This window comes from Amycolatopsis sp. cmx-11-32, assembly GCF_047608695.1.
GTDB lineage: Bacteria > Actinomycetota > Actinomycetes > Mycobacteriales > Pseudonocardiaceae > Amycolatopsis.
In genome coordinates, this window is record NZ_JADNQN010000014.1 from 1 (window position 1) to 115,343 (window position 115,343).

The following is a 115,343-nucleotide window of genomic DNA, read 5'->3' on the forward strand; positions in this document are numbered from 1 at the left end:
GAGCAACGCGAGCGCGCCTTCAAGCACGCCGCGGCCGCCGATGATTTCCCGCATCGCCGCCCTTTCTCGAGATCAGGCCACACCCGGAGAAGTAGGATGTGCACCAGGCCGTCCGGGAGACGAACTTTCGGGCAGCCGAAGAGGCGGGGTTCCGCTGAACGGCCCGGCCCGCGAAGTGACCGACACCGCGCCGGAAACCACCGTGCCGGGTCCGGTGCCCCGGCGCGTTCCTGGCATGCTGGCAAGGTTCACGCGAACACCACAGCTCCCAGGGGGACGTCGACAATGGAGGAGATCCGCCGCCTCGCCGACCGGTTCGATCTCATCGAGCCCGTCGGTGGTGGCTCCATGGGCACCGTGTGGCGGGCGCGCGACGACAACCTGGAGCGCACGGTCGCGGTCAAGGAACTCCTTCTGCCGCACGGGCAAGGGGAGCAGAAGTCCGACGAGGCCAAGAATCGGGCGCTGCGTGAGGCCAGGATCGCCGCGCGGCTGGTACATCCGCACGCCATCACCGTCTTCGGCGTGATCGACGAGCAGGACCGCCCGTGGATCATCATGGAGTACCTCCCCTCGATCAGCCTCGCGGACAAACTGCGCGAAGGGCCGATGGAGGTCGACGACGTCATCCGTCTCGCCATCCAGCTGTGCTCGGCGCTGGCGGCCGCGCACCGGGCGGGCATCGTCCACCGCGACATCAAACCCGGCAACGTCCTGCTCGGCGAAGACGACACCGTCAAGATCACCGACTTCGGGATCTCGCGGGCGATGGGGGACGTCCAGCTCACCGCGACCGGCGAGATCTCCGGGACGCCGGCGTTCCTGGCGCCCGAGGTCGCCCGCGGTGAGGACGCCACTTCCGCTTCCGACGTGTTCTCGCTCGGCGCGACGCTGTACACCGCGCTCGAAGGCGGCACGCCCTACGGCACGGCGGAGAACCCGATCGCGCTGCTGTACCGCGCGTCCAGCGGGGAGATCACCCCGCCGGTGAAGTCCGGCATCCTGACGCCGCTGCTGACCCGCCTGCTCGACGTCCGGCCGGACAGCAGGCCGACGATGACCGAGATCGAACGGGAACTGCGGGCGCTGGCGGCGGGGGAGCCGACCACGCTCGTAGCCGAGGAACCGCCGCCGAAAGCACGCAAGGGAATGCTGATCGGCGTACTCGCCGGATTCCTCGTGCTCGCCGCGGTCGCCGCGGCCGTGGTCGTCATGATCACGCGTGGAGAGGACACGCCGTCGGACGCCGCACCGCCGCCTGCCTCGCAGTCGCAGGCCGTCACCCCGCCGCCGACCTCTCCCGAACCGCCGCCGTCCTCTTCGGCGCCCCCGTCGTCGTCACCGCCGCCGTCCCCGTCGTCGTCCGCACCGCCTCCGGCACAGACGCCAGGGCAGGCGCTCGCGGCCTACTACACGCTCATTCCGGGGAATCTCCAGGCCGGGTTCGCGACGTTGTCCGACAACTTCAAGCGCACCAGGGACCAGAGCTTCGAGCGGTACTCGGGCTACTGGAAGGCTTACCGCTCGGTGACCGTGTCGAACGTGTCCGAATCCGGGAACACGGTGACGGCGACGCTCACCTACGTCACCGCGTCAGGGGGGACCAAGACGGGGAGGGAGACCTTCGAACTGGTCCAGCAGGACGGCCGGTACCTCATCGACTCCCAGCGGGCAGGCTGAGTTTTCCGGCGAGGCGCCGAAGCCAGGCCTCGACCTCGTCGGGGGAGCGGTCCGGGAGGCCGAAGATCGTCTCGGTGACCCCGGCGGCTTCCAACTTGGCCAGGTTCTCCGGGTCCGGACGGACACCGAGCGCGGAGATCTCCGGCTCGCCGGAACGGCCCGCTTCGTGCCAGATCTCGCCTAGCCGTCGTGCCTTGTCCTCGATGTCCGTGTCGCCGGGGGTGGTGAGCCAGCCGTCGGCGGACTTCGCGATCCAGCGGAACGTCTTCTCCGTCCCGCCCGCGCCGACGATCACCGGGATGTGCGCCTGAACCGGTTTCGGCCAGGCCCAGCTCGCGCCGAACGAGACGAACTCGCCGGCGTACGAGGCTTCGTCGTCCGTCCAGAGCGCGCGCATCGCTTCGACGTACTCGCGCAGGACCGTCCGTCGCTTGCCGCCCGGGACGCCGTGATCGGCCAGTTCGTCGACGTTCCAGCCGAAGCCGACACCGAGGGTGACCCGCCCGGCCGAGAGGTGATCGAGGCTGGCGATCGTCTTCGCCAGCGTGATCGGATCGCTCTCGACCGGGAGGGCCACCGCCGTCGCGAGCCGGATCCGCGTGGTCACCGAGGCCGCGGTGGCCAGCGCGACCCACGGATCCAGCGTGCGCAGGTAGCGATCGTCGGGCAGGGACGAGTCACCGGTGCGCGGATGCGGAGCCTCCCGTTTGACCGGGATGTGCGTGTGTTCGGGCACGTGGAAGGCGTCGAAGCCCGCCGCTTCCGCCGTCCGTGCGGCGGCCGCCGGTGTGATGCCCCGGTCACTGGTGAACAGCATTATCCCGTGTCTCACAGCCGGTCACGCTATTAGAACGTGTTTCAGTTGACAACTGTCGCGTGCAGGGTGACCGGCAGTGCGTTCAGCCGCCAGGTGCCCGGGTCCGGGATCCGCAGCAGTCCATCCGCGAGCGCCAGATCGGGGAAGCGGCGCAGTAGTGCGATGAGTGCGACTTCGGTCTGCACCCTGGCCAGTGAGGCGCCGAGGCAGAAATGCGGTCCGTGGGCGAACGCCAGATGCCACGCGGGCCCCGCCGCGCGCCGGATGTCGAAGACGTCCGGGTCGGGGAACGCCCTCGGGTCCCGGTTCACCGCGGCGATCGCAACAGTAACAGGTTCTCCTTCGGGGATCAGGACGTCGCCGATCCGGACGTCCGTCGTGGTGAGCCGGGGGATCGTCAGCAGCTGCGGGCTGCACCAGCGCATCAGTTCCTCGACCGCGCCGGGCATGAGGGCCGGGTCTTCGCGGAGTTCGGCCAGCTGGGCGGGGTGGGAGAGCAGGATCTCGACGGAGTTGGCGATGAGGTTGCCGGGCACCTGGCCGCCAAGGACCAGTTGCCAGACCAGGGCGACCAGTTCGGTTTCGCTGAGCCTGTCGCCGTCTTCGGCCTGGTTCTGGAGCAGTTGCGAGACGACGTCTTCGGCGGGCTCGAGCTTCCGGTTCGCGATGGCGGCGAGAGAGTCCTCGACGATCCCTGGAACCGCCTTCGCGAGTCCTGGACCGTCGCCCGCCGCGACCAGGGTGCCGTACTCGCGCCAGCGCGGGCGGTCGGCTTCGGGGATGCCGACCAGGGCGCAGATCACGTCGACCGGTAGCGGACGCGCGAAGGCGGTGACCAGATCGATCCGGTCTTGTCCGGCGAGGCCGTCGAGGAGATCGTCCACGAGCCGCTCGATCCCCGGCCGGAGCGCGGCGGCCTTGCGCGGGGTGAACGCGGGGGACACGAGGCGTCGGAGCCGGAGGTGTTCCGGGCCTTCGAGCTCCTGCATCGACCGCATGTACGGGCGGCAGTGCTCGGGGATTTCCATGCGCTGATAGCTGGCCGAGCTGAGGGCGAAACGCGGGTCACTCAGCATCTTCCGCGCTTCTTCGTGGCGCAGGATCGCCCACATCGGGCCGAAACCCGGTGCGACCAGCTTGGCGATCGGGGAGCGCTCACGGACTGGGCGGTAAGCGGTGAACGGATCGCGCAGGACCTCGGGGTCGGTCAGGGGGATCTCGGGAACTTCGGACAAGGCAGGTCTCCCAGTTCGGATGTTCGAATCAGATGTTCTCATCATCTGAATGGTCAAGGTATCTTGATCCGGGTCCAAGGGCAATCGCGCGGGTCGACAGGAGGCCGATGGTCCGGCTGAGCAGGGCGGAGACGCAGGAGCGCAATCGCACGAAGGTGCTGGCCGCCGCGCGTGACGAGTTCGCTGAACGGGGCTTCCGGGACGCCAAGATCGACGTCATCGCCGAGCGGGCGGAGCTGACCCGCGGCGCGGTCTACTCGAACTTCCCCGGTAAGCGCGCGCTGTACTTCGCCGTTCTGGCCGAACTGGCGGAACGGTCGGCCGGAGCGCCGCACGCCGTGCCGGGCAAGACGCTCCAGGACGCGTTGGGCGCCTTGGCCAGGGCGAGGGTGGCGGCGCTTCCCTTGGACGACGACCAGGCGGGCCTCTCGCGCGATCTGATGCCGGAAGTGCTGGCGGACGAGCGGATCCGGCGTCCGTTCGCCCAGCTGGTGAAGCTCAACGGGCTGCTGCTCGGGCTCGCGCTGGAGCGGCTCTACCCGCCCGAACGCCCGGCGGGAGCGCCGATTCCGCGTCGTGTCCGGCTCGCGGAGACGGTGCTGACCGCGCTGCACGGCGCCGGCCAGCTGGCGGCCGCCGCGCCGGGACTCGTCGAACCCTTCGACGTCGTGAGCGCCTGCGAGCGACTGGCGGGGCTGGCGCTCAACGACTGGTGGGCGCCGCCGGTGATCGCCCCCGCCGCGCGGCCCGCCGACCGGCCGTGGTCACCGCCCGAGGCCGTCGACCTCGTGCGGGCCGAACCGTTCGTGCCCGCCGACGGCGTGGTCGTCGTCCTGGGCACCCATCGGCTGGCCGCCGCCGAAGAGGCCGTGCGGGCCGATGGCCGCGAGGTCACCGTGGTCGTGGTGACCAGCGAGCCCGCCGAACTGGTCCCGCTGACCCGGCTGATCGTCGCGGAAGTGTGCGGCGGTCTGCGGCAGGCCTTCCCGGAGCGGGCCTGGCCGGGCGTGCGTGTGGTGTGCGACGTGACCGGGACGCTGACGGCCGCCGCGGGGGTACTCGCGGTCAGTGACGAGACCGAGGCCGCGGTCCGGGTGGAGCGGGGGCGGATCGTCGCCACGGCGGACGGGCGCGGCGCGGGACACGCCGTCTCGGTGACCGGCGATGTGTCCCGTGTGGACCAACGACGCTAGACGACGTCCGTGTGCCGGATCCGGTACACCTGAAGGCGAAGCCCGTAGTACTTCTCGGTTTCGCCGACCCAGACCATCCCGAGCCGTTTCGCGGTCGCGATGGCACGCATGTTGTTCGGGCGCGCGACGGCGAAGAGTTCGTCCGTGTCCTGGGTGAACGCCCAGCCGAGCAGCGCGCGGGCGGCCTCGGAGGCGTACCCCTCTCCCCAGGCGTCCGGATGCAGCTGCCAGCTGATCTCCAGGTCCTCTTCGTACGGTGGCAGCAGATGGATGCCCAGTCCGCCGACGACCGCGCCGTCCTCCTTGCGCTGCACCGCCCATCTTCCGCGCGGCGGCACGAGGTTGGGCTGAGCCTGTTGCCAGGCCTGCAGAACGGAACGCATCGCCGCGGCGTCGGTCACCCGGTCCATCGCCGGGGTGAGCCAGCGGGTCACGTCTGTGGTGCCGTAGATCGCCAGCGCGGCTTCGGCGTCGTCCTCGGACCAGTCACGGACGACGAGCCTTTCGGTGGTCAAGTCCATGACAGAACGTTACGCGCAGAGATGGGGTGATGGGGTGTTCGGATCATGACGACGTCGACCCTGTGGGCGCCTCATCGAAGTCGGCACGCAGCGGTTCGCCGAACTCGAGCGGCCGATCGGCACGATCGCGCCGAAGGTCCGGGCGGCCTCCGAATCCCGCTCGTGAGCGTTCGGCCCTCCCGCAAGTAGTCGGCTACTTGCACGTGCCTACGGTCAGGACCGCTGGACGCCGCGAATCGATTTCTTGACTGATCGTTCCAGATAAGGTTACGCTACTCAGGTGTCTCGGGTGAAGGAATTCGACGTCGACGCGGCCTGTGGTGCCGCGCTGGAACTGTTCTGGCGGCAAGGGTACGAGGCCACGTCGGTCAACGACCTCGTCGTCGAACTCGGCATCGGCAAGGCCAGTCTCTACGCGACGTTCGGCACCAAGCACGAGCTGTACCTGACTGCCTTGAACCACTACATCGCCCGGGGCAACGAGCGGTTCGTCGAGGACTTCGCCGGACCGGGGCCCGCGCTCGCGGGGGTGCGGCGGCTCATTGAGCGCTATCTCGCCGAAATACTCGGCGAATCGGGGCGTAAAGGCTGTTTCGTGGTCAACGCCGCCATGGAGATGATGCCGAGGGATCCCCAGGTCGCACGAGTGGTCGAGCGCAGCTGGGACGCGCTGGAGCTAGCCTTGCGGATGGCTTTGAGCCGGGCGAAGGCGCAAGGCGAACTCGACGCCGCCACCGACCCGGAAACACTCGCCGCCTTCCTGCTCGCGGTCCTGCAAGGGATGCGGGTGCTGGGCAAGGGGCCGGATTTCGAGGCGCGGACCAGGGCGACGGCGAAGCAGGCCATGGCGGTCCTCGATGCCGCCCGTCCGCACTGATTTCGTCAGCACTAGATACTAGAACGAGCGGACCAGAAAGTTGGGTACTGTGGGGAAGCGATTCAGCGGCAAAGTCGTCCTGGTCACCGGGGGAGGTTCCGGTATCGGCCGCGCCACGGCGGCGGCCTTCGCGCGCGAAGGCGCTCAGGTTGTCGTTTCCGGCCGGGATGGCGAGAAACTTCGTCAGACGGTGAAGGAGATCGAGGCCGAGGGCGGCGTGGCCGACGCGGTGACCGCCGACGTGGGTGTCGGCGTCGAAGTCGAGCATCTCGTCACCGAGACCGTGCGACGGCACGGCAAACTCGACATCGCGTTCAACAACGCGGGCGTTCTCGGCAGCCCCGCGCCGACCGCGGACCTCGACGAAGACGGTTTCACCGCCGTCGTGCGGACCAATCTCACCGGCACTTGGCTGTCCATGAAGCACGAGATCGCGCAGATGCGGGCGGGCGGTGGGGGAGTCATCGTCAACATGGCGTCCAACATCGGTTCGCACACCCGGCTCCCGGGGATGGCCGCCTACGCCGCTTCGAAGGCCGCGGTGGACGTGCTGACCCGGACGGCCGCCCGCGACCACATCGCGGAGGGTATCCGGATCAACGCGGTCAGCCCCGGCGCCACCGATACCGGTATGTCGTTTCGGCCCGGCGAAACCGAGGCCGACCGCGCCGAACGACTCGGCGCGGTCATCCCGCTCGGCCGGATCGGGACGGTCGAGGAGATCGCCGCCGCGGTTCTCTGGCTGGCTTCCGACGAGTCCGCGTACGTCGTAGGGCACGACATCGTCCTCGATGGCGGCGTGAGCGCCTGAGTTCAACGCTTCGTACGCGGCAGTTCCGGGGAATCGGTGTCCAGCGGGACGGCGGCAGCCCGCACCAGTCCTAATTGGACAGTCTGTCGCTTCGTCATCGCCTCCAGCACCCAGTCGGTGGCGGTGCGCAGCCGGTTCCCCGGCATCGCCAGCAGGTGGTACCCCCGCGTGACCGCCTTGGCGGCGAGCCCGGAAAGAGGGATGTGCAGGGGATTCGCCGCGGCCTGGCGGCCGCCGAGGTCCACGACGAAGCCGAGATCATGATGCCGGTAAGTGCCGTGCGATCCGTGCCCGAGCGACGCGGCCACATTCCGTCCGGCGAGTCTGCCCTGCCGTTCGGCGTGCTGGGCGGTCATCGGGGTGTACTCACCCGGCCTGGTCAGATCCGGGACGGCGGCCGCGTCGCCGCACGCGTAGACATCACGCCGTCCGGAGACGTTCAGCTGCGTGGTGACGACGAGCCTGCCCTTGGCCGTCTTCAACCCCAGGTCCTCGATCAGCGGATCCGGCCGGACCCCGACGCACCAGACGAGGGTGTGGGTCGGCACGGCTTCGCCCGAGGTCAGCGTCACGCCCTTTTCGTCGGCGTTGTCGATGGACGTCTTCATCAGCACCTCGACGCCGCGTGCCCGCAACACCTTGTCCGCGGTGGTGCCGAGCCGCCGGTCGAGTTCCGGCAGGACACGCTCGGCCACGTCCAGCAGCAGCCAGCGGATCTTCTGGCCGTCCAGCTCGGGATGCCGGGCGGCGAGCGCCTCGGTGAACGCCGGACCCTGCGCGGCGACCTCGGTCCCGGTGTAGCCCGCGCCGACCACGACGAACGTGCAGCGCGCGTCGCGTTCGGCCGGATTCTTCGCGGAGGCGGCCAGTTCCACCTGCCGGGTGATGTGGTCCCGCAGGTAGAGGGCCTCGGGCAGACCGCGGAAGCCGTGAGCGTACTCGGGCACGCCGGGGATCGGCAGCAGCTTGTTGACGCTGCCCGCGGCGAGCACGAGACGGTCGTAGCTCATTTCGTGTTCGTGGTCTTCGGGGTCGGTGTAGCTCACCCTGCGGCCCTCGAAGTCGACCGAAGTCGCGGTCCCGAGCACCAGGCGCACGCCGCGCAGGGTGCCGGGGATGGACACCGAGATCCGCCTCGGTTCGAGAATCCCGGCGGCGACTTCGGGCAGCAACGGAAGGTAGAGGAAGTAGTCGGTCGGGTTCAGCACGACGATCTCCGTGTCGTCGCCGACCGATTTACGCAGGGTTTTGGCGGCGTTGTAGCCGGCGAACCCACCTCCGATGAGCACTACGCGCATCGTCAGTCCTCGGTGGGCCAGTCGCCGGTCGCCTTGCGGTAGCCGACCGCGCCCGCCCGTTCGGTGGCCGCCTTCACCGCGCCGAAGATCGCGCCCTGCGCGGCCGCGGCGAGGATCACCTGAGTCCAGGTGAAGTCCCGATCCGTCGCGTTCGGGGTGTCTTCGTTCCCGCTCACGCGCTTCCAGACCTGCTTGAACGCGATTCCGGCGAGCACGCCACCCGCGGCGCTCACGACCATGTTCAGCGGTTTGTAAAGAACCTTGTTCACGACGACGACCTCTTTCGCATGATCAGCCGGATCATCACCAGCAGTGCGAGAACACCGGCGAAGATCGGCAGGGGATTGGCGCGGACGATTTCGGTGCCCTGACGGAACTTCGCCGCCGCTGGCTCCGAAACCTTATCGGAGATCTTGGCACTGGCCTGGTCGACCTTCGCGTCGAGGTTGTCGTTGACCCGGGCCTTGACGTCGAGTTTCTGGCCCAGCGCGTCGAGGGTCTCGGTGAGTTCCTCGCGCGTCACATCGCGATCGGCGCGGGCCTCTTCGGCGTTCTTGGGAAAATCGGTCATGAGCGCACTCCCTGCTTGATGGTGTCGACATCCTCACGGACACCTTCAATGGCTTCTTCCGGTACCGGCGGTGACGCGCTCGCGACCTCCTTCTTGCCGACGACGGCCGAAAGCCCGCCGATCAGCAGCAGGGCCGCACCGGTCACCACGGCGGCCAGCCAGGCGGGCATGACCAGTGCGAGTGCCAGCACCACCGCGGCGATGAGGGTCGCCAGGCCGAACAAGGCGAAGAGGCCGGCCGCGCCGAACAGCCCGACACCGACCCCCATCCGTTTGCCTTTGCCCTGCAGTTCGACGACGGCGAGACGCATTTCGTCGCGCACGAGACGTTTGACCTCGTCACTCAGGTCGGAGACCAGTTCGCCGACCGACCGGTCTTCGGTCTTTTCGATCATGGGCACCTCCTCGGAGCGTTCTGACCGCCGGGTACCCGGGAGTACAGGCGGTCAATCACGGCGGGTTCGGCCAGCCGGGTGCCGGGTAGCCGAGGAATCAACGGCTCGAAAACACCCGACAAGCAGGAGGATGCATGAGCACGATCACCGAGATGGTCGACGTCGACGTACCGGTCAAGACCGCGTACAACCAGTGGACCCGGTTCGAGTCCTTCCCGAAGTTCGGTGGGGTGAGCCAGGAATTCGACGCGACCATCACCGAACAGCATCCTGACGAGCGCCTCGCGTGGACCTCGGACTCCGGTCCCGACCACGCCGGCGTGATCACCTTCCATCGCCTGGACGACAACAAGACCCGTGTCACAGCGCAGATGGAGATCGACCCGGAAGGCTTCGTCGAGAACGTTGCCGACAAACTCGGCATCCTCGACCGCCGGATCAAGGGCGACATGAAGCGGTTCAAGGAGTACATCGAGAGCCACGGTCAGGAGACCGGCGCGTGGCGCGGTGACGTGGATCGCCCCGGCAGCTGAAGCACCCGTGATCTTCCCCTGGAAAACGCTGTTTTCCAGGGGAAGATCACGGGTGCTTCACGGGCGAGGTCCACAACGAAGGGAGCGTCCAGGCATGACTACCAACGCATACGTCGCCTTCCTCGTCATCGGGGTGGCGCTGGTCATGCTCGACGGCCTGATCATCTACCAGAGCGGCAAGCGCTACCTGCGAGGTTCATACGGCGATCCGGCCGCCGGCGCGTCCATGACGTGGCTCGTCACGGTGCTGTTCCACCTCGCGACACTGGGCGTGCTGGCACTGCTGTCGACCATCGACATGGGCGGCAGTGACCTGCCGGGTGTGGTGGGCAGGCTGGGCGTTCTGTTGCTGGTGCTGGCCATCGCCCACGCGGTCACGCTCGGCGTGCTTTCGCGGATCCGTGGCGAGCAGGAGGCCGAAGCGGTGATCAACCGCCCGAGGCAGCGTGTCGAGCCTGAACAGCAAGGCACCACGGTCACTCCGGTGCCCGGTCAGCAAGGCCGATACCCCACCGCGAGCCCGTCGATCGAGCAGCAGGCGCCGTACACGACGCCTTAACCCTTTGCGCGTGAAGACCCCCTTCTCTCAGCTGAGAGAAGGGGGTCTTCACGTGTGTCAGGCGGGCGAGCGGCGGTACAGGTCGGTCAGGCATGGGGCGCGGCCTGGTGACGATGTGGGAATCGGGACAGTGAACGTCCCCATTCCCACATCGTCAACCCTTGTGCAGGTTTGGGTAGGTGAGCCAAATGCGGGTCGGTCCCAACCTCACGACCGGCCTACTCCGAAAGCTTCCCTCGCAACTGCTCCAGCGTCTGCGAAAGAAGCCGCGAAACGTGCATCTGCGAGATGCCGACCCGCTCCGCGATCTGCGTCTGGGTGTAGCCCCCGAAAAACCGCATCACGAGGATCGCGCGCTCTCGCTTCGGGAGTTCCCGCAGGAGTGGTTGCAGCGCCTCGTGGGTCTCGACCAAGGCCATCTCGTGGTCCTCCTCGCCGATCGTGTCGGCGAGAGACAGGGCCTCGGTGGCATCATCGTGGACCGGTTTGTCGACCGACAACGTCTGGTACGCCTGACCGGCGAGCAGCCCTTCGCGCACCTCGTTCACCTCGAGTTCGAGGTACTCGGCGAGTTCGGTCGGCGTCGGCGCGCGGCCGAGGCGCTGGGACAACGCGGCCGTGCCCTGGCTGAGGGAAACGTGGAGTTCCTTGAGCCGCCTCGGTACCCGGACCGACCAGCCGGTGTCCCGGAAGTGCCGCCGGACCTCTCCCATGATCGTGGGTACGGCGAAGGAGAGGAAGTCGTGGCCGCGACCGGGATCGAAGCGGTCGACCGCGTTGATCAGCCCGATTCGCGCCACCTGCACCAGATCCTCGCGAGGTTCGCCACGCCCGGAGAACCGGGTGGCGATGTGCTCGGCGAGCGGCAGCAGTTCGGTGACCAACCGGGCGCGCAGGACCCGCCGGCGAGAGGAGTCTTCCGGCAGGGAGAACATCTCGTCGAACAGGGGCTGGCAATGGGCGTAGTCGTCCGCCTGGCGGGTGGTCGACCTGCGCTCGGCGTTCACCCGTCGCTCGTTCCCGGGGTCAGGACGAGCTCGATCGTCGTCATGCTCCCCGTTTCGCCGGAGATCGGCTCGCAGCGAGCCGTCACCGACCGCGTCAGGGTCGTCAGAACGTGCCATCCGAACGTCGTTTCGCTCGGGAGATGGGGTTCGGCCGTCCGAGTGGAGATCGAAACGGCTATCCCTTCCGGGATCTCGTGAAAGACGCAACACAGAGTGGCTCCCAGTTCTGCGGGCTGGACCAGTTGGGAACAGGCTTCGTCGACGGCCATCTTCGCGTCTGAAATGGCGTCCAAGCCGAAGTCCGCACGTGCCACCACACCGTGGGTGAGCGTGCGGACGAGGGGGATCTGCTCCGCCTCGGCGGGCAGGCGGAGTTCGACTCGATCGAGAAACCCGTCCTGTTCATGGGGGGTTTCGGGGGTGAGGCTGCCCCGTGCGTGTGAATCCATTGCGAGACCTATCCGTCCATGGCCGTGGGGCAACCGCGGTGGGGACCCTCCGCGGGACACTCGATCAACGGCCAAGGGCGCGCTGAAGCTCCTTTTTGGACATCTTCGACCTGCCCTCGATGTTGCGCTTCTTCGCATCGTTGTAGAGCTGGTCCTTGGTGGGTCCGTTCGGGCCCTGCCGGTTGCCGGACCGTTTGCCGCCTCGCCGCTGCGGGGACATGTCCTGAGTGGAGGTCCTGCTCGCCTCGCGCGACTCGCCGGACTGCGCGCGGTTCTTGTTCACCGTGCGCGCCGCGATCTCCTCCGCCCGGTCCGTGCTCGCTCCGCGGTCCTTCGCCGAACTCTTGATGTGCTTGTACTGTCGTTCGCGTTTGTCGCTCCAACTCTGCTGCGGCATGGCTGCTCCCTTCTCCTCAGCTCAGGTACCCCGATCGTTTCGCCGGATAAACCTCTGGTTGACACCCGAAACGGACGGGTATCCGGAGGTCAGACGTAAGGAGGCGCCGATGCGGATCGGCTACACGCTGATGACCGAACAAGCCGCACCGAAGGACCTGGTCGGACACGCCGCGGGGGCGGAGAAGGCCGGATTCGACTTCGAGGTGATGAGCGACCATTACTCCCCTTGGCTGGACGAGCAGGGCCATTCGCCGTACGCGTGGAGTGTGCTGGGAGCGGTCACCCAGAGCACCGAACGGGTCGAGCTGATGACGTTCGTGACCTGCCCCACCATGCGCTATCACCCGGCGGTCGTGGCGCAGAAGGCGGCGACGATCCAGGCACTGTCGGACGGCAGGTTCACCCTCGGGCTCGGGGCGGGGGAGAACCTCAACGAGCACGTCATCGGCCGGGGCTGGCCACCGGCGAACGTGCGGCACGAGATGCTCGCCGAGGCAGTCCAGATCATCGGCGGGTTGTTCGACGGCGGATACTTCAACTACGCCGGTGACCATTTCCGGGTGGACTCGGCGAAGCTGTGGGATCTGCCGGAGCGGCGTGTCCCGATCGCCGTCGCGGTGTCCGGGTCGCAGTCGGTGACCCGGTTCGCGCCGATCGCCGACGCGATGATCGCCGTGGAACCGAACGAGTCGCTGGGCAGGGAGTGGGACGCCACCAAACCCGGCCCGCCGTCCAGGAAGATCGCCCAGCTGCCGGTGTCCTGGGGCGAGGACCGTGACGCCGCGATCCGGCGGGCGCACGAGCAGTTCCGCTGGTTCGCCGGTGGCTGGAAGGTCAACGCCGAACTGCCGGGGCCCGCGGGGTTCGCCGGGGCCACCCAGTTCGTCAAACCCGCGGACGTCGCGGCGGCCATCCCCTGCGGGCCGGACGTCGATCAGATCGTGAAGCAGGCCGGCGAGTTCGAGGCGGCCGGTTTCACCGACCTCGCCCTGATCCAGATCGGCGGCGACCAGCAAGAGGGCTTCCTCCGTTTCGCGGAGGAGACGCTGCTCCCGGCGTTGCGCGGCTGATTCACACGGACGGGGACACCTGTGTGCAAGCTGGCGAACGTGGGTACTAGAGGGCCTTCCCGAAAGGGGAACTGATGAGGAACGAACTCGGGCTCCACCCGGTCCCCGACCTGCCGCCAGGTGGCCAGGACTCGCCGGAGCAGGAAACGATCCGTCGTAAGGCCGCCCTCGTCGTGGCTTCGCGGGCGACGAGCGCCGGAGACTACGCGACACTGCTGGACATGCTCGGCCTGCACGACGGGTGGCCGCAGCTCCGAAGTGGCTTGAGTCAGCGGGCGTCGTGCGATCCGCTCCGCGCGGCCGCGGGTGGTGCAGCAGGTCCGGACGGACCGACGCCGGTTCGGCGCGCGGTCATGGGCGGCACGTGACGATCCCGGCTCGTCTCATGACCGAACCGCGGCCGTGAGGCGACTCTTTCACGACACGACGGGGGACTCTTCGTCGATCCATTCGAGCAGGTCGCCGGGCTGGCACCGGAGTACCCGGCACATGGCTTCCAGGGTGCTGAACCGGACGGCCTTGGCGCGGCCGTTCTTCAGCACCGCCACGTTCGCCGGGGTGAGCCCGACGAGTTCCGCGAACTCGCCGACACTCATCTTGCGCTTGGCCAGTTCGACGTCGATGCGGACGACGATCGGCATCAGATCACCTGTTCCAGGTCGGATCGCAGAATGGTGGCCTGCCGCAGCAGCGTGCGCAGCACGATGATCAGAAGGCACAGCACGGCGACGCCGATCACCGCGAGGAACAACAGGAGCGGGAGCCCCGGGTCGTCGGCGTTGAAGCCGACGTAGAGGAACACACCCGCGAGCACGACCCAGCCGGAGAGGATCGCCCACACGATGGCGTCCACCCACCTCAGGGACGCCTCGGTGAAGATCCGGTCCTTCTTGACCAGGGTGAGCAGTTGCCAGGTGGCGACGACCACGACCTGCACGCAGAGCACCCAGAAGATCGACACTGCTGTCGCGGGCCAGCGCAGATAAGCCATGTCGGGGTCCTGCCGCGCCATATGCGCGAACTGGCCGGGCAGGGACATGGTCTGGAAGAGGACCAGGACCCCGAACAGCAACACGAGGAACACTCTGAGGGGCGCGACCGCCCGTTGCGCTGTGATCATGCATCGAGTTTCGCGCGCAATCTATCGAAAGTCAATCGGTAGCTATCGAGTATTGACCCTTTCGTTGAGTTTCGTCGTTCTGGGCGCGGGGTGTAGGGCGCCTTCCCCGCATGCCATACGGGGAAGGCGCCCTACGCGTGGCGAGGTGGTGGCGAATCGGCTCCCCCGTCAGGTCTGCGACGAGGCGAGGCCTCGTGGGCGTTAAGGGGCGTACCGGGATGGTGAGGTGGGAAAGAGTCGAGTGGGGAAGATTGGGGACGTTGAACGTCCCCAATCTTCCCCACTCGGCTGGGCTGGGGTGGGATGGCCTTGCTGGTCAGGCGTGGGTAGGTCACTAAGAGTCGCTCTAACGCGACTTGCCGCTCACGAGACCCTTGTGCCGGGCTGGCCGTCATGGTCCCGATGTGAGCGGGCGTAGGAGATCGCGCCGTCCAGTAGCGCGTGCGACGCCCTTCCGGTGATGCCGGACCGGACGACCAAGCAGATCACCGTCCGTGCCGGAACGTCGTCGATGGGCGGCATCGTGCGGGAGTGCGTCATGCGGTACAGGTTCGCCCGTGACACCGGCCCGCACCAGCTGACCGGGGCGGCGCTGGGTCCGCCGGGCAACCGGCAGAAGTCCGCGGGTTTCGCCGAACCGGTCGGCTGTCGCGGAACGGATTCGAAGCGCGGGCATGTGTCGACATCGAAGCGGCATTCATGGCACCGCCACGTCGGCTATCGGAGCGCGTTCGGGAAATCGCTCACCGCATTCGGTGAACGGGGTCGAATTTTCGTTGCGCGAAGGAATTCACCCGGCCGTAGTCCGGTCGTTGTCGCGTTCGGCGGCGTCTGCCAGGATGCTCGTGACTCGACTCGAAGGAGTGTCCAGTGGCTTCCCGTCTCAATCCCTACATCAGCTTCGCCGGCGACGCCCGGCAAGCCATGGAATTCTACAAGTCGGTGTTCGGCGGAGAACTGACGCTGAACACGTTCGGCGAGTCCGGTATGGCGGGTTCGCCGGTGGAAAACCAGATCATGCACAGCCAGCTCGATTCGCCGAGTGGCTACACGATCATGGCGTCGGACACGCCACCGGGAATGGAACACGATCCCGGCACCAACCTGTCGGTCAGTCTCAGCGGTGACGACGGTGAGGAATTGCGCGGATACTGGGAGAAACTTTCCGACGGCGGCACCGTCTCCGTTCCTTTCGAAAAGCAGATGTGGGGTGACGAATTCGGTGCCTGCACCGACAGGTTCGGTATCTCGTGGATGGTGAATGTCGTCCAGGCCTAGAGTCTTCCGGCCCGGCGTGATCCGTGCCGAAGCTCCCGACTTCCGGGGACTTGCGGCTCCGATCGCGGGAAATCCGAGACGCCGCCGGTGAAATCGCCGATCTCCTCTGGTGAGGATTCGGCGGTTCCACCGGAAGGCCAAGATATGAACAGGATGATCACGGCACTGCTGGTTTCGGCGGGTGCCGTCGTTTCCGTTGCGGCACTGGGTGGTTGCGGGACGCGGACCGCCGGGACACCGGTCACCGTGGTGCGGGAGATCGTGCCGCCGTCGACGACCACCGCGGTCGTCGCACCACCACCCACTTCGGTGGTCGTGGTGGAGCCGCCGGTGACCGTCACTCGGGCACCCGTGGCGCCGAGTCCTACTTCGTGTCAGCGTCTGTTCGCCGAGGGGTACTCGTTCACCTACGCGTTCAACGCCTGGGTGACCGCGGGACGCCCGTTGAGCTGGGACGCCGATCGCGACGGGTACCCGTGCGAGCAGTCTTACGGGAACCGGAACTGAACCGGACGTCAGTTCGACGCGATCTGGTGGCCGTCCGGGAAGTCGGTGGAGCGTGACAGCTCTTCCCACGCACGCAGGTCCTGTTCGACCGCCGAGCGGCCGGCCGCGACCAGTCGCAGCGCGTCCGAGCCCAATACCAGGTGCACAGGAGGATTCTTCGCCTCCAAGACTCGCAAGACGGCCTCGGCGGCCATGGCCGGATCGCCCAGCTGGTTGCCACTCGCCGCCTGTCGCGCCGCACGGATCGGCTCGAACAGCTTGTCGTAGTCCTGGATGGACCGTTCGGTGCGGACCATCGATCGGCCCGCCCAGTCCGTGCGGAACGACCCGGGTTCGATGATCGTCACGTGCACGCCGAAGTCCGCGACTTCCTTGGCGACGGTCTCCAGAATGCCCTCCACGGCGTACTTGCTGCCGCAGTAGTAGGCCAACCCCGGCACGGTCATCAGTCCGCCCATGGAGCTGACCGCGAACACGTGCCCGGCGCGGCGGTTCCGCATGTGCGGCAGTACCGCGTGGACAGTGGCGGCCACACCGAACACGTTGACGGCGAACTGTGCTCGCAGCTCCGAAAGCGGTGACTCCTCGAACACGCCCTCGTGCCCGTAGCCGGCGTTCGCGATGAGCACGTCGATCGGTCCGACCCGCGTCTCGATCTCCTCCACGACGGAGTACACCGCGTCGTCGTCGGTAACATCCAGCCGTCGCGCGTGCGAGCGCCCCGGCGCGAGCGCTTCGAACGCCGCGAGGTCGTCGTCGCGGCGGACCGTGCCGACGACCGTGTGCCCGGCGTCGAGGGCTCCTTGGGCGAAAGCCCGGCCGAGGCCGCCGCTGACACCGGTGATCAGGAATAGCATGGTCACTCTCCAGGTAGGACGCGGCACCAGATCTCGACCATCGTCTCGGTCATCCGAGCCAGGCCGCCGGGTTGTGTTGACGCGTGGTAGAAGTTGCGTTCGGTCATCCAGCAGAGCGCGCCGGCGAGCGACGCCGCACCGGCCGGACCGTCCTCATCGGACAGGCCGGCCGCGACGAGGACGCGGGCCATGGCCTCGGTGTTGTTGATGATGGTGGCGTGCCACAGCCGGGCGATCTCGGGCACTTCGGCGCTGAACTCGACCGCCGCTCGCATCACGGTTCCGTGCTCACGCCATGCGTCGGCCGTGAGCTCCACGGCCCTTCGCACGATGTCGCGCGCGGGCGGGCCGACGTCGATGGACCGGTCGTCCATGTGCAACCGGGCGACGGTGCGTGCGACCAGTGCGGCGAGGACCTCTTGTTTCGATCCGAAGTAGAAGTACAGCGAGCCGCGGGAGAGTCCGGCGCCCTTGGCGATCGACTCGACGGTCATCGGCTCGGTGCGCTCCCGTTCGAGCAAGGTCTCGGCGGCGTCCAGGATCGCCTGTTCTCGTTGGTCGCCTTTGCTCGGTGCGTCACGACGCTTCGCTGTCACAAGGTCACTATGACACAGTGCAGAGAAAAATCTGCACAATGTCGAAAATATTCTGCGTGACGTAGAACTCTCTAGATGGGCTTGAAGCGGACGTCGACTTCGGCGAACGGGTCCACTTTGCCGAGTCCGTGGAGGCGGATCGGCGTGCCGCCCGGGTTGTCGTACAGCCGGATGCCGTCACCGAGCAGGACCGGTGCGATGTGCAGGTCGATCTCGTCGATCAACCCGAGTTGGAGCAGCTGGCGGCCGATGTTCGGCGAGAACACTTCGAGGTTCTTCCCGCCTGCCGCCTCCAGTGCGATCCGCACCGCTTCGGCCGGGCCGCAGTTCAGGAAGGTGACTCCCTCGGTGGGTGTCGCGTCTTCGGGATGGCTGGTAAGGACGAAGAGCGGCCCTTGCCAGTCGCCGCCGTAGATACCGTTGGGATCGGGGTAGGCGTCCCAACCGTCGCGGCCGCCGAGGATCGCGCCAGTGGTCGTCGCGTACTCGGTGACCAGGCCCGGCCGGGACGTGGTGCCCGCCATCCAGTCCATGCTGTGACCTGGGCCCGCGACGAAGCCGTCCAGGGACATCGTGAAGTGCCAGAGCACCTTTCCGTTCGCGGTCTGTGGTTCGAGCATCCCGCCTCCTGCTGCTTGCGTTGTGCAATCGGTTTGCTCACCGTAGAGTGGGCGATGGTAGTTTGCAACCACTTCTTCCGGAGGTGAGGCGCATGGCGGAACCCGCTCGCTCGGGCTGCCCGATCAACGCCGCGATCGAGGCATTCGGCGACAGCTGGAGCCTGCTCGTGCTGCGGGACATCATGTTCGGCACCCGGCGCTATTTCCGCGAACTGCTCGCCGGATCCGAAGAAGGGATCGCGTCCAACATCCTGGCCGACCGGCTGAAACGGCTGGTCAAGGCCGGTCTGCTGACCCGTGAGGACGTCGGTCCCGGGAAGCGGGCCGCGTACAGCCTGACCGAGGCGTCGATCCAGCTGGTGCCCGTGTTCGCCCAGCTCGGTTCGTGGGGTTTGACCCACCGCCCGACCACGAAGCGTCTGAAGGTGCGGGCCGAACTGCTGGCCGCGGGCGGGCCGGAACTGTGGGCGGAGTTCATGACCGAACTGCGGGCCGTCCATCTCGGCGAGCGGGCGCCGGACCGGGACGGGTCCGGTGTGCTGGAGCGACTCGCCACCGCCTACGAAGCCACCCTCTGATCGCAGCCCCCGCAAGTAGTCGGCTACTTGCGGTCGCCTCAGTGTGACCGCAGCTGCCTTTACTGCGTCGCTGGCCCGGCGTAGGGAGCGGTGTGCCACGGCCTCGCGCCCTGGGTGTCCTCGGCTCAGTCGAGGAAGCTTGACCTTCGCATCCGGCGCGACCCGTCCCGAATGCCGTGAAGGCCTCCTTACCTGCTCTCAAGGTAGGGAAAGAGGCCTTCACGACCCAAGCTTCACTGCACGGCAACCCGGGGAGTGCGGATTTGTCCAGAAACTGCCTTTCCGATCGCCCGAAGGAGAATTCACGCGACCGAAAAGGGTAGTCGAAAGGGCTGAACGGCTCACTGCGAAAGGCGTGGGTCAGCTCGGGTCCTTTTCGAGGTATTCCGCCCAAGCGATCAGCTCTCGTAACTCTTCGTAATCAAGCGCGGACAGTCGGACGCGAACCCGCTGATAGCGCATATCGGAGAAAATCGGCACCCTGAACTTATCCGGCTAGCCTCCCGCGAGTGCTTCCCGCTCCTATATGGGATAGCTGAATCCCAGTACGGTTTCGTCAGCGAGAGTGAAAGGAACACGATTCGCCCTACGCGGAGCTTCGCCGGGTCCCGTACCGTCGCCTCGTAGGCGCGGGGCAGCTCCGAAGCAATCCGTCTGACGTCATCCCGGTTACCATTTTTCCACTACTCTCCACTGTTCGTTCCCCGGTCACCCGTGGCGCCCCATAGTGAAGGCGACGTGAAAGTATTCGTCGAAAATCTTGGCCAGTGACACGGGCCTGCCCACGGGGGTGGGGATCTCGTCCCCGCCTCCGCGATCACCGCCGCGGCCTGGGCGTGACCGAGTCTTGCGGCACGATCATGTTGGGCCGCAATGGATACAGTGCCTTGGCAGCCGCGGTCGAGCCGAGCGTACGCCGACTGAGACGACGACACCCGAGAGGTCCGCGTGCGCCTTCACGGCCGTGTCGATGCCCGCGTCCGTCAGGTGGACGAGGTCGACGGACGGCAGGCTGGTGCCCCAGGTCTTCCGCCAGGTCCGGACCCCGTCGTCGGAGGGGGCGGGCTCGCCTTCCCGCGGGTACCGGATACGGCATCCCCAGGAGTTCAATCAGCGAAGAAGAATTGTGCGGCCTGTGACAGGTCGATCGCGGAGAGCCCTCTTTGATCGGACGCAGTTTTGTTGAGTCGAGGCCATGACGTGTCGGCATTCGTGAAGCCGTTGAACACTTCGGCGGCGGCAGTCGCAGAGCGGAGAGAGGGGGAGCGGTCAGACATGTGAGAACCCTATCCGGTGCCGCCAAGGGGGTGAATTTCCGCGTCCTTCTATTGGACTTTGCACATTGAGTCACCTATTTGTATCTGCTGCAAGCCTCATTGGTCCTTTAGTGTTGTGACTACGAAGGCCGCAAAGGATGTCGGTCACGCAGCGCGATCGCGTTGCCTCATCCAGGGGAGGAGAAGGCATGGGCAGACCCGAGAGACCGTTGGACGGCTCCGCTGGTCCGATCGCCGCATTCGCTCATGATCTGCGGGTATTACGGAACCGGGCGGGGAACCGGAGCTACCGGGAACTCGCCAGGACGGCGCTGTTCGCGCCGTCCGTGCTGTCCAGCGCGGCCAGCGGCCACCGGCTGCCCACTCTCGCCGTGACACTGGCGTTCGTTGCCGCGTGCGGCGGCGACCGCGCGGCGTGGGAACGGCGTTGGCGGAGTCTCGCCGGGCAAACGGGCGGTGGCGTCGAGGGGCGCGAGGAACGTGCTCCCGCACCACCGCCTGCCGAGATGCCGATGGACGGCGCGCACGTGCTGGCATCCGGGGTCGTCCATCTCGCCCGTCCGGCCCAGCTGCCCATGGGGTCGAGGACTTTCGTCGGCAGGGAGCGGGACCTCGCCGACGCCGCCGAGATGATCGGGGCGACCGGCCCGGTCAAAGTGCCGCTGCTCATCAGTGGTCCGATCGGGGTAGGTAAAACCGCCTTCGCGTTGCGGCTCGCCGAAAGGGTCGCCGCCGACTTCCCGGACGGGCAGCTTCACGCCGACCTGAGCAACAACGGAACCGGTGGCCGCTCGGCCAACGGGATCGTGCGCGGCTTCCTGCGCGCACTCGGCGTGCCGGCGCATCTCGTGCCCGACGACCCGATGCAGCGCATCGGCCTGTACCGATCCCTCCTGGCGGAACGCCGGTTGTTCGTGCTCCTCGCGGGGGTCAGCGACGAGGGGCAGGTGCGGCCGTTGCTCGGCCAGGCGCCGCACAGTCAGGTCGTGGTGACCAGCCGCGCCCGGCTGCTCGGACTGGAGGACACGAACCGTGTCGAGCTGGATACGTTCACCCGCAAGGAATCGCTAACGTTGATCGGCCGGATCGCCGGTCCGAGCCGGGTCCGTGCGGAACACAGCGCCACCGACACGATCGCCGATCTGTGCGGTGACCTTCCGCTGGCGATCAACATCGTCGGCCGCAAGATCGCCGCGCGTCCGGAATGGACGGTCGCGTACACGGCGGGTCAGCTCGCCGACCGCGAACGGTTCATGGACAGCCTCTGTGTGGGTGACGTCAACGTCCGGGATCGGTTCACCTCGGCGTACGAACATCTTTCGCCTGCCGGGCGTGAAGTCATCCACCACTTCGGACAGAGCGGGGCGGGCTGGACGACATCGATCGGTGTCGCCGCCGCGATGGGCATCATGATCGAGACCGCCGACGAGCTTCTCGAATCCGTCGTGGACGCCGGGCTTCTTCAGCGTGCCAACGTCGCCGGACGCTACGCGGTCTCTCGTTTGGTCAGCGCGTTCGCCGCCGAACGGCAGCGGGAGCCGAACCCGTTCGCCGCCGCGGTCCCGATAGCGGGGCGCCGGGCGCGGAAGCACGCCTTCGAGTCGCTGCGCCACAAGGCCGTGCGCACCCTGCCGGGTAGCTCGTCCGAAGGGTGATCGTTCGAGCCGCGCGGTCCTTCCGGTCAATGGACCGCGCGGCTCGAATGAGTCGACGACGGCGAACTGCGCGTGCGGCCGGTATGCATCCGGCGGACGCTGCGGACGATCCGGTACCGGAGGGTCGCCGCGGACCGCCGGACATGGGTACCGGAAGGGGTCTTTCGGTACCCATGTTCAGAGGCGCGTTCACCCGGGTACCCATGGCGCGGAAAGCACCCGATCCGAGGAGTACCGATGGCAGACAGGTTGAGGCCGCCGCAGCAGCAGGACCCGCCGGGCGTGACGTCGAAAATGGACCCGCCTCCCCGTGACTCCATGGAGGACTACGAAGGCCGTGACCTGCTGGGCGGTAAACGCGCCTTGATCACGGGCGGTGACTCCGGCATCGGCCGCGCGGTCGCCATCGCCTTCGCGAAGGAAGGCGCCGACGTCGCGATCGCTTACCTCAACGAGCACGAGGACGCGAAGTACACCGAGGGGCGCGTCCGGGCGGAGGGGCGCGAGTGCCTCCTCCTGCCCGGCGACCTGGCCGAGCCGGCACAGTGCCGCGAGATCGTGGACCGGACGGTGAGTGCGCTCGGCGGGCTCGACATCCTGGTCAACAACATCGCCACCCAGTGGCCGGTCGACTCGCCGGAAGAACTCACCGACGAGCAGTGGACTCATACCTTCGACGTGAACATCCACAGCTTCTTCCGGGTGACCAACGCCGCGTTGCCGCATCTGGGGAGGGGCGCGGCGATCATCAACACCGGCTCGGTGAACGGCTTGCGGGGCAACAAATCCCTCATCGACTACTCCGCGACCAAGGGCGCCGTGCATGCCTGGACCTACGCCATGGCGCTGTCGCTGGCCGATCGGGGCGTCCGGATCAACTGTGTCGCGCCGGGCCCCGTGTGGACACCGTTGATCCCGTCGACGTTCCCGCCAGAGAAGGTCGAGAAGTTCGGCCTTCAGGTCCCGTTCGAGCGGGCGGCCCACCCCGACGACCTCGCGCCTTCGTACGTCTTCCTGGCGTCCAACAGGCTCTCTTCGTACTACAGCGGCGAGGTCATCGCGGCGCTCGGCGGGGAGACGACACCCGGATGAGTGGTCGTGTCCGGGACGTCGACCGGGGAATGATGAACACGCGAAGCCGGTGGGTTTCGCCGTTCGCCTGGCTCGGCAGGGTGGTCCGGGTCCACGGGGAGGAACGGCGAAATCTCATCCAGACCGCGAAGGCCGCGGCGGCGGCAGTGATCGCCTGGATCGTCGCGACCTCGGTCCTTGAGCTGCCGCAACCTTTTCTGGCGCCGTACGCGGCCGTGTTCCTGGTGCAGGCCACCGTTTACCGGTCCGTGCGCGGCTGGGCACAGCAGGTCGGCGCGGTCACCGCGGGAGTGCTGCTGGCGGCGGGCGCCGGCCAGGTGATCCCGTCCGTGACGGTGGCTCTCGGCCTGGTCGTCTTCGCCGGGTTGCTGATCGGCACGTGGCGAGGGTTCGGTGATTCGGGCGTCTGGGTCGGGATCACCGGCATGCTGCTGATCTCCTACGGCAACGCGACCGAACCCGTCCTGCTCGCCGACCGGTTGCTGGAGACCGCGCTGGGCGCGGCGATCGGCGTGGTGCTGAACGCGGTCATCTTGCCGCCACTGCACGGAGAACGACTGGGGACGGCGACATCCCGGCTCGTGTCGGCGATCGAGGACGTCCTCAAAGAGACCGCCACTCTGGTCCGCGGCGGCGAGCCACCCGAAGCGCCGGACTCCCTGCACGAGCGACTGCGCGACGTCCGCAGTCTGGTCGCGGAGGCGGAGGAGGCGATCGGCTGGACGAGGGAGGGCCGCTACCTGAATCTTCGCCGCCGGCGTGAGACACGGGAAGAGCCGCTGGCGAACCTCATTTCGCTGTGGCCGCCGCTCGCCCAGCTGATCGACGCGGTCAGCGAAACCGCCCAGAGCGGGCAGCCGTTCCGGCATCCTGGCATGTACGCGCGCGGGGTGGTCGGCGACCTGCTCGAAGCGCTCGCCGAGACGGTCCGTTCGGGCGACCCGGACAAGCTCGATCAATGCCGCAAACTCGTCGAAGAGATCGATCACCTGCTCGTCACCCCCACGAACGAGGTCACCACGTCGATCGGACTCGGGGCGATGGCGTTGCCCGCCCGCCGTCTTGTCCAGCGGCTGGATGCCGATTCGTGAATGTGGCCTACCCGCCGAATTACGCGTCGTGGTCGATCACGACGCGGGATATTGCTTCTCTTTCAGCAGCTTCGCGAGGTGGACGGCATTGCGGGCGACCGTCGAGTTGGTCGATTCGACCGCTTCCGGCGTTTCGTCGAGGTCGTTGTAGTCGCCGCCCTTCATCGCCTCACCGTTCCAATAGGTCCCGCCCTGGGCGGGCACGGTGAAACCGGTGTCGCTGAGCGCCTGGAACAGGTCCGCGGTGACCTTGTGCGCACCGTCCTCGTTGCCGACCACGGCGGTGATCCCGACCTTGCCGAACATGCCGGGCCTGCCCTCGTCATCCGTTTCGGACAATTCCGCGTCGAGTCGTTCCAGCACCCGTTGCGCCACGCTGGACATGTGACCGACCCAAGTCGGGGTCGAGAGCAGCAGGATGTCCGCGGCCACGATCTTTCGGCGGATCTCCGGCCAGGCGTCGCCGTCGCCCATATCGGCTTCGACCCCGGGTTTGACGTCGTGGTCGACGACCCGCACCAATTCACCGGTGACACCGCGTTCCGTCATTTTGTCGAGCACCTGTTGGGCGATCAGAGCACTGCTCGATGCCGATGGCGAAGGTTTGAGCGAGCAAACGAGAGCGAGAGCCTTCATACCGACGGTCTACCCGGACGGCAATTCGAGGAAACCCGTGTGAATCGGGCGAAGCCGGGTACGCGTGAGATATGCGAGCTTTGGTAATCGGATGGGCGAGTTTCCGTCACGGTAAGGCGACTCCGGTGGACGTGCTCGGGATGCGAAGGGTCGATGCCGCGCTGTCACTGGCGGAGGTGCCGCATGAGCTGGCGTGGGGGCCGTCTCATCGGCAGCAGGGCCTGAACTACGAGGAGGTGGATCCGGCGAGGTACAGCCATGTCGTGTTCGTCTCCGGTGCCGCGCGGGGCAGGCAGGTACGCGAGGTGCACCGGCGCTTCGCGCACTGTCATCGGATCGCCGTCGGGGTATCGGTGACCGATCCCGATGATGACGCGGTCACCGGGTTCGATCAGGTGCTGGCCCGCGACCACCAGGGGATCGCCACCCCGGACCTCTCGATCGACGCCAAGACGGACGAGGTGCTGGTGGCGGGCCTGATCCTCGAGCCGGAACCTACCGCCGTCCGGTCCAGCGTGACGAGGTGGCTCACCGGAATCGACTGCGGGCGGGTGCCCCTCGACCCGAGCCTGACGTCTTCGGACTGGGCGCGTTGTGCGACGCCCGACCAGTTCACGTCGATCCTGTCGCATCTGGACGTGGTGGTCACGACCCGGCTGGACGGCCTGGTGCTGGGGTTGCGGGCGGGTGTTCCCGTTTTGGCGGTGGACCCCGTCGTCGGCGGCGGCACCCTGACGGCGCAGGCCGACGCGCTCGGCTGGCCGGCACTCGTCCCCGCCGAAGAGGCTGGACGAGGGGAGAACCTCGATTCCTGGTGGCGCTGGTGCTCTTCGGTGCAGGGGCGGGCGGTCGCGGCGCTGCGCGCGCTGCCGTCGGACAACGGCTTGATGCGGGACATGGTGAAGGTGTTCGAGGCCGGTCCCGTCCGGTGAGGCTTCGCCCGCACGCTCATCGCTTCGCCAAGTGCACCGAGGCGATGAGGAGTACGCCGCCGCAAGAACGACGCGGCCGCACGTTCGTTCACCGGCATTACCCCAGCCGGGCGGATATCCCGTGACACCACGAAACACCCGCCCGGCCCAGGGCCGGGATCAGCCGGACTGAGGGTCGGTGTCGTCGTGGGGATCGCCGGAAGAGGTACCTTGCTCGCCTCGGGTCTCCTGCCGGTCCTCTTCGTCCTGTTGGTCGCTGTTGTGCTTCGGGTCGTCATGGTGGTTCGTCATCGATGCCTCCTTTGCCGGTCGACTACCCGTTCCCCGGCGAAGTAACCCCTGACGCGCGGGTCATTGTGGACGTCCGGCACCACGAGGCCGGGGCAGCCGGAAGGATCAACGGTGAATCGGAGACCCCATGACCGCGAACAGCAAGAGGACACGGGTGCGGACCGAACCCCGCGGTCCGATGCTGGTAGAGGGCTGGTCGAGCCGCTCACGGCAGCGGCCGGATGAGTGAGGGACTCCCCGGCCGTCCAGGACCGCATGAGGTGTCCGGACAGCCGGTCCTCCAGCAGGTCGCCGACGACGTCGTGCCGGAGCGCCTGTTCGTGCACCGCGTCGGCCTCGATGTGCTCGGTGTAGAAGTACCGGCATGCCGCCGCTCCGCCGAGCCGTTCCCAAGCTTGGCCCATGCGACGGGCGGCGGGCACGGTGGTGATCTCGGCGACGGCGAAATGCCCGACGAGCGCGCCGCGCGGGCTCCGGTGCAGGGCGAACAGCGACATCATGTTCACCGTCGCGAGTTTGCGGGCCGGGACATGATCGAGGCAGGCGCGGTAGCCGTCGGACAGGCCCGCCGCGGTCAACAGCTCCGCGAACAGCCGGGAATGCGCCTGCTCGGCCCGGCCACCTCCGAATAGACGTGCAGCGCGAGCTGCAGATCTTCGCCGAAGGGGTCCGCGCGTGCCGCCGCTTCGAGGTCGAAGCCGTTGCGGCGTTCGCCTGTTAGGGCGTCGATTGCGGGGCGGAGAGCGAGCCACGGGTCCGAGGTAGTGCGGCGGCCACCGTACGGTCGATCGTCGTCATGCGAACTGAGTACCCGATCTAGGCGACCGGAACCGTTTCTCCGGTGAGCATCCGCAGGACCGCGATATCGCCGTCGACGGCGGCCCGGCGCTGTCGTGCCGCCCCGGTGCCCTCGTTCTCGAGCCGTCCGAGCAGGGTACGCACCAACGCGAGGTCGCCGGTGTCCTCCAGTGCCGGGGCGGTGCGCGCGAGCAGGGAAGCGTTCCTGTCGGCGACCGGGACCTGCTTGCCGGCCACCGGGTCGACGGCCGGGCCCGACAGGCCGTACCGCGCGGCCGACCACACCGCCGCGGCGGCGATCTGCGGATCCAGCGGTTCGGCCGGAACACCGCGGTCCAGATCGTCGAGCGCGGTACGCACCAGCGCGCGGGTCAGCAGGGCCTGTAGCACCGCTTCGTCCACAGTGGACGCGGTATCGGCCACGCGTACCTCGACCGCCGTCCGGCGCGAGGAGGGACGCGCGAACCAGAACGTCCGGTTTTCGTCCGCGAGTACCCCGCAGTCCACGAGACGACCGACCTGCCGGTCGTAGTCGGCGGCGTCGGTGAAGTAGGGCGGGAGGTCCGAACCGGGGAATCGGCTCCGCTCCATCGTCCGCCAGCTGTCGTAGCCGGTGTCGTGACCGCGGTGGAACGGAGAGTTGCCGGACAGGGCCAGCAGCGTGGGCAGCCAGGGCACCAGGTGGTTCACGACGGCGACCGCGACCTCGCGATCGGGCACACCGACGTGCACCTGACATCCGCAGTCCTCGTCCGTTTCGCCGAGCAAGGGAGTGCCGGAGGCGATGATGGCACAATCCTCCCCGGCCGCCGCCTCGGCGAGGGTGCGCCGCCCGGCGATCAGCTGCCGGTACAGCTCATCCGCTGTGTCGCAGACGCCGGTGGTGGCCAGGATCTGCGTCGGCCGCGGTTCGCGGCGCACGGCGGCGCCTTCAGGCAGCGGACAGCAGACACCGTGCCGCGCGAGCACCACTTCGGCGCGCGGACAGCTCACCCCGGTTCTCGGGTCGACCAGCAGGAATTCCTCTTCGACGCCGATTCCGGTCATCGCCGCTCCCGCTTCTTCGGCAGCGGGCGCACGGCCGGTCCTTGAAGCACCGATCCGTCCACGCCGAACCGGGAACCGTGGCAAGGGCAGTCCCAGGTCTTCTCCGCGTTGTTGAACGCGACCAGGCAGCCGAGGTGGGTGCAATGGGCGCCGACGGCGTGCAGTTCGCCGTCCGGATCGCGGTAAGCGGCGACGAGTTCGCCGCCGTCACGGGTCACCTTGGCCTCGTCGAGCGCGAGTTCCGCCAAGGACGCGGGCTTGCGCAACGCGCTGAGATGGTCACCCACCAAGAACTTCGCGACCGTCGCGCTGTTCTCGACGGTGCTGATCGCGGAACCGAGGTCGAAGCGGTTCGGGTCGTACAGGCTCGCCGCGGGGTTGTCCCGGCCGGTCAGCAGATCCGCCAGCAGGAACCCGGCCGCGGTGCCGCCCGTCATACCCCACTGCCCGAAGCCGGTGGCGACCCAGAGATGGCGGCTCGCCGGGTGATACCGCCCGACGTACGGCACCGAGTCCAAAGTGGACAGGTCGTGGGCGGACCAGCGGTGGGTCGCCCTTGGCATCCCGGCGTGCGCACTCGCCCAGCCGGCCAGCCGTTCGTAGCGGCTCTCGACGTCGACCGAGTCACCGACGCGGTAGTGCTCGCCACCCGCGACCGCGTACGGGACGCCGTCGTTGAGGTAGCCGCGGACCGAATGGTGCGTGTCGGCGTCGAGGAACATCCCGTCCGGCGACCGGCCGCCCTTGACGGGACCGGCGACCACGAGGTCCCGCACCGGATCGAGCCGGGCGAAGAACAGGCCGCGGTCCAGCATCGGGTAATGGGTCGCCACCACCACCTCGGCCGCCCGCACGTCGCCGGAACTGGTGCGCACCTTGGTGCCGCCGAGTTCGTCGACGCCCTCCGCGCGGACGCCCTCCATGATAGTGCCGCCCGCGCGTTCGATCTCGTCGGCCAGGCCGAGAAGCCACCGACGGGGGTGGAAATGGGCCTGCGCGGCGAATTTGACCGCTCCGACCGCCGCCACGGCGAGATCGACGTCGGCGACGAAGGAGGCGGGAAGACCGGCTTCGGCGGCTGCTTCCGCTTCTCGTTCAAGGCTTTCCAACGTTTCAGGCTTGGTCGTGTACACGAAGCTGTCGGCGCGGGTGAAACCGCACTCGATGCCGAGTTCAGTGGCGGTTGTCGCGATCCATTCCAGGGCCGCGGCTTGGGTGTAGGCGTACATCGCGGCGGCTTCGACGCCTTTGGTCTTGGCGAGCGAGGCGTACTTGACCCCGTGCTGCGTGCTGATCTTCGCCGTGGTGTGCCCGGACACCCCTGCCGCCAGGCGGCCTGCTTCCAGGACCAGTACCGATCGCCCCGCCTTCGCCAGCCGGTAGGCCGTGGTGAGTCCCGCGATCCCGCCGCCCAGGACGGCGACGTCGGTCTCCCGCGGTAGCGGCGTGCCGGTGCGATCGGGAGCGGGGGCGGTGTCGAGCCACAGGGAACGTATGCCGGGCAACTCGGTCATGACTGCGGGTTCCCGGACGACAACGTGGGCAAACCAGTGTCGTTCGAGTTTTCTGTTTCACTCGAACGGGTAGGTCTCGCTCATGAACACATCCTCCAGGTCCCCAGAGGAAAAGAACATCTTCGTGATCGGGCTCGACGAGAGCAACGAAGAAGTGATGAGGCGGCTCCCCGGCGCGGACCGGTATCGCTTCCATCCGTTGCTGTCGCTTGAAGAACTCCAGCAGGGCGAGATCCAAATCGTCGAGCTCATGGAAAAGGCGCAGTCGCATTTGGACGCTTTCGATGGGCCGATCGACGCAATCGTCAGCTATTGGGATTTCCCCTCTTCGGCGATGGTGGCGATGTTGTGTGAGAAGTACGGTCTCCCCGGCGTTTCGCTCGAGGCCGTGCTGAAGTGCGAGCACAAATACTGGAGCAGACTCGAACAGGCGAAGGTGATCGACGAGCTGCCGCCGTTCGGCATCGTCGATCTGGAGCAGGACGAGCCTCGGCCACCCGATGGCGTCGATTACCCCATGTGGCTCAAGCCGGTGAAGTCGTTTTCGTCGGAACTGGCCTTCCACGTCGCCGATGAGAGTGAGTTCGAGAAGGCCGTCGCCGAGATCCGGGCCGGCGTCGAGCGGGTCGGTCTGCCCTTGGATCACGTCCTCGGAAAGGTCGCGCTTCCCGCCGAAGTGGCCGACACCGGAGGAGCCGCGTGCCTCGCGGAGGGCGAACTCACCGGTGTGCAGGCCGCGACCGAGGGTTACGTCCACAAGGGACAGGTGACGGTTTACGGCGTTCTCGATTCGATCAACTATCCCGACTCCGCCTGCTTTCTGAGACATCAGTATCCGTCGCAGCTGCCCGACGACGCGGTCGAGCGGATGAAGGAGATCTCGGTCCGGGTGATGGAGGGGATCGGTTTCGACAACGCCACCTTCAGCATCGAGTTCTTCTGCCATCCCGAATCCGGTCAGGCCTGCCTGCTGGAGATCAGTCCGCGGCACTCGCAGTCCCACGCCGAGCTGTTCGAGTACGTCGACGGGGTGGCGAACCATCACATCATGGTGCGGCTGGGACTCGGTGAGGATCCCGGCGGACGGCGGAACAGGGGTGACTACCAGGTCGCGGCCAAGTGGTACCACCGCCGGTTCCGTGACGCCCTGGTCACCCGCGTGCCCACCAGGGGTGAGATCGCGGACCTGGAGGCGGAGATCCCCGGCGTGAAGATCGAAGTGGTGCCGGCGAAGGGAACGCGGCTCTCGGACATGCCGGCGCAGGACAGCTACAGCTACGAACTCGCGCACATCCTCGTCGCCGCGCAGACCCAGCGGGAGATGGAACACAAATACCGCCAGTGCACCGAAGCGCTACGGTTCGACTTCGAGGAGGAATAGCCTATGCGGACGGTGGCTTCGCTGCCGTACGAGATCACGGAGTCCGACCACGTCTGGATCCCGGTCTCCGACGGTATCCGGCTGTCGGCCAGGATCTGGCGGCCGGTCGCTTCGGACGGCGAGCCGGTCCCGGCGATCCTGGAGTACATCCCGTACCGGCACCGTGACCTCACCTCGGTGCGGGACTCCGTGCCTGGAACGAGAGCAGCAGGACGCGGAAGAGGTGCTCGAGTGGATCGCGGGGCAGCCGTGGTGCACCGGCCGCACGGGGATGATGGGGATTTCCTGGGGCGGATTCGCCGCCCTGCAAGTGGCCGCGCGCAAACCGCCGAGCCTGACACTGGTTGAAGGACGCCGAGAACGGCGTCATGGACGGGCCGATGCTGCGGACGTGGATGCAGGACAGTGTGCCGCCGTCGACGTCGTACGAGGACCGGCCCGGCCGGTTGGTCGGCGAGCCGTCCTGGCCGTCGCCGCACGCCCACCCCTCGGTGCACCGGCTCGCGCGGTACCGGATCGCCCGGCCGGACGAGGAGGTCCGGGAAGAACGGCTGTCGGTGGAGTCGCCGCTCTCGGTCGGCCAGTTCGCGGGCAAGTGGGCCTCGTACAGCGCTCCACCCGACCTGCCTTACGACCAGCGGGAGGAGGACGGCGGGTCACTCGTCTTCGACACCGACGAACTCACCGAGCCGTGCGAGATCCTCGGTTCGCCGGTGGTGGATCTGGAGGTTTCGGCGGACAAGCCGGTGGCGCAGGTCGCCGTCCGGCTGTCCGATGTCGCCCCGGACGGCCGGGCAACGCGAGTGACCTGCGGACTGCTGAACCTGACCCACCGGGACGGGCACGACGACCCGGAGCCGCTGGAACCGGGTAAGCCGTACCGGGTGCGCGTCGAACTCAACGCCGTCGCGCAGGCCTTCCCCGCCGGGCACCGGATCCGGTTGTCGATCTCCTCGTCGTACTGGCCGCTGGCGTGGCCACCGCCGGAACCGGCGATGGTGACCGTCCACACCGGTCGGAGCACGCTCACGCTGCCGGTGCGTCCGACGGCCGAGGCCGAGGAGGTGTCGGCGCGGCCGTTCGACGAACCCGAAGGTACGGAACCATTGCCTTGACCCAGGTCGAACCCGGCGAGGTGCGCTGGACGGTGTCCCGCGACCTGATCGAGTACCGGTCCGCGCTCGAGATCGTGAAGAACGCGGGCAAGGTCCGGTTCGAGGACATCGCGCTCGACGTGACCAGGGACGTGTTCGAGCGCTACTCGTGGGTGGCGGACGACTTCTGTTCCCCGGTGGCGGAAACGGAGTGGTCGATGACGTTCGCCCGCGACGAGTGGGAAGCCAGGAGTGAGACCCGCACCCGGGTGTCGTGCACACCGACGGAGTTCGTCATCGACGCCCGGTTCGATGGCTACGAAGGCGAGCGACGGGTCTTTTCCCGCAACTGGCATCGGACGACTCCCCGCGATCAGGTTTGGCGTCGGGTGATCGGGTAACCGGAGGCGGCGATCGGTCCAGCGAGGCTGTACGTCCGCCGGTCGCGAGGTGGACCGGCGGACGTACAGCCTCGGCGGAGCAGGAACGCCGGCACGTCGGTCACCGAAACCAAGCGGCTCAGCGGATGAGCATCTCCACGACATCCTCCGGGGACTTCCGCTCCGAGAACTTGGCCCGTTGCCGATCCGCCCCGTTCCCGTGTTCGAACAACCGGGCGCAGCCGTCGCGGACGAAGTCCAGATCGCCGGTCGTCTCCAGCGCGGCCGCGGCGAAGGCCACGACATCGCCGACAACCTCGTGCGCGGGCATGAGATCGCCGGTGCGCGGATGCGGGCACCGGCCCGAAAGTCCTTCCCGGGAGGCGCGCCAGAGATGGGCGCGCAGTACCTCGTTGGACAAAGACGGGGCAGGCCCGTCGTCGAGGATCGTGGTGACGAGTCCCCGGACCAGGATGCCGAGCAGCACCGCCTCGTCCGGCGTCGCGGCCACATCGGAAAACCGGAACTCGACCGTCGGCTGGCCCTCGGAAAGCCTTACGTCCCAATAAACCATTTGACGGTCGAGGATCGCTCCCGCGCGCAGCCAGGCGTCCACGATGCTCTCGTAGTGGTCCAGCGACGTGAACTCGGGCGGCGGCCCTGCCGACGGCCACCTGGTCCACTGTTGATATCGCCAGCTGCTGTAACCGGTGTCGACGCCGTCGGAGATCGCCGAGTTCGCGGTGAGCGTCAGCAAGGCTGGCAGCCACGGCCGGATTCGCGAGATCAGCCGGACACCCGTTTCCCGGTCCGGGATCGCGATGTGGATGTGGCAGCCGCAGGTGATCGTGGTGCGCGCGGTGGCACCGAAGTGTTCGGCGATCCGCTCGTAGCGAGGATTCGGGGTGATGTGCGGGAAGCCGGTTTCGATCAGCAGCGGACTCCCGCAGGGGAGCAGATGGCAGCCGCGCTGAGCCGCGGCTTCGGTGAGTTCGGCCCGGAGAGCTTTCAGCTGCCCCAACGCTTCATCCCTGGTACGGCAGATCGCGGTCGCGGATTCCACCTGTGACCGGGTCAGTTCGTGTTGCAGTTCGCCTTCAGCCTCTTCGGCGGAATCAACGACCATGTTGCCGCTCTGGGAGAGATGTCCTGCGGGGTCTACGACGAAGAATTCTTCTTCGATGCCGAAAGTGAGGTCGTCATCGTTCACGAACAGGGGTTACCCCGGTTCGGTATCGGCAAACCTGTTTTCTGAAACCGTTTTCGGGTATCACCGGGCGTGGACCGTCTGTTCGACGGTATGACCGCTCCGCTGGACGGCTGAGCTGGATCCGCTAAGACCGCACCACCGCGACCGGGCAATGCGCGTGGTGGAGCGCGTCGTCACTGACCGAGCCCAGCAGCAGGCGGCGAAGGCTGCCATGGTCACTTCGGCCCAGCACCAGCAATGCGGCTTCGCTGGACTGCACGGTCAGCGCCTGAGAAGTCGGCCCGACGCCGTGCACGATCTCGACGGGCACGTCGGGATAACGCTCCCGCCATGGCTTCAGTTGCCGGGCGACGAGTTCGTCGACGACCTCCTGGGGGAGCGGCGGTGCCGGATCCAGCACCGGGCCGCCGAGCAGCGGCTCGCTCATCGGCCCCCAAGCGGAAAGCCGTGCGGCATGGACCGCGTGCACGGCCAGGCCATGCCTCGACGCGAAATCGAACGCGAACCCGGCCGCCTGGGCGCTCTGGTCCGTGCAGTCGGTCCCGAAGATCACCGGCCCGTCCTGAGGAGGCTCTTCGCCGCGGACGACAACCACCGGGCGGCCGGCGTGCTGGGTGACCTCCGCTTCGGTCGAGCCGGTCACGGCGCGGGTGAACACCCCGGTGTGGGATTCGCCCAGTACGATCATCGACGCGTCCGTCCCGTCGGCGACCGACGTCAGGACCTCGTCCGGGGTACCGCCTTGTACGACGGTCCGGACGTCGAGATCCGGGTCGGTGCGCTGCAACGTTTCGGCCATGGACTCGAGTTGCCGCCGTGCTGGTTCCGCGTCGTCGGTCGCCTCGGGAACCAGTTCGGTGAGCGGCGCGGCGACAGGGTCGGAACCCGTCGGTGGCAAGCGATCCCTCGTGCAGTACGCGAGCACCAGGCCTCGCCCTCGGGTTTTCGCCTCGGCCGCCGCCCAGCGGACGGCGCGGCCGGACTCCGGGGAGCCGTCGAATCCGGTCACCACGGGACCGGTTCCAGTCTGTGCAGGGGACATCGATCATCACCTCCGACAGGGGAGTGGTACCCGTTCCCCATGATTTTCAAGCGTCTGCTTGGTGACGTGTCACAACGACGCCTGGGGTAAGTCTGGGAAATTCCCCACGCCCGTGTCCGGCCCTCGCCCGCAAGATGTGAGGACGTATTACCGGGCGGTAACAACGACGACGTTGGAGGCTGGGATGGCGCTGGGCAAGCGGGTCAAGGCAGGGCTGGTGGCGCTGGCCGCCGCAGTGGCGGTGACGTCGGCGCCGACACCGGCGCAGGCGGGGCAGCTGGAGTACGTCGCGCTCGGCGATTCCGCCGCCGCGGGGCCGCTGATCCCGAAGCAGGATCCCAACCTGCTGTGCCTGCGTTCGGATCGCGACTACCCGGCGTTCGCCGCGGCGGCGCTCGGCGCGAAGCTCGCCGACGTTTCGTGTTCGGGTGCGGTGACCGCCGATCTCACGAACCGGCGGTTCGGCATCCTCGCGCCGCAACTCGACGCGCTCAAGCCGTCGACGGGGTTGGTGTCGATCACTATGGGCGCCAACGACTCCGGCCTGTTCCAGCAGGCGCTCAGCTGCATCAACCTGCTGCCGGAACCGGCGGGTCACTCGTGCGCGGACCGGCTCACCGCGGGTGGCAAGGATCCCCTCGGCGACTCGATCCAGGCGTGGGCCCCGAAATTCGGCGCCGCGCTCGACGAGATCCGAGCCAGGGCGCCGCGGGCGAAGATCCTCGTGACCGGATACGGCACCTACATCCGGCACAACGGCTGCTATCCCGTGCAGCCGGTCTGGGCGCGGGACGCGAACTACCTGCAGGGCGTGATGAACCTGATCGGCTCCACCGCCCGGAAGCAGGCCGAGGCCCGCGGCGCGACGTTCGTCGACTTCGCCTCGCTCACCGTCGGGCACGACATCTGCGCCGCCCCGCGTGATCGCTATCTCGAAGGCCTGATCCCCGCGCACGCCGCGGCCCCGCTGCATCCGAACGCGTCGGGGATGGCGGTGTTCGGCGCCGCGATCGCGAAGGCGGCGCGCTGACCCACTCATCCCCGGCCGGTCGCCGACCGGGCCGCGAGTGCCGCGCTCAGCAAGGCGATGTGTTCGAGCCGGGTGGGGTCCAGCCCGGTGAGGTCGGCGATCCGGCGCAGCCGGTAGTCGACGGTGTTGGGGTGGACGTGGAGGGCGGCGGCGGTCTGCCGCCGCCCGCCACGGTGGAGGAAGGTCTCCAGCGTCTGGAGGAGTTCTTCGTTACCGTCCAACGGTTGCAGCCGGGAGGCCAGCCGGTCGAGGGCCGGGCCGGGGCGAGACAGCTGGTATTCGAGCAAGACGTCGTCGAGCCGGTACAGCCCGGGCGGCCGCCCGGAGCCGGTGGCGACCGCGAGCACGTCCTGTGCCAGCTGCGCCGCGGCGGGAACGCCTGCCGGTCCGGCCGCCGCGACCCCGGCGATGACCTCCGCGCCCGCCGTGCGGGCGACGTCGGCGAGGACCCGCTCCAGCCGTGCCCAATCGCGTGTGGACAGTTCGCCCGCCGGGGTTTCGTGCGGCAGCAAGGCCACGCCGCCCTCGGGGGTGAGCGAGGTCAGGACCGTGCCGCGGATCTGGCGCTCCAGTTCGACCCGCAGCCGCCGGAGTTTGCGGCGTCCGGCGACCAGCGGGTCGACGCCGCTGGCCTCCTCGTCCGGATGCGCCCCGACCGTCGCCGCGAGGACGATGTAGCACGGCGGCAACCGCAGGCCCGCCTGTCCCGCGGCCACATCGGCGGGCTCGCCGTCGAGCAGGGCGGAAAGCACCGCGTGCCGCGCCGACCGCTCGTCGTCGAACATCGTCTGGCGCTCGTCCAGGTACCCCGCGCCGACGGCGGGGGTGACGACTTCGAGGTAACGCAGGGTAAGCGCGTTGACGGCCAGGACGTCCGCGACCTCCTCCGGACGCGCGTCCGGCGTCAGCGACGCCCAGACCACCTGGATGCCGATGTGATACGCGGTGAGCACGATGTCGATCGGGATGCCCTCTTCCGCACGGCGGGCGGCGGACTCGCGGAGGAAGTCGAGTTCCTCCTGCGTCGGCGTCGCTCCGGTGCGCAGGGTGTCGATGAACGAACGCAGGTTCTGTTCGATCACGTGCGTGATGTCGCCACTGAGTTCTTCGGCGGGCAGGTGGCCGTACTCGGGGATCCGGGACACGATCTCGGCGAGGACCGCCTTCGCGAGCGACGGCAGGACTTCGGTCAGCCGCTCCGCCAGCGGGCGGCCGCCGATGCGGAACCCTCGATCCTCGTCACCCGTCACAACCGCCCATCATGACAGCCGGGCGGGTCAGCGGCAGAGCGCGTCCCGTGCCGAGTCGACCGTCGGGTGCACGTTGAACACCGCGTCGAGCCCGAGGAGTGACATCGGGCGCAACAGGGCCCGTTCCTGGGTGACCAGGATGAACGGTACGGCCGTCTCTTCGGCCTTCGCCCTGATCTGGACGAGTGCCGTGAAGCCCGTGGAGTCACAGAAGGTGACCGCGGAGAGGTCCGCGATCAACGCCGCGGGAATGAACTGGAGTTCTCCCTCCAGTGTCCGCCGCAGGCTGTCGGAGACGGCGAGATCGATCTCGCCGGACACGGTGACCACCGTGTCGGTGCCGGACGCGGTGACCGAGACGTCGAGAGGAGACACGAATCTCCGGACCGAACGGGGCGGATCAGAGGCGGGGGCGCGATAGTCGGTCAAATTTGACTCCTTGCCGGTACGGGGAGGACCGGCTGCTGCCCTGTTTGGGCATGCCGGACCACGAAGTAGAACGGACCCGGCGGCTGGTGTCTGAACCGCGACGGGTCAACCGTAGCAGCCCCGCGTCCCGACCTGCCGGATGAGCGAGTTCCGGCCCACTGTTGTGACCGACCTCAGGGTGGAATTCACGGACGACACCGCGGCGAAACCGCTCGCGCTTCTGAATCTGCCGTCCGAAGGCCTTCGAGCGGGACGACCTGGACCGCATGGTGCGATCCGGTGCTGCGCGTCTACGCGGATCCGGCGGGGCATCGGTTCTGCGTCTTCGTCGCTTGACGAGGTCGACGATGTAGCGGCCGCGGGTGTTGAGCGGCGCGGCCGGTTGGCTAGCTTCCCGTCATGACCACCGCGCTGATCATCGGTGACCTCCAGCGAGGCATCACGGGCGACTACCCGTTCACCAGGCAGGTCCTGCCGCCCCTCAAGGAACTGCTGCCGCGTGCCCGTGCCGCCGGTGCGCTCGTCGTGTTCGTGCACTTCGCGCTCCGGTGTAACGGGGCCGACCTGCCGCCGGGAAACGCGATGCTCAAGACGTTCCACGAGGCCGGGGACACCTTCCACGAGGGTTCGGCCGGAACCGAGATCGATCTGCCGGTCACCGACGAGGACGTCGTCGTGCTGAAACGCCGTGCCAGCGCGTTCGCCGGCACGGATCTCGACCTGGTGCTCCGTGCCCAGGGCGTCGAAACCGTCGCGATCGCCGGAGTCGCGACCAGTGCGATGGTGGCCGCGACGTCCTACGACGCGGCGGACCGCGGCTACCAGGTGACCGTGCTGCGCGACGGTTGCGCGGACGGTGATCAGGCGATCCACGACTTCTTCGTCGACGCCGTCTTCCCCAGCCGGGGGTTCGAGGTCGTCTCCTGCGCCGACTGGTGCTGAATATCTCCTCGACCAGTGGGCCGCGGGTATGACACCGTCGTCGGCGAGCTGATCATGGGGAGCTGGGATGAAGACGAACCGACTCGGGCGCACCACCGTCGAGGTCACACGGCTGGGGTTCGGCGGCGGGCCGCTCGGTGGGCTGTTCGCGCCGCTGGACGACGAGACCGCGGCGGGGGCGCTGGCCGCGGCCTGGGACGGCGGCGTCCGTTACTACGACACGTCTCCGCATTTCGGCATCGGGCATTCCGAGCGCCGGATCGGTGAATTCCTGCGGCAGCAACCGCGAGAGTCGTTCGTCCTGTCGACGAAGGTCGGCAGGCTGCTGGTACCGCAGGACGTGGACGGGAAGCTGGATCCGGCCGGTTTCCATGTCCCCGCGACGCATTACCGGGTCCGGGACTTCACTCGCGACGGGATCCGGCGCAGTGTCGAGGATTCGCTGGAGCGACTGGGCCTGGACCGGATCGACGTGCTGTACCTGCACGATGCCGAGGAGTTCTTCGACGACGCGTTGCGCGATGGCTACCCCGCCCTGGCGGAGCTGCGGTCGGAAGGCGTCGTCGGCGCGATCGGTGCCGGCATGTACGACACGGCCATGCTGACCACTTTGGTGCAGGAAGCGGATGTCGACGTGGTCATGCAGTCCGGCCGCTACACGCTGCTCGATCACAGCGCGCTCGACACGTTCCTGCCCGCGTGCGCGGAACGCGGCGTCTCGGTGATCGCGGCGTCGATCTTCAACTCCGGGCTGCTCGCCGTGCCACGGCCGAGCGAGGGGGCGCACTTCGATTATGAGGCCGCGACACCGGAAGTTCTGGAGCGGGCCACCAAGATCGCCGACGTATGCGAGTCACACGGCGTGACGCTTCCTCAGGTGGCCATGGCCTTCCCCCTGCGGCACCCGGCTGTCGCCGGGATCGCGGTCGGGATGCGCTCAGCCGAGGAGGCGCGGCGCAACGTGGAGTCCTTCGCCGTCAAGGTACCCGCGCAGGTCTGGACCGATCTGAGCGCTGCGGGCCTGATCCGTTAGGCGGTTTCGTGCAGAAGGCGGACTTCTGTCCGGGCGTACGCGACCCGACCACGCCGGTCTCGACCTCCGGCCCGAGTAGCGCGCGGATCCACGTCCGCTCCTGCCCGGCCGCGTGACGCAGGACGGAGAAGAGGGCGGCCAGCTCGACCACCGTGTTAGCGGCGGATGAGGCCCAAGTCGGTCGCGGCGGCGACGGCCGCGGTGCGTGAGTCGACGGCGAGTTTGGTGTAGACGCGGGCCAGGTGGGATTCTACCGTGCCTTCGGTGAGGTGGAGCCGGGCGGCGATGGCCCGGTTGGAGAGGCCGTCGGCGACCAGCGCGAGGACTTCGATCTCGCGCCGGGTCGGGGCGGTGTCGGGGGCGCCCATCCGGTTCATGAGCCGGTCGGCGACGGTGGGGGCCAGCTCGTGCGCCCGGCGGCGGCGGGCGCGCACCGCGGCGGCCAGGTCTTCCGGCAGGGCGTCTTCGAGGAGGTAGCCGGTGGCGCCCGCTTCGATGGCTGGGAGGGTGTCGTAGGTCGTGACGATCAGGACGCGGGGGGCGCCGGGGCGGGCGGTGATCGCGGCGGTGGCTTCGGCGCCGGTCATCCCGGGGCCGAACCGCAGGTCCATCAGCACGACGTCGATGTCGCCCTCGGCGGCACGGACCACGGCGTCTTCGGCGGTCGCGGCCTCCGCGATCACGACGAGGCCGGGTTCGGTCTCCAGCACGGCGCGAAGTCCGGCTCGCACCAGGGGATGGTCGTCCGCCAGGAGAAGGCGGATGGCTGCTTCGGTCACGGGTTCGCCTCGGGCAGGGGCAACCGGGCGGCCAGCGCGGTGCCGTGGGCAGGAGTGGACTCGAGGATGAAAGTGCCGCCCAGAGCCTGGGTACGGCCGCGCATGGCGCCCAGTCCGAAGCCGCCCTTCTCGGGATCCGCGACCGGCAGCCGGTCAAGGTCGAAACCCGTGCCGTCGTCGACGATGTCGAGTGCGATGCGGCCACTGAGGTAGCTCAGGGTGATCTCGGCGGTGGCGGCGTCGGCGTGGCGGACGGTGTTCGCGAGGGCGGCCTGGGCGATGCGGAGCAAGGCGACCTCATAAGCGGTCGGCAGCGGCACAGGATCGCCGGAAAAGGTGGAAACGCGAGGCGATCGGGTGGCGGGTGCTGGTGGTGGCGCACAGGCGTTCCAGCGCACCGGCCAGGGTGGTGCCGTCCAGGGCGGGAGGGGTGAGGGCGGCGACGAAACGGCGGGCTTCGGCGAGGTTGTCCGCCGCGGCCTGGCGGGCTTGGGTGACATAACCGGTCCGCGGTGCCGGGGGCGCGTTCGGCGGCGCGCAACAAACAGCTGGATGCTGGAGCGGTGTGCTGGGCCTCGGCGAGGTCGGCGCGGGTGGCGGTGAGTTCCCCGATCAGCCGTCTCCGTTGCTGGCTCTCCTGGTAGAGGGCCTGATATCCCCACACGACGGCGACGGCCGCACCGAGCGCGGGTCCGATCACGGCGGCGGGGTTGAAGACACCTTGGTGCGCGGCGAAGGCGATGATCGCGGTCAGCGTGGTGGCGATCACCGCCGCCGCGCCCCTCCGGCGCGAGAGCAGATGGAGCTGGAGGAAGTACAGCGGGACGACCCAGACCCCGTCCGCGGTCAGCACCACCAGAGCCAGCCAAACCGCGCACACGGCGGCCAGCACCAGCGGCGACCTGATGGGAGGTACGGACGCGGGGGAGGAGCGGGCCCTGATGAACGGCCCCACCATCCTCCTGATCGACGAACCCGCCAGCGCCCTCGACCACGACCGCGGTGCCGCGGTCGTGGACCTCATCACCCGGCTCACCCATCAGCAGGCCACCGCCACCATCCTGGTCACCCACGACCGCACCCACCTCACCGCCGCCGACCAGATCGCCGAAGTCCACGATGGACGTCTCCACCTGCCGGCCGCGGCCGCTGAACAGAAAGGTCCACTGCGATGAGCGGACGATTGATCCATACCGGGCAGGTCGTGGTGGACCTCGTGATGCGGGTGCCGAGCCTGCCCGTGCCGGGCGGGGACGTGATGGCGTCCACAGTGGACTTCGTGCCGGGTGGGGGCTTCAATGTGATGGCCGCTGCCGCCAGAGCGGGCGCCCCTGTGCTCTATGCCGGGACGCACGGTACTGCGAACTTCGCCGACCTCGCCCGGTCGGCGATGGCCGCCGAGGGTATCGTCCTCGCGCACGAACCGATGGGCGAAGGTGACACCGGGATCGTCGTCGCACTCGTGGAGAACGACGGTGAACGCAGCTTCATCACCGGCGCCGGTGCCGAAGGGCGCCTGCCGCGAGGCCTGCTCGACGACATCGTCCTCACCGGCCAGGACGTCGTCTACCTCACCGGATACAGCCTGCTGCACGCATCGAACGCGGAAGCCCTTTTGGACTGGTTGCCCCGGACCGGCGACGAGATCGTCCTGTTCGATCCGGGCCCACTCGCCGGTGACGTTCCCGACCAGGTGCTCGCGGCCGTCCTGTCGCATGTGGACATTCTCAGCTGTAACGTCACGGAGGCGGAAACCCTCGACTTGACAAGCGGCCGAGTGGAGACGCTCGTCGTCCGGGATGGTCCCGCCGGATGCCAGGTGCTCTTCGGAGAGCGTGTCGTGGCCGTGCCTGGATTCGCGGTGGCCGCCGTGGACACCAACGGCGCGGGGGACGCGCACTGCGGCGTCCTCGCTGCCGAACTGCTCGCCGGGACGGATCTGCTCGAGGCCGCTCGCCGGGCGAACGCCGCCGCGGCGATCGCCGTCACCAGGCGGGGACCCGCCACCGCACCCACCCGGGCCGAATTGGACGCTTTCCTCGGTGTCGCCCGGTAGGAGCGGGTCGAGCTGTGGCCAAATCGGATACTGGGCGACGTGCCAGTGGATGTGCTGACGGACGTGCTGCGGGGAGAACGGCGGGACTCGCGCGCCGCGGCAACTGCATGTGCACATCCATCGGTTGCGTACGGGGCTCGGAGAGCCGGACAGGCTTTCTTTCGGGGCGGGTTACCGGCTCCGGGCGCGGGCGGAGGAGGTCGACGCGAAACGGTCGAGACCTCGTCGAGGCGGGGGCGGCGGAGCCGGATCCACAGCGCGCGATCGGGTCACTGCGGGCGGCGCTGGCGTTGTGGCGCGGTGACTCGTTCGAGGGCGTCGAGGTCCCGGTGCTCACCGAGCGGGCTCAGCGGCTTACCGAACCTGAAATTGTGAAAGACGCGTGGTGTCGAGGCGGTGAACCTTCTCGCGGCGTCGACGGCGTGAGTTCGCGCCGCGATATCGATATTCACCGAAAATGATCAACGCGGGTGTCGTCGACTCCGCCGGTTTCGGCCCTGGTCGAGAGAGTACCGCGTTGTGCGGTAAAATTACCCGCCTGGGCGATGACTATCAGCTCAACCTGTGTTTCTGGCTCATGGGGTTCCGCGAACAACCCGCGTAGTGGATGAGCAGGACGCTGCGGCCGTGGCACCGGGGCTCGGTCCGCGCCGCACAGTCGCCGGATTCTCGAACTCGGAATATGGGAGATTCACCACGTGAGCAGTGTGGAACTGACCGGCCCGCCGCCGGTGGCGGAGCCGGACCGCGGCGGGGCCAGACCATCAGGTGACGGCATGGCCCCCTCACGCCGGGGTTTCCCGCCGTTTCTCGGCGCCATCGCCTCGGTCCTCGCCGGCACGGTGCTGATCGCCGTCCACGCGAGCTTCTACGGCAACTGGATGATCGACGACGCGGCCATCACGTTCGCCTATTCCCGTAACCTCGCCGATGGTTTCGGACCGGTGCTGCAGCCTGGAGTGGAGCCCGTCGAGGGCTTCTCGAACCCGGTGTGGATGGTGCTGCTGGCGCTCGGGAAACTGGTCGGCCTGTTCGACAACGGGACGATCTTCGGCGTCCCCGACTACATCCTGTTCCCCAAGGGTTTGGCGCTGCTGTGCTGCGCGGCCATCCTGGTGCTGGTGTACGTCGCCGCGAAGCGCGTGACATCGCGGCCCGCCCTGGTCACCGTGATCGCCGGCGCGGCGCTCGCGGCCAACTCCTCATTCGTCATCTGGTGCTTCTCCGGTCTGGAGAACTCGGTCTACGCCCTCACGGCCACCGCGGTGGCCGTGGTCACCCTGTGCGGTGTGAACTCCGGCACGCTTCTGACCGCGAAGGTCGCTGTTTCGACCGGCGCGCTCGCCGCCCTCGCCGGGCTGAGCCGCCCCGACGGTGTCATCTACGCGGCCGCGTTCCCGATCGTGGTCGCGCTGTTCACCCGCCGCGGCGGCCTTGCCCCCGCCGTCCGGGCGGTACTGCTGTCCGCCGCCGGGTTCGTCGTCCCCTTCGGTGGTTATCTGCTGTTCCGCTGGATCGAGTACGGGCGCCTGCTGCCCAACACCGCGATTGCCAAGGCTCAGCCGCTCCCGGACATCACCGACATCGCCAAGGCCGGGACGGTCCTCCAGTACGCGGGCTGGCTGCTTGTCGCGGTCGCGATCGTCTGTCTCGCCCTGGTGATGCAGAAGCCGTCCAAGCTCCGCGCGGACATGGTCGCGCTCGTGGTCCCGTTCGGCCTGTCGGTGGTCGCCTTCTGCGTCCTCCAGGCCGACTGGATGGGGCAGTTCCGGTTCGCCACCCCGATCTGGGCGCTCGGCACGCTCGGCGGCACGATCGTGATCGTCGAGACCGTGCGCAAGGCGCGGATCCGCGGCCGGGTCCTGCTGGTGGTCACGCTCGTCATCGCGACGGTGTCGTCGGTCAGCGGCTTCTACACTCAGGGCGAGAAGTACCGCGCCACCCCGAAAACGCCGTTCTGCAGTGTCGTCGAGCGTGACGCCAGGGTCACCAACGGCGTGGCGGACCTCTTGAAGCTGCCCGACTCCGCGAAGATCGGCGTGATCGACCTCGGCGGGATGTCACTGGTCAGCAGGCTCCAGGTGATCGACCTCGCCGGTCTCGCCGACCGCGTCATCGCCGACTACCTGAGCACCGCGGATTTCGCGGGTGAGCGTCGGTACGTCTTCGACGAGGTCCGTCCGGAGCTGATCTCGCTCATCGGCTCGTGGGACACCACGCTCGGCTTCGCCCAGGACGAACGGTTCGCGCAGGAGTACGAGGTGCTCTACCGCAGCCCCCGTGATCCGGCCGCGTTCGGTGACGTCGGGGTGTGGGTGCGTAAGGATCTCGTCCGCGACCCCGCACTGCTCGCCGAGGCGCAGAACTACGTGACCACCGAGACCCAGAAGGTCGTCGCGGCCAACTCGGTCGCGCATCTGCGGTCCTGCGGGGATGTCCTCCGCCCTGGTCAGACCCCCACTCCCTGACCAGGATCAGGACACCGAACGGGCGCACTCGCCGAGGCGCCGCAGCAGCGGGTCGCTGGTGCGGCGCCTCGGCCACATTCGTCACGAGGGCGCTCCGGCGTCGGATCTTGATCGGCGGAGGATTGGGCCACTCAACGTCCCCAATCCTTCGTTGCCCGCATCCGGGTGCCGCCGCGATCAGCGGGTAGGTAAAGACGAGCCCAGGACCCGAATCACGAAACGGCGACGGAATCCTGCCCGTGCAGGCGGATCAGCCCACCGGAGTGCCACACAGCGCGGAGTCGATTACCTGGACCCGTGTCGTCGTACCTTCGGCCTGTACAAAGGTGTTGGTCATTAGCGCCGCGTGCCTGCCGTCGTCGGTGGCGAAGGTCGCGGACGAGTGACCGGTCGCGCTGTCACCGACGTGCGCGGTCTACGGCGTGGATTTCAGCCCCGACGGCCGCATCCTGGCCACCGCGGGCAACGACAACACCGCACGGCTGTGGGACGTCAACGATCCCCGTCGCCCCACCGAACTCGCCACCCTCACCGGCCACACCAGCGGTCTCTTCGGCGTGGCCATGCGTGGTCACCGGGACAGGCAGGGCGGGTCGTAGGCGATGCCGGGGAAGTACCGGTTCGTGCCGGGTGGGCGCCATGCGTTCAGGAGTAGCCGACAGTCACGTCACCGGCAGAGGTGGAGGTGTTGATCCGGTGTGGGCTCGCCGCTGAGGTTTCGGTCCTGTTCGCCGCTCTGACGTCGGGGTCGCGACGGACCCGCCACCCGTCCAAGCTATCGCCGGTGACAGCGCGTTCCGCTTCACCGGCCGCGAGGGCGCGTCAAGTGATGGACTCATCGTCGAGTTCGGCGCGTTCCTCACGAACCAGATCGCGGCCGAATTCTCTTGTCCGGAACGGACGGTCAAGAACACCACCTACGGCATGACCGGCCGGTTGCGGTTGCGGAACCGGTCGCACGTGGTGGCATACGCCGTGCGGACGGGAGCGATCTGAGGGCGCGCCCGCATCGAGTGTGGCTTCCGGGCGGGACCCGGAAGCCACACTCGTGTTGTGCGGGCGATGGTCAGCCGGTGACGTCCAGGTGCGCGGGGACCGGGGTGGGCTTGGGGGCCTTGCCGCTGGGCTGCGGCTTGTCACCGCTGGGTTTGGTCGGCGGTTCCGGAGTGGTGCCGGCGGATTTGGCGCAGGTCGCCGACGCGATGTCCAGAGTCTGCGTCCGGCCGAGCAGCTTGGCGGAGACCGCGGTCACGGTGAGCGTGCCGCCGGCGTTCTTGGTCTGCTTGTTCACCACCAATTCGAGCAACGGGGCCAGCGGTACGGTGGTGTTGGGCGGGACCTGGTCGAGCTTGATCGCTTTGCCGCCGACCTTCAGGTTCGCGATCGACACCGACCCCTTGCCGTCTTGGCATTCGGACTTGATCACGTCGGCGCTCAGCCCGGGCAGTGTGGCCGCGGTGGGCAGGGTGGCGAGATCCAGCGAGAGACCGGTGACACCGGACTTGGCGTACCCCGGTTTCACATCGGCGTTCAGTGCCTTCGCGCTGACCAGGGACGGGCCGGATGTCGGCAGCGCCACCGAGGCGAGCGATTCCTTGCCCGCCCCGGAAACCGAAGGTGTACGGGGGATCGTGACCAGACCGGACGCGGCGATGGCGTAGGCGGACTCGGCCGGGGCGGCCACGGCGGGGGTGGCGGTGACGGCCAGGCAGGCCGCGGCCGTGCAGGCGAGCACGCCCGGTGTACGCGGGGACAAGGAAATTACCTCCATGATCGGATTTCAGGTGATGTGCACGACGGTGCCGAGCGGCAGTTCCACGAGGCGGTCCAATGCCTCGCGGGTGACTCGGATGCAGCCGTCGCTGGTGGCTTTGCCGACGAAGCTGTCGTCCGGCCAGGTGTGCATGCCGACCGTGCCGGGCCCGCCGCCGAAGGTCTCGTGCGAATCGGAATGGCTGCTCAGCGGCAGCACGATCGGGCTGTAGGTGTTCACGCTCTCCTTGATCGAGGCGAGGATGAACGCGCGGCCGGTGGGCGTGGGGTGCTCGGGTTTGCCGATGCCGATGGTCCACGAACCGGTCGGCTTGCCGGCTTCGAGGATTTCCAGGCGGAATTCGGCGAGGTCCACGTTGACCTGGAAGTCGTTGTGCGCCGATTCCGCGGTTTCCGGGGTGGCGTGCAGCCAGCCGGTCGCGCCGTTGGGTCGCGCCGGTAGCAGCACCTGTGCCCAGTCGCCCTGCCGGGCGATCACCGGGACCCAGGTCGGTGAGCCGATCTGGGTCTCGGGCAGCCGGGCGATCGGCTCCGCGCCGGGTGCGCGGTAGACCACCGCGTCCGCCTTCGGGTGCAGTACTTCGCCGTTGGCGGGGAGCGTGGGGGAGGGGTCTGCGGGCGCGGAGTCCAGCCGGCCGAAAGTGTTCGCCTCGGGTAGTGCGGCCGGCATCTCGGGCGACGAGGGTGGCGGCGCCACGGGGGCAGCGGCCCCGCCGCCCTCGCCCCCGGTGGTACCGCAGCCGGACAGTGGAAGCATCGCCAGCACCAGTACGAGAAGCGCCTGAACCGGATGTGGGCGTGCGCCACCGCAAGAGGTCTGCAGTTTGGTCATCAGGGCCTGTCCTTGCGCAGAGTGATCCGCAACGGGATACGAATCAGGAACGGTCATCTCTAACAGGTAGGCAGTGCGTTAATCAACGCGCACGGTTGGTGATCAGATCGAATCTGCCAGCGGTTTTGCCGTGTTTTCCCAGGTCGGCCGGGTAGGCGGAGTTCACTCGATCGAGGTGGAAATGCGCTTTCGCTACGCCGGGCCGAAAACACTCTACGTACTTTTCCTACTACCATTCGGAGGACTCGCGGCACAGCGCTCGGCGCGATGACTACTCGGAGTGTTCCCGACTCTCGCTCGCCGGGGCAGCAGGCCCGAGGCGTATCCGGCCTGGAAGTACGCCACGACGTCGGTCAGGATCCGGTTCAGCAGCGCCACCTTCACGGGATCCGCCTTGGCTTGCCGGGTCGCGGCGACGAACGCCGCCCACCACGGCACGAGATCCCCGAGCTTCGACGCCGTGTGGCCGTCCAGTGGGGCCAGAACGGTCGCCACCCCGTTCCCGATGTCGGCGGGGGAAGGAATGTCGGCGGTCACTTCGTCCTCGACCAGTTCGATCAGCAACGGGTTGTCGGCCAGGTCGATCACTTGCGCGGGCTCGTGAGCGACGGTCTGGTCCGGATTGGTGTCGAACAGCGGCGGTACCCGGCTGACGTAGGTGACCCGGTGCAGCAGCCGCCACGCGCCCTGCCCGGTCAGCTGGACGTTGCGCAGCGCCACCGCGTCCGGGTCGCTGCTGGAAGTCAGCCATTCCTTGTCGATCACTTGGTTGTGGAACGTGTCGCCGTTGTCCGCCGAAGGCGGCAGGTAGATCGACATGAACCGGTAGGCGTCGACTTTGCCGGGGCAGTATTCCGGGGTGTAGCCGGTGTCCGCGTGGTAGCCCTGCAGCATCGGGTCGCCAGGGCAGGTCACCGCCAGTGAGAACCCGCGCGACTCGTTCTCCGACTTGCCGACCTGAACTTTGACATGGCCACCGAACAACGCGTCGATAGCGCCGTACAGACCGTACTGCGCGGTGAAGGTGATCTCGCCGGTGAGGCCGGTCAGATGCGTGTAGTCGCTGAATCCCGTGTAGACCCGTTCGTGGACAGCGGAGAACTGCTCGGTTTCGGTGTGCAGGCCGCCGGATGCCGTCCAGACGTACCGGTTGGCGATTCCGCGCGTCGGGACGCCCCGGCCGAAGTCATGGAACTGCTTGTCGTTGATCTCGTCCAGATCGGCGCTGCCTCTTTCGCCGAGGCTCGCCGCGTCGAACTGGATGAACATGCTCCGCATGGCCGCGTCGGACTTCGCTGTTTTCGCGGCCAGCCGGTAGGCCTCGTCCGGCTTGAAGTAGCTGCCTCTGGCGACGTCGGCCCGCGGGAAGTCGGGGTCGTTGACCAGCCCGACCTTCCCGTCCAGTGTCCCGTTCTTCACGTAACGCGGGTCGATCTGGAAGGTGAGGATGTTGCGGTCCGGCGGGATCTCCAGGTCGGGTAGCACCACCTTGCCGACCATCGCCCCGGTGGAGTGCAGCCGCATCGCGTACAGGTCGGCCGTCATCGACTCGACGAGCGCGTATCCGAGGTTCAACGGCTGGTAGCGACGGCCGACCACCGGGTTGAGGTAGTCCGACCGATCGGTCCGCGCCGGCTCCCACATCCCCCTCAGTCCCAAGGTGTCCGTCGTGACGCGGGTCCACGCCGAAAGGTAGGTTTCGTCCCGCTGGCGGGCGATTTCCAGGTTCGACTTGTGCCGGGCGCCGATCTTCCCGGTACCGGCGGTGAGCAGATGTGTCCACGCCAGTACGGACGCGCTGTCCGCCCATTTCGCGGCGACACCGGCTTTCGTGTCGATTTCCATCTTCAGCGCGGTCTTGTAGTCCGACGAGGTGAACTTGATCGACGTGCTCTCCTCGGACCGCAGGGTGACCGAGGAGGCGTCCTGATAGGAGTTGTAGCCGAACGGGCTGTCGTAGAGCGGGCGGGACAGGTTCTCGCTGGGCACCGGTGGCGCGCCCTCGATGTAGCCGATCAGCGTGGGCAGGGTCTGTACCTGGCCCAGATACACCAGGTCCGTCTCGCCCATGCCGTAGCCGGTGGACAACGTGAGGGCGGTGTCGTCGAAGAAGTAGGCACGCCGCATCACCGCGTAGGGAGTGCCGTCCCCATGGGTCTCCAGCTCTGGGTACTCGACCACGGCGGCTCGGCCCGAGAGTGGACGCTGGAACCGGGTCCGCGGGCCTTGGTAGACGTTGGTGAGCTGAGGTCCTTCGTTCGCGACCGGTGCGGTGGAGGCGACATAACCGGGTGAGCCGACGGGACGCCCGTTCGCGCCCCGGCCGGTGAGGTCCGCGCTGGTCTTGTCCAGGGGCCAGTAGGCGACCAGGTCCGCCTCATCGCCCTTCAGCTTTCGGTACAGGGTCGACGTGATTTGGGATCGGGTGCGTGCGGAGCGCCAGATCCGTACCTCGGCCAGCGATCCGTCGAGGTGGTCCTGGAACTCTTCCCCATTCTGTTCGTAGGCACCGATGGTGCACTGGTCGTACCCGAGATACCCGGTGACTTCGTCGGCGGGCGCGGGTATCACCGACCCGATCGGCTGACCGTCGTGGTAACACCGATACCGGCCGACGTTCTGGAGCGTGCCCCACAGGTCCGTGTCGGTGAGCAGGAAGTCGTTGTCGTTCACCGAATCCTCGGCGACATTGCCGGAACCTTCGCTGAACCACCACGCCGAAACCACGCCCTGATCGGCGTCGGCGGCTTGGTTCCGTCGCATCACCGACCGAACCTGGTCCGCCGACAAGCCGGCCGACCAGAATCGCAGCCCGCTCAAAGCACCCGTGAAGCGCGCTTGCGCTTCCAAGGCCACCCGGCCGTCCTTCGACGGCGGATTGCCGATGCCGAGCGTCAGTGGAGCCGAGGAATCGACGGACGTCACTGTTTTCGCACCGCTCAGTGTCGTCTGCGCCTTTCCGTTCTCGAAGCCGTCGACGTAGATCGTGAGCGTGCACCGCAGGCCCGCCTTGACCTGAGCCGAGGTCAGCGTCACCGCGACGTGGACGGCCGGGCCGTTCGAGACGGATGCGCCGCTCCGCACGGTCAGCCGGGTCCGGTCACCACTCGCCGGGTCGACGAGCCCGACCGTGCAGAACGGATTGTCGTCGGAATCCAGTGCGAGCCGGAACGACTGGTCCTTTCCGGAATCTCCCCACTGCGAAAGGATTGTCTGCCGCAGACCGGTGGAGTCGATCGCTTGCACCCAGCAGTCGATGCTGAACTGGCCGTCGAACGTGAGGTCGCCGGGCTCGGGGCAGACGCCGTAAGCCGGTGGACCCGAGGTGGCGTCCGCGAGGTTCAGTTTCAGGGCACCGGCCGCCTGATAGCTCACGGCCACGTGATTCCACTCGCCAGGGCGCAGGCGCGCGCGGGCACGGACAGGCGCCGTGTCACCGACGCCCGTGACGATGCCGATGAACGGGTCGTCATCGCTCGAGCCGACCGCTTGGGATTTGGTGAGTTTCAGTCGCGCGTCGAGCGCGGCCCCGGTCGCGGTGGCGTGGTTGGCGAAAACCGATTCGGCGGTGGTGTGCCCCTCGGCCAAGGACCAGGCGCCGTCCAACCCTGGTTCATTTCCGGTCAGCGCGGCGTCGCACGTGTACCGCAGTTCCGCGGCCGTTCTGGCGAAAGACCAGAGACGCACGTCCGACAGCGCGCCGAACATGCTGACGTGCGGGCCGATCGACGCGCCGATCGCCAGCGACGGCGAGGTCGACTTCGACGGTGGCTGCAGCTTGACGTCACGCACGGTGTTGGCCGGCACGGCGTCGACGTAGATCGTCAGCGTCCAGGTTCCGTTGAGCCAGGAGCCCGTCGCCGCGACATGCGTCCATACATCGGAAGGGAGGGGAGTCCCGGCCGTGAGGTACTCCGACTTCGGCTCGTGGCTTTGCGGCCGGTAGCCCAGTGACAGATGGCGCCCGAAGTCGAGACCGAGGTTGACCAGCGGCTTGGTTTTGCTCTTCGCGTCACAGACCTGCAGGATGCTGCCGAGCCGGTTCGCCTTGGGGCACGGCTTCTGGTCCGGCTTGATCCACGCCTCCCAGGTGAAGCCGGTGGGCCCTGGCGTGAAAACCGGGTTCGACGGCACCGCGAGACAGGAGCTTCTGGCGTTGCTCTTCTGCTCGAAGGCACCGAATCGAAGCGTGGGCAGGCCGGCGACGCCGAGATAGTAGGACGGCGTGAGTTCGCCCAGCCCCTTCGCCGGGCCGTTGTCGTAGGTGATCACCACCGCCGGGTCGCTTCCCTCCGGTCGGATCCAGGATTCCACGGTCCAGGCCGGTCGTGGCGACAGCTGAGTGCTGGTGAGCGCGACGCTCATCGCCTGACGGCCGTTCAGCGCGAGCGCCTTCGCCTGGTGTGCGGCCAGCCACTTGCCGTTGTCGCCGGTCACCGTCCGGGTGCTCGTGCCGTCCACCGCCCGCGGGGCCCGGCCGAACAGCGGGCTTTTCGGTGGGAGCGCGGTCATGGCGATCATCGCCCGGCCGACGGTGTCATCCGGTGGTGTCGGGGTCAGCGAACGTCTTTGCCAGCTTGCCGCGTCGACCTGCCCGGCGGCGAGATCGCCAACATCGACCGGTTCGAGCACATCGAACAGCATCGAGCCGCCGCGCAGATTCAGCGCAGTAACGAAGGTCTGGTCGGCGACCGGCCCGGGTTTCGGGTCCGCGGAGATGTGGGTGAACACCGCGTCGGCCGCACTCCAAGCACGTAACCGAGCGACGAAACCCGCCTGGTCACGCGGAACGTTCTCGAGTTTCACGGCGGAGTGACCGCCGACAGCCAGCGAGACCGAGCAATGTGCCGGACCGCCGTCCGCCGGTGAGATCGTCAGCGACAGGTTCTCGGTCGTCTTGCCGAAGAGCAGGATGCTGCCACCGCTGGTGCTCAACGCGTAGACGGGGGTGTCTGCCGCGTCTTGTTGATAGGAGTAGGTCGCCGGGTCCGCGTCACCACCCAGAACCGGTGCCGCGTTGGCGGTGTTGACCGGTACCGCTCGCCAGGTCTGCACCGCGGTGGCACCGGTGTCCGAGGCGTAGCGCACGGTCAGCTCCACGGTCCCGTTCCCCGCCGCGGTGACTTCGACCCGGGAAAGCGGCATGTCGGGGCGGTGGGAGACCAGCACGAGCCTGCCCGCCGAGGCCAAGGGCAACCTTGCCGACGGCTGATGGCCGAGGAAGTCGTAGAACGGCCGTGCTCCCGACAGGACCGCTTTGTCCGCGGGGTCGTCGGAGAACGCCCCGTTGAGGATCGTGACCATGGTCCGTACGTCTCGCGGGACCCCGCCCCAGTTCTCGCGCGGCAGGCCGGCGGCGGTGCCGTAGTCGATCGTCACGTCGCAGAGATCCGCCGCGGTGACGCCGTCACGGACGCAGGGCGCGACGGTCGCCACCACATTGTCGAAGGTGCTGCCACTGCGCCGGGCGATCAGCGTGAACGTGCCGGCTTGGTCGTCGTCGGCGTCCCAGGGCAGCGTGACCTGGGTCCTGGTCACCGTGGGGTCGTACTGGGCGACCGCGAAGGCTTCGACGCCGGTCGAAGCGGTGGGCTGGGGGAAGTAGCAGTGCACGAGCCCATCGGCACTGTCGAGGACGGCGGGCGCGGCGGCGGGTCTCGGCGTGCCCAGCAGAACCGCGCTCACCGTGCCGGCACCGGCCGAGCGCACCGCCTTGGCGGGGACGGGATGGTCGCCGGTGGCCGGGGTGAAACCGCCGCTGTTCAGCGCCCCGTCGATCAGCACACAACCGATCCCCGCCGGGAACCCCGGAATGGTTCCGTCCGGCAGCACACCGAAGTCGTAGACGGCCAGTGCTCCCGGCAGGCCGGCCCCGGCGTTGGCGACCGGGACGGTGACGCCCAGCCGGACCGCCCGGCGAAGGCTCGACTCCGCGCCGCTCCTTTCCTGCTCGGCGTACAGACTCGCGCCGACGCCGGCGGTCGGCGTCAACGTGGTGCTCTTTCCCGAGTTCCAGAGCGTGGGGGTGATCGTGAAGGTGCGTGACAGCGCCGGATCGACTTCCACACCGCCCGTGTTGTCCTGCGGATACGAGACGAAGGTGAGGACTTCGCCGGTGACCGCCACGATGTGCCAGCGGCTGATATCGGCATCCGACGTGGGCGCGAGGACGACGTCGAACCGGCCGCCGGTGATACCGGACAGCGCCGACAGCTCGATGGTGGGTTCCTGGAACGGCTCATCGATCATGTTGCGGAAGCCGAGCTCGTCACCGGGGCCGGCGGGCGCGTCGCGTCGCTCACTGCGCCGGTAGCGCACCTCCCACACCCGCTCCATCCGCCAGCCGCCTTGGTTTTGACCGTCACGTGAGCCACTGGATTGCCGCGGCGGAGTCCGCACCAGCGCGAAGCGATCCATGTAGAGGCTGCCGGTGGTGGACTGGCGGAAGCACGAGATGTACCTGCCGTCGGTGACGGCACGAAAAGGCGCGTCCGCGGGCTTCGGAGCGGCGGCGGCCGAGTCGACGGTGATCAGGTCCATACCGGCGATCCGCAACAACGGGCGGTCGTCCGCCGAAACGGTGGTATTACCGGCGAGACACAGTTCGTTCCAGCCGGCCCATTCCTGCGGAACGCCGGGATCCGCCCCGGAGATACGCACGTTGTAGTACAGCGTTTCGAGCGTGGTGGCGGCTTTTCGGGCGAGTACCACCACTGTTCCAGCCAAGGTGAGACCGACGGGATCGGCGAGCATAATTCCGTTGCAGTCGGTCGAGGGCCAGGTCTGTTCCGATGTCGTCATAACCATCCCTCGGTTGAGGTCCACCTCTTGGGGAACGTCGGCGACCTTTCATGTTATTGAGGCCGTCGCACGCGGACACCCCCCTGGAATAGTGAAAGAAGGTGACGCACCGTTTTCCGAAATGGTGGCCATTGGGCCTGTCCGGGGTGATGGCTTTCCGACAGTGTGGTTTTCAAGTTTTCCGTCGGCGGAGGCAGCCGCCCATGTCCACCGGAATTTCCTCAGCACGCGGAGAGTCTTTCTTCTGGCGCATCTTTCACGGTCATGATCGTTCGCCGAGTTCGGACTGGATCTCAGCCGCGGTGAGCGCGAGGGCGGGTTGATACAGGTCGAATCCCGCCACCGGATTCGGTCGTTCTTCGGCAAGGGCCCTGGCGCCGAGGGCGTGGATGGCGGCGATCGCGCTGTCGAGTAACGCGAAGCCGGTGAAGTGGTCGAGGGTGGTCGAGTCGATTCCGATGGTGTCCCAAGGAAGTTGAGTGATCGCGGCCGCGGGCAAGGCATCGCCGTAGGCGCCGGTGAGTGCCAGGGAGCATCCGAGATGAGGAAGTTCCGCGAGCCTGGCCAGCACTGGTGGTGCCGCGACGAGTGAAGCCGCTGGAATGGCCAGCTGAAGCTGCCCTGGCAGCAAACCGGCGGTGGCCGTCGTCGCGGTGAGCGCGTCGAGCAGCGCTTCGTCGTGGACGAGCCTTCCGGGGAGGTCGAGCATCACCTGTGGGGGGTTGCCGATCCCGGCCCAGGTGTAGATGTCGCGGCAGACCAAGTCCAGCATCAGCGGCTGAGCGGCGGCCAGCAGGCCGGTCCGCTCGGCGAGTTCTTCCACGTCGGCGAGTCGATGACGTTCGCCGGTCGGACTGGTCCACGAGGCCACCGGCCGGATCGCGGCCAAAGTGCCGTCAGCGGCGCGGACGGGCTGATAGTGCAGGACCAGGCTGGTGTGGTCGATGGCGTGATCCAGCTCCGCCAGCATGGTGAGCGCTCGATGGTGGTCGGCGTCGTCCGCCGGTTCCGCGTGGATCCATGGTTCACCGGAGCGGTCCGGATCCCGTAGCGCGCGGCGGGTTCGACGCAGCGCGGATTCGAGGGTGTCGCCCTCGCGGACTTCGGCGATACCGATCCGCGGATGCAGGTGCAGCCGGTGCCCACCGACCCGCACCGGCTCACGCATCCAGTCGGCGAGTTGCTTGACCAGCCGGGTGACCAGGGACCAGTCGCCGAGCCGGGACAGCAGCACGAGAACGTCTCCGTCGCCGTGGCTGTGCCCGGCCAAGAGCTGAGGGTGATCGGGGTCGGCGACGGCGACGATCTGGGCGTGGATCTGGGAGAGCAGCCGGTCGCGCATGCCCTGGGTGAGCACGTGGTCCAGGTCCCGCCAGGCACCGACCCGGACGGTGAGCAAGGCCGTGCCGCCGCGTTCCCGGCGGTCAAGGAGTTCGCCCGCCTGGTCGGCGAACGCCTGCGCGGTCAGCAGCCCGGTCGCGGGGTCGAGGTCGTCACTGTGTCGTAGCGCCCGCACGAGGGTGACGTCGTGGAGCAGGACGCTGAGACCGCGCTGGGCGTCGTCGGCGTGCCCGAGTACCGCGGAGATCCACCGTGGTGGCCCGTAGTGGTCACCGACGAGCTGGAACTCGGTCCGGGTCACCGCCGAATGCGGCGCGGTGGCCATCTGTTCGACGGCACCCCGCAGGGCGGCGATGTCCGCGTCGCGGTCGGCCAGGTCGGCCAGCGGTCGTTCGCGCAGTTGCGCCCCGGTGCAGCCGAGCAACGCCTGCGCCGCGGTGTTCGCCTCCAGGATCCGGCTGCGAGGGTCGAGGGTGAGCACCGCGGTGCCCGCTTCGGTGACTCGGACGTGGAACTCCCGCGCGCCCGCGACCTCGAGGTAGTCGGCGTGAGCTCGGGCCAGGCTGACGCTCAACAGCGTCTGGTCTTCCCGGACCCTGTCGCGGAGGCCGGTGGCGAAGCCTCCCGCGAACTCGCCGACGACCTGGGCCTTGATCCGGCGAGGAGCGTGCGGGGTGAACTCGGTGGCCAAGTCCGACAGGAGACTGACGCAGGTCCCGAGCGCGTCGGCGGAGAGTTTGTGGGTGTAGGACAGCGCGCGCCCCACCTGGTGCGGACTCAGGATCGGAAGCTCCGGTTTGATCAATTCGGTGATCCGGTCGACCCTGGCGCCGAGATGCTGGAGCAAGCTGGCGGTCCAGCGCCCGAAATTCTGATCGGCGAACCGCGGGTGCGTCGTCAAGAACGCCTTGTCGGCCATCGCCTGGCGCCAGCGGCGGCCGAATTCGACCGCGTCGTCCGCGGTCAGGCGCAGGCCGGGTGTGACGGGATCGTCGATCGCGGTCACCTCGGCGGCGGTCAGGGTGCGCCACTCCTCGTCCACTTCGGTGTGCACCGGCTTGGCGGCGGCGGCGGAGATGAGGCCGAGGACGCGGTCGAGGCGTTCGTCACCGGAGCCTTCGCGGTGAGCGGGGGCTGCTGACGCCGGGCTGGTTTCGGATGCGGGATCAGTCATCACAGGTTCCCTTCGCGGTCGTGGCGAGCGGTATCGAGGTCGGCGCTGACTTTCTGGCGAGCACGAGTGATCCAGTCCTCGACGGTTCGGGGCGCGCGATTCACCCGGCGGGCGATCTCTTCGATCTCGTAGCCGAACATCCGCAGTGACAACACATAACGAAGGTGTTGGGGCAGTGCGGCGATCGCCCGGTACACCAGGACGACGGCGTGTTCGTCGTCGCCCGCCCAGGCCAGGCGCAACGTCGCGAGCCGAGGATCGTCGAGGCTGCCGCCTTGACGCCGCGCGGCGCGAACGGCGTCGATGGCCCGCTTCTTCGCCACATCGGTCAGCCAGGCACGCCTGCTCTTCTTCAGGTGGTGCCAGTGCTGGGTCAGTTCCTGAAGTGCTTGTCCGACCACGTTTTCGTGATCGATCCCCGGGAATTTGATACGCAGCGACGCTGAAAGCCGAGGTTCGTACTCGGTCATGATCTCGGTGAGCTCATTGAGGTCCTGCGCGCTCCAGGGCGGCGGATGCGGGTGCGATTCGCTCACGCCCGTCCCCGACGGCCTCGGCGGCCCGTCCCGACCTCACCAACGGCGCTCGTGGTCACCAGCAGCGCTCCGGACGCGGTGATCTCCAGCCGCACCGCCCGTGCACTCAACAACAGGGGCGCGCATTCGCGCAGGACCGGCACCGCGGACCGGCGGATCAGCCAGCCGCGGAGCGCGCCCACCAAGGCCGACCCGGCACGCATGAGACGCCTGTGGTGCGCGCTCAGAACCCACGGCACCGCGGCCAGCACGAAGAGAACCAACGAAACATTCGGGGACATGAGGAGAAAAACCCTCCATCGACATCGAACACGGTCACACGACCGCGACTCTGTTGCGTCGCGGCTACCTCTATCTCGACCGAGTGGCCCATATCCCCGTGAACTGCCACACCAAAGAGAACGGGTCACCCGAATACGCCGCGAAATGACCACGAAACGTCGAGGTCGGACCGGTCCTTCTGACTCTTACGGGTGAATTTCGCGGGTACGCCTGCGTGGGTGCAAGTCCGCCCAAGCGGCAGATGCACGATGCAACCTGCCGTTGATAGCGTCCGGGGGTATCCGGCGCGAAGGGGATCCACCGTGGGCACGCCAACCGAAAGCAACCCCGACCGACCCGACATCCGCATCGTCGACATCGAGAAGCCCAGCGTCGCCCGCGCCTACGATTGGTACCTCGGAGGGTCCTGCAACACGGCCGTCGATCGCGCGTTCGCCGAGCGCGCCGCTCAACTCATCCCAGCCCAGACCATGGCGCTGGACAATCGGAACTTCCTGCGCCGGGTCGTCACTTATCTCATCGATCACGGTGTCCGTCAGTTCATGGACATCGGTTCCGGCATTCCCACTGTCGGCAACGTTCACGAAGTCGCCGCCGCGCTCGCCGACGACGTCCGAGTCGTCTACGTCGACAACGATCCCGTTGCCGTCGCTCAAAGCCGACTGCTTATCGGCGATGACCCCAAGACGACCGTGATCAACGCGGACATCCGTGACCCGGCCGCGATTCTCGACCACTCGGATGTCCGCGCCCTTCTCGACTTCGATCAGCCGATCGGACTTCTGATGATCGCCGTCTGGCACTTCGTCACCGACCAGGACCGGCCGTCCGAACTCGTCGCCACTTATCACGACGCGCTTTCCGCTGGCAGCTACGTCGGCCTTTCGCACCTGTCCGAAGAGCACGCCACCCCTGACCTGCGCGAGCGTATCCGCGAATGCGTCGGCACCTACACCACGAGTGCGAGCCCACTCGTGCCCCGCGATCATGCGGTGCTCGCCGGCTGGCTCCCCGGGCTTGACCTCATCGCGCCAGGCATCGTCCCCGTCAACGGCTGGCACCCCGATCTGCCCGGCCCAGACGGGCCGGAAAACCGGCTCATCATCGGCGGTCTCGCGAGAAAGAACGTCCGGAGATCAGCTCGTGAGCGACCATGATTCGACCCGCCGCGGCGTAGTCGCCGTTGCCACCTGCCCGGACATGCCTGCGATCAACCACCTTCACCATCACCCGTCAGAACCGGTCACCGACGGGGGACGTGACTGGTGTCGGGGCGGCGAGCCGGTCCGGACGGAAAGACGTCCGGATTCCTCTGCGCCGAGTCGGCTGTAGCGGCGTCCGGCGAGGGTGCGCCGGTCAGGCCGAACGGGTCCTGCCGCGCGGTCGGGTCGGTCATCCCGGCTCGCTCTTTCGGGCGATCGTTGACCGTGGTCACCCCGCGTTGACCTGCGGATCTCCGATGGCTGGCTTACCCGATGTCGTGACAGGAGCAAATCTATGATCACTGGGGTAGACATTCAGCCGCAGGTGTGTGTATTGTTCTGCTCATACCGAGAAAGACAACGTCAAGCAGGCGCGGGAGATGACGAACTGCCCGCGAGGTGAGACAAGACGGTCAGGCAGGACGAAGCCGATCTGTGAACAGGTTTCGACTGGTGGCCGGTGCTGTACCGGGATCGAGAAGTGAAGACGTAGTGGCAAGGCCGATCCCGGCGAAGGAAGTGCAGTTCGAACAAGGCAGTTGCGGTAACGCAGTAGGTAGTTGCTAATTGGTCAGTGCAGGACCGGTCAGGTGGCCGGGGCCGATCTCGGACAGGGTCCCGGGCAGTGATCAGCGGTGTGACGCGTGCTGGGACCGATCAGTGAAGGGGTTCCAGCCGGTGACGCCGGCAGTAGTCGCAGTACAGCAAGTGATACACGGCAAGAAGAAATACAGGATAGAAGGGAAAGGGCACATCATTGGATCGCCCGCCGCGGCTGTGCGTTAGTGCCGCGCGGGTACCGCAGTCCCATCGGATTGGAAGGTGGTTCTCGGTTACGACTCAGCGATCTCCACGTCGTCCGCCTCTCGGACGGACGCCGCGGATACAGGAACCCGGCCTCACGGCCGGTTGACAATGGTGAAACCCGAACCCTGGGACCCCGGGTGCCGATCTGGCATCCGGGGTTCCTTGTGATGTGGAGGTGGAATGATTCCTGACCAACGCGAGACCCCCGCTCCTGATCCGGGCGGGGCCGACAAGTTCGATGACGACCATTACCCCGCTTATACGATGGGCCGGGCCGCGGAAATGCTGGGCGCTACCCAGAACTTCCTGCGCAGCCTCGACGAAGCCGGACTGATCGCGCCACAGCGCTCGACAGGCGGACACCGCCGCTACTCCCGCCACCAGCTGCGCCTCGCCGCGCGCGTCCGGGATTTGGTCGACCAAGGCACAGCCGTCGACGCCGCCTGCCGCATCATCTCCCTCGAAGACCAACTCCACGAATCCCAACGCCAGAACACCCGCCTCCACGCCACTGAATAACCGACCGGACCAGGTGCGCCGCCGAGATCCCGCAGCACACCTCATTTCCGGCGGGCTGATGTCCCCAACGCCGCGTTCAGACAGCCACGCGTAACCACCGCCTGCCCGCGGTCCCACCACTCATCCCGCCGCCCTCCGAACGGAGTAGGCAATCACACTGACCGATGGTGGTTGTCCGACCGCAGTCTGATTCGGTGTGCTACCTCAGACGGTTGTCTCCGTCACTCGATCGTGGAAGTTTCCTCCTTTGACCCATGGGGACCTAGGGAGGAAATCCATGCAGCAGATGGTGCGTGTCCTCGGGACCGCGCTCGCGAGTTCTGCGTTGGTACTGAGTGGAAGTTCTGTCGCGACCGCGACTCCGGAAGGGCAGCCGGAGTACGCGGTCGCGCCGATCGAATGGAAGCCGTGCGCGGAGGCGCCGGACGTCGAATGCGGCACCCTCACGCTGCCGATCGACTACACCAAGCCGAACGGGGAGAAGTTCGGCCTGGCCGTGGCTCGTCGTAAGGCCACCGATCCATCGAAGCGGATCGGCGCGATGGTGATCAACCCTGGCGGCCCTGGCGGTTCGGGCGTCGACTTCGCGGTATCGGCCAACCGTTACTTCAGCAAGGAGATTTCGGAGAAGTTCGACGTCGTGGGCTTCGACCCGCGTGGCGTCGCGCGCAGCCGGCCGATCAAGTGTTCGGCCGACCTGATCCGCGAGCAGCCGTCGAGCTACCCGAAGAACGTGGCCGAATACGACCAGCTGGTCGCGTTCAACAAGGAGTTGCGTGAGGACTGCCGCAAGCAGTCCGGTCCGATCTTCGACCACGCGTCGACCGCCGACGTGGCGCACGACATCGACTCGATCCGCCGGGCCCTCGGCGAGAGGAAGATCAACTACTACGGCATCTCGTACGGCACGATCATGGGTCAGCACTACGCGGAGCGGTACGGTAAGAACATCCGCGCCATGATCATCGACTCCAACATGGATCACAGCCTTGGCACGAAGCAGTTCGTCGCGTCGGAAGCGCGTGGTGCGGAGGACTCGTTCCAGGAGTGGATGAAGTGGAACGACCGCACCCCGTCGTCGCCGTTCCACGGCCAGGATTTCCGCAAGATCTGGAAGGACCTGCTGGCGAAGGCGGAGCGAGGTGAGGTGCTCGCGCCGTGGGACCCGAACGTCAAGTTGACGCCGGAGGACCTCGGACAAGGGGTGGTCGGCATGGCCTACGGGCCTGGCTGGCAGTCGTACGCCGAGCAGATCAAGAAGATCGTGGACGGCCTACCGGTGCCGGCGTCGGCGTTCGCGGCGGGGGAGACGGTGCCCAACCCGTTCCCTGGCATCTTCTGCAACGACTACAACCTCCGGATCGGCTCCTATCGCGAGTACAAGTCGCTGGTGAACCTGGAGAACGGCATCGCGCCGAACACCCGCGGCTCGGCGATCGGCCACAGCGCCGTCATGGGGTGTATCGGCTTCCCGAAGGCCACCAACCCGCAGCGGCCACTGAACATCCGCAACGCGCCGAAGATCCTGCTGACCAACGCCAAGCACGACCCGGCGACGGTGTACGAATGGGCGGTCAACGCGCACCGGCAGTCCCGTGACACCACCGTCTTCGTCACCTACGAAGGCTGGGGCCACGGCGTTTACGACCGCAGCGAGTGCACCCGCGCGATCAACGACCAGTACCTCGTGTCGCTGAAGCTGCCACCGAACGGCACCACCTGTGCCGCAGTCGAGCCTGCACCTAAGCCGGAGTCGGCTCAGGCCAAGCCGAAGGTGCCTGTCGGCCCGTTCTTTGTTCGGTAGGACGGTAGTGAAGTCGGCCTGTCCCCTCGGTGTACACGCCGAGGGGACAGGCCGTGCCGGAAGACACTGGCTCGACGGTGAGCGTCTACATGTCCCCAGCGCTCGTGATCAGTCCGGGTAGTCCACGCTCATCCCTCGCAGACCCGTGGTGTCCTGGGGGCAGTTCACCTTCGATTCCTCGTTCTTGTTGGCCCATGCGCCGAAATACCACCGGTAGGTGGGTTGGGTGTAAGTGCGGCACTCCGCCGCGGCTCGGTGTGCGCGTTGGGTGCACTTCGACGAAACCGCCCAGGAGCCCGTACTCCGCCACACCCTGCAGTCAGGTGGGATGGCCTGGGCCGACGCGGATGCGGCTGGTGCCGTCGTTACCAGCAGCCCCGCGGCGATCGTCATCACCGCCGCCGCGGCTGCTCTTGTCCCGGCTCCTGCGCGCCCTGTTGGTCGACTGGTCCTCATCAAGTCCTCCCTCACGGTAGCGAGTCCGGCCGATCCGAACTCGCCATCGGATTCACGCACTCACCGACGAGGTCGTTGCCGCTCGACAAGCCTCGTCACCCGGATGGAGTCGCGATACTCGGGTCAGTCACGGCGGGAGGTGGCCACGCGTGCGGCAAGGTGGTCGGATCGGTGCGATCCTGGCGGTATGACCGATCGGCCAGGGCCACGACGAGAGCTGGAGCGGATCCGGGAGAGTGCCGGACCGGGCGCGGAGCATTCCCGGACCGCGTTGAGTGCCGGGCCGCTTCGAGAACGGCTGCGGGCCGCGATCCTCGCCTTGGCTTTCAGTCGAGGTACAGGCAGCAGCACCTGTCCTTCCGACGCGGCCAGGGCACTGGCGGATGACTGGCGCCCGCTGCTGCCGGGGGCTCGGGAACTGGCACGGGAACTCGCGCGGGCCGGTGATGTGCGCCTGACCCAGCGTGGCCGGTCGCTCGATCCGGATGGCGAGTGGGAGGGGCCGATCAGGATCCGGCTGACGGGGCACGCGAATGGCTGAGCCGGATCGCACGCCCGACGGGCACTTCGTGGTGATCGACGGCCGGCGCTGGCGAGCCACCGATCCGGAGATCCCGGACGAAGCGGCGGCTCGGTTGCGCAGTCTGCTGATGCGGGCTCGGCGAGACGTTGGCGCGGCCCGCCGTGCTCAGGACTCCGAAGCGGAACAAGACGCCCGGGCGCGGGTGCACACCGCCAAGGTCGCCTTGGGTGAGCGAGGTACTCCATGGTGGGACCAGGATTCCGCGGAGCGGCGGCAACGGTGGCAGCGCGGGCTGGACGACTTGAGCTGAATTCGCTTACCGGCGCGCCTTGGATCGATCGGGTTTCGATGCTCGGGCCCGGGTCACCGGCTGACCCGGATCACGTGTCCTGCCGGCTCTGACCTGGCTCATCGCGGAGCAGCGAGTTCCGCGGTGAGCAACAATCGGCGTCACCGGTAGTGCAAGTCGTACCCGATCAGGATGAACCGGCATTCGTATTCGTTCCACAGGCCGATGGCTTTACCGTTTTCCCGGCGTCGGCGCACTGTACCTTTTTCGGGTAGTAGTCGTAGAACGTCCAGTCCGCGACTGCGGGGGTCGATACCGGCTGCGTGTTCGTAGCCGCGGCCGGATTCGGCATCGCTCCGGCGGTGGCCCAGATGCCGAGTATCGAGAGTGCCGCGAAACCGGCGGCGACCGCCGATCGTGTCATGATGGCATGACCGTTCCTTTCCTGTCTCCGGACGTTGTTGTCAGCTACTTGTTTCTGCAGTAGCTGTACAGAAAGGTGCCACCGGGGGAGGGGTTGTCCTGAGTGATCCAGATGCAGCCGGTGTACACCGGTTTCCAGAGGCCGCCCCAGTTGGTGTTCGCGTGTAACCAGTGCCACTGGCCGTTGGCGGCGACGAGGCTGTAGCCGCTGCCGCCCGCGATCTGTGCTCCGGCGGAGTCGTAGAACGCGGTGACGGCCCAGACGTGCCGGTTATGGCCGCAGTAGGCATGGAAGCCCCCTGTGGAGCCCCAGTTGTCGAAGGTGAACTGCACGTTCGCGACGTGGCAGTCCGCCAGTGCCGTCGCGCGGGTCTGGGCGGCGTCGGCCGGTGTCGTCCCGACGGCAAGACAGCCCGCGAGCAGGGCGATCGCTGTCAATAGCTTGCGCATGGTTTGCTCGACTCCTTTGTTGTTCTTCGGTTTTCGCTGTATGTGGAGCGTCGCACTTCGCGCCGGTGAGGGCGTGGGCGGTTGTTCCGGCACAAGGGCAGTGGTTCCTGCCCTTCTGGTCGCCTGTGCGTCGCCACGCGGCACTGGCGGCGGAGCTGACTTCGGCCTAGAACTGTCCAAATCGTCGCCCCGTGACCAGGGCAGCCGCTGCCGAAGACGCTCGCAGGCGGGGTTGGGAAGCGGCCAGAACCGCCCGCGCCGGAAGCGGTGCTTGACCGGGATGGTTCAAGACTCGCCCGTCTGGGCGGGGTAACCGGCATCGCCGAAGCCGAGGGCGTCGGCGGTGTGGTCGAAACCCGCCTCACGCGGCTCTGCGCCGCCGCCGCGACCGAGTTCCCAAGCCCGTCAAAGGCCGTTCATGTGCATGGCGTGTTCCGGGTACCGCATGCCCTTCGTCGTGCCACACCGAGACAGTCGGCCAGCACCCCACCGCCGGTCGGTGTGAGCGGTGTCCACGCGGTGCCCTCCGGCCTGCCGATCCGGTCGAGGAAGACGGTCAGCCGCGGGAATTCCACCGGAATACGCTGACGGTCAGCGGTCACCACCGCTTCGTAGGTGCTGAGCAGATCCGGCATACGCGAACCCTCGTTGGCGAATCCGCCACTGGCCACCCGGTGCCGCTCGAGCAGGCAGGCGAGTTCGCCGGGCACGGGCTCGCCCAGTTGTTCCCGGACCCGTAACGCTGCAGCCCGGTGCGGAGCGTGGGAGGCGCCCCCGGCACGTGCCGATAGCTCTGCTCGTCACGGCAGCCCAGTACGAATTCCGCGAGCCGCGCGGGATCCAGTACTTCGGAGACCGGAATCCCGAGCAGCCGTAAGGTCTCCACCGCCGCCGCGGTGGAGACCAGATCCGATCCCCGGCCTTCCCAGTAGCCGAAACCGCCGCCCGGGTTCTGCAGATCTTTCAGCCAGTTCGCGATCTCGCGAGGCGCGGCGGGGTCGACGTCCGCCGCGCCGGCGGCGAGAGCCCACAGGGTGCACCGCACTTCGCTGCCACGGGCGGGCATGTACATGATTCCGCCCTCGTTCGGCAGACGGCACCCTGGCAGCCAGGTACGCCACTGGCCTTGCCGCGGGTCGTCGGCCGCCGACAGCAACGCGGTGGCCGCGGTGCTCAGCGCGTCCCCGGCTCGGTCGGGTTCGCGATAGGTGAAGCCACCGGAGGGGCAGGTCATCGCGCGCAGCCTGCGCAGCACCGGACCGGCATGCGGGCCGGTGTCCGCGCCCATCGCCCGCAACGAGCCGATCGCGCAGAACAAGGCCCAGACGTCGGTCTACACGACTCGTTGGCAGACCACGGGTACGGCGAAACCGAACGCGGACTGGCGGGAGGATTTTCGTCCGTTCTATGTGGACGACGAAGTCATGTCCCGCCGGCCGAAGGCGGTGTTCATGCACGACTTGCCGGCGCACCGCGGCGACGAGGTCAAGGGGTCGGTGCTCGACGGGGACCGATCGATCGCCTGGGAACAGGCGCGCATGAAATACGGCAGCGCGGTCGGCATCTTGGAGTGGGTTTACCGCGAATCATAGAATCAGGCCTGCGGACAGTTCGCGGGTGAACAATGTGGGGGAGTTCGTTTGACTATACTTACTATGCTTTCATTCACGGCCGCGGCCGTCGTCATCGTACCGGGGCCGGACCAAGCACTGCTGCTTCAGACGAGTGCCGCCTCCGGGCGCCCCGCGGCGGTGCGCACCGCCGGTGGAGTCGTGCTCGGCATCGCACTGTGGGGTATCGCGTCGATGGTGGGGCTGTCGGCTCTGTTGGTCAACGACAGCGTGGCCTTTCGGGTCGTTTCCGTGGTCGGCGCCGCGTATCTGATCTGGCTCGGGATCATGGCGTTGCGTTCCGCGATATCTGCGGCGTCTGCCGCACCGAAGCACGACGATCGCGGGCGCACGGGTTTCTTCCTGCGCGGACTGCTCGTGAATTGCCTGAACCCGAAGGCTGGTCTGTTCTATCTGGCGATTCTTCCGCAGTTCCTCCCGGCCTCGGCCACGTCGAGCGTGGGTGACGAATTGATGCTTTTCGCCATCTACGTCACGGTGAGCGCCCTGTGGTTGTTCGGGTTCGCGTTCGCGGCCGGAAGTCTCCATCCGATCCTGAATCGACCGCGGGTCAGAAGGTCGTTGGATTCGGTGGTGGGAGTGATCTTGCTGGGTCTCGGAGTCATGGCATTGGTGGGGGTGTGATGGTGAACAGTCAACCGGACAGATCGGCGTGGCGGCAGGAGAAGCTCGTCGAGATCGGTTCCGCGGTAGGGCGAGCCGTCGACGCGGTCGAACGAGCCCGTGGCGTGCTGCGAGTGCCCGGTGATCCGCTCATGGCCGCGGTGGACAGCGCTCTCACGTGTGCCGTTTCCCTGATCGAGCTCCGGGAGCGCGGAACGGAATGTGACATCGACACGTTGCACAGTGCTCTAGGTGCGGCTCGGGCCTTGGTCGGTGAAGTGACCTTCGCCGTTCGTGACAGCTACCCGGATCGGCCCACCGGCGGAGTGAGGGCGGTGTGTTCGCCGCCGAGCACCTCGTCAGCGAGTTCTCAACCGGACGGATCACTGAGAACTTCGCTGCGTTAGCTCGGTGGTTGCTGAGTCGGTGGGTGGCTCAGGAAACCCGGCTGCGCGGCCGTCGGATAGTCGGCGGGTCCAGGGTGCGGCGCGAAGCCGGGTCGCCGAGGTGGACGGCCGGCCTTGACGACCGCGATCGCGACCAGGAGCCAGGAGAGCACCGCGGCAGCGTCGAGCGGGATGCCGACTCCCATGAAGATCCAGCGGATCTCGTCGAAGGAGAGGTCGTTGGACGTGCTCCAGGACGGCACGTTCAACAACACGAACTGCCAGACGATGCCTGCCGCCGTCGTGACGATCATGACCACGAAAGCGCCCACCATCAGGCCGGAGACTCCCTTGGAGCGTCCCTTGATCGAGAAGATCAGGCCAAGCAGGCCCACCACGAGCAACAACACTCGTGGGATGGTCTCGATGGTCGTGAACGCAAGGGGTGACATGCCTGCCCTTTCACAGTTTCCGCCGGAGATCGAGACCCCGGACTACGCGCGGTCGATCCTAGGCGGTGACAACGTCCCGCGTGGTGTGTTCAGCGAGGAATCCGCGTCGACTCAGCCGACTTGAGCTAGCGGAGCGGGAAGTCGGTTCCGTGTTCCTCCCGCGGGCGCGGGCCGTGGATGCGCCGCTCGGTCTCGGGGATGGCGACGTCGTTGATGCTCGCCTCACGGCGGCTCATGAGACCGTGCTCGTCGAACTCCCACAGTTCGTTGCCGTAGCTGCGCCACCACTGTCCGTCCTGGTCGCGCCATTCGTACTGGAACCGGACGGCGATCCGGTTCTCGGTGAACGCCCAGAGGTTCTTGCGCAGCGCGTAATCGAGTTCCCGCTCCCACTTCCCGGTCAGGAACGTGACGATCTCCTCCCGCCCTTGGGCGAACGTGTCCCGGTTCCGCCAGACCGAGTCCGGCGTGTACGCCGACGCCACTCGGCGGGGATCGCCGGTGTTCCAGGCATCCTCGGCCGCTTGGACTTTCCGCAGCGCCGTCTCGCGGGTGAACGGCGGGTAGGGCGGGCGATCTTCGGACATCGTCGACCTCCTCATGTGGAGAACGTGCGTTCTCCATGTCTGGCGCCTACGATAGGGAACGATCGTTCTCAACGTCAAGGAGGTTTCGATGCCGGCCGCCGTCACCGACGAGCAGAACAGCTTGGACCGCGACGCCCTACTCGACGCCGCTGAGAATCTCTTCTACGAGAACGGCATTCAGGCAGTCGGCATGGACCAGGTCCGCGCGACGTCCGGCCTCTCACTGAAGCGGATCTACCGGTTCTTCGAAGCCAAGGAAGACCTCGTGGTGGCGATGCTCAAACGTCGTGACCAGCGCTGGAGGGGCGGCCTGGCCGCACACGTGGAACAAGTCGTGGATCCCCGTGAGCGGGTGCTCTCGATCTTCGACTGGCTTGCCGAATGGTTCGCCGAACCCGGTTTCCGCGGTTGCGCCTGGATCAACGCCCATGGTGAATTCGGCCCCTCGTCCGAGGCGGTACTGGCCGAAGTGCGAGCACACAAACAGGCGTTCCATGACCAGATCGAGACCTGGGTGCGGGCCGCCGGGCGGGCGGCGACCGAACCGGTCTACCTGCTCGCCGAGGGAGCCATCGTGACGGCGGGCATCACCGGCGACCCGGCGCCGGCGCATCAGGCACGCGAGGCTGTCGCGGCATTGCTCGGGATTTCGTGAGCACCAACCGTCGCCGTACCGACGCGGCGGGGCGCCCGGCGAGTCGACCTCGGGACACGTCCGGAGCCATCGGCGGGACGGCGGCGCCAACGCTCTCCGCACGTTCGGCGATCCCTGGGGCCGCCGGTGACGCTCCGCGGCGTCGTGCATGACGACGTCGCACAACGCCGATCCAGCATCACCACGGCTCGCTCGTACTCTTGACCGCGGCGATCCTGCCATCAAATGATGCCGGACACGGCGCGATCACCCGTTGACTGGGAGTTTGGCAACCTTCTACACTCCTATCGTTAGGAAACTTACTTAACTAAGCGACTCCGGCCGATCCGACGCCGCCACCGCCGGTACTCGCCGACTCCGCAACGTCGAGGAGTTCGCATGAAACGGAGAACACCCCTGGCCGGTGTCGCGGTGGCGACCCTGGCGCTGCTGGGGCAGACACTGATCTCTTCGGGTACCGCCGCGCAGGCGGAATCCCTGCTGTCCGCCGGTAAACCGACCACGACCTCGTCGGTCGAGGGCCCCGGCTTCGAGGGCGGCAAGGCCGTCGACGGCGCCTCCACGACCAGGTGGGCGAGCGAGGAGGGGGTCGATCCGCAGTGGATCGCCGTGGACCTCGGCGGTGCCGCGACCATCACCAAGGTCAAACTGACCTGGGAAGCCGCCTACGCCAAGACCTACAAGATCCAGGGCTCGGCCGACGGCAGGACCTGGACCGACATCAAGTCGGTCACCGGTGGTGACGGCGCCGTCGACGAACATTCGGGCCTCGAAACTTCGGCGCGCCACCTCCGCGTGCACGGTACGGCCCGCGGCACGACCTACGGCTACTCGTTGTGGGCGCTGGAAATCTACGGTGACCGCGTCGGCGGCGGCGACACGCAGGCACCGACGGTGCCCACGGGCCTCGCCGCGACAGCCACCACCGCGGACAGCGTCACCCTCGGCTGGACCGCGTCGACCGACAATGTCAGGGTCACCGAGTACGAGGTGCTCCGCGACGGGAATGTCGTCGGAACCACGGGGACGACCACTTACGCCGACAGCGGGCTGGCGTCCGGAGCGGAGTTCGGCTACTCCGTGCGAGCACGGGACGCGGCGGGCAACGTCTCCGCGGCGAGTCCGGTGATCAGGGCCGCGACCAAACCCGGCGGCACCGGCCCCGTCACCATCGCACTGGCGGGTGACATCGCCAACCCCGAACTCTTCTCTACGCACCAGGGGACGGCGAACCAGGTCGCCAGGATCAACCCGCGGTACGTGCTGACCGTTGGCGACAACCAGTACCACAAGGGCACCATCTCCGAGTACCGCGCCCACTACGACAAGACGTGGGGCAAGTTCAAGAGCACCACCAAGCCCACGGCGGGCAACCACGAGTGGGACGACCAGCTCAGGGGGTACAAGGAGTACTTCGGCGCGATCGCGTACCCGCAGGGCTTGCCGTACTACAGCTACGACATCGGTGACTTCCACTTCGTCGCGATGGACTCGAATCCGATCTACACCGGCGGTGGTTCCGAACAGGTGGCCTGGCTGCGCGACGACTTGGCAAAGAACATGAAGTCCTGCGTCATCGGGTACTGGCACCACCCGCGCTTCAACTCGGGGAATTCCGGCGACAAGAAGCAGATGGCGCCTCTGTGGAACGAGCTGGCCAGGGCGAAGGCGGACGTGGTGTTCACCGGGCACGACCATCATTACGAGCGGACAAAACCGCTGGACATCAACGGGCATGTCGACGAGGCCAACGGCGTTCGGTCGGTGATCGCCGGCATCGGCGGCGACTACCTCTACACCGACTACAAGGCGCGCGAAGGGGTCGAGAAGATCCTCGCCAAGCACGGCGTGATGAAGCTGGTGCTGAACGGAAAGTCGTACTCCTGGGAGATCTACGACACCGCCGGGAAGGTGCTCGACAAGGCGGGTCCGTACACCTGCCGCTGACGGCCGTGGTCCGGCGCCGTACGCGGCGCCGGACCCGGTCTGTAGTCCACGACCACGTAGGCCCATCCAGGAGTACAGGTGAATCGAATGGTGAAGCCGGGCACCGCCGCGATCGCGGCGATCGTCCTGCTCGCTCAGCCCGTGACCGCTTCCAGCGCCGCGACCGGGCAGGTGGAATCACTGCTGTCGGTCAACAAACGCACCACCACTTCCACGGTCGAGAACGAGAGTTTCGGCGGTGCGCTCGCCGTCGACGGTGATTCGACGACTCGCTGGGCGAGCCTGGAGGGCGATCCACAGTGGATCGCGATCGACCTCGGGGGTCCCGCGGACCTCAGCCGGATCAAGGTCTTCTGGGAATCGGCACACGCGAAGGACTACCAGGTCCAGGCGTCCGACGACGGTCAGAACTGGCGAGAGGTCAAGACCGTCGTGGGCAGCGACGGCGGCCTCGACGAGTTCACCGGCCTGAACACCTCCGCGCGACACGTCCGGATCTTCGGCACGGTACGGGCGACCGTTTACGGGTACTCGCTGTGGGAACTGGAGGTCTACGGCGTCCGGACCGGCGATGGCGACATCCAGCCGCCGTCGATGCCCACCGGGCTCCGGCAGAAGTCGTCCACCACCGAGAGCATCACGCTCGGCTGGAACCCGGCGAACGACAATGTCGGGGTCGTCGAATACGAGGTGCTGCGCAACGGCAACGTCATCGGCCGGTCGGCGACGACCTCCTACACCGACACGTCGCTGGCGTCGGGCTTCGACTTCCAGTACGCGGTGCGGGCGCGGGACGCGGCGGGGAACCTGTCCGGGGCGACCTTGCCGGTGAAGGCATCCACCCGGCCGGCGGCGTCCGATGGCATCGTCATCGCCCTCGCCGGTGACATCGCGAAAGCGGAGCTGCCGTCGGAGCACCAGCGGACGGCGGAGCTGGTGAGCAGGATCAAACCCCGGTACGTGCTGACGGTCGGCGACAATCAATACGTCGACGGCACCATCGAGGAGTTCCGGTCCTATTACGACAAGAGCTGGGGCAAGTTCAAGAAGATCACCAAGCCCACGCCGGGCAACCACGAGTGGAACAACGATCTGGCGGGATACCGGCAGTACTTCGGGAAGATCGCGACTCCCAAGGGAAAACCGTACTACAGCTTCGACGTCGGCGCCTTCCATTTCGTCGCACTCGATTCGGACCCGGTGTACAACGGGGGCGGCGCCGAACAGGTGGCGTGGTTGCGCAAGGACCTCGCGAAGACCAAGAAGTCCTGTGTCGTCGGATATTGGCACCATCCGCGGTTCAATTCCGGGAATGCCGGAGACGCGAAGAGTATCGCGCCGTTGTGGAACGAGCTGGCCAAAGCCAAGGCGGACGTCGTCTTCGCCGGGCACGATCATCATTACGAGCGCACGAAGCCGCTGGACGTCAACGGGCATGTCGACGAGGCCAATGGCGTGCGGTCGGTCATCGCCGGGATCGGCGGCGACAGCCTTTACCTCGATTACAAGTCCCGTGAAGGTGTCGAGAAGATCTTGGGCAAGCACGGGGTGCTGAAGCTGGTACTCAAGGGGAAGACCTATTCCTGGGAGATCATCGGCACCAACGGGGAGTTGCTCGACAAAGCAGGCCCGTACGGCTGCCGTTGACGGGGAAAGGAGACGGGTGAAGCTTCCGGTGAAGTCCGTCGTGGCGGTGGCGGGTGTCGCCGCACTGGCCGCCGCCTCGGTGGTGTACGTGGTGCAGGCCAAGGCGAACAGCCCCGAGCGGCAGACGGCCGACGCGGCGGTCGCGGTGGATTCCTCGCGACCCGTCTCGCTGGGAGAGCCGGGGAGGCTGCTGTTCCGCAACGGTGCGCCGGGGCCGGGATACGGCAACGTCGCCTCGGTCCCCGTCTCCGAACCAGGGGGTCCGCGACGAATCAGTTCACTCGGTTGTGAGCGGTTCTACACCGCGGTGGACGGCGGGCTGTGCCTGGCGAAGGAACCCACGCCGATGCCCGGCGCGGTCGCCCGGTTCGTCGACGCCGCGCTCGGCGAGGTCAAGCGGGTCGACGTCCCCGGAATCCCCAACCGCGCCAAGCTCTCGCCCGGTGGCCGGATGGGCAGCTGGACCACCTTCGTCACCGGTGACTCCTACTCGAAGCCCGGCACGTTCTCGACTCGGACGGCCATCATGGACCGCGAGCGGAACGAGCTGTCGAGCAACATCGAGGGCATCCCGCTGCGGATCGGGGACGCGTCCCACCGCGGCGAGGACGTCAACTACTGGGGTGTCACCTTCGCCGCCGACGAGCGGACGTTCTTCGCCACGGTCGCCACCGGCGGGCGGACGTTTCTGGTGCGGGGTGACAACGAGGCATGGAAGGCGAGCACACTGCGGGAGAACGCGGAATGCCCGTCGCTGTCGCCGGACGGCACGAAACTCGCGTTCAAGAAGCGCGTGGCGGACGGCGACGTCCGGCCCTGGCGGGAGCACGTGCTGGAGCTGGCCACGATGCGGGAGATCCCGCTCGCGGAGACGCGCAGTGTGGACGACCAGGTGGTCTGGCTCGACAAGGACACGATCGCCTACAGCCTGCCGCGTGAGAACGGTAAGGAAAGCGACATCTGGTCCGTGCCCGCCGACGGCACCGGAGCGGCGCGCCTGCTGGTCCCTCTGGCGTCGTCGCCGTCGGTCACCGCAGCCCCCCGGTAGCCCGTCGGCCCGGTATCGCCCGAGCTGGGCAAGCCCAGACAAGGATCGCGGTGACGGACATCGACGAATTGCCGCCGTACCGTGCGGTGCTGATCCTGGACACCAGGATCACAAACCGGTGGTGGACTCCCGCTCCGGAAGCGGCAAGACGCCTGACATTCCCGCAGGTGTGTTTTCCCGCTCGGCTGGGTAGTACTCGCACGACCTTGTCTTCTCACCCGAAGGACATCAGATGAGCGACAGCGCGCAGCCGAGTGACACACCGAGTCCGGAGAAGCCCCGTGAGGAGTGGGCGACCGGTGACGAACCGATGACCGGGCCTCAGCGTTCGTATCTGAGCACCCTCGCCCAGGAGGCGGGTACGACGGTCCCGGACACACTGAGCAAAGCCGAAGCGTCAGAGCTGATCGACCAGCTCCAGAACCAAACCGGACGCGGTCAATAGCGAAGCCGGGCGATTCACTCTTCTCCATACGGCGCGGAGGCGCCGGCGTCGCAGCGGTGACCGTGACCGGGCTTTGGAGCCCAGCCGACGGGCACGGCTCCCGTCTCGCCTCGTCGGACGAGATCCGTGGTTCGGCCACCGACGAGTCTGCTCGGCCCGAGCCCGGTCGCTGGTGAATTCGGGTGCCGGATGGGGTATCCCCTGGCCATGACGGAGGTTCCGGCCCGCAAGCTGCGGCGATACCAGGAGATGCGTGATTTCGCGCGTACCGCGGAACCCGCGGGTGGTGCTGGACAAGGGCGTGGCGGCCGCCGGTTCGTGGTCCAGCGGCACCGGGCACGTCGGCTGCACTACGACTTCCGGCTGGAACTCGATGGTGTCCTGGTGAGCTGGGCGGTGCCGCGGGGGCCGACACTGGACCCGAAAGCGCGACGCCTGGCCGTGCATGTCGAAGACCACCCTGTCGAGTACGCGGATTTCGAGGGCGTGATCCCGCGCGGCGAGTATGGCGGCGGAGACGTCATCGTGTGGGATCGGGGCGTTTGGTGTCCCGTCGACGCCGATCCAGCGGCCGCGATCGAGGACGGAACCCTCCATTTCGACCTCGAGGGCGAGAAGCTGGCCGGCCGGTTCGTCCTGGTGCGATCCCGTCGCGGCGGTGACAAGGAGCAGTGGTTCCTCCTCCACAAGCAGGACGATCATGCACACCCAGGCTGGAACGCCGAAGACCATCCGCGTTCGGTCAAGAGCGGCCGCACCAACGACGAGGTCGCCGCCGCACCCGAGGCGCTGTGGCACGGAGACCGGCAGGCCCCGGAGGCGGACAGCCAGGTCGGCGGGGCTTTCCCGGCGGCCACGGCGGGCGAGCTGGCGGCTCTCGACGATCTCGGTGCCGGCGGCAGGTGGTCGGTCGCGGGACGGGACCTCAAGCTGACGAATCTCGACAAAGCGCTCTTTCCCGCGGCTGACGGCGCCAATCCGATCACGAAGCGTGACCTGATCCGGTACTACGTTTCCGTCGGCCCGGTCATGCTGCCGTATTTGTCGGACCGCCCGCTCAACACCCACCGCTTCCCGCAAGGAGTCACGGAACCTGGCTTCTGGCAGAAGGTGGTTCCCGCTCACGCTCCCGAGTGGTTGCACACCTGGCGTAATGAACGTGCCAAGCGAGGGGAGACCCGGCGCTACGTTCTGGCCGACAGCGTCGCGTCGCTCGCCTGGCTGGCGAACTATGGCGCGCTTGAGCTCCATGCCTGGACCTCGCGGGCCACCGACGTCGACCACCCGACGTGGGTCCTGTTCGACATCGACCCGGGTCCGGCGACGTCCTTCGAGGAAGTGCTGGAGCTCGCTCGGCTGCACCGCACCGCGCTCGACCATCTCGGCGTCACCGGCAGGCCCAAGGTGACCGGACAGCGCGGGATCCAGATCTGGGTGCCGATCGCACCACACCTGACTTTCGCGCAGACACGCGAATGGGCGGAGACCGTGTCCAAGACGATCGGGCGGGTCTTGCCCGACCTGGTCAGCTGGGCGTGGGCGAAGGACGAACGCGAAGGCCGCGCCCGGCTGGACTTCACTCAGAACGCGCTCAACAAGACCCTCGTGGCGCCGTACAGCGTGCGTCCGCGAGTGGGCGCACCGGTGTCGATACCGCTCGACTGGGACGAGTTGGACGACCCCACACTCGCGCCGGACCGATGGATGATCCGGGATGTACGGGCCCGCCTGACCGAGCGCGGCGACCCCTTCAAGGCGCTGATCGGCGTGGAACAGGAGCTGCCGAAGCTTTAGCCCACCCCGTCCAGGTGTCGTCGTTTGCCGCCCCGCCCTCGGGGTGGGGTCCTCTTTCTGCGGAATCTGCCAAAGCGCGAGAGAGCCATCGTCACGGTGCGGTTCCTCGAAGGCTCGACGCGATCGCAGATCGCTTCTCGCGAGGACCCTTCAGAAGCTGCGTGAGCAGCTCGCCACCTGAGTCCGTCCTCACCCGGTTTTGGTTCTCACGAGTGATTGACCGGCTACGACCTGCGCGTACCCGGCGCCACTAGGCCGTTCGGGTTACCGTTTCCGCGGGCGGCCGGACCGCTCGACGCGGCTCGGCGACGGGAGCTGGTGATGGCGCGGACAGCGGACGACAGTGGTCGGTCGAGGGTTCCGCCGTGGGTGGAGCCGATGCTGGCCAAGCCGGATGGTGGCCGGCTGCGTGAAGGCCCTGAATGGGCTTACGAGTACAAGCTCGATGGCTACCGGGCGTGCCTGCGGATCGCACCGGCCGGCACTGGGGTCTTGACCAGTCGCAACGGTATCGATTTCACCGCCGAGTTCGCCGAACTCGCCGGTGTGCTCGCCGAGACTCTCGACGGGCGGCCCGCGGTACTGGACGGCGAGATCGTCGTCTACAACGAAGCCGGGCAGATCGACTTCGGGGCCTTGCAGGAACGCCGTGGCCGCTACCAGACCCACAACGTGAGCCGCCCTGGTGAACCTTTCGAGGACGTCCCAGTACGGTTCCTCGCCTTCGACCTGTTGCAGCTGGGTTCGAGGAAGCTCTCGCGCGAACCGTACGAAGAGAGACGGGAGCGGCTCACGCAGCTGCCGATGCCCGATCCGTACCGCCTGTCGGTGGTCCGCCGGTTCACCTTCACCGAGCTCGACGCGGACCGCCGTACTCCGGAACACTTGCTTGAGCACGTTGTCGCCAGCGGGCACGAAGGCCTCGTCGCCAAACACCGTACTTCGGTCTACAGTCCCGGACGTCGCAGCGACGCTTGGCTCAAGCACCCGCTGACCCAGACCACCGAGGTCATCGTGTGCGGCTACCGGCCGGGGCAGGGCCGGATCGCGGGCCGGATGGGCAGTCTCCTGCTCGGTGCGCACGACCCCGGCACCGGTGATCTCGTTTACCTCGGTGATGTCGGGACGGGATTCAGCGAAGCGGAACGCTCTCGTCTGCGAACGCGTCTCGACGCCTTGGCACGACGCGGTCATCCCTTCGCCGTCACCCCGCCACGAGAGGACTCCGCACGGGCGCGCTGGGTGGAACCGGAGCTGGTGGGTGAGGTCGAGTTCCGGCAGTTCACGCGCGGCGCCGGTCGTCTCCGCCACACCGCTTGGCGGGGACTTCGGGAAGACAAGAAACCGAGTGACGTGCTCGTCCCGGGGCCACGTCGTGTCGTGCCGAAAACGGAGGATCCGCCTTCGTCCAGGATTTCCCTGGGAACGAAAGTCACCGTACAGGCGGGAAAACGTCAGCTCACCTTGTCCAACTTGAACAAGCCGCTCTACCCGGACGGCTTCACCAAGGGTGAGGTCATCAACTACTACTCTCGCGTCGCCCCGTTCCTCCTGCCCCATCTGGCCGCACGACCGGTCACCTTCATCCGCTTCCCCGACGGTGTCGGCGGCGAGCAATTCTTCGAGAAGAACGTCCCCCGCGGCGCCCCGGCCTGGCTGTCCACGGTGCGGCTGTCCCGCTCGCGTGGTTCGGATGAAGCGATCACCTATGCCCTGCTCGACGAGCTCGGCGCCCTGGTATGGGCGGCGAACATGGCGGCATTGGAACTCCATGTTCCACAATGGACTGTCGACGGGGGTGGTGCTCGCCGCCCGCCGGACAGGCTGGTGTTCGATCTCGACCCCGGCCCCGGCACGTCGATCGTGGACTGTTGCCGGATCGCCGAGCGCCTGTACGACGTCCTGACCGGGGACGGCCTGGAGCCGTTGGCGAAGACTTCCGGGTCCAAGGGAATGCAGCTCTGCTGTGGCATCACCACCGAAGACTCCGCCGCGCCTTCCGCCTACGCCAAGAAGCTCGCGCAGCGACTGGCCGGGGAAACCCCTGACAAGGTGACCGCGTCGATGGCCAAGGCCCAGCGAATCGGGCGGGTGTTCATCGACTGGTCGCAGAACAACCCCGCGAAGACCACGGTCGCCCCGTACTCCCTGCGTGGCCGTGAACACCCCACCGTCTCCGCTCCGATCGCCTGGGACGAAGTTCGAGCCTGCCACCGGCCGGCGCAACTGACCTTCACCGCCGATGACGTCCTCGGCCGGGTCGATACCCTTGGAGACCTTTTCTCCGCCCTCGACGCCACTCGAGTCGACCTGCCGCGGCTATGACGTCCGCGGGGCGGCTGGTCGACAAACAGCCGAACGAGGCCATCGGTCTTTCTTCCACCAGCAGCGCTTTCACTCAACAGGATTAGCAGAGAACGCGGCCGAGCCAAGAATCCGATTCGAAGATCAACAGACATTGATGTCGTACCATGGTTCAATGGATGTGTAGCCTGTGATCGAATACCGGATCTCGAATCGAAGTGCCGGATGTCCGGTAGCCATCTCTTCAATCTTTTGGAGGACGTGGTGGTGGATGTCCTGATTCTGGAAACCCGGCGTGAGCCCCGTCAGCGTATGGCTCGCCTGCTTGCCGGCGCACCCGGAGTGCGGTGCGTCGGTCCGTCCGCGAGCAGTGCGGAGTTGTTGGCTCATTTTCATGCCTCGCCGGCGAATGTGGTCTTTCTGAGCACCCGTCTTCAGTCGGATTTGCTGTTGGAGACGGTCAGAGCGCTGATGACATCGCGAGCCGACGCGGAAATCTTGGTGTTCGGGCCACCGGAGTCGGCGGAACTCGCCGCGAATGCGATCCAAGAGGGAGCACAGGGGTTCTTGTCCTGCGAACCCGGTTCCGTGGGTGGTCTGGCCTTGGGCGGCTCATCGAACTCTCTGCTGGTGCCCGTTCCGCGAGCCGCGGAGGGGCAGGACATCAGCTTGTCCGGGCGTGAGCTGGAAGTCCTGCGGGGGATGAGCAGTGGAAAGACGAACGGTGAAATCGGCGGTGATCTGCATCTGTCGGAGGATACGATCAAAACGCATGCTCAACGGTTGTTCCGGAAACTGTCAGCCAATGACCGCGCTCATGCGGTCGTTCAGGGCTTGCGCCGTAACCTCATCGACTGATAGATCGGAGATCCGGCCACCCGAGCTTGTCCGCAAGCTTTCTGGATCGATGTCCCTCTACGCGGTGACTCGGATGCGGTGGTCGTCGATGCGGTGCACGGTGACGACGCCGACGTGAGTGGGTCCGTTGTCCGAAGTCCACGCGACTCCTCCGTTCTACGCCCTCGATGACGCGGGATGATGACACGTTCCAGTGACGGCAGGTGTGAGTTCTCTCGACGCGGGTATGCCCCAATCGAGCGATCTTCTGCCTACCCGAAAGTGAAAGAAGGTTTGAAATGAAGCGGGGTTTACGGATATCGACCTGTGCGTGCGCTGCGTCAGTGGCCCTCCTGCTGAGCGGAGGGGGTACGGTATCGGCGGTGGCCGCGCCATCGCCCGTAACGCCGATTTCGCAACAGGTCGATGACGACCGGGATGGGAACGGGAGTTCCCGCGACGATCGGGTGGACGGCGATGGGAACAACGGCCTTTGGGGACTGCTCGGCCTGGTCGGGTTGCTCGGTCTTGCCGGGTTGGCCCGTCGTGGCCCGAAAGCCGGTGCGATGACGGGGTATCCGGGCGCGGGCTCCGACGCCCCGCCGGTCAACACGTACCCGCCTGCCGAGCCGCGGCGCCATCCGCCCGGTGTGTGACCATCGTTTTTCCGGAGCGATCTGAACGTCGATGTCCCGTAACTCGATCCGGTATAAAATGTCCGGAGGCTCGGGAAATCGTCGTCCGTGGGTATCCGGCGGTAAACGGAGGAGAAGAAGATGCCCGACAACGAGCTGCCAGGATTCTTGATCATCGGCCTGATCTTCGTCGTCGCGGACGGACAGATCCTCTATCGCGGTGCCCGTCGCTACCTGCGGGGGCGAGGCGGAGGCGAGGGGAACGGGTCGTCGGCGTGGATGGTGGTGACCGTCTTTCACCTGGTCTCCATCGGTGTGCTGGCCTTACTATCGGTCGTCGGCCCGCAGTGGTCGGGTTCGACGGCCGCGCTGGTGGGCAGGCTGGGTGTCTTCCTGCTGCTGATGGCGTTGGCCCACGTGCTCACCCTGTCCGTGCTCGCCCGCCAGCGGCAGGACGACGTCGTCGAAGCCCACTTCCACGAACGCGAGACCGAACGGCCCGTGCCTCCCGGCGGGGTGGAATCGGACGGTCCGACCAGGCCGGTGCCGTCCGGCGCGATCTGGGAGCCGACCGTCACTCCGGTCCCCGGCCAGGAGGGGCGGCACCCCCAGGTGAGCCCGGATCTCGGCGACCACGGGCCGTACCGGGCCTGAGTTCCCAGGAGCTGACGGGGAGGCGGTACGTCGGCTGGATTCTTTCGATAGGGGGATCGGGTGTTTCGACCACGTCGAGGTGGTAACCGATGGCCATGACGTCCATTGGCTATTTTCTTTCCTGCGAGCAGTATGGCCCCCACGAGCTCGTCGCCCAGGCCCGTGCGGCCGAGCGTGCGGGGTTCGAGCGGCTGTGGATCTCGGATCACTTTCATCCTTGGAACGACGCTCAGGGCCAGAGCCCGTTCGTGTGGTCGGTACTCGGTGCCCTGTCGGAGGCCGTCTCGCTACCGGTCACGACGGCGGTGACGTGCCCGACCGTTCGGATTCACCCAGCCGTGCTCGCGCAGGCTGCGGCGACCGCGGCGGTCCAGCTGGACGGCCGGTTCGTGTTGGGTGTGGGATCGGGGGAGGCGCTGAACGAACACATCCTCGGCGACGCGTGGCCCTCGGCCGGTCAGCGGCTGGAAATGCTGGAAGAGGCGGTCGACGTCATTCGCAAGCTGCACGCGGCAGGGGCGCGTGGTGAATCGACAAGCCACCATGGGAAGCATTATCAAGTGCAGGACGCACGTATCTACACGATGCCGGCCGAACCGGTGCCGATCTACGTGTCCGGGTTCGGCCCGCAAGCCACCGAACTCGCCGGGCGGATCGGCGATGGATACTGCACGGTCAAGCCTGACGCCGACCTTGTCCGGGTCTTCCGCCAAGCCGGCGGAGGTGACAAACCGGTACAAGCCGGCATGAAGGTCAGCTGGGACGCCGACCCCGAAGTGGCGCTGGACCGGGCGCACCGCCTGTGGGCCAACGATGCCTTGCGCGGCCAGCTGGCTCAAATGCTGCCGCGGCCTGAGGACTTCGAGGCGGCCACGGCTTTCGTGCCCCGGAAGGACGTGGGCGAGGCGATCGTGTGCGGTGACGATCCGAAGGCACACGCCGAGCGGGTGCGCCAGTTCGTCGACGCAGGAGTGGATGAGATCTACGTCCAGCAGATCGGTTCCGACCATGTGGGATTCTTTCGAGGCTGGCGGGAACACGTCCTGCCCGAGTTCCACTAGCAGGTCCTCGGCATGTCTCGCCGCCCGATCGTCATCTGCCGCCCGAGAACGGGCACCGCTCCGGCGCGGTAACCGTCGGCCCTCGGGTTGCGCTCGATCGTCGACCGAGGCTGCCTGGCCATGGTGCGAGATCCCGAGAACGCGCTCACCCGCGCACCCGCCGAGCATGCCTACCCTGTCGAGGTGGGCCTGCGGGCGCCGTGACGTCTCCGGGGTAGGAACCACTTCGACGGCCATTCTCACCTGTTCGTGAGGCCGTCAGGGCCTGTCTCCAGGGCTCCGTCAAAGGCGCGTTCGCTCTCTCGGGTACGACGGACAGGAATCCGTGGGGTCGCGACACCTCGCCGGGTATACCGGTTTACGTTCGATTCCGAAGAAAGCAGGCTCTCGTGACACGACCAGGAGAACAACACTCGGCATCCGAAGCCGGTTCGCGTGGACGGCCTGGGGCGACACGGGGGTCAGGGAAACTCCGAACCGGAGGCGCGACCGAGGCGACCGGCACTCGATCAGGGAAAAGCCGCGGCTGGATCTGGTTGCTGCTGCTGGCCCTGATCATCGTCGCGGCTCTCATCCTGGGCCTGACCCAATGTAGGAGCAACCAAACGGCGAACAACGACCAGAACGCGAACGGTGCCGTACCCCCTGCCGGTTCTCAGTCCGCACCGGCGGAATCCACCACCGCCGCTTCCGGAAAAGCCGGTCAGCTCACCGTGGACGGTCGCGACGTATTCCCTCTCCCGCAAGGAGATCTCACCTCGTTCGTCGGTAAACCCATTTCAGGTAGCGCCGTACCGGTCCAGTCGGTGCCGGGTCCGGAAGGGTTCTGGGCAGGCGAGAACACCACCGACCGGGTGTGGGTGAAGCTGCTGCCCGCCGGTGCTTCACCCGTGGATGTCAAACCCGGCCAGCTGCTCGACTTGACGGGCACGGTCGTGGCGAACGGAAACAGTTTCGCCGCCGCGGAACGTGTCGACGCGGCCAATGGCGCCGAACAGCTTGATCGGCAGAAAGCACATATCGAGCTGCCCCACGACCAGCCACGAGTCGTCGGCACCCGGTGACCGTGTCCGGCCACCGGGTTTGACCGCACCCACGTGGAAGAAGTTCATTCCCGTGTCTCGCTCATCCCTTCATCCAAGTTGGCAGGGAAGGATGCCGTATGGCGAACGGTGGTGTTTGTGACCGCATTGCCGAGGTGTGGTGCACCGGTGATTGCGAGCCGACCGATTCAGTGCGTGTTCTGATCGAAACGGGTCAGAAGTCACGACCCCGGCTCTATCTGGCGCGACGTCAACATGGCTGGCTGTGGGTCAAGAATCGACAGCATCTGATTTCGGTGCGTGTCACCCCTTTGTCCTGGCGATGGGCGGTCAGTGCCGACAACGGTGTGATCACCACCGTACGCCGCCTGACCGAAGATGAAATGCGATCCTGGCATGCCTGACGGGCCCGTCGTCGCGCGAGGACCGCCCTGGGGCCCGCTACGGCCAGGGACCCGATGTGGGGCCTTGAAAAGATGCAATTCGAGCGCAGAGGGATGCCAGTAGGCGAAAGCCGCTGGCATCCTGTTCGTGTTCTGTTGATGAACCCGATCCTGCTTTCGCGGAGCAACCTGGAATAGTCGTTTGAAACGACCTGGTGATCAAACGCCGCCGTCGGGGTGAATGCGTATGCCCCCGGCCCGGCCGCTCGGTGCGAGCAACGCTTGCCGTGACGCAGTTCCTCTCCTCTCTTGGGAATACTCCCCGAAGGTGCTCTTGATGGCGCGGATATCTGGTTTCGGTTTGCCGGTCTCCTTGTCGTAGCCGACACTGGGTCCATGGAAAGCATGGTGTCCGAAGCCGAGGAAACAACGGAGTCCGACGTCCGATTCCCGCTCGTCCTGCGTGGATACGATCGCCGACAGGTCGACGAATACGTGCGGACGGTAGAGAAGCGCGTGGAACGGCAGGAGAAGGCCCGGAGGATGGCAGAGCGCAGGCTCGCCAAAACGCAGGTTCCCGCGCCTCGAGTCGCGGAACCGGACCAGGCCAGCGGCTTGGGGAAGCGGATCGAGAAGATTCTCGCGGTCGCCAAAACCGAGGCCGTGGAAATCAAAGAACAGGCCCGCAAGGAAAGCGAAACCCTGCTGACGACCGCCCAGAAAACGGCCGCCGCCGCGGAGTGTGCCCGCGAGGAGATTGAACGCGCCGCGCGTCGCGAAGCACAGCTCATCCTCTCTCGCGCGGAAGAGGAAGCCGGCGCCATCCGAACGGTCCATCGGGCCGTGCTGGCCGAACTCGCCCAAATCGCCCACTCGGTCGATGAATTGTGCAATCGCTTCGACGGCGAGGCCAATCCCGAAGGTGCTGCCGAGGAGAAGCCGGCGACTGCGCCGACCGGCTCGACGGATGGCGGGTGATTTCGGGGCCCGGCGCCCGTACGGCTCGAGCAGGAGTCGGTGCGAGTGCCGGGCCATCCAATGTGGACACGGCCTTCGAGTCAACGACGCGATGTCCGATAGGGGGCGCGGGCGCTTCGCCGACCATTACCAGGAATCCGCGGCGGCCGGTTGCGCGGCGGCGTCGAAGATGGTGGGAAGAACGGTCCGCTCGGGGGTGGCAGGCGACCGGGTTCGACGTAGCTCTGCGCGAGGCCTCCTTCCCGGACGCGGGCCGTCGTGCCCGGCGAGCCGGCCCAGGACGGCAGATCGTGGCGCGGGACCGGGAACTGGCAACCCGGTTGGCAAGATTCGCCGAAGCGAAAAACTTCGTGGCGCGAGGTGTGGCGTCCCTGAGCTATTCTAGTCTCGGAGCCCATCGGAGTAGCAGCTCAACTGCGGGGCCTGAGCCGGGGAGAAGTCCTCCAGCTCCAATGTCCATATGAGACAGTGGATGAGCACGGTGACGACCTCCTTCGGAGTGCCGCGGGTGGCAAAGCCCACTTGGATATCACGTGCGCTTTCGTCGCCGTTGAGCGTCGCGACCAATGCGCGCAGTGCGGCACGCGGTCCAGGTGGCAAGGTGTCCACGTCTACCGACTCGGCACAATCGTTCTCCACGATGAAGCTGTGGAGAGTTCTGTCATCGGTGCACACGCGGTGGCGTGAAATGACGCTCGCGCATGAGTCGATCAGTTCCCGTGCGACCATCGCCGGAAGTTCGACCGAGACCGACGAGGCAAGCTTCGACAGGACTTCGGCGACATACTCGTGCGCGCCGGCTTTAGTGGCCTCGACAAGGCGAGTGGCGAGGAGACCGTGGGAGGTGGGATCGCTCATACTCGGCGATTACCCCGCCCTCTGCCCGATAACCGCTGATCGCGACGGTTGTCGAAGCCACCTGGGTCTCAATCGGTTTCCGGCTGTTCCCACTCCCTGCCCGCACGTTCCGCGGCCAGTCGTATCTCATTGGCGGGCATAATGCGATCGTGTGGCGCATCCGGGAGTTCCGTGGCACCGCGCTCGAGGTCTTCCGTTCCTGCGGTCATGATCACTCCTCATCCACGGGTGACGCACCCGGTCCGTCGTCGGCGGGCCCCTCCAGGCCCCGTCCCTGCTTGGCACGGGTCGGGCCATCGGCTTTCACCATGTCTTGAAATCCGGCCGTCGTGTCCTTGTCCTCGTGGGGCGAGAGTAGATCGTTTTCGCGGTGCATATGACCTCCTCCGGTTCCTTTGATTCTCTCTGCCTGGCTACCCGGTGATTGGAGTGCGAAACCCGAACTCGGGGAGGCCGTCCGCGATCGGCTACAGATCACGGACGAGGTCGTCGAACACGCGACGCAGACCGGTGTCCAGAGCGGCGTACCGGTCGGGGTAGATGTCCAGGAGGGCCTCCGCGCCGGTCACGGCCAGCGCACGCCGCACAATGGCGCGCCGTCCCAGGGCGACGCGAAAAGTGACCAGGTGAGCGGCGGCGCGATCGGTAGCGGCATGTAGCGCTCGCACTCCGGCCACGCTCAAGAAGCCGACTTCGTCCAGATCCATCACGATCACCCGCGGTCGAGGGTGGCGGGCGAGTATCGCCGTCACGACCCACTCCAGGGCGACCACCGTATGTGTGTCCAATTCACCGCCCAGCGCGATGATCGCCGGATCTCCGGGCGAACATGACACCTGTACGTCCTCGGGCAGCAGGCCCGAGCCCCAAGGCTTGTAGTCCATTCGCAACACCCAGCGTCTCGACGTGCGCGGAAACGCCGGCTCGTTGGTTCAACCGACAATCAAATCACCATAACCCCGGACCCGCGCTTCTGCAGGTGCTGTCACCCGATGAAACCGGCTCCCGCGCGATGATCGATCACGGCCACTCACCTGCTTGGTTTCTGTGGTAGACGGGCGGTCCGTGATCACCTGGGCTTGACCGGCGTCGCAGGCTGCCTCGAATTTCCCCATCCAGGTGGTCGGCTCGGGTCGAAAGCCTCGCGCCGGGTGAAGTTCCGACACGGAAGGGTGACGTGGACGAATACTTTCAGTCGTGAGTGTTGCAGGCTGAAGGTCGCGTGCTGACGGGGGTGCTCGTGGTGGGCGGCGCCCTGCTCGACTTCGCCCTCCTGGCGGCATTGCTGCCGGGGTGGCGGATGTCGGCCGCACTGTACGGCCAGAGCGAGGTGCTCGGCGCACGTGCATGCCACCCCGACTTCTGCGCGGCACCGAGGCGCAGCTTCGAAGTTCAGGGACACGGGCGCGGCGTTGACGGTCAAGTGACCCTTCTGTCTCGGTCGAGCGTAACTTTACGACGGGCGTAAGTATTTCGGATGCCGCGATCGGGACTCGTATTTCTGAATCGATTGCGGCGAATTCCGCCTGCCGGTTGTTGTAAACGCATTCCGCGACAGGGTGTCGGTTAATATCCGACGCCTCACTAAAGGTAGTCAAACGAGTGTCGATGGTGGTTGAAAAGTCGGGCACGAAATGCCGTCCGGATCGCCGATTGGGCTGGAAGATGTGGATAGCTGCAACATGTGGTCCAAGATTGTAGGCCATTCGGACTAAATCGACGGAACTCGTATTCCTCGGCGCGGCCGGTGGTCTTAACCTTGCGTAATTCTTCACCTGAATGGTCACTGGGGAGCAAGATGAAGTCCACGCCGTTGTTGTCGCGCGCCCGAAAAACCTCGGAGCGACTGCTCGACGCCCGATGACACAAGCCGGCTGTGTCAGCCGATTCGACGTGTACGCCCGGCAATTGCCCGACCGGATCGCGGTCTTCGAGCACGGCGCCGGGCTCACCTACGCGCTGCTGGCCGGGCTCGCGGGCGGCCACGCGCTGCGGTTGCGCGACGCCGGGGTCCGGCCGGGGGAGCGGGTCGGGCTCGTCACCGGGCACGGCAGCGCCGCGATCGCGGCGATCCTCGGCACCCTCGCCGCGGGCTGCACCTACGTCCCGCTGGACCCGACCTTCCCACGGGAGCGTCTCGAGTACCAGCTCGCGGCCGCGCGGGTGACCGCCGTGCTCGCGGATCCGGAGTACACCGAGCTGGCGGAGTCCTTGTGTCGCACCGGATCCGCGCGGTTGGTGCGCTCGGGCACGGAGACCGCGCCGCTCCCGGTGCCCGAATCCGATCCGGACAGCCCGGCGTATGTGCTGTTCACCTCCGGGTCCACCGGCCGGCCGAAGGCCGTCGCGCAGACCCACCGCAACCTCCTGCACATCGTCGACAACCAGATCGCCGCGCTCGGCATCACCGCGGCCGACCGGCTCAGCCTGCTCGCGTCGTTCGGCTTCGACGCGGCGATCCCGGACCTCTACCCGGCCCTGCTCAGCGGCGCCGCGCTCGTGCCGGTCGACCTGCGCGCGCACGGCATCGCCCACGCCGCGCGCGAGCTGGCCAGGCACGAGGTGACCGTCTACCACTCGACGCCAACGGTCTACCGGCACCTGCTCGACGTCCTCGGCGAGACCGGCCTCCCGTTCGTGCGGACCGTGCTGCTCGGCGGTGAGCAGGCGACCCACGCCGACGTCCGCCGCGGCCGGTTCGCGCCGGAGTGCGTGTTCGTCAACGGCTACGGCGCCACCGAGGTGACTTTCGCCGCGCAGTACCGGACGACCGCCGCCGAGCTGGACCCACACGTCGACGGGCCACTGCCGATCGGGCGCGCGCTGCCCGGGTTCACCCTCACCGTGCTGGACAGCGGCGAACTCGAAGTGCGCGGGCGGCACCTCGTCGACGGCTACCTCGACCAGCCGAGCGCGGCGTTCGGGGTGACAGCCGACGGCGGCCGTCGCTACCGGACCGGCGACCTCGGCCGGCTGCTGCCGGACGGGAACCTCGTCTGCCTCGGCAGGCTCGACCGGCAGGTCAAGGTCCGCGGCTTCCGGGTGGAGCTGACCGAGATCGAGGCCCGGCTCGCCGAACAGCCCGGTGTGGCCGAAGCCCGCGCGATCGTGCGCGACGGCGACCTGCTCGCCTACGTGACCGCGGCCGGTCCGCGTCCGGACGGCCGGGTGCTGCGGGCCGCGCTGGCGGACGTCCTGCCCGGCTACTCGGTACCCGTTGCCGTCGCGGTGCTGGACGGTTTTCCGCTGACCGTCACCGGAAAACTCGACGAACGGGCGCTGCCGGACCCGCGGGCGGCCACGACCATCCCAGCGGAGCTGCTGACCCCGGCCGAGGAACGGGTGCACCGGATCTGGTGCGCGGTGCTGGGCCGTGACCTGGTCGGGCGCACCGAGGCGTTCTTCGACGCCGGCGGCGATTCGCTGCGGCTCGGCCAGGTGCAGGTACGGCTGGCCGACGAGTTCGAGGTGGACGTCCCGCTGCTCGCCCTGTTCGAGCGCACGACGATCGCCGGGCAGGCAGCCTGGCTCACGGAGTCCACTTCGGACACTCCGCCGACGGCAACCGCGGAGGAACCGGCCGGGGATCTCATCGCCGTCGTCGGGCTGGCCTGCCGGTACCCTGGTGCGCCGGACGCCGCCTCGTTCTGGTGGAACCTCTGCGCGGGCGTCGACTCGATCCACGACTACGCCGAAGACGAGCTGGCGGCGCTGGGCGTCGGGCCGGGCCTGCGTGCCGACCCGGCGTACGTGCGGGCGGGTGGCCGGATCGAGGGTGTCGAGGAGTTCGACGCCGGGTTCTTCGGGTTCACCGCCGACGAGGCCGCGCGGACCGATCCACAGCACCGGCTGTTCCTCGAAACGGCGTGGCAGGCCCTTGAGGACGCGGGGCGCGATCCCGCCGAAGAGGCCGGGCCGGTCGGGGTGTTCACGGCCGCCTCGGTGAACCGCTACTTCCTGTTTCACCTGTTCGGCAACCCGGCGGTGACCGGCGACGTCGACCCGGACGACTGGGAGGGGCGGCTGACCGGCCGCCAGCTCACCGACCACCTGCCAGGCCAGGTCGCCTACCGGCTCGGGCTGACCGGGCCGGCGGTGGCCGTGCAGAGCGCGTGCTCCAGCTCGCTCGCGGCGGTGGCGCTGGCCGCGCAGAGCCTGGCGGACTACCGGTGCGACGTCGCGCTGGCCGGTGGGGCGAACGTGACGTGGCCGCGGTACCGCGGCGGCGGGCTCGTCTCGCCGGACGGCCGGTGCCGCGCGTTCGACGTCGCCGCGGCGGGCGCCGGGTTCAGCTCGGGCGCCGGGGTGGTCGTGCTGCGGCGGCTGGCGGACGCACTCGCCGACCGCGACCACGTCTACGCCGTGCTGCCCGGCTGGGCGATCACGAACGACGGCCCGGACCGCGCGGGCTACGCCGTGCCGGGACCGGCCGGGCAGGCGGCCGCGGTGGCCGAGGCACTGGCCGTCGCGGAGGTCGCCCCGGACGAGGTCGCGCTGCTCGAAGCCCACGGCAGCGGCACCCCGCTCGGCGACGCGATGGAGGTGGCCGCGCTCAACCGCGTCTACCGGGACGCGCCGCCGGAAACGTGCGCGCTGGGCTCGGTGAAGACGAACATCGGGCACCTCGACGCGGCGGCGGGCGTCGCCGGGCTGATCAAGGCCGTGTTGTCCGTGCGCCACGGCGTCATCCCGCCGAGCCTGCACTTCACGGCCCCGCACCCGGAGGTCGACCTGGCCGGCGGCCCCTGGTACGTCCCCGCGAAGGCCGCCGACTGGCCCGCCCGCGCGCGGCGGGTGGCAGGGGTCAGCTCGTTCGGCATGGGCGGCACGAACGTGCACGTGATCGTGGCGGCGGCCCCGGCCGTCCCACCACGGCGGACGGCGAGCGGGCCGTTCGTGCTGCCGGTGTCCGCGCGTGACGCGAAGGCGTTGCGCGAGGCGGTGTCCCGGCTGCGCGAGCGGCTCGCCACGGACGCGCCGGACCTCGGGGACGTGGCGTACACGCTTTCGGTGCGGCGGGCGTTCGCGTGCCGGGCCGCCGTAGTGGCGGACTCGGTCGCGTCGGCGGTCGCTGCGCTCGATGCGCTGCTGGCTAACGGAACCGACGTCGAGGGCGCGGCCGGGGCGGTGCGGGACCTGGCTGTCCACTGGACCGGGGGCGGCGAGGTCGAGTGGGCCGCGCGGTTCGCGGGCGGTGAACCGGGTCGCGTCCCGTTGCCGGGTTATCCGTTCCAGCGGGAGCGGCACTGGATCGACCCTCCGCCTCACCACACATCCGACCAGGGGAGCCCTCGGTGACCGACACCTTGCCCGTCGCGGGCGGCCATGGCCAGCCACTGTCCTATCCGGACACCACGCTCACCGGGCTGATCCTCGCCCAGGCCGCGCGCACCCCGGACGCCGTCGCCGTCCGGCAGCGCGACGCCCGGCTCACCTACCGTGAACTGGTCGCGTCGGCGACCGGCGTCGCCCGGCTGCTGCGGGCACGGGGCGCCGGGCCCGGCGCCCGCGTCGGCGTCTGCGCCGACCGGCGGCCGGAGCTGATCTCGACCGTCGTGGGCGTGCTGCTGTCCGGGGCCGCCTACGTGCCGCTCGAACCCGGCGGCCCGAAGGCGCGGCTGGCCGAAATCGCCGCGGACGCCGGGATCTCCCTCGTCGTCGGTGACTGCGCGCGGGCCGAATTCGGTGCCACGGAAGGGATCGATGCCCTCGACGTGCCCCCGCCCGCGGACGGGCCCGCCGTGTGCCCCGCCGGGCCGGACGACCTCGTCCACCTCCTCTACACCTCCGGCTCCACCGGCCGCCCCAAGGGCGTGCTGACCAGTCACCGCAACGTGGTCGCGTTCGTCACCGGGTTCGCCGCCGCCGTCGGAATCCGGCCCGGCACCCGGACGCTCGGCATCTCCTCGCCCGCCTTCGACGCCTTCACCATGGACGTGTTCGTCACGCTGGCGCACGGCGGATCGGTCCAGCTCGCCGGTGCCGCCGACCGGGCCGATCCCGAACGGCTGCGGCGGTTCCTCGTCGAGCACGACGTCGAGTGGGGCTTCGTCACGCCGACGCTGCTGTCCATGATGGACCCCGCGACCGTTCCCGGCTGGCGCGTCATCGCCTGCGGTGGCGAGCCGGTGCCCGCGGATCTCGCCGCGCGCTGGCTGCCGGGCCGTCGGTTCTTCAACGCCTACGGCCCGACCGAGACCACCGTGGCGGTCGTCACCGACGAGGTCACCGGCATCCCTGCCGACCCACTCCCGCTCGGCCGCCCGACGCCGAACCACCGGGCGTACGTCGTGGACGCCGAGCTGCGGCCGGTCGCGCCCGGCGAGCTCGGCGAGCTGCTCATCGGCGGTCCGGGCCTCGCGCTTGGCTACCTCGGCAGCCCGGAGCTGACCGCCGCGAAGTTCGTCGACGACCCGAGCACGCCGGGGGAACGGCTCTACCGCACCGGCGACCTGGCCCGCGAGCTGCCCGACGGCCGTCTCGAGTTCGCCGGCCGCGCCGACCGGCAGGTGAAGGTCCGCGGCCAGCGGATCGAGCTGGGCGAGGTGGAGGCCGCGCTCACGGCTCACCCGGACGTCGACGCCGCCGCCGTGGCGGCCGTCCCCGGGCCGGGCGGCACCCGGCTGGTGGCCTTTCTGGCACCGGCGTCCGCACCGTCCGATGTGGACGCACTCGGCCGGGACCGGCTCACCGCGGCGATGCGCCCGGCCGCGGTCCGGGTGCTCGACCGCCTGCCGGTCAACCCGGTCACCGGCAAGATCGACCGGCCCGCGCTGCGCGACCTGGCCGAAGCGGCGCTGGCGGGACAACGGGAGGACCTCGGCCCGCTCGGCACCCCGGCCGAACGCGCGGTCGCCGCCATCTGGCGGCGGGTGCTCGGCGCCGGCGCGGGGACGGACTTCCTGGCCTCGGGCGGGAACTCGATCGCCGCGATGCGCCTGGTCGCGGCGCTGCGGGCGGAGCTGGCCGCGGACGTCGCCACGGAGGACGTCTTCGCCGGCGGCACTCTCGACGGGCTCACCCGGCGGGTCGCTGACGCGTCGCCGCTGACCGGACCGGGGCTGACCACCGGGCACGCGCCCGCGCTGTCCCCGCCGCAGCGGCGGCTGTGGTTCCTCGACCAGCTCGCCCCGGACGCCGCGCCGTACAACATCGCGATGGCGTTCCGGCTGACCGGCGCGCTGGACGTCGACGCGCTGCGCCACGCGTTGCGCGCGGTCGCCGAGCGGCACGACGTGCTCCGCTGGCGGATCCGGGCCGTCGACGGCGTGCCGCTGGCGGATCGCCTGCCGACGGCGGACGTTCCGCTGCCGGTGGCGCCGGTGACCGAGGACGGCCTGCGGGCCCGGCTGGCCGCCGACGCCGCGACGCCGGTGCACCTCGACCGCGATGCTCCCTGGCGCGTGCGGCTCTACCGGCTCGGCGAGACGGAGCACGTGCTCGGCTTCACGCTGCATCACGCGGTGTTCGACGGCTGGTCGCAGGACCTGCTCTGCGCCGACCTGTCGGCGGCCTACCGGGGTGAGCCGCTGCCGCCGCCGGTGGCGTCCTATGCGGACTACGCGGTGTGGCGGGCCGGACGCGACGAACGCCGGGAGGCGGTGGACGTCGCCTGGTGGACCGGACATCTCGCCGGTGCACCGGCCACAATGGACCTTCCGCGGGACCGGCCGCGCCCGGCCGTGCAGACCTACCGGGGCGCGAGCCTGCGTCAGTCCTTTCCGGACGGCGTCGCCGAGTCGGTCCGGGCGCTGGCCGCCCGCACCGGCACGACGCGCGCCGGGGTGCTGCTCGCCGCGTTCGGCCTGCTGCTGCGGCGGCTCACCGGCGCGGCCGACCACCTGGTCGCCACGGTCGTGGCGGACCGGCAGCTCGCCGAGTTCCAGGAGGTCGCGGGGTTCTTCGTGGACATCGTGCCGGTGCGGCTGCGGGCCGACGACGCCGCGGACTTCGCCACGCACGTCCGCGACGGCGGCGCGGAACTCCTCGCCGCGACCGCGCACCCGGCCGCGCCGGTCGAGCGGCTCGTCGAGGCGCTCGGCGTGCCCCGTGATCCCGCGCATGCCCCGCTCGTGCAGGTGATGTTCAACGTCCTGAACTTCACCGAGCCGCGGCTCGACCTGCCCGGCATACGGTCGGCGTGGCTGCCGGTGGACAAACCTGGGTCGCCGTTCGACCTCACGGTGTACGTCCACGACGACGGAGTCGAACTGCTGTACAACCCGGACCTGTTCGACCACGTCCGGATGGCAGGGCTCGCCGAGGACTACGTCGCCCTGCTCGACGCGCTGGCCGCGGCGCCGGACGCGCCGGTCGGGACGAGCGTGCCGCAGCTGCCGCGGGCGGGTGTCCGCACCGCCGCGCCGGACGCGACGAACCGCGCCCCGGCACGGCCGCCGTCGGCGGCCGCGGACCCGGTGGCGCTCGCCGCGACCGAGGCCGTGATCGCCCGTGCCTGGTGCGACATCCTCGGCGTCGCCGAAGTCGGGCACACCGACAACTTCTTCGACGTCGGCGGGCATTCGCTCGCGCTGGCCCGGGTGCACGCCCAGGTCACCGCCCGGCTCGGCCGCCGGATCCCGATGGTCGACCTGCTCAGCCATCCCACCGTCCGCGCCCTCGCCGCGCACTTGCACTCCGGCGGCGCCGCCGGCCCGGAGCTGGCCCGCGCCGCCGAGCGCGTCGCCGCCCGCCGCGGCCGCACCCAGACCAGAAGACCCCGTAGTACCGCCGGCCCGGCCGGCCTCGGATAGGAGCACCACCTTGACCCACCTCCCCGAAACCGGCACCGGCGATCCCGGAGCCGAACCGATCGCGATCGTCGGACTGGACGTGCGCGTGCCCGGCGCGCGTGACGCGCGGCAGTTCTGGCGCAACCTCGTCGACGGCGTCGAGTCGATCGTGCCCGCCACCCGCGAGGAGATGATCGCCCGCGGCGCCGAACCGGCCACTGTGGACGATCCGAGCTGGGTGAACGCCACCACCGTGGTCGACGGCTTCGACGAGTTCGACGCCGAGCTGTTCGGCATGACCAGCCGCGAGGCCGAAATCACCGACCCGCAACATCGCCTGTTCCTCCAGTCGTGCCATGCCGCGCTGACCGACGCCGGCTACGACCCGGCCCGCTTCACCGGCGCGATCGGCGTCTACGGCGGGTCCGGGGGCACCGGCTACCTGACGGAGAACCTGCTGCGCAACGAGCGGATCCTCGCCTCGCAGCACGGCGGCATCGGCATGTCGACCGGCAACCAGCCGAGCTACCTGACGACCTCGGTGTCGTACAAGCTCGACCTGCGCGGCCCGAGCCTCGCGGTGTTCACCGCCTGCTCGACGTCCCTGGTCGCGGTGCACCTGGCCTGCGAGGCGCTGCGCAACGGCGAGTGCGACATGGCGCTGGCCGGCGGGGTCAATGTGGAGATGCCGCACGGCATCGGTTACCTGGGCGTCGACGGCTTCACCTCGCCGGACGGCCACGTGCGCGCGTTCGACGCCGGAGCCAACGGCACGGTCTGGAGCAGCGGCGCCGGGGTCGTGCTGGTGAAGCGGCTGTCGCAGGCGATCGAGGACGGCGACCACATCCGGGGCGTCGTGCTGGGCAACGCGATCAACAACGACGGCGCCACCAAGGTCGGCTTCTCCGCGCCCAGCGTGTCCGGGCAGACGGAGGCTGTCGCGCAGGCCGTCGGCATGGCCGGTGTCGACCCACGCACCATCGGCTACGTCGAGGCGCACGGCACCGGCACCGCGCTGGGCGACCCGATGGAGATCACCGCACTGTCCACTGTGTACGGGAACGGGGTCGCGGACACCGGCTGGTGCGCGATCGGCTCGGTGAAGTCCAACATCGGCCACCTGTCGCAGGCGGCAGGTGTGGTCTCGCTGATCAAGGCCGTGCTCGTCATGGAGCACGGGCTGATCCCGCCGACCATCAACTACCACGAACCCAACCCGGGTATCGACTTCCCGGCGAGCCCGTTCTACCCGGCGCGCGGAGTGACGAAGTGGGAGGCGGGCCCGGTGCCGCGGCGGGCGGGCGTCAGTTCGTTCGGCGTCGGCGGCACCAACGCGCACGTCGTGCTGGAGGAGGCGCCGGTCCTCGAGCGGTGCCGGGCGCCGCACCCGGCGCACCTGCTGCGGGTGTCGGCCAACACCGCGGCAGCGCTCTCGGCCACGGTCGACCTGCTGGCCGAGCGGCTGGCCGGGGACGTCGACCTCGACCTCGCCGACGTCGCCCACACCCTGGCCGCCGGGCGCACCGAGTACCCGCACCGCGCGGTCGTCGTCGCCCGTGACTCCGAGGACGCTGTCGACGGGCTGCGGGACTCCAGGCGCCTCGTGTCCGCGCAGGCCGGGGAGGTGAACGTGGCGTTCCTCTTCCCCGGCCAGGGTTCGCAATACGCCGGGATGGGCGCCGAGCTGTACGAGGCCGAGCCGGTGTTCGCCGCGGCCGTCGACGAGTGCCTGCGGCTGCTCGAACCCGAGCTGCCGGAGTTGCGCGACCTGATCTTCCGGCCCGGAGACGAGCAGGCGCTGCGGGAAACCCGCGTGACCCAGCCCGCGCTGTTCGTCGTCGAGTACGCGCTGGCGAAGCTGTGGCAGAGCTGGGGCGTGCGGCCGGCGGCGATGATCGGCCACTCGGTCGGCGAGTACGTCGCCGCCACCGTCGCCGGGGTCTTCACCCTGCCGGACGCGCTGAACCTGGTCGCCACGCGCGGCCGCCTGATGCAGTCGATGCCCGCCGGGGCGATGCTCGCCGTCCAGCTCGACGAGGAGAGCGTCACCACGCGGCTGCCGGGCACCCTCGCGGTCTCTGGAGTCAACGGACCCGGCACGTGCGTCGTGGCCGGGCCGCCGGACGCGGTCGCGGACTTCGCGGCGACGCTCAAGGCCAGCGGCGTGCAGTGCCGCGAGCTGGTGACCTCGCACGCGTTCCACTCGCCGATGATGGACCCGGTACTCGCCGAGTTCACCGCGGCCGTCACCGCGGTCGTCCGCACCGCGCCCGCGCTGCCGTTCCTGTCGAACGTCACCGGCGATTGGATCGCCGACGCCCAGGCCACCGATCCCGCCTACTGGGCCTCCCACCTGCGTCAGGCCGTCCGGTTCGGTGACTGTGTCAAAAATCTGTTCGCCCGCGGCGGCCGCTGGGCGCTCGTCGAATGCGGCCCGGGTCATCAGCTGGCCGGGCTGGCCCGCGGTCAGGTCCCGAAGGGCATGCCCGCGCCGCAGCCGAGCCTGCCGGGCCGTACCGAGCGCATCGGCGACGTCGAAACACTGTATGGCGCCGCCGGTCTCTTGTGGACGAACGGGGTTTCGCTGGAGCCGCGGACGTTCGGCGCGCCCGGCCACCGGGCCCCGCTGCCCGGCTATCCGTACGCGCGCACGCGGTACTGGGTCGATCCGGACCCGGTCACGGCCGCCCGGCCCACGCGGCCGAGCGGTCCGCTGCCCCTGTCCGAGTGGTTCGCGGTCCCGGCGTGGCGGCAGGCGGAACCGGACTTGAGACGCGAAGCCATCGCGAACGCGCTCGTCTTCGCCGCCGACGACGTCCTGTCCGGCCTGCTGCGCGACGCGGGTGTGGCGGTCACCGAGGTGCGTCCCGGCGACGGGTTCGCCGCGACGGCGACCGGATTCACCGTCCGGCCCGGGGTGCGCGAGGACTACGACGCGCTCGTGGCCGCGCTGCCCGCCCGGCCCGAGCGGGTCGTGCACGCCTGGACGCTGGCCGGGGACGAGCGCGGCATGGCCGCACAGGACCGCGGGTTCTTCAGCCTGCTGAACCTCGTCCAGGCCTGGGGCGAGCCGGTGCGGATCGACGTGGTGAGCACCGGCACCGCCGACGTCACCGGCACCGACCTGACCCGCCCCGAGCACGCGACCATCTCCGGCATCGCCAGGGTGGTGCCGCTGGAGATCGCGGGCACGGTGGTGCGCCGGATCGACGTTATCGACGCTGACGCGGCTCGCCTCGAGGACGCCGTCGCCGAGCTGTTCCGCCCGGCTGACGCGGCGGCCGAGGTCGCGCTGCGCGCCGGCCGTCGCTGGGTGCTGGACCACACCCAGATCGAACTGCCCTCGGCCGCCGAGCCGGCGCTGCGGGCCGGTGGCCGGTACCTGATCACGGGCGGGACCGGCGGCATCGGCATCACGCTCGCCGAGGACCTCGCCCGCCGGGTGCGGGCGAAGCTCGTGCTGCTCGCCCGCGTCGGCTTGCCGCCGCGGGCGGAGTGGGACGCGCACCTCGCCGCGCACGGCGGCACCGACCGGGCCGGGCGCGCGATGCTCGCCGTGCGGCGGATGGAGGCCGCGGGCGCGGTGGTGCACGTCGTCGCCGCCGACGTCACCGACGCGGCACGGCTGCGCGAGGTCCGTGAGCTGGCCGAGCGCGAGTTCGGCGGCCTCGACGGGATCGTGCACGCCGCCGGGATGCCCGGCGGCGGCGTCGCCGAGGTGAAGGAGCGGGCCGCGGCCGAAGCGGTGCTGGCCCCGAAGATCGCCGGGACGCTGGTTTTGGCCGAGGCGTTCGCCGACCTGCCGATGGACTTCGTCGCGCTGTGCTCGTCGATCACCGCGGTGATCGGCGGCATCGGGCAGGTCGACTACTGCGCCGCCAACAACTTCCTCGACGCCTACGCGCGGGGCCGCCACGGCTGGCGGGCGCGGCTGGTCTCGCATGCCTGGGGTGGCTGGGACGAGGTCGGCATGGCCGCGGAGGTGGCCGCGCCGACCACGATCCGTACCGCCCGGTCGCGGGCGCTCGGCCCGGTCGAGCACCCCGTGCTCACCACGCGTACCGAGGACGGCGCGCACGGGCTCGTCTCGGCGCCCACCCACTGGCTGCTCGACGAGCACCGGATCGCCGGCGTGCCGGTGGTGCCGGGAACGGGACACCTGGAGACCGTCCGCGCGGCGGTGGCCGCGGCGCTGCCGAAGCCCGGTGACGGGCACGTCGTCGAGCTGCGGGACGTCGCGTTCCTGGAGCCGTTCGGCGTCCCGGACGGCGCCACCGCGGAGTACCGCGTGGAGTTCGACGGCGACGACTTCACCGTGACCAGCCATATCGCCGGCGCGAGCCGGACCCACGTGCGCGGATCGGCCGGGTGGGTCGCGGCCGGGTCGGCGTCCACTGTGGACATCGAGGCGGTGACCGGGCGGACCGAGCCGATCGACGACGGGCACGGCTTCGGCACCGGCCGCACCAGCATGGTCACCTTCGGCCCGCGTTGGGCGGCGCTGCGCGAACACCGCATCGGCGCACAGGAGGAGCTGGCCACGATCATGGCTCCCGAGGCGGCGGCGGGTGACGCCGGCGCTTGGGGACTGCACCCGGCACTGCTGGACGTCGCGACCGCGTTCGGCCGCGGCCGGGGGAGCGGCACCTATCTGCCGATGAGCTACGGCCGGGTCGTCGTGCACGACGCGCTCCCGGCGAGTTTCCGCAGCCACCTGCGCTACCGCGACTCCGGCGGCGACCAGGTGGTGGCGGCCGACCTTTCGTTGTGTGACGAGACCGGCCGCGTGTTCGTCACGATCGAGGACTTCGTGCTGCGCCAGGTCGATCAGGACGCCGTCGGCGGCGGCCTGGCTCCGGCGTCCACAGTGTCCACAATGTCCACAATGTCCACTGTGGACAACGTGAAGACGTCGACCGGGATCCGCCCGGTGGACGGGGCCGAGGCGTTCGTCCGAGCGCTGGCCCCCGGCCTCGGCGGGCAGGTGGTGATCAGCACGCTCCCGGTGCGGGAGCTGATCGAGCGCCGGGTCAGCGCCGAGGAGCTGGACGAACCCGGCGAAGCGCAGGTGAAGGTGTCGAAGGACGACTACGTCGCCCCGCGCACCGACCTGGAGGCCGAGATCGCCCGCCAGTGGACCGAGCTACTCGGCGTGGAGAAGATCGGCGTGCACGACGACTTCTTCGCACTCGGCGGCAACTCGCTGGTCGCCATCCAGCTCATCGCACAGGTGCGCAAGGCCACCGGCACGCGGCTGGCGATGAAGACGCTGTTCGAAGCGTCCACAGTGGCCACTCTGGTCGAGCGGATCGAGGAGCTGCGCGCCGGCAAGGCCGAGGCGCCCGCCGAACCGGCCCGGACCACCATCCCGAAGCTCGAGCGCTGAGACCGTTGGCGGATTCGGGCCGGGTGAGCCAAGACCCGGTTCGGCATGTCGCGAAAGCCACTTTCGCGACACCTGACGTCCCGAAAGTGGCTTTCGCGACATGCTCGCCACTCGCGGTCACCCCTCACCCACGCCAACCGCCACGACGACACCATCTGCCACTCCGCACGCCAGCCAGGCCGGCAGCCGAGACCCCGTCGGGTCTTGAATTCGCCAACAGACACGGAGAACACGAAACATGAGCGACACGAAGGAATGGACGTTCCCGGCCTCGTTCGGGCAGGAGCGGATCTGGCTGTCCGGCCAGCTCGACCCGGCGTCCCCGGTGTACAACCTGCACTGCCAGGCCCGGCTGGACCGCCCGCTGACCGGGGCGCAGTGGCGCACCGCGCTCGGCGTCATCGTCGGGCGGCACGAGGCGCTGCGCACGTCGTTCCGCATGGACGGCGGCGCGCTCGTGCAAGTGGTGCACGCCGAGGTGCCGATCGAGCCCGAGGTGCACGACCTGCGGGACCTGCCCGCCGACGCCCGTGGTGACCGGCTCGCCGAACTCGTCGGTGCTGTTTCGCGCGAGGCCATCCCGCTCGACTCGCCGCCGCCGTGGCGGGCCCAGGTGTGCCGCATGGCCGACGACGAGTGGGTGCTCACGTTCGTCGTGCACCACACCGTGTTCGACGCCGGCTCGGTGCTGGTGCTGGGGGCCGAGCTGGGCGAAGCGTGCGACGCCGTGTTCGAGGGCCGCGAGCCGAAGCTGCCCGAGCTGGCCATCCAGTACCCGGACTACTCGGCCTGGCAGCGCGGGCAGCTCGAAACGTCGCGCGAACAGCTGGACTACTGGCGGACACAGCTCGCCGGGTTGCCGCCGGTGCACGGCCTGCCCACTGACCGGCCGCGGCCGACGGAGCTGACGTTCGCCGGTGACCAGGTGGACTTCGCCCTCCCGGACGGGCTGATCGACCGGGTCGGCGAGTTGGGCCGGGAGCTGTCGGCGTCGCCGTTCATGGTGCTGCTGGCCGGTTACGCGGCACTGCTGTCGCGACTGTCCCGAGTGGACGACATCGTCGTCGGCGTCCCGGTCGCCGGCCGCGACCTGCCCGAGCTGGCCGACCTGATCGGCATGTTCGTCAATCAGACGGCCGTGCGCGTCGACTGTTCGGGCGCACCCGCGTTCACCCAGCTGGTCGGCCGGGTCCGGACCACGCTGCTGGAGGCGATCGACCACAGCCAGGTGCCGTTCCAGGCGGTCGCCGAGATGGCCGGGGCCGAGCGCGACCCCGGCGTGCAGACGCTGTATCAGCTCGGGTTCAACTTCCTGCCCGACTCGGGGCTGGAACCGATCCGCTCCGCCACCGCGAAAGACGACATCGCGATCGACCTGACCGCCGTGGACGGCAGGCTCGTCTACCGCACCGACCTGTTCGACCGCGAGACCGCCGAAGCCGTGGCCGAGCGGTACCTGCGGCTGCTCGCCGCGGCGCTGGCCGACCCGGCTCAGTCGATCGCGGACCTGCCGCTGCTGTCGGACGCCGAGCGAGAGCTGGTCCTGACCGGGTGGAACACAGTGTCCACAGTGTCCAGTTCGGACGCGATGACCGTGCCCGCCCGGTTCGAGGCCCAGGTGCGGCGGACCCCGGACGCGCCGGCCGTCGACTTCGGCGGGGTTCGCCTGACGTACGCGGAGTTGAACGCGCGAGCCAACCGCGTCGCACACCGGCTGCGCGAGCTGGGCGCCGGTCCCGGCACCGTCGTCGGCGTGTGTGTGCCGAACTCGGCGGACCTGCTGACCGGCGTGCTCGGGGTGCTGAAGAGCGGCGCGGCCTACGTCCCGCTCGACCCGGCCAACCCGGCCCCGCGGCAAGCGCTGATCCTCGCGGACGCGGGTGTCCCGTTCGTACTGGTCACCGGGGAGTCCACACTGGACACCAGGACGCTGGCCCTTGACGACACGGGCGAGTGGTCCGCCGCGGCCACCGAAGACCCCGAACCGGCGGCAGGGCCGGGCGACGTCGCCTATGTGATCTACACGTCGGGCTCGACCGGGAGGCCCAAAGGTGTCGAGGTCGAGCACCGGGCCGTCGACACGTACCTGGCCTGGGCGCGTGAGGCGTACCCCGGCCTGGCCGGACGGGCGTTGCTGCACACGTCGCCGTCGTTCGACCTCACCGTGACGACGCTGCTCGGCAGCCTCACCGCCGGGGGCGCGGTGGTCGACGGCGGCCACCCGACGTTCGTCAAGGTGACCCCGACGCACCTCGCCGTCCTCGCCGAGGAGCTGTTCCCGACGGGTGAGCTGGTGCTCGGCGGTGAAGCCCTGACCGCCGAGACCGTTCAGCCGTGGCGGGAACGGCACCCCGGCACGCTCGTCGTCAACGAGTACGGCCCGACCGAGGCCACGGTCGGCTGCGTCGTGCACCGGATCGAACCCGGGGACGAGCTGCCGTCCGGACCCGTCCCGATCGGCCGTCCGGTGCCCGGCACCCGCGTGTACGTCCTCGACGAGCGGCGGCGGCCGGTGCCGCCGGGCGTCCCGGGCGAGCTGTACGTCGGCGGGTCGCAGCTCGCCCGCGGCTATCTCGGGCTGCCGGACCTGACCGCCGGCAAATTCACCGAGGGTCCGTCCGGCCGGATGTACGCGACCGGCGACCTCGCCCGCTGGCGCCGCGACGGCACGCTCGACTACCTCGGCCGCACTGACGAGCAGGTGAAGCTGCGCGGCTACCGCATCGAGCCCGGCGAGGTCGAAGGGGCGCTGCGCGAGCTGCCGGAGGTGCGGGACGCGGCCGTGGCGGTGCGCGGCGACACGCTCGTCGGCTATGTCGTCGGCAGCACCGAGGGGGCGGCCGAGGCCCTGCGGAAGACGTTGCCGGAATACCTGGTGCCGACCCGGTTCGTGACGCTCGACGCGCTGCCGATGGCGGCCAGCGGCAAGCTCGACCGGGTCGCGCTGCCGGATCCCGAACCCGGCGAGGCACCGGCGTACGTCGCACCCCGGACCGCGGCCGAAGAACTCGTCGCCGAGGTGCTCGGCGACCTGCTCGGCGTCGGCGACCTCGGCGCGCACGACGACTTCTTCGCCCGTGGCGGCAACTCGCTGCTGGCGATCCGCGCGATGGCCCGGATCCGCAAGCAGGTCGAAGTCGACATCCCGGTGCGGGGGCTGTTCTCTCTCACCACCGTCGCCGGGCTCGCCGCCGAGATCGAGCGGCGGCTCGGCGAGGACCTCGACCAGCTCAGCGACGAAGAGATCCAGCGCCAGCTGGCCGAAGGGGAGCACTCGTGACCACGATCGACGAAACCAGCGGAGCGGCCGCGCGCCGCGCCCTGCTCGAACGGCGGCTGCGGCGGCGCACGGAGCAGGCCGCGACCATCACGCCGCGCCCCGGCGACGCCCTCGTCCCGCTGTCCTACCAGCAGGAACGCGTCTGGTTCATGGAGCAGTTCGCGCCGGGCACCGGGTCCTACCACATCCCGGTGCCGATCCGGTTGACCGGCAGGCTCGACGTCGCCGCGCTCCAGTCCGCTTTGGACAGTTTGCCGGAGCGGCACGAGGCGCTGCGGATGCGGTTCCCGGCAGGGGACGACGGGCAGCCGACCGTCCACATCGAACCATCGGTCACGGTCGGATTGTCCATTGTGGAGGCCGGAAGCGAGGAAGCTGCCCGTGTCGCCGTCGACGCCGCCGCGGCCGAGACGTTCGACCTGGCCACGGGCCCACTGCTGCGGGCGACCCTGGCCAGGGTGTCCGACGAGGAGCACCTGCTTGTCCTGTGCACGCACCACATCGTGGGCGACGGCTGGTCGGTCGACCTGCTGCTGCGTGACCTCGCCGCGCGGTACCACGCCCTGAGCACCGGCGGCACGGCCGAGCTGCCCACGCTGAGCATCGGGTACGGCGACTTCGCGCACTGGCAGCGCCGCACACTCACCGGTGGCGAACTCGACCGGCAGCTGGAGCACTGGCGGGCGCAGCTCACCGGGGTCGAGCCACTGGAACTGCCCACCGACCGGCCCCGGCCCGCCAAACAGAGCTTCGACGGCGCGATCCACGAATTCTTCGTCGAGCGCGACCTCACCCGGTCCCTCGGCGAGCTGAGCCGCGGGCACGGCGTCACGCTTTTCATGACCCTGCTGGCCGCCTACCAGGTGCTGCTGGCGCGGTACTCGGGCCAGGAGGACTTCGCGATCGGCTCGTCGTCGGCCGGGCGCGGCCTGCCCGAGCTGGAAGGCGTGGCAGGCATGTTCATCAACATGCTGCCCCTGCGTGCCCAGCTGGCGGGCGACCCGACGTTCGCCGAACTGCTCGAACGCACCCGGCGGCACGTGCTGGACGCGTTCGACCACGCCGACGTTCCGTTCGAGCGGCTGGTGAACGCGCTCGGCGTGCCCCGTGACGTCAGCCGCTCGCCGGTGTTCCAGGCCATGTTCGTGCTGCAGAACTACGAGATGGGCCGGATGGGCGCGGCCGGGGAGTCCGATGTGGACTTCCGCTGGCTGCCGATGGATCTGCCCGCGACCCGGTTCGACTTCGAGTTCCACGCGATCGAGGTCGAACGCGGGCTGATCGGCAAGTTCGTGCACAACACCGCGTTGTTCACCGCGGACACGGTCGCCGGGATGGCCGGGCGGCTGGTCACGCTGCTGCGCTCGATCGTCGCCGACCCGGACCGGCGGCTGTCCGAACTGGACATCCTCGACGCCGGGCAGCGCGAACTCGTCCTGGAGCGCTGGAACGCCACGACGGCCGAGTTCCCGCAGACCACGCTGCACGCGCTCGTCGCGGAGCAGGCCGCCCGGACGCCGGACGCGCCCGCGGTGACCTTCCGCGGCGCTTCGCTGACCTACCGCGAGCTGGATGAGCGGGCCAACCGGCTCGCGCACCGGCTGCGTGGCCTCGGCGTCGGGCCGGGCGTGCTCACCGGGGTGTTCGCGCAGCGGTCGTTCGAGCTGGTCGTCGCGCTCCTCGGCGTGCTGAAAGCCGGTGGCGCGTACGTCCCGCTCGACCCGGAGTACCCGGCCGACCGGCTGGCGTTCATGCTGCGGGACGCGGCCGCGCCCGTCGTGGTGACGCAGGCGGCGTCGCGTGAAACGCTGCCGCCGGGTGACGCGACCGTCGTCGTCCTGGACGACCCTGCCGAGACGGCCGGGCAGCCGGGAACCCCGCCCGAGCCGCTCGCCGGACCGGACGACCCGGCTTACGTCATCTACACCTCGGGCTCGACCGGCAGGCCGAAAGGCGTGCCCAACGGTCACCGCGGCATCGTCAACCGGCTCGACTGGATGCAGCGCGCGTACCGTCTCGACGGCACCGATTCGGTGCTGCAGAAGACCCCGGCCGGTTTCGACGTGTCGGTCTGGGAGTTCTTCTGGCCGCTGAGCACCGGCGCGCGGCTCGTGCTCGCCGAACCCGGCGGCCACAAGGACGCCGCGTATCTGCGTGAGCTGCTCGCGTCCGAAGGCATCACCACCGCGCACTTCGTGCCGTCGATGCTCACGCTGTTCCTGGCCGAACAAGGCGTCGAGACCTGCACGGCGCTGCGGCGGGTCGTGTGCAGCGGTGAGGAGCTGCCGCTCGACGCCGCCCGCGAGTTCACCCGGCGACTGCCGCACTGCGAGCTGCACAACCTCTACGGCCCGACCGAAGCCGCCATCGACGTCACCGCCTGGCACTGCACGCCCGCCGCGCTCGCCGAGGTCGCGTCGGTGCCGATCGGGGCGCCGATCCAGAACATCCGGATCTACGTCCTCGACCGTGCCGGGCGGCCATGCCCGGTCGGCGTGCCCGGCGAACTGCACATCGCCGGCGTCGGCCTCGCCATGGGCTACCACGACCGCCCGGAGCTGACGGCCGAGCGGTTCGTGCCCGACCCGTTCCGCGATGGCCGGATGTACCGCACCGGCGACCTCGCGCACTGGCGCCCGGACGGGACGATCACGTTCCTCGGCCGGATCGACGACCAGGTCAAGCTGCGCGGCCTGCGCATCGAGCTGGGGGAGATCGAGACGACCTTGCGCGCCCAGCCGGGGGTGCGCGACGCCGCCGTGATCGTCCGCGAGGACACGCCGGGGGACAAGCGGCTGGTCGGGTACGTCGTCGGCGACGCCGACCCCGGCGCGCTGCGGACGGTGCTCAAGCAGAGCCTCCCGGACTACATGGTGCCACCGTCGTTCGTCCCGCTCGACGAGCTGCCGCTCACCCCGAACGGCAAGCTCGACCGCAAGGCGCTGCCCGCTCCGGTCGCGTCCCGTGACACGACCAAGGAGCTGGTCGAGCCGTCGAACCCGGCCGAGATCCTGCTGGCCGGGATCTGGCGGGACGTGCTCAAAGTGGACGAACTGGGCGTCGACGACGACTTCTTCGACCTGGGTGGCCACTCGATGCTGGCCACCCAGGTGGTGGCGCGGATCGCCAAGGCGGGCACCGGCCAGGTCGGCGTCATGGACCTGTTCCAGCACCGCACGATCCGCGAGCTGGCGTCCTTCATGGACGGTGACACCACCGACCGGCCGCGCCACCTGCTGTACGAGCTGACCAAGCCGACGACACAGCGGACGCTGACCTACGTCTGCTTTCCCTACGGCGGTGGCAGCGCGATCGTCTACCAGCCGCTGGCCGACGCGCTCCCGGAGGGCCACTCGCTCTACTCGGTCGCCATCCCCGGCCACGACGTCGGACTGTCCGAAGAGGCCCTGCCCTTCGACGACCTGGTCGAGCGGCTGGCCGACGAGATCCTCGACCGCGTCGACGGCCCGCTGGCCATCTACGGCCACTGCGGTGTCGGCAACGCACTCGCCGTCGGCGTCGCCCGGCTGCTCGAAGAGCGCGGCCGCGAGCTGGAGGTCGTCTACATCGGCGCGATCTTCCCGTTCGCCCGCATGAAGGGCGCGGTGGGCACGCTGCGCACCCGGCTGGAGAAGCTGCGCAGCAACCGGTACTACTCGAACTGGCTCAAGGGCATGGGCGTCGACACCGACGACCTCGACCCGGCGCAGGCCGATCGGATCATCACGAACATGCGCGCCGACAGCCGCGCCGCCGAGGAGTACTTCAGCGGCCTGCTCGACGCCCGCGTGGCCAAGCTGCGCGCGCCGATCGTGTCGGTGGTCGGCTCCGAGGACCCGGTCACCGACTACTACGCCGAGCGGTACCGGGAATGGGAGTTCCTCACCGACACCACCGCGCTCGTGGTACTCGACCGGGCCGGGCACTTCTTCCTGCGCTACCGGGCCGAAGAACTCGCGGAGATCGTCACGCGCGTGCACCCGGCACTGGACGATCCCGGCGAGCTCGACGTCCGGGCCCGCGGCGACGACGCGGCCTGGGCGGTGCACGAGACCCATCGGGCGGACGTGGACGAGAAATCCACGGTGCGGCCGAGTATGGCCCGGTTCGTCACGATCACGGTCGGGCAGCTGGTGTCCTCGACCGGTTCGGCGCTGACGTCGTTCGCGGTGCCGATCTGGCTCTACACCCGCACGGGCTCGGTCGCCGACCTCGGCCTGCTGTGGGCGCTAGCGCTGATGTTCGGCGTGCTCGTCCTGCCGGTGGCAGGCGCGCTGGTCGACCGCGGCGACCGGCGGCGGATCATGATCGCGGCCAGCGGCACCGCCGGCGGGATCCAGCTGGTACTGGCGTTGCTGCTGATCACCGGGCACGTCCAGCTGTGGCTGTTCTACGTGCTCATCCCGCTCGGATCGGTGGCCGCGTCATTCCAGCGCATCGCCTATCAGTCGTCGGTGGCGCAGCTGGTGCCGAAGCAGTATCTCGGTCACGCGATGGGCCTCGCGCAGCTGTCCACCGGTTTCGCCCAGCTGCTGATGCCGGTGCTCGCGGCCGGGCTGCTGGCGACGATCCAGCTGTCCGGCATCCTGATCCTGGACATGGTGAGCTACGCGTTCGCGATCGTGGGCCTGCTGTTGGTGCGGTTCCCGGATCTGCTGGGCTGGCGCCCGCGCGAACCGCTGCTGACGGCGATCGCGGGCGGGCTGCGGTACTCGTGGAACCACCGCGGCTTCCGCACGATGCTGCTGTACTTCGCGCTGGCGAACGTCTTCCTCGCCCCCGCGCTGCTCCTGGTCTCGCCGCTCGTGCTGTCGTTCGGCTCGGTCACCGACGTCGCGCAGGTGGCGCTGGCCGAGGCCGTCGGCGCGGTGGCCGGCGGGATCGGGATGGCGCTGTGGGGTGGCCCGCGGCACCGGCGGATGGTCGGCGTGCTCGTCGGCAACATCGGGATCGCGCTCGGCAGCCTGGTGATGGGCCTGCGTCCGTCGCTGGTCGTCGTCGCGGCCGGGGTGTTCGTCCTTGCCGCCGCGATGTCCGTGTCGCAGGGAATCTACGCGACGCTGGTGCAGGTCAAGGTGCCGCAACGGTTCCACGGCCGGGTGTTCGCGATCAACCAGACGATCACATGGTCGACGCTGCCGATCGGGTTCGCCGTGCTGGCACCGCTGGCCGTCGGCTGGTTCTCGCCGCTGCTGGCGCCGGGCGGGGCACTGGCCGGGTCGGCGGGGGCCGTGCTCGGCACCGGCGAGACCCGGGGCATCGGGCTCGCCTATGTCGTCTTCGCGCTGATCCTGCTGCTGATCAACGTGGGCGGGTTCTCGCTGCGGCTGCTGCGCCGGTTCGACACCGAGGTGCCCGATTCGTTGCCCGACGACCTGGTAGGGGCGCAGGAACGGGAGCGCAAGCTCGCCGGGAAGGAGGCCGCATGAGTACGGCAGTGCTGGTCAGGGAGGCCCGCGGGCACTGGGTCGGCGAGGTCGCGCCGTCGATGCGGGCGGCCGGGCACCGCGTGGTGCTGCTCGCCCCGCCGATGGACAAGGCCGAGCGGGCCGCGCTGGCCGGCGTGGTGGACGACGTCGTCGCGCTCGACGACGTCCACGACCCGGAAGCCGTTTCGGCGAAGGTCCGGGAGATCGCAGGCGGCGCGTTGGCCGGCATCTTCACCGGCTCGGACGGCGCCATCGCGAGCACCGCCCGCGCCGCGGAGCTGCTCGGGGTGGCGCGCTGCCCGGCGTCGGTGTTCGCCTTGTGCGCGAACAAGTTCGCTGTCCGGGAGGCGCTCGCCGCGGCCGGGCTGCCCGGGCCCGCTCACGCCCTGATCTCGTCGGCCGCCGAGGCGGCGTCGGTGGCTTCGGCGGTCGGGCTCCCGGCGATCGTCAAGCCGGTCAACGGGGCGGGCAGCAACCTCGTCCGCACCGTGTCCACCGTGGACGAACTGGCGGCCGCGTACGAGCTGCTGGCCGTGCGACTGCCCGAGTCCGCGGATCCACGCTACCACCGTCCACTGGGGACACTGGACCCTTCGTCGACGTTCCTCGTCGAAGGGTTCCTGCGCGGCCCGGAGTACGCGGTGGACGTGCTGGTCCGCGATCGCGTGGCCGAGCCGGTCGAGATCCTCGACAAGCCGCTGATCGACGAGCGGAAGTTCGAGCTGGCGCTGTCGTGCCCGCCCGCCGGGCTCACCGCAGACCGGGCCGAGCTGGTCACCGCGGCGGCGGTCGCCGCCGTCCGCGCGCTGGGTCTCGACAACACCTGCGCCCACGTCGAGCTGATCGACGACGTCGACCGCGGCCCGACGATCGTCGAGGTCAACGCGGGCAGGCCTGCCGGGTCGATCATGCCGCTGCTGACGAAGCTGCGCACCGGCATCGACGTGTTCGCCGAACTGGCGGCACTCGCGGTGGGCGCCCCGCCGCCGGTGCGGGAACCCGCGAAACTCCCGATCCCGCTGGGCATGCTGATCCTCTACGCGGCCGGTTCGGGCCGGTTGACGAAGATCGGCGGGCTCGACGAGATCGCCGAGCTGCCCGAGGTGATCGACGTCGTCACCACCGTCTCGCCGGGGCAGGTGCTCAGCGACGAACAGGAGACCTACGCGGTCAACCTCGTCGTGGCCGGGTTCGCCGATCACGACGACCTCGCCGCCCTGCACGCGGAGGCGAGCAAGCTCGTCCGGCTGGACCTGGAGGAAGTGTGAACACCGCGTTCGTGGTCCGGGAGACCGCAGGACAGTGGATCGCCGACGTCGTGGCCGCCGTGCGTGCGACCGGATTGGGGGCCGAGCTGGTCACCCAGCCCCTGGAACCGGCCGAGCAGGCACAGCTGACGGAACTGGTGGACGGCTTCGTTTTCGTCGACGACGTCCGCGACGCCGGAGCCGTTGCCGAGGCGATCCGGGCGCGGACCGCGCGTCCGGCCGGGGTGATGACCGCCGCCGAGGGGATCATCGCGAGCGTCGCCCGTGCGGCCGAGCTGCTCGGCGTGGCGCGCTGCCCGGCGTCGGTGTTCACCGTGACGCACAACAAGCTCGCGGTCCGGCAGGTGCTGGCCGCGGCCGGGTTGCCGGGGCCGCGCTGCGCGCTGATCCCGTCGGCTGCCGAGGCGGCGTCGGTGGCTTCGGCGGTCGGGCTCCCGGCGATCGTCAAGCCGGTGAACGGCGCGGCGAGCAATCTCGTGCGTACGGTGTCCACTGTGGACGAACTGGCGGCCGCGTACCGGCTGCTGGCCGAGCGGTTGCCGCTGTCGGAGGACGCCCGGTACCACCGGCTCGTCGGTGGCGGACCGTCGCCGATCGACCCGGTGAAGGTGTTCCTCGTGGAAAGCCTGCTGCGTGGGCCGGAGTACGCGGTCGACGTCCTGGTGCGCGACGGCGTCGCGGAGCCGGTGGCAGTGGTGGAGAAGCCACTGATCGACGAGCGCAAGTTCGAGCTGGGCATGGTCTGCCCGCCGCTCGAACTGTCCGAAGAGGGCACCGAGCGGCTGTTCGCGGCGGCGACGGCTGCCGCTCTCGCGCTGGGCCTGGACAACACCTGCGCGCACGTGGAGCTGATCGACGACGCCGAGCTGGGGCCGACGATCGTCGAGGTGAACGCGGGCCGCCCGGCCGGCGGCGCCCAGCCGGTGTTGCTGAAGCTCGCGACCGGCATCGATGTCGTCGCCGAGGCCGTGTCGCTGGCACTGGGCACGCCACCGCCCGCGCGAGGTGCGGGCCTGCCGGTGCCGGTGGGCTACCTGATCTTCTACGCCGAGGGCGCCGGGCGGCTGGTCCGCGTCGACGGCGTCGACGAGGTCGCCGATCTGCCCGAGGTCCTGGAGGTCGTCACGATCGTGCGTCCCGGCCAACTGCTCACCGACGACCAGGAGATCTACGCGGTGAACGTGCTCGCCGCGGGGTTCGCCGACACCGAAGACCTCGCCGCGCTGCACGCCGAGGCCGCCAAGCTGATCCGATTCGAACTGGAGGAGTCATGACCGCCGAACTCGCGGCGAACCTCGGCCTCGTCGAGGGCAACGAACACACGAAGCTCACCGTGTACGCGGCCACGGGCCTGGACTGGGTGCGCGCGCACCGCGAAGCGCTGCAGGACCGGCTACGCGAGCACGGCGCGATCCTGCTGCGCGGGATGCCGGCCGACCTGGCGGTGTTCAACCAGGTCACCGAGGAGATCGGCGGCTCGCTGCTGACGTACACGGAACGGTCGACGCCGCGGTCGGCGGTCTCGGGCAACATCTACACCTCGACGGAGTACCCGCCTGCCGAGTCGATCCCGATGCACAACGAGAACTCGTACTCGGCGCACTGGCCCGCCCGCCTGTTCTTCCTGTGCGACACGGCGGCCGAAACCGGCGGCGCGACGCCGATCGCCGACAGCCGCGCGGTGCACCGCCTGCTGCCGGCGGACCTGCGTGAGCGGTTCGCGGGCGGCGTCACCTACACACGGGCGTTCCGGGAAGGCCTCGGGCTGACCTGGCAGGAGGCGTTCCAGACCGACGACCGCCAGGTGGTGGCGGACTACTGCACCAGCAACGGGCAGACCTACGAATGGACCGACGACGGCCTGCGCACGCGGCACCTGCGTCCGTCGTTTGTCGCGGAACCGCACACCGGCGCGATGGTGTGGTTCAACCAGGCCAACCTGTTCCACGTCTCGAGCCTGGGGGAGGAGGTCAGTGAGGCGCTGCTGGAGCTGTACCCCGAGGAGGACCTGCCGCGCAACGCGTACTTCGCCGACGGCTCGCCGATCCCACAGGCGGACCTGGCCACGATCAAGGCGACCTACGACAAGGTCAGCTACGCGTTCCCGTGGCAGCCGGGCGACATCATGGTGATCAACAACATGCTGATGGCCCACGGGCGCGAGCCGTTCACGGGCAAGCGGAGGACCCTGGTCGCGATGACGTGACAGTTCTGGTCGACAGGCGCACCGGCGCGATCCAGGGCGAGCGCCCGGAGCCGGGTGAAGGTGGCCATTGCGGACGCGTCAGCAAATCGGTGGGAGCCTAGCGGGCCGCGCACTACAATGATCTTCGTGCATGGGTCACCGGTCCGCGAGTGGGAGTTCCTGCTCGCCCGGCATCATCCCGGCGGGTGGAAGCCCGTCACTAATGGACAGTCCGGCGCCTATGTCTTTCGCAGTGCCGACGGCTCGCGGTACGCCAAGTGCGTCACGGGCGAGCAGCAGGGTCTCCTGGAACAGGAACGGGACCGTGTGGACTGGCTCAGCGTCAGTGGCATCCCAGGACCCGAGGTGCTCGAATGGAGCGCCGACGCCGGCGGCGCATATCTGGTGACCAGCACCGTCGAAGGCGTGCCCGCGGACCGCCTGCCTGCTCAGGCGCTCTGGAGAGCATGGCCGTCCATCATTGAGGGCGTGCGAGGTCTGCACGCGCTGCCAGCGAAGGAATGTCCGTTCAGCAGAGACCTGGCACAGATGTTCGCCATCGCCCAGAACGTCGTCGCCCGTGACAAGGTCAACCCGGAGTTTTTACCAGTCGACCAGCAGCAGACGCGGCCCGCCGAGCTGCTCGCGCAACTTGCCGGGCAAGTCGATCGCCGCCTCGTGCAAGAAGCTACCGACACCGTCGTCTGTCACGGCGACCTCTGCCTGCCCAATATCATCCTCGACCCGGTCGCACCGAACTTCGTGGGATTCATCGACCTTGGTCGCCTCGGCCGGGCGGATCCCTATGCTGACATCGCCTTGCTGCTCGCCAACGCTCGGGAAATCTGGGATGACGAGAACCAAGCGATCGCTGCCGACGACGCCCTCGCCGGTAGTCACGGGATCACGCTCGACACCGACCGGCAACGGTTCTACCTCCATCTCGACCCGCTCACCTGGGGATAGCACGTAGGGTCTGAGCGGGCCCGTTCGGCGCACTCGCACCCGAGCAGGGGTGTCCTCGGCCGCGGTCGGGTCGAGCCGTGGCGAATCTTTACGTCGAGTTGTGGACAGGAGCCCCGCGGACATGTTGGGCTGAGACCCGGCCGAACCTGGCGTGGTCGGCTGTTTTCTGCCCTGCGACGTCGAGGAGCGGCACCCTGAGCCTGTCGGAGTACCTCCGAGAGAACTGGATCGACGTCGTGAACGACGCGATCCTGCACGTGGATCTCACCCTGGCGGCGATGGCACTGGCCGTGCTGGTCGGAATGACGATCGGCCTGCTCACCTACCGGCGGCGGTGGCTCGGCGCGATGGCGACCACGACGACGGCGGCGTTCCTGACCGTCCCGTCGATCGCGCTGCTGGGCATCCTGATCGGCCCGTTCGGGCTGGGGCTGACGAATGTCCTGTTCGCACTGGTGCTCTATGCACTTCTGCCGATCACGCGCAACACGATCGTCGGGCTGCGCGGCGTCGATCCGGCCGTGGTGGACGCGGCGCGCGGTATGGGGTTCGGCCGCGTACGACTGCTGTTTCGCGTGCGCCTGCCGCTCGCCTGGCCGGTGATCCTCTCCGGCATCCGGGTCTCGACGCAGATCACGATCGGTATCGCGGCCATCGGCGCGTATGTCAAGGGCCCCGGCCTCGGCAACGAGATCTTCGACGGGCTCGGCCGGTTCGGCTCGGTCAACTCCCTGAACCAGGTACTCACCGGAACGCTCGGGATCATGGTGCTGGCGCTGCTGTTCGACCTGGCCTTCGTGGTGGTCGGCAAGCTGACCACACGGCGACGTCCCCGTGTCCGCCGAGCGGCTGCTTCGGCGACGTCGGGGGGAGCCGCCGGAATGGGCGGTGAGACGATCGAGCTGCGGAACGTCAGCAAGCTCTACCCCGGACGAGCGGTACCGGCGGTCGAAAACCTGACGATGCGAATCCCCGCGGGCGAAATCGTCGTGCTGACCGGTCCGTCGGGGTGCGGCAAGACGACGACCATGCGGATGATCAACCGGCTCGTCGAGCCCACCGCGGGCGTCGTCACGATCGGCGGCACTGACGTGTCGGCGCTCGACCTCGACGAACACCGGCGCAACACCGGCTACGTCATCCAGCAGATCGGGCTCTTCCCGCACCTGCGAGTGGACGCCAATATCGGCGTGGTGCCGCGGGTGCTCGGCTGGACTCGACGACGCATCGCGGACCGCGTGCGCGAGTTGCTCGACGTCGTCGGCCTGACCCGCGAGCACGGCATCCGGTACCCGCGTGAGCTTTCCGGCGGTCAGCAGCAGCGCGTCGGTGTGGCGCGGGCGATGGCCGCGGACCCGCCGGTCATGCTGATGGACGAGCCGTTCGGCTCCACCGACCCGATCACGCGCGCCCGGCTGCAGGACGAATTCCTTCGCCTGCAACGGGAAGTGCGCAAGACGATCGTATTCGTCACCCATGACTTCGACGAGGCGCTGAAGGTCGGCGACCGGATCGCCGTGCTTCGGCCGCGGTCGGTGATCGCTCAGTACGACACGCCCCAGGCGATCCTCGCCGCGCCGGCAGACGACTACGTCGCGAGCTTCGTCGGCTCGAAGCGGAACCTGAAGCGGCTCGCGCTGATCCGGGTGGGTGACCTGGACCTCCGGCAGGCGGCCGGGCCGGACGGCCTGCCTCCGGTCCGGCCCGACGCCACCCTGCGGGACGTGCTGGACGTGATGGTGCGGACCGGCAGCACCGCGGTCATGGTTACCGAGGACGGCACCGCGCAGCCGCAGGGGGTGTGCGATGTGCCCAGCCTCGTCGCGGCGCTCCGGCCCGCCGACGAGGCACCGGCGCCCGCGATCCCGGACGCCGAGGAGGCGCCTGGGCCGGGTCCGGACACCACGCCGCCCGCGCGGCCTCGCCGCCGCCGGCTCGGGCTGCTGGTGCGCCCGGTTCTGCTGATCCTCGCCTTGCTGGCGCTCTTCATGATCGTGCGTGCGCACCCGATCGACTCGATCGAACAGCGCTTTCTCAACGCCGGCGAGATCCTCACCGAACTGGGCGCGCATCTGCGGCTCACCGTGATCTCGACGGCGTGCACCATCGCCATCGCCCTCCCGCTCGGCATCCTGCTCACCCGCGCCGGCGCCCGCTGGGCCCGGCCCATCGGCCTGGGGCTGGGCAACCTCGGCCAGGCGATCCCGTCGATCGGGCTCGTCGTGCTGCTCGCGCTCTGGATCGGCACGGGCACCGCGACAGCGGTGACGGCGCTCGTCGTCTACGCGACCTTGCCGGTGCTGCGCAACACGATCGTCGGGCTCGACGGCGTCGACCCGACCCTTGTCGACGCCGCTCGCGGCATGGGCATGGGCAAGGCGGCCATCCTGTGGCGGATCGAACTGCCGCTGGCCGTCCCGGTGATTCTCGCCGGGATCCGGACCGCGCTGGTACTCACCGTCGCGAGCGCGACGCTGGCGACGTTCATCGACGGTGGTGGTCTCGGCGGAGGGCTTGTCGCCGGGATCGGGCTGTACCGCCCGATCCTGAGCCTGACCTTCGGCATCATCGTCGCCGTGCTGGCACTCTTCGTCGACTGGCTGGGGCTGGTCGCCGAGGAGATCCTGCACCCGCGCGGCAGTTAGCTCGACCGACTTCAAGGAGGACCAACCCATGCGGATGCTCCAGCGCGCGACCGCCACTGCGCTCGCGCTCGTCGCGGCAGTGGCGCTCGCGGCCGGCTGCACGATCGGCAAGGACGAGACCGGCGCCAAGGTGGGCGCGGGATCCATCAAAAAGATCGACGCGCTGAACGGCGTCCAGATCCGCGTCAGTTCCAAGGAGTTCGACGAGCAGCTGCTGCTCGGCCAGATCGCCCTCGTCGCACTGCAGGCGGCCGGGGCGAGCCCGCAGGACAAGACCAACATCACCGGTTCAAGCAACGTCCGCCAGGCGCTCACCAGCGGCGCGGTCGACCTGTACTGGGAATACACCGGCACCGCCTGGATCAGCTACCTCAATCAGACCAAGCCGATCAGCGACCCGCAGGCGCAGTACGACGCGGTCAAACAGGCCGACACCGCCAACGGCGTCACCTGGTGGGCACGCTCGCCGGCCAACGACACCTACGCCCTCGCCGGCAACCCGGCGACACTGGCCCGGACCGGCGTCAAGACGCTGTCCGACTACGCGGCCCTGGTGAAGCGGGACCCGGCCGCGGCCTCGACCTGTATGGGCCCGGAATTCAAGAGCCGGGACGACGGGTTCCCCGGCCTGGCGAAGACCTACGGGTTCACCCTGCCCGACCCGCAGGTGCACCTGCTCAACGACGCCGTCGTCTACCCGAGCATCGGAAAGGGGGACCCCTGCGGCTTCGGCTCGGTCGCCTCCACCGACGGGCGCGTGGCCGCGCAGCACCTCACCGTGATCGAGGACGACAAGCACTTCTTCCCGACGTACAACCCCGCCATCACCATCGCCACTCCGCTTGCCCAAAAATACCCGCAGCTGGAGCAAGTCTTCACGCCGATCGCCGCGAAGCTCGACACCGCGACGCTCACGGACCTGAACAAGAAGGTCAGCGTCGACGGCCAAAAGTCCGTGACGGTCGCCCGCGACTGGCTCAAGTCGGCGGGCTTTATCAGCTGAACCGTCGGCGGGGTCCGGACAGGGCTTGATCAGCGTTCGAGCGTCTCGTAGCGGCCAAAGACCACTGGGCGGCGAACTTGTTCCGCTTCTGCGTCTTCGGCGAGTTGACGTCCTGCCGAAACTGCCTGAGTGCCTTGGGGGTCTTGGTGCGCTCTGGCTCGGACATCGTGCTCTCCAAGCTTTTGAGTGCGCGCCGCAGGTGCGTCTGGTTTCCGCTGGGAACGCCACCAAGATCCGATGCTGACACCCGCGTCCAGACCGCCCCTGTGTTCCGCTGCCCTTCGGGAGAGAGTCGATGTCCCACGCCGAAACCCCACCGGTTGTCGACAAGATCGCTGACCTTGTCGGCTGGGACAGAGAGTTCACGCCGAAAAAACGTTGGAGCGATGTGGAGCGCGAACTCGGTACGGCATTACCGACCGACTACAAAGAACTCGTGACCCGTTTCCCGGGTGACATATTTCGTCGCATCGATATCGACAGCCCCGTGGTCGGCGAACATGCTTGGCTTAGATTCAAGTCCAACTCGACGACGTCGAGTACGGCCTCTACCCGGAACCGGGTGGCCTGTTGCCGTTCGGATCCGGCGGCCAGGGCGGAACGTTCTGCTGGATCACCGACTCCAGCGACCCCGGCCGCTGGAGGATCGCCTACCACGATCAGAGCCCGGACGAATGGCGCGAGCACCTCGGTTTTACGAGGGCACCCGGCAGGTTCAGCCCCTGCCCGCGACGTGAGCGACTGGGGTCAAGGGCTTGGGTCCACCCGGGGCGGTCAACCGCGTTCCCGTGGGTGTCCACGATCCCGTGGACGCCGTGATCGAGTGGGGAAGCCTCTTTACCGGGCACAGTGTGCAAGAACGCTGGCGAACGGCGTCAGGTGACCGAGATC

At 68.4% G+C, this 115,343-nt stretch carries 95 protein-coding genes and 5 pseudogenes; 59 read left to right on the forward strand and 41 right to left on the reverse strand.

Features of this window, described 5'->3' with window-relative positions:
• Window positions 1–285: 285 nt before the first annotated feature.
• Window positions 286–1,680, forward strand: coding sequence for a serine/threonine-protein kinase (locus ACM6LR_RS32200; RefSeq protein ID WP_414937841.1), 1,395 nt, complete (start codon window positions 286–288; stop codon window positions 1,678–1,680).
• On the opposite strand, the gene ACM6LR_RS32205 is transcribed toward ACM6LR_RS32200, so the two are convergent.
• Window positions 1,655–2,512: an LLM class F420-dependent oxidoreductase gene (locus tag ACM6LR_RS32205; protein WP_414945137.1), complete on the reverse strand. Its 858-nt coding sequence runs from the start codon at window positions 2,510–2,512 to the stop codon at window positions 1,655–1,657. The genes ACM6LR_RS32200 and ACM6LR_RS32205 overlap by 26 nt on opposite strands.
• Window positions 2,513–2,538: 26 nt before the next feature.
• Window positions 2,539–3,732, reverse strand: coding sequence for a cytochrome P450 family protein (locus ACM6LR_RS32210; protein WP_414945138.1), 1,194 nt, complete (start codon window positions 3,730–3,732; stop codon window positions 2,539–2,541).
• A 107-nt stretch (window positions 3,733–3,839) separates the two neighbouring features.
• Between ACM6LR_RS32210 and ACM6LR_RS32215 the strand changes: the two genes are divergently transcribed.
• Window positions 3,840–4,925, forward strand: a complete 1,086-nt coding sequence (locus tag ACM6LR_RS32215) for a TetR/AcrR family transcriptional regulator (RefSeq protein WP_414937843.1) — start codon at window positions 3,840–3,842, stop codon at window positions 4,923–4,925.
• Here ACM6LR_RS32215 and ACM6LR_RS32220 read toward each other — a convergent pair.
• Window positions 4,922–5,446, reverse strand: coding sequence for a GNAT family N-acetyltransferase (locus tag ACM6LR_RS32220; protein WP_414937844.1), 525 nt, complete (start codon window positions 5,444–5,446; stop codon window positions 4,922–4,924). The two genes, ACM6LR_RS32215 and ACM6LR_RS32220, sit on opposite strands and share 4 nt — an antisense overlap.
• A gap of 280 nt (window positions 5,447–5,726) precedes the next feature.
• Here ACM6LR_RS32220 and ACM6LR_RS32225 point away from each other — a divergent pair, with 280 nt between their 5' ends.
• On the forward strand, window positions 5,727–6,323 hold the full coding sequence (locus ACM6LR_RS32225) for a TetR/AcrR family transcriptional regulator (protein ID WP_414937845.1): 597 nt from the start codon (window positions 5,727–5,729) through the stop codon (window positions 6,321–6,323).
• Window positions 6,324–6,372: 49 nt separating this feature from the next.
• A complete protein-coding gene (locus ACM6LR_RS32230) occupies window positions 6,373–7,134 on the forward strand; it encodes an SDR family NAD(P)-dependent oxidoreductase (protein WP_414937846.1) in 762 nt (253 codons plus the stop codon).
• 2 nt (window positions 7,135–7,136) lie between these two features.
• Here ACM6LR_RS32230 and ACM6LR_RS32235 read toward each other — a convergent pair whose 3' ends face one another.
• From ACM6LR_RS32235 to ACM6LR_RS32250, 4 genes are read right to left on the reverse strand one after another with little or no spacing between them, the layout of a single operon-like run.
• Window positions 7,137–8,432: an NAD(P)/FAD-dependent oxidoreductase gene (locus tag ACM6LR_RS32235; protein ID WP_414945140.1), complete on the reverse strand. Its 1,296-nt coding sequence runs from the start codon at window positions 8,430–8,432 to the stop codon at window positions 7,137–7,139.
• 2 nt (window positions 8,433–8,434) lie between these two features.
• Window positions 8,435–8,701, reverse strand: coding sequence for a DUF4235 domain-containing protein (locus ACM6LR_RS32240; RefSeq protein WP_414937848.1), 267 nt, complete (start codon window positions 8,699–8,701; stop codon window positions 8,435–8,437).
• Window positions 8,698–9,003, reverse strand: a complete 306-nt coding sequence (locus ACM6LR_RS32245; protein ID WP_414945141.1) for a DUF3618 domain-containing protein — start codon at window positions 9,001–9,003, stop codon at window positions 8,698–8,700. The genes ACM6LR_RS32240 and ACM6LR_RS32245 overlap by 4 nt, the downstream gene beginning before the upstream one ends.
• Window positions 9,000–9,398, reverse strand: coding sequence for a phage holin family protein (locus ACM6LR_RS32250; RefSeq protein ID WP_414937850.1), 399 nt, complete (start codon window positions 9,396–9,398; stop codon window positions 9,000–9,002). Before ACM6LR_RS32250 ends, ACM6LR_RS32245 begins: the two co-directional genes overlap by 4 nt.
• Window positions 9,399–9,532: 134 nt before the next feature.
• Between ACM6LR_RS32250 and ACM6LR_RS32255 the strand changes: the two genes are divergently transcribed.
• Window positions 9,533–9,931 (forward strand): SRPBCC family protein, encoded by a 399-nt coding sequence (locus ACM6LR_RS32255; protein ID WP_414937851.1) that lies wholly within the window; start codon window positions 9,533–9,535, stop codon window positions 9,929–9,931.
• Window positions 9,932–10,025: 94 nt separating this feature from the next.
• Window positions 10,026–10,490 (forward strand): hypothetical protein, encoded by a 465-nt coding sequence (locus ACM6LR_RS32260; protein WP_414945142.1) that lies wholly within the window; start codon window positions 10,026–10,028, stop codon window positions 10,488–10,490.
• Window positions 10,491–10,708: 218 nt separating this feature from the next.
• On the opposite strand, the gene ACM6LR_RS32265 is transcribed toward ACM6LR_RS32260, so the two are convergent.
• The 3 genes from ACM6LR_RS32265 to ACM6LR_RS32275 form a co-directional block, all read right to left on the reverse strand.
• On the reverse strand, window positions 10,709–11,497 hold the full coding sequence (locus tag ACM6LR_RS32265; protein ID WP_414937853.1) for a SigB/SigF/SigG family RNA polymerase sigma factor: 789 nt from the start codon (window positions 11,495–11,497) through the stop codon (window positions 10,709–10,711).
• Entirely contained in the window at window positions 11,494–11,946 is a 453-nt protein-coding gene (locus ACM6LR_RS32270; RefSeq protein ID WP_414937854.1) for an anti-sigma factor, read from the reverse strand. The genes ACM6LR_RS32265 and ACM6LR_RS32270 overlap by 4 nt, the downstream gene beginning before the upstream one ends.
• A gap of 64 nt (window positions 11,947–12,010) precedes the next feature.
• Entirely contained in the window at window positions 12,011–12,343 is a 333-nt protein-coding gene (locus ACM6LR_RS32275) for a plasmid stabilization protein (RefSeq protein WP_414937855.1), read from the reverse strand.
• 109 nt (window positions 12,344–12,452) lie between these two features.
• On the opposite strand from ACM6LR_RS32275, the gene ACM6LR_RS32280 reads away from it, so the two are divergent.
• Window positions 12,453–13,415, forward strand: coding sequence for a TIGR03557 family F420-dependent LLM class oxidoreductase (locus tag ACM6LR_RS32280; RefSeq protein ID WP_414937856.1), 963 nt, complete (start codon window positions 12,453–12,455; stop codon window positions 13,413–13,415).
• Window positions 13,416–13,489: 74 nt separating this feature from the next.
• Window positions 13,490–13,783 (forward strand): hypothetical protein, encoded by a 294-nt coding sequence (locus ACM6LR_RS32285; protein WP_414937857.1) that lies wholly within the window; start codon window positions 13,490–13,492, stop codon window positions 13,781–13,783.
• Between the two features lie 48 nt (window positions 13,784–13,831).
• On the opposite strand, the gene ACM6LR_RS32290 is transcribed toward ACM6LR_RS32285, so the two are convergent.
• From ACM6LR_RS32290 to ACM6LR_RS32300, 3 genes are all read right to left on the reverse strand, one after another.
• Window positions 13,832–14,056 (reverse strand): helix-turn-helix domain-containing protein, encoded by a 225-nt coding sequence (locus ACM6LR_RS32290; protein WP_414937858.1) that lies wholly within the window; start codon window positions 14,054–14,056, stop codon window positions 13,832–13,834.
• Window positions 14,056–14,535: a DUF2975 domain-containing protein gene (locus ACM6LR_RS32295; protein ID WP_414937859.1), complete on the reverse strand. Its 480-nt coding sequence runs from the start codon at window positions 14,533–14,535 to the stop codon at window positions 14,056–14,058. The genes ACM6LR_RS32290 and ACM6LR_RS32295 overlap by 1 nt, the downstream gene beginning before the upstream one ends.
• Before the next feature lie 363 nt (window positions 14,536–14,898).
• Window positions 14,899–15,075 (reverse strand): hypothetical protein, encoded by a 177-nt coding sequence (locus ACM6LR_RS32300; protein WP_414937860.1) that lies wholly within the window; start codon window positions 15,073–15,075, stop codon window positions 14,899–14,901.
• A gap of 330 nt (window positions 15,076–15,405) precedes the next feature.
• On the opposite strand from ACM6LR_RS32300, the gene ACM6LR_RS32305 reads away from it, so the two are divergent.
• On the forward strand, window positions 15,406–15,813 hold the full coding sequence (locus ACM6LR_RS32305; protein WP_414937861.1) for a VOC family protein: 408 nt from the start codon (window positions 15,406–15,408) through the stop codon (window positions 15,811–15,813).
• Between the two features lie 144 nt (window positions 15,814–15,957).
• Window positions 15,958–16,320 carry a hypothetical protein gene (locus ACM6LR_RS32310; protein WP_414937862.1) on the forward strand — a complete coding sequence of 121 codons (363 nt, stop codon included), beginning with the start codon at window positions 15,958–15,960 and terminating at the stop codon, window positions 16,318–16,320.
• A gap of 8 nt (window positions 16,321–16,328) precedes the next feature.
• Here the strand turns inward: ACM6LR_RS32310 and ACM6LR_RS32315 are convergent, their stop codons facing one another.
• The 3 genes from ACM6LR_RS32315 to ACM6LR_RS32325 form a co-directional block, all read right to left on the reverse strand.
• Complete coding sequence (locus tag ACM6LR_RS32315; protein WP_414937973.1) at window positions 16,329–17,177, reverse strand: oxidoreductase; 849 nt, start codon at window positions 17,175–17,177, stop codon at window positions 16,329–16,331.
• Between the two features lie 2 nt (window positions 17,178–17,179).
• Window positions 17,180–17,773 (reverse strand): TetR/AcrR family transcriptional regulator, encoded by a 594-nt coding sequence (locus tag ACM6LR_RS32320; protein WP_414937863.1) that lies wholly within the window; start codon window positions 17,771–17,773, stop codon window positions 17,180–17,182.
• Window positions 17,774–17,844: 71 nt separating this feature from the next.
• The gene (locus ACM6LR_RS32325) at window positions 17,845–18,393 is read right to left on the reverse strand and encodes a dihydrofolate reductase family protein (RefSeq protein ID WP_414937864.1); all 549 of its coding nucleotides are present in this window, start codon (window positions 18,391–18,393) and stop codon (window positions 17,845–17,847) included.
• A gap of 92 nt (window positions 18,394–18,485) precedes the next feature.
• Between ACM6LR_RS32325 and ACM6LR_RS32330 the strand changes: the two genes are divergently transcribed.
• The 4 genes from ACM6LR_RS32330 to ACM6LR_RS32345 all read left to right on the forward strand — a co-directional run bounded on the left by ACM6LR_RS32330 (window position 18,486) and on the right by ACM6LR_RS32345 (window position 24,086).
• The gene (locus ACM6LR_RS32330; RefSeq protein ID WP_414937865.1) at window positions 18,486–18,971 is read left to right on the forward strand and encodes a winged helix-turn-helix transcriptional regulator; all 486 of its coding nucleotides are present in this window, start codon (window positions 18,486–18,488) and stop codon (window positions 18,969–18,971) included.
• A gap of 1,465 nt (window positions 18,972–20,436) precedes the next feature.
• Window positions 20,437–21,903 (forward strand): NB-ARC domain-containing protein, encoded by a 1,467-nt coding sequence (locus tag ACM6LR_RS32335; RefSeq protein WP_414937866.1) that lies wholly within the window; start codon window positions 20,437–20,439, stop codon window positions 21,901–21,903.
• Between the two features lie 237 nt (window positions 21,904–22,140).
• Window positions 22,141–22,995: an SDR family oxidoreductase gene (locus ACM6LR_RS32340; protein WP_414937867.1), complete on the forward strand. Its 855-nt coding sequence runs from the start codon at window positions 22,141–22,143 to the stop codon at window positions 22,993–22,995.
• Between the two features lie 29 nt (window positions 22,996–23,024).
• Complete coding sequence (locus tag ACM6LR_RS32345) at window positions 23,025–24,086, forward strand: FUSC family protein (RefSeq protein WP_414937974.1); 1,062 nt, start codon at window positions 23,025–23,027, stop codon at window positions 24,084–24,086.
• 36 nt (window positions 24,087–24,122) lie between these two features.
• Here ACM6LR_RS32345 and ACM6LR_RS32350 read toward each other — a convergent pair whose 3' ends face one another.
• Complete coding sequence (locus ACM6LR_RS32350) at window positions 24,123–24,722, reverse strand: flavodoxin family protein (RefSeq protein WP_414937868.1); 600 nt, start codon at window positions 24,720–24,722, stop codon at window positions 24,123–24,125.
• Between the two features lie 140 nt (window positions 24,723–24,862).
• Between ACM6LR_RS32350 and ACM6LR_RS32355 the strand changes: the two genes are divergently transcribed.
• Window positions 24,863–25,654 carry a polysaccharide pyruvyl transferase family protein gene (locus ACM6LR_RS32355; protein WP_414937869.1) on the forward strand — a complete coding sequence of 264 codons (792 nt, stop codon included), beginning with the start codon at window positions 24,863–24,865 and terminating at the stop codon, window positions 25,652–25,654.
• A gap of 159 nt (window positions 25,655–25,813) precedes the next feature.
• Here the strand turns inward: ACM6LR_RS32355 and ACM6LR_RS32360 are convergent, their stop codons facing one another.
• The 4 genes from ACM6LR_RS32360 to ACM6LR_RS32375 form a co-directional block, all read right to left on the reverse strand.
• On the reverse strand, window positions 25,814–25,945 hold the full coding sequence (locus tag ACM6LR_RS32360) for a hypothetical protein (RefSeq protein WP_414937870.1): 132 nt from the start codon (window positions 25,943–25,945) through the stop codon (window positions 25,814–25,816).
• Entirely contained in the window at window positions 25,942–26,523 is a 582-nt protein-coding gene (locus ACM6LR_RS32365; protein WP_414945143.1) for an iron-containing redox enzyme family protein, read from the reverse strand. Before ACM6LR_RS32365 ends, ACM6LR_RS32360 begins: the two co-directional genes overlap by 4 nt.
• Window positions 26,524–26,761: 238 nt before the next feature.
• The gene (locus ACM6LR_RS32370; RefSeq protein WP_414937873.1) at window positions 26,762–27,790 is read right to left on the reverse strand and encodes a carboxylate-amine ligase; all 1,029 of its coding nucleotides are present in this window, start codon (window positions 27,788–27,790) and stop codon (window positions 26,762–26,764) included.
• Window positions 27,787–29,304 (reverse strand): FAD-dependent oxidoreductase, encoded by a 1,518-nt coding sequence (locus tag ACM6LR_RS32375; RefSeq protein WP_414945144.1) that lies wholly within the window; start codon window positions 29,302–29,304, stop codon window positions 27,787–27,789. The genes ACM6LR_RS32370 and ACM6LR_RS32375 overlap by 4 nt, the downstream gene beginning before the upstream one ends.
• 82 nt (window positions 29,305–29,386) lie before the next feature.
• On the opposite strand from ACM6LR_RS32375, the gene ACM6LR_RS32380 reads away from it, so the two are divergent.
• Both ACM6LR_RS32380 and ACM6LR_RS32385 read left to right on the forward strand, forming a co-directional pair.
• Entirely contained in the window at window positions 29,387–30,685 is a 1,299-nt protein-coding gene (locus ACM6LR_RS32380; protein WP_414945145.1) for an ATP-grasp domain-containing protein, read from the forward strand.
• 3 nt (window positions 30,686–30,688) lie between these two features.
• Window positions 30,689–32,180: pseudogene (locus tag ACM6LR_RS32385) on the forward strand (CocE/NonD family hydrolase).
• A gap of 118 nt (window positions 32,181–32,298) precedes the next feature.
• Here the strand turns inward: ACM6LR_RS32385 and ACM6LR_RS32390 are convergent.
• Window positions 32,299–33,369: a carboxylate-amine ligase gene (locus ACM6LR_RS32390; RefSeq protein ID WP_414937876.1), complete on the reverse strand. Its 1,071-nt coding sequence runs from the start codon at window positions 33,367–33,369 to the stop codon at window positions 32,299–32,301.
• Between the two features lie 124 nt (window positions 33,370–33,493).
• Window positions 33,494–34,411: a universal stress protein gene (locus ACM6LR_RS32395; protein WP_414937877.1), complete on the reverse strand. Its 918-nt coding sequence runs from the start codon at window positions 34,409–34,411 to the stop codon at window positions 33,494–33,496.
• Window positions 34,412–34,595: 184 nt separating this feature from the next.
• Here ACM6LR_RS32395 and ACM6LR_RS32400 point away from each other — a divergent pair, with 184 nt between their 5' ends.
• A complete protein-coding gene (locus tag ACM6LR_RS32400; RefSeq protein WP_414937878.1) occupies window positions 34,596–35,441 on the forward strand; it encodes an SGNH/GDSL hydrolase family protein in 846 nt (281 codons plus the stop codon).
• Between the two features lie 5 nt (window positions 35,442–35,446).
• Here the strand turns inward: ACM6LR_RS32400 and ACM6LR_RS32405 are convergent, their stop codons facing one another.
• Together ACM6LR_RS32405 and ACM6LR_RS32410 are read right to left on the reverse strand one after the other, a co-directional pair.
• Window positions 35,447–36,691 carry a PucR family transcriptional regulator gene (locus tag ACM6LR_RS32405; RefSeq protein ID WP_414937879.1) on the reverse strand — a complete coding sequence of 415 codons (1,245 nt, stop codon included), beginning with the start codon at window positions 36,689–36,691 and terminating at the stop codon, window positions 35,447–35,449.
• Between the two features lie 27 nt (window positions 36,692–36,718).
• On the reverse strand, window positions 36,719–37,066 hold the full coding sequence (locus ACM6LR_RS32410; protein ID WP_414937880.1) for an STAS domain-containing protein: 348 nt from the start codon (window positions 37,064–37,066) through the stop codon (window positions 36,719–36,721).
• Between the two features lie 453 nt (window positions 37,067–37,519).
• Here ACM6LR_RS32410 and ACM6LR_RS32415 point away from each other — a divergent pair, with 453 nt between their 5' ends.
• Entirely contained in the window at window positions 37,520–38,062 is a 543-nt protein-coding gene (locus ACM6LR_RS32415; protein WP_414945146.1) for a cysteine hydrolase family protein, read from the forward strand.
• 67 nt (window positions 38,063–38,129) lie between these two features.
• Complete coding sequence (locus ACM6LR_RS32420) at window positions 38,130–39,095, forward strand: aldo/keto reductase (RefSeq protein ID WP_414945147.1); 966 nt, start codon at window positions 38,130–38,132, stop codon at window positions 39,093–39,095.
• A gap of 155 nt (window positions 39,096–39,250) precedes the next feature.
• Here ACM6LR_RS32420 and ACM6LR_RS32425 read toward each other — a convergent pair whose 3' ends face one another.
• Window positions 39,251–39,874 carry a response regulator transcription factor gene (locus tag ACM6LR_RS32425; RefSeq protein ID WP_414945148.1) on the reverse strand — a complete coding sequence of 208 codons (624 nt, stop codon included), beginning with the start codon at window positions 39,872–39,874 and terminating at the stop codon, window positions 39,251–39,253.
• Window positions 39,871–40,194, reverse strand: a complete 324-nt coding sequence (locus tag ACM6LR_RS32430; protein WP_414937883.1) for a sensor histidine kinase — start codon at window positions 40,192–40,194, stop codon at window positions 39,871–39,873. Before ACM6LR_RS32430 ends, ACM6LR_RS32425 begins: the two co-directional genes overlap by 4 nt.
• A 612-nt stretch (window positions 40,195–40,806) precedes the next feature.
• On the opposite strand from ACM6LR_RS32430, the pseudogene ACM6LR_RS32435 reads away from it, so the two are divergent.
• The 5 genes and pseudogenes from ACM6LR_RS32435 to ACM6LR_RS32455 all read left to right on the forward strand — a co-directional run.
• Window positions 40,807–41,049, forward strand: a pseudogene (locus tag ACM6LR_RS32435) (ABC transporter ATP-binding protein); the annotation flags it as partial.
• Window positions 41,046–41,930 (forward strand): PfkB family carbohydrate kinase, encoded by an 885-nt coding sequence (locus ACM6LR_RS32440; protein ID WP_414937884.1) that lies wholly within the window; start codon window positions 41,046–41,048, stop codon window positions 41,928–41,930. The pseudogene ACM6LR_RS32435 and the gene ACM6LR_RS32440, both read left to right, overlap by 4 nt.
• Window positions 41,931–42,037: 107 nt before the next feature.
• A complete protein-coding gene (locus ACM6LR_RS32445) occupies window positions 42,038–42,391 on the forward strand; it encodes a BTAD domain-containing putative transcriptional regulator (RefSeq protein WP_414937975.1) in 354 nt (117 codons plus the stop codon).
• A gap of 237 nt (window positions 42,392–42,628) precedes the next feature.
• A complete protein-coding gene (locus tag ACM6LR_RS32450; RefSeq protein WP_414945149.1) occupies window positions 42,629–44,398 on the forward strand; it encodes a hypothetical protein in 1,770 nt (589 codons plus the stop codon).
• Between the two features lie 395 nt (window positions 44,399–44,793).
• The gene (locus ACM6LR_RS32455) at window positions 44,794–44,997 is read left to right on the forward strand and encodes a WD40 repeat domain-containing protein (protein WP_414937976.1); all 204 of its coding nucleotides are present in this window, start codon (window positions 44,794–44,796) and stop codon (window positions 44,995–44,997) included.
• Between the two features lie 467 nt (window positions 44,998–45,464).
• Here ACM6LR_RS32455 and ACM6LR_RS32460 read toward each other — a convergent pair whose 3' ends face one another.
• The 6 genes from ACM6LR_RS32460 to ACM6LR_RS32485 form a co-directional block, all read right to left on the reverse strand.
• On the reverse strand, window positions 45,465–46,169 hold the full coding sequence (locus ACM6LR_RS32460) for a choice-of-anchor P family protein (protein WP_414945150.1): 705 nt from the start codon (window positions 46,167–46,169) through the stop codon (window positions 45,465–45,467).
• A gap of 9 nt (window positions 46,170–46,178) precedes the next feature.
• On the reverse strand, window positions 46,179–47,003 hold the full coding sequence (locus ACM6LR_RS32465) for a L,D-transpeptidase family protein (RefSeq protein ID WP_414937887.1): 825 nt from the start codon (window positions 47,001–47,003) through the stop codon (window positions 46,179–46,181).
• Between the two features lie 213 nt (window positions 47,004–47,216).
• Window positions 47,217–53,804, reverse strand: a complete 6,588-nt coding sequence (locus ACM6LR_RS32470) for a LamG-like jellyroll fold domain-containing protein (RefSeq protein WP_414945151.1) — start codon at window positions 53,802–53,804, stop codon at window positions 47,217–47,219.
• A 262-nt stretch (window positions 53,805–54,066) separates the two neighbouring features.
• On the reverse strand, window positions 54,067–56,319 hold the full coding sequence (locus ACM6LR_RS32475) for an EAL domain-containing protein (protein WP_414945152.1): 2,253 nt from the start codon (window positions 56,317–56,319) through the stop codon (window positions 54,067–54,069).
• Window positions 56,319–56,855, reverse strand: a complete 537-nt coding sequence (locus tag ACM6LR_RS32480; protein ID WP_414937890.1) for an RNA polymerase sigma factor — start codon at window positions 56,853–56,855, stop codon at window positions 56,319–56,321. The genes ACM6LR_RS32475 and ACM6LR_RS32480 overlap by 1 nt, the downstream gene beginning before the upstream one ends.
• Window positions 56,852–57,136: a hypothetical protein gene (locus ACM6LR_RS32485; protein ID WP_414937891.1), complete on the reverse strand. Its 285-nt coding sequence runs from the start codon at window positions 57,134–57,136 to the stop codon at window positions 56,852–56,854. Before ACM6LR_RS32485 ends, ACM6LR_RS32480 begins: the two co-directional genes overlap by 4 nt.
• Window positions 57,137–57,385: 249 nt before the next feature.
• Between ACM6LR_RS32485 and ACM6LR_RS32490 the strand changes: the two genes are divergently transcribed.
• The 5 genes from ACM6LR_RS32490 to ACM6LR_RS32510 all read left to right on the forward strand — a co-directional run bounded on the left by ACM6LR_RS32490 (window position 57,386) and on the right by ACM6LR_RS32510 (window position 62,758).
• Window positions 57,386–58,294 carry an SAM-dependent methyltransferase gene (locus ACM6LR_RS32490; RefSeq protein ID WP_414945153.1) on the forward strand — a complete coding sequence of 303 codons (909 nt, stop codon included), beginning with the start codon at window positions 57,386–57,388 and terminating at the stop codon, window positions 58,292–58,294.
• 1,032 nt (window positions 58,295–59,326) lie between these two features.
• The gene (locus ACM6LR_RS32495; RefSeq protein ID WP_414937893.1) at window positions 59,327–59,665 is read left to right on the forward strand and encodes a MerR family transcriptional regulator; all 339 of its coding nucleotides are present in this window, start codon (window positions 59,327–59,329) and stop codon (window positions 59,663–59,665) included.
• A 277-nt stretch (window positions 59,666–59,942) separates the two neighbouring features.
• On the forward strand, window positions 59,943–61,469 hold the full coding sequence (locus ACM6LR_RS32500) for an alpha/beta hydrolase (protein ID WP_414945154.1): 1,527 nt from the start codon (window positions 59,943–59,945) through the stop codon (window positions 61,467–61,469).
• Window positions 61,470–62,112: 643 nt separating this feature from the next.
• Window positions 62,113–62,466 (forward strand): DUF3253 domain-containing protein, encoded by a 354-nt coding sequence (locus tag ACM6LR_RS32505; protein ID WP_414937895.1) that lies wholly within the window; start codon window positions 62,113–62,115, stop codon window positions 62,464–62,466.
• Window positions 62,459–62,758, forward strand: coding sequence for a hypothetical protein (locus ACM6LR_RS32510; protein ID WP_414937896.1), 300 nt, complete (start codon window positions 62,459–62,461; stop codon window positions 62,756–62,758). The genes ACM6LR_RS32505 and ACM6LR_RS32510 overlap by 8 nt, the downstream gene beginning before the upstream one ends.
• Before the next feature lie 447 nt (window positions 62,759–63,205).
• Here ACM6LR_RS32510 and ACM6LR_RS32515 read toward each other — a convergent pair whose 3' ends face one another.
• The 3 genes from ACM6LR_RS32515 to ACM6LR_RS32525 all read right to left on the reverse strand — a co-directional run bounded on the left by ACM6LR_RS32515 (window position 63,206) and on the right by ACM6LR_RS32525 (window position 64,898).
• A complete protein-coding gene (locus tag ACM6LR_RS32515) occupies window positions 63,206–63,610 on the reverse strand; it encodes a hypothetical protein (RefSeq protein WP_414937898.1) in 405 nt (134 codons plus the stop codon).
• 416 nt (window positions 63,611–64,026) lie between these two features.
• Window positions 64,027–64,245, reverse strand: coding sequence for a hypothetical protein (locus tag ACM6LR_RS32520; protein ID WP_414945155.1), 219 nt, complete (start codon window positions 64,243–64,245; stop codon window positions 64,027–64,029).
• Window positions 64,209–64,898 carry a prenyltransferase/squalene oxidase repeat-containing protein gene (locus ACM6LR_RS32525; RefSeq protein ID WP_414945156.1) on the reverse strand — a complete coding sequence of 230 codons (690 nt, stop codon included), beginning with the start codon at window positions 64,896–64,898 and terminating at the stop codon, window positions 64,209–64,211. Before ACM6LR_RS32525 ends, ACM6LR_RS32520 begins: the two co-directional genes overlap by 37 nt.
• On the opposite strand from ACM6LR_RS32525, the gene ACM6LR_RS32530 reads away from it, so the two are divergent.
• Entirely contained in the window at window positions 64,885–65,202 is a 318-nt protein-coding gene (locus ACM6LR_RS32530) for a hypothetical protein (RefSeq protein ID WP_414937901.1), read from the forward strand. The genes ACM6LR_RS32525 and ACM6LR_RS32530 overlap by 14 nt on opposite strands.
• A 63-nt stretch (window positions 65,203–65,265) precedes the next feature.
• Window positions 65,266–65,865 (forward strand): LysE family translocator, encoded by a 600-nt coding sequence (locus tag ACM6LR_RS32535; protein ID WP_414945157.1) that lies wholly within the window; start codon window positions 65,266–65,268, stop codon window positions 65,863–65,865.
• Between the two features lie 382 nt (window positions 65,866–66,247).
• On the opposite strand, the gene ACM6LR_RS32540 is transcribed toward ACM6LR_RS32535, so the two are convergent.
• Together ACM6LR_RS32540 and ACM6LR_RS32545 are read right to left on the reverse strand one after the other, a co-directional pair.
• Entirely contained in the window at window positions 66,248–66,640 is a 393-nt protein-coding gene (locus tag ACM6LR_RS32540) for a hypothetical protein (RefSeq protein WP_414945158.1), read from the reverse strand.
• 167 nt (window positions 66,641–66,807) lie between these two features.
• Window positions 66,808–67,269 (reverse strand): nuclear transport factor 2 family protein, encoded by a 462-nt coding sequence (locus ACM6LR_RS32545; protein ID WP_414937904.1) that lies wholly within the window; start codon window positions 67,267–67,269, stop codon window positions 66,808–66,810.
• 88 nt (window positions 67,270–67,357) lie between these two features.
• Between ACM6LR_RS32545 and ACM6LR_RS32550 the strand changes: the two genes are divergently transcribed.
• From ACM6LR_RS32550 to ACM6LR_RS32600, 11 genes are all read left to right on the forward strand, one after another.
• On the forward strand, window positions 67,358–67,924 hold the full coding sequence (locus ACM6LR_RS32550) for a TetR/AcrR family transcriptional regulator (RefSeq protein WP_414937905.1): 567 nt from the start codon (window positions 67,358–67,360) through the stop codon (window positions 67,922–67,924).
• Between the two features lie 378 nt (window positions 67,925–68,302).
• Complete coding sequence (locus tag ACM6LR_RS32555; RefSeq protein ID WP_414937906.1) at window positions 68,303–69,871, forward strand: discoidin domain-containing protein; 1,569 nt, start codon at window positions 68,303–68,305, stop codon at window positions 69,869–69,871.
• Between the two features lie 87 nt (window positions 69,872–69,958).
• The gene (locus ACM6LR_RS32560) at window positions 69,959–71,518 is read left to right on the forward strand and encodes a discoidin domain-containing protein (protein WP_414937977.1); all 1,560 of its coding nucleotides are present in this window, start codon (window positions 69,959–69,961) and stop codon (window positions 71,516–71,518) included.
• A gap of 16 nt (window positions 71,519–71,534) precedes the next feature.
• Entirely contained in the window at window positions 71,535–72,566 is a 1,032-nt protein-coding gene (locus ACM6LR_RS32565; protein ID WP_414945159.1) for a hypothetical protein, read from the forward strand.
• 232 nt (window positions 72,567–72,798) lie between these two features.
• Entirely contained in the window at window positions 72,799–73,011 is a 213-nt protein-coding gene (locus ACM6LR_RS32570; protein ID WP_414937908.1) for a DUF3072 domain-containing protein, read from the forward strand.
• 207 nt (window positions 73,012–73,218) lie between these two features.
• Window positions 73,219–74,805 (forward strand): non-homologous end-joining DNA ligase, encoded by a 1,587-nt coding sequence (gene ligD / locus ACM6LR_RS32575; RefSeq protein WP_414945160.1) that lies wholly within the window; start codon window positions 73,219–73,221, stop codon window positions 74,803–74,805.
• Between the two features lie 321 nt (window positions 74,806–75,126).
• Window positions 75,127–77,130 (forward strand): DNA ligase D, encoded by a 2,004-nt coding sequence (gene ligD, locus ACM6LR_RS32580; protein ID WP_414945161.1) that lies wholly within the window; start codon window positions 75,127–75,129, stop codon window positions 77,128–77,130.
• A 204-nt stretch (window positions 77,131–77,334) separates the two neighbouring features.
• Entirely contained in the window at window positions 77,335–77,967 is a 633-nt protein-coding gene (locus ACM6LR_RS32585; RefSeq protein WP_414945162.1) for a LuxR C-terminal-related transcriptional regulator, read from the forward strand.
• A gap of 278 nt (window positions 77,968–78,245) precedes the next feature.
• On the forward strand, window positions 78,246–78,602 hold the full coding sequence (locus tag ACM6LR_RS32590) for a WGxxGxxG family protein (protein ID WP_414937912.1): 357 nt from the start codon (window positions 78,246–78,248) through the stop codon (window positions 78,600–78,602).
• A gap of 120 nt (window positions 78,603–78,722) precedes the next feature.
• Window positions 78,723–79,235: a hypothetical protein gene (locus tag ACM6LR_RS32595; RefSeq protein ID WP_414937913.1), complete on the forward strand. Its 513-nt coding sequence runs from the start codon at window positions 78,723–78,725 to the stop codon at window positions 79,233–79,235.
• An 89-nt stretch (window positions 79,236–79,324) separates the two neighbouring features.
• Window positions 79,325–80,296, forward strand: coding sequence for a TIGR03557 family F420-dependent LLM class oxidoreductase (locus ACM6LR_RS32600; RefSeq protein WP_414945163.1), 972 nt, complete (start codon window positions 79,325–79,327; stop codon window positions 80,294–80,296).
• Here ACM6LR_RS32600 and ACM6LR_RS32605 read toward each other — a convergent pair.
• Window positions 80,293–80,418 (reverse strand): hypothetical protein, encoded by a 126-nt coding sequence (locus tag ACM6LR_RS32605; RefSeq protein ID WP_414937915.1) that lies wholly within the window; start codon window positions 80,416–80,418, stop codon window positions 80,293–80,295. The two genes, ACM6LR_RS32600 and ACM6LR_RS32605, sit on opposite strands and share 4 nt — an antisense overlap.
• A 414-nt stretch (window positions 80,419–80,832) precedes the next feature.
• Here ACM6LR_RS32605 and ACM6LR_RS32610 point away from each other — a divergent pair, with 414 nt between their 5' ends.
• The 3 genes from ACM6LR_RS32610 to ACM6LR_RS32620 all read left to right on the forward strand — a co-directional run bounded on the left by ACM6LR_RS32610 (window position 80,833) and on the right by ACM6LR_RS32620 (window position 82,700).
• On the forward strand, window positions 80,833–81,360 hold the full coding sequence (locus ACM6LR_RS32610) for a hypothetical protein (protein ID WP_414937916.1): 528 nt from the start codon (window positions 80,833–80,835) through the stop codon (window positions 81,358–81,360).
• A 98-nt stretch (window positions 81,361–81,458) separates the two neighbouring features.
• On the forward strand, window positions 81,459–81,743 hold the full coding sequence (locus tag ACM6LR_RS32615) for a hypothetical protein (RefSeq protein WP_414937917.1): 285 nt from the start codon (window positions 81,459–81,461) through the stop codon (window positions 81,741–81,743).
• Between the two features lie 375 nt (window positions 81,744–82,118).
• On the forward strand, window positions 82,119–82,700 hold the full coding sequence (locus ACM6LR_RS32620; protein ID WP_414937918.1) for a DivIVA domain-containing protein: 582 nt from the start codon (window positions 82,119–82,121) through the stop codon (window positions 82,698–82,700).
• A 381-nt stretch (window positions 82,701–83,081) separates the two neighbouring features.
• Here ACM6LR_RS32620 and ACM6LR_RS32625 read toward each other — a convergent pair whose 3' ends face one another.
• Both ACM6LR_RS32625 and ACM6LR_RS32630 read right to left on the reverse strand, forming a co-directional pair.
• Window positions 83,082–83,558: a hypothetical protein gene (locus tag ACM6LR_RS32625; protein ID WP_414937919.1), complete on the reverse strand. Its 477-nt coding sequence runs from the start codon at window positions 83,556–83,558 to the stop codon at window positions 83,082–83,084.
• Window positions 83,559–84,025: 467 nt separating this feature from the next.
• Window positions 84,026–84,442, reverse strand: coding sequence for an STAS domain-containing protein (locus ACM6LR_RS32630; RefSeq protein WP_414945164.1), 417 nt, complete (start codon window positions 84,440–84,442; stop codon window positions 84,026–84,028).
• Window positions 84,443–85,418: 976 nt separating this feature from the next.
• Here ACM6LR_RS32630 and ACM6LR_RS32635 point away from each other — a divergent pair.
• From ACM6LR_RS32635 to ACM6LR_RS32695, 13 genes and pseudogenes are all read left to right on the forward strand, one after another.
• The gene (locus ACM6LR_RS32635; protein ID WP_414945165.1) at window positions 85,419–88,856 is read left to right on the forward strand and encodes a beta-ketoacyl synthase N-terminal-like domain-containing protein; all 3,438 of its coding nucleotides are present in this window, start codon (window positions 85,419–85,421) and stop codon (window positions 88,854–88,856) included.
• The gene (locus ACM6LR_RS32640; protein WP_414937924.1) at window positions 88,853–92,311 is read left to right on the forward strand and encodes an amino acid adenylation domain-containing protein; all 3,459 of its coding nucleotides are present in this window, start codon (window positions 88,853–88,855) and stop codon (window positions 92,309–92,311) included. Before ACM6LR_RS32635 ends, ACM6LR_RS32640 begins: the two co-directional genes overlap by 4 nt.
• Before the next feature lie 10 nt (window positions 92,312–92,321).
• Entirely contained in the window at window positions 92,322–97,676 is a 5,355-nt protein-coding gene (locus ACM6LR_RS32645; protein WP_414945166.1) for an SDR family NAD(P)-dependent oxidoreductase, read from the forward strand.
• Between the two features lie 238 nt (window positions 97,677–97,914).
• Window positions 97,915–100,956: a non-ribosomal peptide synthetase gene (locus ACM6LR_RS32650; RefSeq protein ID WP_414945167.1), complete on the forward strand. Its 3,042-nt coding sequence runs from the start codon at window positions 97,915–97,917 to the stop codon at window positions 100,954–100,956.
• The gene (locus ACM6LR_RS32655; RefSeq protein ID WP_414937927.1) at window positions 100,953–106,385 is read left to right on the forward strand and encodes an amino acid adenylation domain-containing protein; all 5,433 of its coding nucleotides are present in this window, start codon (window positions 100,953–100,955) and stop codon (window positions 106,383–106,385) included. Before ACM6LR_RS32650 ends, ACM6LR_RS32655 begins: the two co-directional genes overlap by 4 nt.
• Window positions 106,382–107,653, forward strand: coding sequence for an ATP-grasp domain-containing protein (locus ACM6LR_RS32660; protein WP_414945168.1), 1,272 nt, complete (start codon window positions 106,382–106,384; stop codon window positions 107,651–107,653). Before ACM6LR_RS32655 ends, ACM6LR_RS32660 begins: the two co-directional genes overlap by 4 nt.
• Entirely contained in the window at window positions 107,650–108,927 is a 1,278-nt protein-coding gene (locus ACM6LR_RS32665; protein WP_414945169.1) for an ATP-grasp domain-containing protein, read from the forward strand. The genes ACM6LR_RS32660 and ACM6LR_RS32665 overlap by 4 nt, the downstream gene beginning before the upstream one ends.
• Entirely contained in the window at window positions 108,924–109,859 is a 936-nt protein-coding gene (locus ACM6LR_RS32670) for a TauD/TfdA family dioxygenase (RefSeq protein ID WP_414937930.1), read from the forward strand. Before ACM6LR_RS32665 ends, ACM6LR_RS32670 begins: the two co-directional genes overlap by 4 nt.
• A 126-nt stretch (window positions 109,860–109,985) precedes the next feature.
• Window positions 109,986–110,804 (forward strand): APH(3'') family aminoglycoside O-phosphotransferase, encoded by an 819-nt coding sequence (locus ACM6LR_RS32675; RefSeq protein WP_414945170.1) that lies wholly within the window; start codon window positions 109,986–109,988, stop codon window positions 110,802–110,804.
• 302 nt (window positions 110,805–111,106) lie between these two features.
• A pseudogene (locus ACM6LR_RS32680) lies at window positions 111,107–111,601 on the forward strand (ABC transporter permease); the annotation flags it as partial.
• 84 nt (window positions 111,602–111,685) lie between these two features.
• Window positions 111,686–112,474, forward strand: a pseudogene (locus tag ACM6LR_RS32685) (ABC transporter ATP-binding protein); the annotation flags it as partial.
• Between the two features lie 456 nt (window positions 112,475–112,930).
• Window positions 112,931–113,449: pseudogene (locus ACM6LR_RS32690) on the forward strand (ABC transporter permease); the annotation flags it as partial.
• Window positions 113,450–113,477: 28 nt separating this feature from the next.
• Entirely contained in the window at window positions 113,478–114,452 is a 975-nt protein-coding gene (locus ACM6LR_RS32695; protein WP_414941781.1) for a glycine betaine ABC transporter substrate-binding protein, read from the forward strand.
• The last annotated feature ends 891 nt before the right edge of the window (window positions 114,453–115,343 follow it).

Bases quoted from the DNA above. Each gene is read 5' to 3' on its own strand.
- ACM6LR_RS32470 (WP_414945151.1), bottom strand. From the start codon at position 53,804: ATGACGACATCGGAACAGACCTGGCCCTCGACCGACTGCAACGGAATT.
- ACM6LR_RS32325 (WP_414937864.1), bottom strand. From the start codon at position 18,393: ATGCTCGAACCACAGACCGCGAACGGAAAGGTGCTCTGGCACTTCACG.
- ACM6LR_RS32340 (WP_414937867.1), top strand. From the start codon at position 22,141: ATGGCAGACAGGTTGAGGCCGCCGCAGCAGCAGGACCCGCCGGGCGTG.
- ACM6LR_RS32670 (WP_414937930.1), top strand. From the start codon at position 108,924: ATGACCGCCGAACTCGCGGCGAACCTCGGCCTCGTCGAGGGCAACGAA.
- ACM6LR_RS32335 (WP_414937866.1), top strand. From the start codon at position 20,437: ATGGGCAGACCCGAGAGACCGTTGGACGGCTCCGCTGGTCCGATCGCC.
- ACM6LR_RS32375 (WP_414945144.1), bottom strand. From the start codon at position 29,304: ATGACCGAGTTGCCCGGCATACGTTCCCTGTGGCTCGACACCGCCCCC.
- ACM6LR_RS32620 (WP_414937918.1), top strand. From the start codon at position 82,119: ATGGAAAGCATGGTGTCCGAAGCCGAGGAAACAACGGAGTCCGACGTC.
- ACM6LR_RS32370 (WP_414937873.1), bottom strand. From the start codon at position 27,790: ATGACCGGAATCGGCGTCGAAGAGGAATTCCTGCTGGTCGACCCGAGA.
- ACM6LR_RS32295 (WP_414937859.1), bottom strand. From the start codon at position 14,535: ATGATCACAGCGCAACGGGCGGTCGCGCCCCTCAGAGTGTTCCTCGTG.
- ACM6LR_RS32510 (WP_414937896.1), top strand. From the start codon at position 62,459: ATGGCTGAGCCGGATCGCACGCCCGACGGGCACTTCGTGGTGATCGAC.
- ACM6LR_RS32595 (WP_414937913.1), top strand. From the start codon at position 78,723: ATGCCCGACAACGAGCTGCCAGGATTCTTGATCATCGGCCTGATCTTC.
- ACM6LR_RS32520 (WP_414945155.1), bottom strand. From the start codon at position 64,245: ATGCCGGATCTGCTCAGCACCTACGAAGCGGTGGTGACCGCTGACCGT.
- ACM6LR_RS32560 (WP_414937977.1), top strand. From the start codon at position 69,959: ATGGTGAAGCCGGGCACCGCCGCGATCGCGGCGATCGTCCTGCTCGCT.
- ACM6LR_RS32280 (WP_414937856.1), top strand. From the start codon at position 12,453: ATGCGGATCGGCTACACGCTGATGACCGAACAAGCCGCACCGAAGGAC.
- ACM6LR_RS32570 (WP_414937908.1), top strand. From the start codon at position 72,799: ATGAGCGACAGCGCGCAGCCGAGTGACACACCGAGTCCGGAGAAGCCC.
- ACM6LR_RS32475 (WP_414945152.1), bottom strand. From the start codon at position 56,319: ATGACTGATCCCGCATCCGAAACCAGCCCGGCGTCAGCAGCCCCCGCT.
- ACM6LR_RS32355 (WP_414937869.1), top strand. From the start codon at position 24,863: ATGCGAAGGGTCGATGCCGCGCTGTCACTGGCGGAGGTGCCGCATGAG.
- ACM6LR_RS32650 (WP_414945167.1), top strand. From the start codon at position 97,915: ATGAGCGACACGAAGGAATGGACGTTCCCGGCCTCGTTCGGGCAGGAG.
- ACM6LR_RS32400 (WP_414937878.1), top strand. From the start codon at position 34,596: ATGGCGCTGGGCAAGCGGGTCAAGGCAGGGCTGGTGGCGCTGGCCGCC.
- ACM6LR_RS32465 (WP_414937887.1), bottom strand. From the start codon at position 47,003: ATGACCAAACTGCAGACCTCTTGCGGTGGCGCACGCCCACATCCGGTT.
- ACM6LR_RS32300 (WP_414937860.1), bottom strand. From the start codon at position 15,075: ATGACGCACTCCCGCACGATGCCGCCCATCGACGACGTTCCGGCACGG.
- ACM6LR_RS32235 (WP_414945140.1), bottom strand. From the start codon at position 8,432: ATGCGCGTAGTGCTCATCGGAGGTGGGTTCGCCGGCTACAACGCCGCC.
- ACM6LR_RS32600 (WP_414945163.1), top strand. From the start codon at position 79,325: ATGGCCATGACGTCCATTGGCTATTTTCTTTCCTGCGAGCAGTATGGC.
- ACM6LR_RS32585 (WP_414945162.1), top strand. From the start codon at position 77,335: ATGTCCGGTAGCCATCTCTTCAATCTTTTGGAGGACGTGGTGGTGGAT.
- ACM6LR_RS32630 (WP_414945164.1), bottom strand. From the start codon at position 84,442: ATGGACTACAAGCCTTGGGGCTCGGGCCTGCTGCCCGAGGACGTACAG.
- ACM6LR_RS32395 (WP_414937877.1), bottom strand. From the start codon at position 34,411: ATGTCCCCTGCACAGACTGGAACCGGTCCCGTGGTGACCGGATTCGAC.
- ACM6LR_RS32270 (WP_414937854.1), bottom strand. From the start codon at position 11,946: ATGGATTCACACGCACGGGGCAGCCTCACCCCCGAAACCCCCCATGAA.
- ligD (WP_414945161.1), top strand. From the start codon at position 75,127: ATGGCGCGGACAGCGGACGACAGTGGTCGGTCGAGGGTTCCGCCGTGG.
- ACM6LR_RS32310 (WP_414937862.1), top strand. From the start codon at position 15,958: ATGAACAGGATGATCACGGCACTGCTGGTTTCGGCGGGTGCCGTCGTT.
- ACM6LR_RS32485 (WP_414937891.1), bottom strand. From the start codon at position 57,136: ATGTCCCCGAATGTTTCGTTGGTTCTCTTCGTGCTGGCCGCGGTGCCG.
- ACM6LR_RS32545 (WP_414937904.1), bottom strand. From the start codon at position 67,269: ATGTCCGAAGATCGCCCGCCCTACCCGCCGTTCACCCGCGAGACGGCG.
- ACM6LR_RS32285 (WP_414937857.1), top strand. From the start codon at position 13,490: ATGAGGAACGAACTCGGGCTCCACCCGGTCCCCGACCTGCCGCCAGGT.
- ACM6LR_RS32660 (WP_414945168.1), top strand. From the start codon at position 106,382: ATGAGTACGGCAGTGCTGGTCAGGGAGGCCCGCGGGCACTGGGTCGGC.
- ACM6LR_RS32460 (WP_414945150.1), bottom strand. From the start codon at position 46,169: ATGGAGGTAATTTCCTTGTCCCCGCGTACACCGGGCGTGCTCGCCTGC.
- ACM6LR_RS32615 (WP_414937917.1), top strand. From the start codon at position 81,459: ATGGCGAACGGTGGTGTTTGTGACCGCATTGCCGAGGTGTGGTGCACC.
- ACM6LR_RS32260 (WP_414945142.1), top strand. From the start codon at position 10,026: ATGACTACCAACGCATACGTCGCCTTCCTCGTCATCGGGGTGGCGCTG.
- ACM6LR_RS32495 (WP_414937893.1), top strand. From the start codon at position 59,327: ATGATTCCTGACCAACGCGAGACCCCCGCTCCTGATCCGGGCGGGGCC.
- ACM6LR_RS32415 (WP_414945146.1), top strand. From the start codon at position 37,520: ATGACCACCGCGCTGATCATCGGTGACCTCCAGCGAGGCATCACGGGC.
- ACM6LR_RS32380 (WP_414945145.1), top strand. From the start codon at position 29,387: ATGAACACATCCTCCAGGTCCCCAGAGGAAAAGAACATCTTCGTGATC.
- ACM6LR_RS32505 (WP_414937895.1), top strand. From the start codon at position 62,113: ATGACCGATCGGCCAGGGCCACGACGAGAGCTGGAGCGGATCCGGGAG.
- ACM6LR_RS32220 (WP_414937844.1), bottom strand. From the start codon at position 5,446: ATGGACTTGACCACCGAAAGGCTCGTCGTCCGTGACTGGTCCGAGGAC.
- ACM6LR_RS32330 (WP_414937865.1), top strand. From the start codon at position 18,486: ATGGCGGAACCCGCTCGCTCGGGCTGCCCGATCAACGCCGCGATCGAG.
- ACM6LR_RS32445 (WP_414937975.1), top strand. From the start codon at position 42,038: ATGTGCACATCCATCGGTTGCGTACGGGGCTCGGAGAGCCGGACAGGC.
- ACM6LR_RS32350 (WP_414937868.1), bottom strand. From the start codon at position 24,722: ATGAAGGCTCTCGCTCTCGTTTGCTCGCTCAAACCTTCGCCATCGGCA.
- ACM6LR_RS32250 (WP_414937850.1), bottom strand. From the start codon at position 9,398: ATGATCGAAAAGACCGAAGACCGGTCGGTCGGCGAACTGGTCTCCGAC.
- ACM6LR_RS32500 (WP_414945154.1), top strand. From the start codon at position 59,943: ATGCAGCAGATGGTGCGTGTCCTCGGGACCGCGCTCGCGAGTTCTGCG.
- ACM6LR_RS32360 (WP_414937870.1), bottom strand. From the start codon at position 25,945: ATGACGAACCACCATGACGACCCGAAGCACAACAGCGACCAACAGGAC.
- ACM6LR_RS32275 (WP_414937855.1), bottom strand. From the start codon at position 12,343: ATGCCGCAGCAGAGTTGGAGCGACAAACGCGAACGACAGTACAAGCAC.
- ACM6LR_RS32290 (WP_414937858.1), bottom strand. From the start codon at position 14,056: ATGCCGATCGTCGTCCGCATCGACGTCGAACTGGCCAAGCGCAAGATG.
- ACM6LR_RS32605 (WP_414937915.1), bottom strand. From the start codon at position 80,418: ATGGCCAGGCAGCCTCGGTCGACGATCGAGCGCAACCCGAGGGCCGAC.
- ACM6LR_RS32535 (WP_414945157.1), top strand. From the start codon at position 65,266: ATGCTTTCATTCACGGCCGCGGCCGTCGTCATCGTACCGGGGCCGGAC.
- ACM6LR_RS32245 (WP_414945141.1), bottom strand. From the start codon at position 9,003: ATGACCGATTTTCCCAAGAACGCCGAAGAGGCCCGCGCCGATCGCGAT.
- ACM6LR_RS32590 (WP_414937912.1), top strand. From the start codon at position 78,246: ATGAAGCGGGGTTTACGGATATCGACCTGTGCGTGCGCTGCGTCAGTG.
- ACM6LR_RS32200 (WP_414937841.1), top strand. From the start codon at position 286: ATGGAGGAGATCCGCCGCCTCGCCGACCGGTTCGATCTCATCGAGCCC.
- ACM6LR_RS32515 (WP_414937898.1), bottom strand. From the start codon at position 63,610: ATGCGCAAGCTATTGACAGCGATCGCCCTGCTCGCGGGCTGTCTTGCC.
- ACM6LR_RS32555 (WP_414937906.1), top strand. From the start codon at position 68,303: ATGAAACGGAGAACACCCCTGGCCGGTGTCGCGGTGGCGACCCTGGCG.
- ACM6LR_RS32345 (WP_414937974.1), top strand. From the start codon at position 23,025: ATGATGAACACGCGAAGCCGGTGGGTTTCGCCGTTCGCCTGGCTCGGC.
- ACM6LR_RS32420 (WP_414945147.1), top strand. From the start codon at position 38,130: ATGAAGACGAACCGACTCGGGCGCACCACCGTCGAGGTCACACGGCTG.
- ACM6LR_RS32635 (WP_414945165.1), top strand. From the start codon at position 85,419: ATGACACAAGCCGGCTGTGTCAGCCGATTCGACGTGTACGCCCGGCAA.
- ACM6LR_RS32525 (WP_414945156.1), bottom strand. From the start codon at position 64,898: ATGGGCGCGGACACCGGCCCGCATGCCGGTCCGGTGCTGCGCAGGCTG.
- ACM6LR_RS32695 (WP_414941781.1), top strand. From the start codon at position 113,478: ATGCGGATGCTCCAGCGCGCGACCGCCACTGCGCTCGCGCTCGTCGCG.
- ACM6LR_RS32255 (WP_414937851.1), top strand. From the start codon at position 9,533: ATGAGCACGATCACCGAGATGGTCGACGTCGACGTACCGGTCAAGACC.
- ligD (WP_414945160.1), top strand. From the start codon at position 73,219: ATGACGGAGGTTCCGGCCCGCAAGCTGCGGCGATACCAGGAGATGCGT.
- ACM6LR_RS32625 (WP_414937919.1), bottom strand. From the start codon at position 83,558: ATGAGCGATCCCACCTCCCACGGTCTCCTCGCCACTCGCCTTGTCGAG.
- ACM6LR_RS32215 (WP_414937843.1), top strand. From the start codon at position 3,840: ATGGTCCGGCTGAGCAGGGCGGAGACGCAGGAGCGCAATCGCACGAAG.
- ACM6LR_RS32440 (WP_414937884.1), top strand. From the start codon at position 41,046: ATGAGCGGACGATTGATCCATACCGGGCAGGTCGTGGTGGACCTCGTG.
- ACM6LR_RS32315 (WP_414937973.1), bottom strand. From the start codon at position 17,177: ATGCTATTCCTGATCACCGGTGTCAGCGGCGGCCTCGGCCGGGCTTTC.
- ACM6LR_RS32490 (WP_414945153.1), top strand. From the start codon at position 57,386: ATGCAACCTGCCGTTGATAGCGTCCGGGGGTATCCGGCGCGAAGGGGA.
- ACM6LR_RS32550 (WP_414937905.1), top strand. From the start codon at position 67,358: ATGCCGGCCGCCGTCACCGACGAGCAGAACAGCTTGGACCGCGACGCC.